The sequence below is a fragment of the Pseudomonas sp. SAS7 genome (assembly GCF_052112345.1).
GTDB lineage: Bacteria > Pseudomonadota > Gammaproteobacteria > Pseudomonadales > Pseudomonadaceae > Aquipseudomonas > Aquipseudomonas putida_Q.
In genome coordinates this window covers 57,019-160,874 of sequence record NZ_JBEGGO010000016.1, presented here as the reverse complement: position 1 = coordinate 160,874, position 103,856 = coordinate 57,019, and the positions used below count along the sequence as shown (strand labels likewise).

103 protein-coding genes and 4 pseudogenes (1 of these 107 running past the window's edge) are annotated in these 103,856 nt (G+C 58.2%); 63 read left to right on the top strand and 44 right to left on the bottom strand.

All coding sequences use genetic code 11. From position 1 onward, the window contains the following. Positions 1-129 precede the first annotated feature (129 nt). The gene (locus ABI582_RS23315) at positions 130-1,683 is read left to right on the top strand and encodes a sensor histidine kinase (protein WP_442120414.1); all 1,554 of its coding nucleotides are present in this window, start codon (positions 130-132) and stop codon (positions 1,681-1,683) included. Between the two features lie 116 nt (positions 1,684-1,799). After that, on the top strand, positions 1,800-2,330 hold the full coding sequence (locus ABI582_RS23310) for a hypothetical protein (RefSeq protein ID WP_442120413.1): 531 nt from the start codon (positions 1,800-1,802) through the stop codon (positions 2,328-2,330). 357 nt (positions 2,331-2,687) lie between these two features. Here the strand turns inward: ABI582_RS23310 and ABI582_RS23305 are convergent. After that, a pseudogene (locus ABI582_RS23305) lies at positions 2,688-2,870 on the bottom strand (general stress protein); the annotation flags it as partial. A 271-nt stretch (positions 2,871-3,141) separates the two neighbouring features. Between ABI582_RS23305 and ligD (ABI582_RS23300) the strand changes: the two are divergent. From ligD (ABI582_RS23300) to ABI582_RS23290, 3 genes are all read left to right on the top strand, one after another. Beyond that, the gene (gene ligD, locus ABI582_RS23300) at positions 3,142-5,925 is read left to right on the top strand and encodes a DNA ligase D (RefSeq protein WP_442120412.1); all 2,784 of its coding nucleotides are present in this window, start codon (positions 3,142-3,144) and stop codon (positions 5,923-5,925) included. A gap of 62 nt (positions 5,926-5,987) precedes the next feature. Next, positions 5,988-6,458: a hypothetical protein gene (locus ABI582_RS23295; protein ID WP_442120411.1), complete on the top strand. Its 471-nt coding sequence runs from the start codon at positions 5,988-5,990 to the stop codon at positions 6,456-6,458. A 70-nt stretch (positions 6,459-6,528) separates the two neighbouring features. Next, positions 6,529-6,819, top strand: a complete 291-nt coding sequence (locus ABI582_RS23290; RefSeq protein WP_442120410.1) for a hypothetical protein — start codon at positions 6,529-6,531, stop codon at positions 6,817-6,819. 104 nt (positions 6,820-6,923) lie between these two features. On the opposite strand, the gene ABI582_RS23285 is transcribed toward ABI582_RS23290, so the two are convergent. The 4 genes from ABI582_RS23285 to ABI582_RS23270 form a co-directional block, all read right to left on the bottom strand. Beyond that, a complete protein-coding gene (locus ABI582_RS23285) occupies positions 6,924-8,990 on the bottom strand; it encodes a response regulator (protein WP_442120409.1) in 2,067 nt (688 codons plus the stop codon). Positions 8,991-9,012: 22 nt separating this feature from the next. Further along, entirely contained in the window at positions 9,013-10,515 is a 1,503-nt protein-coding gene (locus ABI582_RS23280) for an ATPase domain-containing protein (protein WP_442120408.1), read from the bottom strand. A 641-nt stretch (positions 10,516-11,156) separates the two neighbouring features. After that, a complete protein-coding gene (locus ABI582_RS23275) occupies positions 11,157-11,459 on the bottom strand; it encodes a hypothetical protein (protein ID WP_442120407.1) in 303 nt (100 codons plus the stop codon). A 501-nt stretch (positions 11,460-11,960) separates the two neighbouring features. Continuing rightward, the gene (locus ABI582_RS23270; RefSeq protein ID WP_442120406.1) at positions 11,961-12,170 is read right to left on the bottom strand and encodes a hypothetical protein; all 210 of its coding nucleotides are present in this window, start codon (positions 12,168-12,170) and stop codon (positions 11,961-11,963) included. Between ABI582_RS23270 and ABI582_RS23265 the strand changes: the two genes are divergently transcribed. After that, positions 12,082-12,264 carry a hypothetical protein gene (locus ABI582_RS23265; protein ID WP_442120405.1) on the top strand — a complete coding sequence of 61 codons (183 nt, stop codon included), beginning with the start codon at positions 12,082-12,084 and terminating at the stop codon, positions 12,262-12,264. The genes ABI582_RS23270 and ABI582_RS23265 overlap by 89 nt on opposite strands. A 22-nt stretch (positions 12,265-12,286) precedes the next feature. Here ABI582_RS23265 and ABI582_RS23260 read toward each other — a convergent pair whose 3' ends face one another. Then, entirely contained in the window at positions 12,287-12,751 is a 465-nt protein-coding gene (locus ABI582_RS23260) for a hemerythrin domain-containing protein (RefSeq protein ID WP_442120404.1), read from the bottom strand. 90 nt (positions 12,752-12,841) lie between these two features. Then, positions 12,842-14,596: a glycoside hydrolase family 15 protein gene (locus ABI582_RS23255; RefSeq protein ID WP_442120419.1), complete on the bottom strand. Its 1,755-nt coding sequence runs from the start codon at positions 14,594-14,596 to the stop codon at positions 12,842-12,844. Positions 14,597-14,937: 341 nt separating this feature from the next. On the opposite strand from ABI582_RS23255, the gene ABI582_RS23250 reads away from it, so the two are divergent. After that, entirely contained in the window at positions 14,938-15,078 is a 141-nt protein-coding gene (locus ABI582_RS23250; RefSeq protein WP_442120403.1) for a hypothetical protein, read from the top strand. 35 nt (positions 15,079-15,113) lie between these two features. Here ABI582_RS23250 and ABI582_RS23245 read toward each other — a convergent pair whose 3' ends face one another. The 4 genes from ABI582_RS23245 to ABI582_RS23230 form a co-directional block, all read right to left on the bottom strand. Further along, on the bottom strand, positions 15,114-15,557 hold the full coding sequence (locus ABI582_RS23245; RefSeq protein WP_405124426.1) for a DUF421 domain-containing protein: 444 nt from the start codon (positions 15,555-15,557) through the stop codon (positions 15,114-15,116). Positions 15,558-15,566: 9 nt separating this feature from the next. Further along, positions 15,567-16,073, bottom strand: coding sequence for a hypothetical protein (locus tag ABI582_RS23240; RefSeq protein ID WP_442120402.1), 507 nt, complete (start codon positions 16,071-16,073; stop codon positions 15,567-15,569). Between the two features lie 11 nt (positions 16,074-16,084). Then, on the bottom strand, positions 16,085-16,588 hold the full coding sequence (locus ABI582_RS23235; RefSeq protein ID WP_442120401.1) for a CinA family protein: 504 nt from the start codon (positions 16,586-16,588) through the stop codon (positions 16,085-16,087). Between the two features lie 368 nt (positions 16,589-16,956). Further along, complete coding sequence (locus ABI582_RS23230; RefSeq protein ID WP_442120400.1) at positions 16,957-17,814, bottom strand: SDR family oxidoreductase; 858 nt, start codon at positions 17,812-17,814, stop codon at positions 16,957-16,959. Positions 17,815-18,010: 196 nt separating this feature from the next. On the opposite strand from ABI582_RS23230, the gene ABI582_RS23225 reads away from it, so the two are divergent. The 4 genes from ABI582_RS23225 to ABI582_RS23210 all read left to right on the top strand — a co-directional run bounded on the left by ABI582_RS23225 (position 18,011) and on the right by ABI582_RS23210 (position 20,367). After that, positions 18,011-18,535, top strand: a complete 525-nt coding sequence (locus ABI582_RS23225) for a hypothetical protein (protein ID WP_442120399.1) — start codon at positions 18,011-18,013, stop codon at positions 18,533-18,535. Positions 18,536-18,567: 32 nt separating this feature from the next. Beyond that, positions 18,568-19,584: a M42 family peptidase gene (locus tag ABI582_RS23220; protein ID WP_442120398.1), complete on the top strand. Its 1,017-nt coding sequence runs from the start codon at positions 18,568-18,570 to the stop codon at positions 19,582-19,584. Positions 19,585-19,723: 139 nt separating this feature from the next. Then, positions 19,724-20,017 (top strand): DUF6555 family protein, encoded by a 294-nt coding sequence (locus tag ABI582_RS23215; RefSeq protein WP_442120418.1) that lies wholly within the window; start codon positions 19,724-19,726, stop codon positions 20,015-20,017. An 83-nt stretch (positions 20,018-20,100) separates the two neighbouring features. Then, on the top strand, positions 20,101-20,367 hold the full coding sequence (locus tag ABI582_RS23210; RefSeq protein WP_442120397.1) for a hypothetical protein: 267 nt from the start codon (positions 20,101-20,103) through the stop codon (positions 20,365-20,367). A 65-nt stretch (positions 20,368-20,432) separates the two neighbouring features. On the opposite strand, the gene ABI582_RS23205 is transcribed toward ABI582_RS23210, so the two are convergent. From ABI582_RS23205 to ABI582_RS23195, 3 genes are read right to left on the bottom strand one after another with little or no spacing between them, the layout of a single operon-like run. Beyond that, entirely contained in the window at positions 20,433-21,758 is a 1,326-nt protein-coding gene (locus ABI582_RS23205) for an SDR family oxidoreductase (protein ID WP_442120396.1), read from the bottom strand. Between the two features lie 33 nt (positions 21,759-21,791). Further along, on the bottom strand, positions 21,792-22,025 hold the full coding sequence (locus ABI582_RS23200) for a PLD nuclease N-terminal domain-containing protein (protein WP_442120395.1): 234 nt from the start codon (positions 22,023-22,025) through the stop codon (positions 21,792-21,794). A 13-nt stretch (positions 22,026-22,038) separates the two neighbouring features. After that, complete coding sequence (locus tag ABI582_RS23195) at positions 22,039-23,241, bottom strand: zinc-dependent alcohol dehydrogenase (protein ID WP_442120394.1); 1,203 nt, start codon at positions 23,239-23,241, stop codon at positions 22,039-22,041. 278 nt (positions 23,242-23,519) lie between these two features. Between ABI582_RS23195 and ABI582_RS23190 the strand changes: the two genes are divergently transcribed. The 4 genes from ABI582_RS23190 to ABI582_RS23175 all read left to right on the top strand — a co-directional run bounded on the left by ABI582_RS23190 (position 23,520) and on the right by ABI582_RS23175 (position 25,852). Next, entirely contained in the window at positions 23,520-24,401 is an 882-nt protein-coding gene (locus ABI582_RS23190; protein ID WP_442120393.1) for a manganese catalase family protein, read from the top strand. A gap of 14 nt (positions 24,402-24,415) precedes the next feature. Continuing rightward, entirely contained in the window at positions 24,416-24,646 is a 231-nt protein-coding gene (locus ABI582_RS23185; RefSeq protein WP_442120392.1) for a hypothetical protein, read from the top strand. 30 nt (positions 24,647-24,676) lie between these two features. After that, positions 24,677-25,177, top strand: coding sequence for a YciE/YciF ferroxidase family protein (locus tag ABI582_RS23180; RefSeq protein WP_442120391.1), 501 nt, complete (start codon positions 24,677-24,679; stop codon positions 25,175-25,177). 384 nt (positions 25,178-25,561) lie between these two features. Beyond that, positions 25,562-25,852 (top strand): hypothetical protein, encoded by a 291-nt coding sequence (locus tag ABI582_RS23175; RefSeq protein ID WP_442120390.1) that lies wholly within the window; start codon positions 25,562-25,564, stop codon positions 25,850-25,852. An 824-nt stretch (positions 25,853-26,676) separates the two neighbouring features. On the opposite strand, the gene ABI582_RS23170 is transcribed toward ABI582_RS23175, so the two are convergent. Then, the gene (locus ABI582_RS23170; RefSeq protein WP_442120389.1) at positions 26,677-26,913 is read right to left on the bottom strand and encodes a hypothetical protein; all 237 of its coding nucleotides are present in this window, start codon (positions 26,911-26,913) and stop codon (positions 26,677-26,679) included. A gap of 903 nt (positions 26,914-27,816) precedes the next feature. Here ABI582_RS23170 and ABI582_RS23165 point away from each other — a divergent pair. From ABI582_RS23165 to ABI582_RS23145, 5 genes and pseudogenes are all read left to right on the top strand, one after another. After that, on the top strand, positions 27,817-28,245 hold the full coding sequence (locus ABI582_RS23165; RefSeq protein ID WP_029886617.1) for a LexA family protein: 429 nt from the start codon (positions 27,817-27,819) through the stop codon (positions 28,243-28,245). Further along, on the top strand, positions 28,232-29,512 hold the full coding sequence (locus ABI582_RS23160; protein WP_442120388.1) for a Y-family DNA polymerase: 1,281 nt from the start codon (positions 28,232-28,234) through the stop codon (positions 29,510-29,512). Before ABI582_RS23165 ends, ABI582_RS23160 begins: the two co-directional genes overlap by 14 nt. Positions 29,513-29,770: 258 nt before the next feature. Then, a pseudogene (locus ABI582_RS23155) lies at positions 29,771-32,335 on the top strand (AAA family ATPase). 507 nt (positions 32,336-32,842) lie between these two features. Next, positions 32,843-33,208, top strand: coding sequence for a histone-like nucleoid-structuring protein, MvaT/MvaU family (locus ABI582_RS23150; protein WP_442120387.1), 366 nt, complete (start codon positions 32,843-32,845; stop codon positions 33,206-33,208). 90 nt (positions 33,209-33,298) lie between these two features. Beyond that, on the top strand, positions 33,299-33,532 hold the full coding sequence (locus tag ABI582_RS23145; RefSeq protein WP_442120386.1) for a hypothetical protein: 234 nt from the start codon (positions 33,299-33,301) through the stop codon (positions 33,530-33,532). An 83-nt stretch (positions 33,533-33,615) separates the two neighbouring features. Here ABI582_RS23145 and ABI582_RS23140 read toward each other — a convergent pair whose 3' ends face one another. Next, positions 33,616-33,951, bottom strand: coding sequence for a helix-turn-helix domain-containing protein (locus ABI582_RS23140; RefSeq protein ID WP_442120385.1), 336 nt, complete (start codon positions 33,949-33,951; stop codon positions 33,616-33,618). A 197-nt stretch (positions 33,952-34,148) separates the two neighbouring features. On the opposite strand from ABI582_RS23140, the gene ABI582_RS23135 reads away from it, so the two are divergent. The 3 genes from ABI582_RS23135 (at position 34,149) to ABI582_RS23125 (ending at position 37,168) form a co-directional block, all read left to right on the top strand. Beyond that, complete coding sequence (locus tag ABI582_RS23135; protein WP_442120384.1) at positions 34,149-34,397, top strand: hypothetical protein; 249 nt, start codon at positions 34,149-34,151, stop codon at positions 34,395-34,397. 188 nt (positions 34,398-34,585) lie between these two features. Beyond that, the gene (locus ABI582_RS23130) at positions 34,586-35,944 is read left to right on the top strand and encodes a DUF4041 domain-containing protein (protein WP_442120383.1); all 1,359 of its coding nucleotides are present in this window, start codon (positions 34,586-34,588) and stop codon (positions 35,942-35,944) included. Between the two features lie 48 nt (positions 35,945-35,992). After that, positions 35,993-37,168, top strand: a complete 1,176-nt coding sequence (locus ABI582_RS23125) for a restriction endonuclease (protein ID WP_442120382.1) — start codon at positions 35,993-35,995, stop codon at positions 37,166-37,168. A gap of 333 nt (positions 37,169-37,501) precedes the next feature. Here ABI582_RS23125 and ABI582_RS23120 read toward each other — a convergent pair whose 3' ends face one another. The 3 genes from ABI582_RS23120 to ABI582_RS23110 all read right to left on the bottom strand — a co-directional run bounded on the left by ABI582_RS23120 (position 37,502) and on the right by ABI582_RS23110 (position 43,753). Then, positions 37,502-41,884 (bottom strand): PIN domain-containing protein, encoded by a 4,383-nt coding sequence (locus ABI582_RS23120; RefSeq protein WP_442120381.1) that lies wholly within the window; start codon positions 41,882-41,884, stop codon positions 37,502-37,504. Positions 41,885-42,311: 427 nt separating this feature from the next. Continuing rightward, on the bottom strand, positions 42,312-43,106 hold the full coding sequence (locus ABI582_RS23115) for a hypothetical protein (protein WP_442120380.1): 795 nt from the start codon (positions 43,104-43,106) through the stop codon (positions 42,312-42,314). After that, complete coding sequence (locus tag ABI582_RS23110) at positions 43,103-43,753, bottom strand: HAD family hydrolase (RefSeq protein WP_442120379.1); 651 nt, start codon at positions 43,751-43,753, stop codon at positions 43,103-43,105. The genes ABI582_RS23115 and ABI582_RS23110 overlap by 4 nt, the downstream gene beginning before the upstream one ends. Positions 43,754-43,836: 83 nt before the next feature. On the opposite strand from ABI582_RS23110, the gene ABI582_RS23105 reads away from it, so the two are divergent. From ABI582_RS23105 to ABI582_RS23095, 3 genes are read left to right on the top strand one after another with little or no spacing between them, the layout of a single operon-like run. Beyond that, on the top strand, positions 43,837-44,046 hold the full coding sequence (locus ABI582_RS23105; protein WP_442120378.1) for a hypothetical protein: 210 nt from the start codon (positions 43,837-43,839) through the stop codon (positions 44,044-44,046). After that, positions 44,030-44,263: a transcriptional regulator gene (locus tag ABI582_RS23100; RefSeq protein ID WP_442120377.1), complete on the top strand. Its 234-nt coding sequence runs from the start codon at positions 44,030-44,032 to the stop codon at positions 44,261-44,263. Before ABI582_RS23105 ends, ABI582_RS23100 begins: the two co-directional genes overlap by 17 nt. A gap of 5 nt (positions 44,264-44,268) precedes the next feature. Beyond that, positions 44,269-44,478 (top strand): hypothetical protein, encoded by a 210-nt coding sequence (locus ABI582_RS23095; RefSeq protein ID WP_442120376.1) that lies wholly within the window; start codon positions 44,269-44,271, stop codon positions 44,476-44,478. Between the two features lie 213 nt (positions 44,479-44,691). On the opposite strand, the gene ABI582_RS23090 is transcribed toward ABI582_RS23095, so the two are convergent. Together ABI582_RS23090 and ABI582_RS23085 are read right to left on the bottom strand one after the other, a co-directional pair. Beyond that, complete coding sequence (locus ABI582_RS23090; protein WP_442120375.1) at positions 44,692-45,015, bottom strand: SH3 domain-containing protein; 324 nt, start codon at positions 45,013-45,015, stop codon at positions 44,692-44,694. A 214-nt stretch (positions 45,016-45,229) separates the two neighbouring features. Beyond that, the gene (locus ABI582_RS23085) at positions 45,230-45,775 is read right to left on the bottom strand and encodes a DUF7693 family protein (RefSeq protein ID WP_442120374.1); all 546 of its coding nucleotides are present in this window, start codon (positions 45,773-45,775) and stop codon (positions 45,230-45,232) included. 82 nt (positions 45,776-45,857) lie between these two features. On the opposite strand from ABI582_RS23085, the gene ABI582_RS23080 reads away from it, so the two are divergent. Next, complete coding sequence (locus tag ABI582_RS23080) at positions 45,858-46,178, top strand: hypothetical protein (protein WP_442120373.1); 321 nt, start codon at positions 45,858-45,860, stop codon at positions 46,176-46,178. Between the two features lie 25 nt (positions 46,179-46,203). On the opposite strand, the gene ABI582_RS23075 is transcribed toward ABI582_RS23080, so the two are convergent. Next, the gene (locus tag ABI582_RS23075; RefSeq protein WP_442120372.1) at positions 46,204-46,683 is read right to left on the bottom strand and encodes a hypothetical protein; all 480 of its coding nucleotides are present in this window, start codon (positions 46,681-46,683) and stop codon (positions 46,204-46,206) included. A 232-nt stretch (positions 46,684-46,915) separates the two neighbouring features. Then, positions 46,916-47,788: a helix-turn-helix transcriptional regulator gene (locus ABI582_RS23070; RefSeq protein WP_442120371.1), complete on the bottom strand. Its 873-nt coding sequence runs from the start codon at positions 47,786-47,788 to the stop codon at positions 46,916-46,918. A 181-nt stretch (positions 47,789-47,969) separates the two neighbouring features. On the opposite strand from ABI582_RS23070, the gene ABI582_RS23065 reads away from it, so the two are divergent. The 6 genes from ABI582_RS23065 to ABI582_RS23040 all read left to right on the top strand — a co-directional run bounded on the left by ABI582_RS23065 (position 47,970) and on the right by ABI582_RS23040 (position 57,113). Next, positions 47,970-51,695 (top strand): ATP-binding protein, encoded by a 3,726-nt coding sequence (locus ABI582_RS23065; protein ID WP_442120370.1) that lies wholly within the window; start codon positions 47,970-47,972, stop codon positions 51,693-51,695. Beyond that, entirely contained in the window at positions 51,692-52,354 is a 663-nt protein-coding gene (locus ABI582_RS23060; protein ID WP_442120369.1) for a hypothetical protein, read from the top strand. The genes ABI582_RS23065 and ABI582_RS23060 overlap by 4 nt, the downstream gene beginning before the upstream one ends. After that, positions 52,351-53,592 carry a hypothetical protein gene (locus ABI582_RS23055; protein ID WP_442120368.1) on the top strand — a complete coding sequence of 414 codons (1,242 nt, stop codon included), beginning with the start codon at positions 52,351-52,353 and terminating at the stop codon, positions 53,590-53,592. Before ABI582_RS23060 ends, ABI582_RS23055 begins: the two co-directional genes overlap by 4 nt. Then, positions 53,589-54,437 carry a DUF7281 domain-containing protein gene (locus ABI582_RS23050; RefSeq protein WP_442120367.1) on the top strand — a complete coding sequence of 283 codons (849 nt, stop codon included), beginning with the start codon at positions 53,589-53,591 and terminating at the stop codon, positions 54,435-54,437. The genes ABI582_RS23055 and ABI582_RS23050 overlap by 4 nt, the downstream gene beginning before the upstream one ends. 42 nt (positions 54,438-54,479) lie before the next feature. Further along, on the top strand, positions 54,480-55,505 hold the full coding sequence (locus ABI582_RS23045; protein WP_442120366.1) for a hypothetical protein: 1,026 nt from the start codon (positions 54,480-54,482) through the stop codon (positions 55,503-55,505). A gap of 1,101 nt (positions 55,506-56,606) precedes the next feature. Continuing rightward, entirely contained in the window at positions 56,607-57,113 is a 507-nt protein-coding gene (locus ABI582_RS23040) for a hypothetical protein (protein WP_442120365.1), read from the top strand. 39 nt (positions 57,114-57,152) lie between these two features. On the opposite strand, the pseudogene ABI582_RS23035 reads toward ABI582_RS23040, so the two are convergent. The 3 genes and pseudogenes from ABI582_RS23035 to ABI582_RS23025 all read right to left on the bottom strand — a co-directional run. Next, positions 57,153-57,436: pseudogene (locus ABI582_RS23035) on the bottom strand (IS66 family transposase); the annotation flags it as partial. Positions 57,437-57,475: 39 nt separating this feature from the next. Next, positions 57,476-57,904, bottom strand: coding sequence for a hypothetical protein (locus ABI582_RS23030; RefSeq protein ID WP_442120364.1), 429 nt, complete (start codon positions 57,902-57,904; stop codon positions 57,476-57,478). 66 nt (positions 57,905-57,970) lie between these two features. Then, positions 57,971-59,278: a tyrosine-type recombinase/integrase gene (locus tag ABI582_RS23025; protein WP_442120363.1), complete on the bottom strand. Its 1,308-nt coding sequence runs from the start codon at positions 59,276-59,278 to the stop codon at positions 57,971-57,973. A gap of 1,192 nt (positions 59,279-60,470) precedes the next feature. Between ABI582_RS23025 and rfaD the strand changes: the two genes are divergently transcribed. Then, positions 60,471-61,502, top strand: coding sequence for an ADP-glyceromanno-heptose 6-epimerase (gene rfaD / locus ABI582_RS23020; protein WP_442120417.1), 1,032 nt, complete (start codon positions 60,471-60,473; stop codon positions 61,500-61,502). 134 nt (positions 61,503-61,636) lie between these two features. Here rfaD and paaX read toward each other — a convergent pair whose 3' ends face one another. Together paaX and paaY are read right to left on the bottom strand one after the other, a co-directional pair. Next, complete coding sequence (gene paaX / locus ABI582_RS23015; RefSeq protein WP_442120362.1) at positions 61,637-62,560, bottom strand: phenylacetic acid degradation operon negative regulatory protein PaaX; 924 nt, start codon at positions 62,558-62,560, stop codon at positions 61,637-61,639. A 77-nt stretch (positions 62,561-62,637) separates the two neighbouring features. Next, entirely contained in the window at positions 62,638-63,237 is a 600-nt protein-coding gene (gene paaY, locus ABI582_RS23010; protein WP_442120361.1) for a phenylacetic acid degradation protein PaaY, read from the bottom strand. A 351-nt stretch (positions 63,238-63,588) separates the two neighbouring features. Between paaY and paaF the strand changes: the two genes are divergently transcribed. The 16 genes and pseudogenes from paaF to ABI582_RS22930 all read left to right on the top strand — a co-directional run bounded on the left by paaF (position 63,589) and on the right by ABI582_RS22930 (position 79,541). Next, positions 63,589-64,362: a 2,3-dehydroadipyl-CoA hydratase PaaF gene (gene paaF, locus ABI582_RS23005; RefSeq protein WP_338743976.1), complete on the top strand. Its 774-nt coding sequence runs from the start codon at positions 63,589-63,591 to the stop codon at positions 64,360-64,362. Positions 64,363-64,396: 34 nt separating this feature from the next. Beyond that, entirely contained in the window at positions 64,397-65,188 is a 792-nt protein-coding gene (paaG, locus tag ABI582_RS23000) for a 2-(1,2-epoxy-1,2-dihydrophenyl)acetyl-CoA isomerase PaaG (RefSeq protein WP_442120360.1), read from the top strand. Between the two features lie 2 nt (positions 65,189-65,190). Further along, the gene (gene paaH / locus ABI582_RS22995; protein WP_442120359.1) at positions 65,191-66,708 is read left to right on the top strand and encodes a 3-hydroxyacyl-CoA dehydrogenase PaaH; all 1,518 of its coding nucleotides are present in this window, start codon (positions 65,191-65,193) and stop codon (positions 66,706-66,708) included. Beyond that, entirely contained in the window at positions 66,701-67,141 is a 441-nt protein-coding gene (gene paaI / locus ABI582_RS22990) for a hydroxyphenylacetyl-CoA thioesterase PaaI (protein ID WP_442120358.1), read from the top strand. The genes paaH and paaI overlap by 8 nt, the downstream gene beginning before the upstream one ends. Continuing rightward, positions 67,134-68,354, top strand: a complete 1,221-nt coding sequence (gene pcaF / locus ABI582_RS22985; RefSeq protein WP_442120357.1) for a 3-oxoadipyl-CoA thiolase — start codon at positions 67,134-67,136, stop codon at positions 68,352-68,354. The genes paaI and pcaF overlap by 8 nt, the downstream gene beginning before the upstream one ends. Positions 68,355-68,475: 121 nt before the next feature. Further along, entirely contained in the window at positions 68,476-69,795 is a 1,320-nt protein-coding gene (paaK, locus tag ABI582_RS22980; protein ID WP_442120356.1) for a phenylacetate--CoA ligase PaaK, read from the top strand. Positions 69,796-70,072: 277 nt separating this feature from the next. Next, positions 70,073-71,062 (top strand): 1,2-phenylacetyl-CoA epoxidase subunit PaaA, encoded by a 990-nt coding sequence (gene paaA, locus ABI582_RS22975; RefSeq protein WP_338743981.1) that lies wholly within the window; start codon positions 70,073-70,075, stop codon positions 71,060-71,062. 25 nt (positions 71,063-71,087) lie between these two features. Next, complete coding sequence (gene paaB / locus ABI582_RS22970) at positions 71,088-71,369, top strand: 1,2-phenylacetyl-CoA epoxidase subunit PaaB (RefSeq protein ID WP_004374528.1); 282 nt, start codon at positions 71,088-71,090, stop codon at positions 71,367-71,369. Positions 71,370-71,377: 8 nt separating this feature from the next. Continuing rightward, a complete protein-coding gene (paaC, locus tag ABI582_RS22965) occupies positions 71,378-72,136 on the top strand; it encodes a 1,2-phenylacetyl-CoA epoxidase subunit PaaC (RefSeq protein WP_442120355.1) in 759 nt (252 codons plus the stop codon). Then, on the top strand, positions 72,123-72,656 hold the full coding sequence (gene paaD / locus ABI582_RS22960; RefSeq protein WP_442120354.1) for a 1,2-phenylacetyl-CoA epoxidase subunit PaaD: 534 nt from the start codon (positions 72,123-72,125) through the stop codon (positions 72,654-72,656). Before paaC ends, paaD begins: the two co-directional genes overlap by 14 nt. A 15-nt stretch (positions 72,657-72,671) precedes the next feature. Next, the gene (paaE, locus tag ABI582_RS22955; protein ID WP_442120353.1) at positions 72,672-73,748 is read left to right on the top strand and encodes a 1,2-phenylacetyl-CoA epoxidase subunit PaaE; all 1,077 of its coding nucleotides are present in this window, start codon (positions 72,672-72,674) and stop codon (positions 73,746-73,748) included. A 169-nt stretch (positions 73,749-73,917) separates the two neighbouring features. After that, the gene (locus ABI582_RS22950; RefSeq protein ID WP_016499671.1) at positions 73,918-74,226 is read left to right on the top strand and encodes a DUF485 domain-containing protein; all 309 of its coding nucleotides are present in this window, start codon (positions 73,918-73,920) and stop codon (positions 74,224-74,226) included. Continuing rightward, a pseudogene (locus ABI582_RS22945) lies at positions 74,217-75,785 on the top strand (cation acetate symporter); the annotation flags it as partial. The gene ABI582_RS22950 and the pseudogene ABI582_RS22945, both read left to right, overlap by 10 nt. Positions 75,786-75,824: 39 nt before the next feature. Beyond that, positions 75,825-77,057 (top strand): OprD family porin, encoded by a 1,233-nt coding sequence (locus ABI582_RS22940; RefSeq protein WP_442120352.1) that lies wholly within the window; start codon positions 75,825-75,827, stop codon positions 77,055-77,057. Between the two features lie 37 nt (positions 77,058-77,094). Continuing rightward, a complete protein-coding gene (gene paaZ / locus ABI582_RS22935; protein WP_442120351.1) occupies positions 77,095-79,149 on the top strand; it encodes a phenylacetic acid degradation bifunctional protein PaaZ in 2,055 nt (684 codons plus the stop codon). Between the two features lie 221 nt (positions 79,150-79,370). Then, positions 79,371-79,541, top strand: a complete 171-nt coding sequence (locus ABI582_RS22930; RefSeq protein WP_338743986.1) for a hypothetical protein — start codon at positions 79,371-79,373, stop codon at positions 79,539-79,541. Positions 79,542-79,616: 75 nt separating this feature from the next. On the opposite strand, the gene ABI582_RS22925 is transcribed toward ABI582_RS22930, so the two are convergent. From ABI582_RS22925 to ABI582_RS22915, 3 genes are all read right to left on the bottom strand, one after another. Beyond that, the gene (locus ABI582_RS22925) at positions 79,617-79,886 is read right to left on the bottom strand and encodes a DUF6555 family protein (protein WP_016487162.1); all 270 of its coding nucleotides are present in this window, start codon (positions 79,884-79,886) and stop codon (positions 79,617-79,619) included. 99 nt (positions 79,887-79,985) lie between these two features. Continuing rightward, a complete protein-coding gene (locus ABI582_RS22920) occupies positions 79,986-81,194 on the bottom strand; it encodes a zinc-dependent alcohol dehydrogenase (protein WP_442120350.1) in 1,209 nt (402 codons plus the stop codon). 86 nt (positions 81,195-81,280) lie between these two features. After that, positions 81,281-81,508, bottom strand: a complete 228-nt coding sequence (locus ABI582_RS22915; RefSeq protein WP_338743988.1) for a general stress protein — start codon at positions 81,506-81,508, stop codon at positions 81,281-81,283. 262 nt (positions 81,509-81,770) lie between these two features. Between ABI582_RS22915 and ABI582_RS22910 the strand changes: the two genes are divergently transcribed. After that, a complete protein-coding gene (locus ABI582_RS22910; RefSeq protein WP_338743989.1) occupies positions 81,771-82,169 on the top strand; it encodes an NUDIX hydrolase in 399 nt (132 codons plus the stop codon). A 58-nt stretch (positions 82,170-82,227) separates the two neighbouring features. On the opposite strand, the gene ABI582_RS22905 is transcribed toward ABI582_RS22910, so the two are convergent. Next, a complete protein-coding gene (locus ABI582_RS22905; RefSeq protein WP_338743990.1) occupies positions 82,228-82,779 on the bottom strand; it encodes an ATP-dependent Clp protease proteolytic subunit in 552 nt (183 codons plus the stop codon). A gap of 276 nt (positions 82,780-83,055) precedes the next feature. Between ABI582_RS22905 and ABI582_RS22900 the strand changes: the two genes are divergently transcribed. The 5 genes from ABI582_RS22900 to ABI582_RS22880 are packed head-to-tail and all read left to right on the top strand — an operon-like array spanning position 83,056 to position 87,352. Further along, the gene (locus tag ABI582_RS22900) at positions 83,056-83,973 is read left to right on the top strand and encodes a DUF72 domain-containing protein (RefSeq protein ID WP_442120349.1); all 918 of its coding nucleotides are present in this window, start codon (positions 83,056-83,058) and stop codon (positions 83,971-83,973) included. Continuing rightward, a complete protein-coding gene (locus ABI582_RS22895; RefSeq protein WP_442120348.1) occupies positions 83,970-84,755 on the top strand; it encodes an endonuclease/exonuclease/phosphatase family protein in 786 nt (261 codons plus the stop codon). Before ABI582_RS22900 ends, ABI582_RS22895 begins: the two co-directional genes overlap by 4 nt. Then, a complete protein-coding gene (gene clsB / locus ABI582_RS22890; RefSeq protein WP_368974529.1) occupies positions 84,752-85,954 on the top strand; it encodes a cardiolipin synthase ClsB in 1,203 nt (400 codons plus the stop codon). Before ABI582_RS22895 ends, clsB begins: the two co-directional genes overlap by 4 nt. Then, positions 85,954-86,907 carry a lysylphosphatidylglycerol synthase domain-containing protein gene (locus tag ABI582_RS22885; RefSeq protein ID WP_442120416.1) on the top strand — a complete coding sequence of 318 codons (954 nt, stop codon included), beginning with the start codon at positions 85,954-85,956 and terminating at the stop codon, positions 86,905-86,907. The genes clsB and ABI582_RS22885 overlap by 1 nt, the downstream gene beginning before the upstream one ends. A gap of 28 nt (positions 86,908-86,935) precedes the next feature. Further along, positions 86,936-87,352: a hypothetical protein gene (locus ABI582_RS22880; RefSeq protein WP_338743994.1), complete on the top strand. Its 417-nt coding sequence runs from the start codon at positions 86,936-86,938 to the stop codon at positions 87,350-87,352. A gap of 148 nt (positions 87,353-87,500) precedes the next feature. Here ABI582_RS22880 and ABI582_RS22875 read toward each other — a convergent pair whose 3' ends face one another. Together ABI582_RS22875 and ABI582_RS22870 are read right to left on the bottom strand one after the other, a co-directional pair. Beyond that, positions 87,501-87,707 carry a metallothionein gene (locus tag ABI582_RS22875; protein ID WP_442120347.1) on the bottom strand — a complete coding sequence of 69 codons (207 nt, stop codon included), beginning with the start codon at positions 87,705-87,707 and terminating at the stop codon, positions 87,501-87,503. Then, positions 87,704-88,168 carry a phosphotransferase system, HPr-related protein gene (locus tag ABI582_RS22870; protein ID WP_338743996.1) on the bottom strand — a complete coding sequence of 155 codons (465 nt, stop codon included), beginning with the start codon at positions 88,166-88,168 and terminating at the stop codon, positions 87,704-87,706. The genes ABI582_RS22875 and ABI582_RS22870 overlap by 4 nt, the downstream gene beginning before the upstream one ends. A 127-nt stretch (positions 88,169-88,295) precedes the next feature. On the opposite strand from ABI582_RS22870, the gene ligD (ABI582_RS22865) reads away from it, so the two are divergent. Genes ligD (ABI582_RS22865) through ABI582_RS22845 form a run of 5 tightly spaced genes read left to right on the top strand, consistent with a single transcriptional unit; the run spans position 88,296 to position 93,900 of the window. Continuing rightward, the gene (gene ligD, locus ABI582_RS22865; protein ID WP_442120346.1) at positions 88,296-90,797 is read left to right on the top strand and encodes a DNA ligase D; all 2,502 of its coding nucleotides are present in this window, start codon (positions 88,296-88,298) and stop codon (positions 90,795-90,797) included. A 40-nt stretch (positions 90,798-90,837) separates the two neighbouring features. Then, positions 90,838-91,881 carry an acyl-CoA dehydrogenase family protein gene (locus tag ABI582_RS22860; RefSeq protein ID WP_338743998.1) on the top strand — a complete coding sequence of 348 codons (1,044 nt, stop codon included), beginning with the start codon at positions 90,838-90,840 and terminating at the stop codon, positions 91,879-91,881. Then, positions 91,878-92,633 carry a PIG-L deacetylase family protein gene (locus tag ABI582_RS22855; protein WP_338743999.1) on the top strand — a complete coding sequence of 252 codons (756 nt, stop codon included), beginning with the start codon at positions 91,878-91,880 and terminating at the stop codon, positions 92,631-92,633. The genes ABI582_RS22860 and ABI582_RS22855 overlap by 4 nt, the downstream gene beginning before the upstream one ends. Positions 92,634-92,644: 11 nt before the next feature. Beyond that, positions 92,645-93,244, top strand: coding sequence for a class I SAM-dependent methyltransferase (locus ABI582_RS22850; protein WP_442120345.1), 600 nt, complete (start codon positions 92,645-92,647; stop codon positions 93,242-93,244). Next, positions 93,241-93,900, top strand: a complete 660-nt coding sequence (locus tag ABI582_RS22845) for a glycosyltransferase (RefSeq protein ID WP_338744000.1) — start codon at positions 93,241-93,243, stop codon at positions 93,898-93,900. The genes ABI582_RS22850 and ABI582_RS22845 overlap by 4 nt, the downstream gene beginning before the upstream one ends. 10 nt (positions 93,901-93,910) lie before the next feature. On the opposite strand, the gene ABI582_RS22840 is transcribed toward ABI582_RS22845, so the two are convergent. From ABI582_RS22840 to ABI582_RS22800, 9 genes are all read right to left on the bottom strand, one after another. Beyond that, the gene (locus ABI582_RS22840; RefSeq protein ID WP_338744001.1) at positions 93,911-94,498 is read right to left on the bottom strand and encodes a phosphorylase family protein; all 588 of its coding nucleotides are present in this window, start codon (positions 94,496-94,498) and stop codon (positions 93,911-93,913) included. Between the two features lie 56 nt (positions 94,499-94,554). Then, positions 94,555-95,661, bottom strand: coding sequence for a carboxylate-amine ligase (locus tag ABI582_RS22835; RefSeq protein WP_442120344.1), 1,107 nt, complete (start codon positions 95,659-95,661; stop codon positions 94,555-94,557). Positions 95,662-95,667: 6 nt separating this feature from the next. Further along, positions 95,668-96,621, bottom strand: a complete 954-nt coding sequence (locus tag ABI582_RS22830) for a methyltransferase (RefSeq protein ID WP_442120343.1) — start codon at positions 96,619-96,621, stop codon at positions 95,668-95,670. Continuing rightward, the gene (locus ABI582_RS22825; protein ID WP_442120342.1) at positions 96,621-97,952 is read right to left on the bottom strand and encodes an iron-containing redox enzyme family protein; all 1,332 of its coding nucleotides are present in this window, start codon (positions 97,950-97,952) and stop codon (positions 96,621-96,623) included. Before ABI582_RS22825 ends, ABI582_RS22830 begins: the two co-directional genes overlap by 1 nt. An 18-nt stretch (positions 97,953-97,970) precedes the next feature. Continuing rightward, positions 97,971-98,168 carry a hypothetical protein gene (locus ABI582_RS22820; protein WP_258911901.1) on the bottom strand — a complete coding sequence of 66 codons (198 nt, stop codon included), beginning with the start codon at positions 98,166-98,168 and terminating at the stop codon, positions 97,971-97,973. Between the two features lie 60 nt (positions 98,169-98,228). Beyond that, entirely contained in the window at positions 98,229-98,405 is a 177-nt protein-coding gene (locus tag ABI582_RS22815; protein WP_258651335.1) for a general stress protein, read from the bottom strand. 147 nt (positions 98,406-98,552) lie between these two features. Continuing rightward, positions 98,553-99,836: an NTP/NDP exchange transporter gene (locus ABI582_RS22810; RefSeq protein WP_442120341.1), complete on the bottom strand. Its 1,284-nt coding sequence runs from the start codon at positions 99,834-99,836 to the stop codon at positions 98,553-98,555. Positions 99,837-99,840: 4 nt separating this feature from the next. Beyond that, positions 99,841-100,752 carry an aldo/keto reductase gene (locus tag ABI582_RS22805; RefSeq protein WP_442120340.1) on the bottom strand — a complete coding sequence of 304 codons (912 nt, stop codon included), beginning with the start codon at positions 100,750-100,752 and terminating at the stop codon, positions 99,841-99,843. 89 nt (positions 100,753-100,841) lie between these two features. Continuing rightward, positions 100,842-101,705 carry a Dyp-type peroxidase gene (locus tag ABI582_RS22800; protein WP_442120339.1) on the bottom strand — a complete coding sequence of 288 codons (864 nt, stop codon included), beginning with the start codon at positions 101,703-101,705 and terminating at the stop codon, positions 100,842-100,844. A 183-nt stretch (positions 101,706-101,888) separates the two neighbouring features. Here ABI582_RS22800 and ABI582_RS22795 point away from each other — a divergent pair, with 183 nt between their 5' ends. After that, complete coding sequence (locus ABI582_RS22795) at positions 101,889-102,782, top strand: bile acid:sodium symporter family protein (RefSeq protein ID WP_063424216.1); 894 nt, start codon at positions 101,889-101,891, stop codon at positions 102,780-102,782. Positions 102,783-102,800: 18 nt separating this feature from the next. Here the strand turns inward: ABI582_RS22795 and ABI582_RS22790 are convergent, their stop codons facing one another. After that, on the bottom strand, positions 102,801-103,268 hold the full coding sequence (locus tag ABI582_RS22790) for a beta-carotene hydroxylase (RefSeq protein WP_442120338.1): 468 nt from the start codon (positions 103,266-103,268) through the stop codon (positions 102,801-102,803). A 397-nt stretch (positions 103,269-103,665) separates the two neighbouring features. Here ABI582_RS22790 and ABI582_RS22785 point away from each other — a divergent pair, with 397 nt between their 5' ends. Continuing rightward, positions 103,666-103,856 carry the 5' end (the start) of an MgtC/SapB family protein gene (locus ABI582_RS22785; RefSeq protein WP_258911905.1) on the top strand. 523 nt of this gene lie beyond the right edge of the window, so only the first 191 of its 714 coding nucleotides appear in the window; its start codon is at positions 103,666-103,668; its stop codon lies off the right edge, out of view.

The window sequence follows — 103,856 nt, the reverse complement described above, 5'->3', positions numbered from 1 at the left end:
TTGCTCTAAAACGATGGTGGAACCCTTAGACGCTTGAATGGATTAGCGGCTATCGTAGGAGGCGGTAAGCGAACCGTCTTTGCTCAGAAGGGAGTAGGGCGCGTTCCTGCACACTACAAAGGGAACACTATGCAGCAGCTACCTACCGACGAAACCATTCGCACAGCCCTGAAGCGAACCCATGCTCGGATGCATCGACAACACGAACTCGTCGTCGAATTTGGCGTGATGTCGCTACAGGCCACAGACTTCGATCAGTTGCTGACGCGAGCCTGCGAAGTTGTTGCCGAGGGGATGGATACTCAGTATGCCAAGGTGTTGCAACCAGAGCCGGATGGGGATGGGGATGGGTTCATCCTGTCGCATGGGGTCGGCTGGGACGCTTCGGATATAGGAAAAGCCACGGTTGGTGGCGATGAGGCCAGCCCGGCTGGGTATGCGATGGCGACCTACAGGCCTGTGCTGTCCAACCATTTGGGGATGGAGAACCGCTTTCGAACACCGGAACTGCTGAAAAAGTACGGAATTGAGCGAGCGATTAACGTTCCGATTCGCGGCGTCCTTGGCCCGTTCGGTGTCCTTGAAGCAGACAGCAGCAATGGTGATGATTTCATTGAAAGCGACCTGGTGTTCCTAGAAGGTATAGCCACAGTCATTTCACTCTCTGTTGAAAGAATCAATGCAGGCGTTGAGGCCACTCATCCCGATCCCTATTCTGAAACGATTTTGAACGCCAGCCCTGACTGGGTGGAAATCATGTCCCCTGGCGGTGAGATCGAGTTCATGAACGAAGCAGGGTTGACCTTCATGAATGCTCAGGCCTCAAACGTCGTCGGGCAGGGATGGCATGACCTATGGCCGGAGGAATCCAGATCGCTCGTCTGGGAGGCTCTGGGCAGAGTGGGGGCCGGTGAGACCATGCGGTTTGAAGCCTACTGCCCTGTTTCACCTGACGAACCCAAATGGTGGGATGTGACGGTCGCGCCGATCATGGGCGTAAACGGCCAGGTTGATCGAGTGATTGCCGTTTCGCGAGATATCACCGAGCGACATCAATACGAAGCCCAACTGCTTTCACTTATTGAGGCACAGAATTCCAGGCAAAGCCGAAGCGACCTGTATCTCGAAGAAATCCATCATCGGGTCAAAAACAGCCTGCATCTGGTGAACACGCTATTGCTGTTGCAGGCAAACCTCGCACTCGATGCAGCCGTTAAACTGCAGCTTGAAACAGCAGCTGGCCGGGTAGTGACCATCGCCAGTGTCCACGAGCGCCTCTACCAGACTGCTGAAGAGCAAGGCGTGCGTGCTCCAGATTATCTCAATGCACTGCTGGGGGATTTGGGCAAGGCGTTGGCTGATCGAAGAATCCTGTTGGAGACAGATGATTTCGTCCTGCCGCCGGAGCGGATGGCTCCATTGGGCTTGGTCATCTCTGAACTGATCACCAATGCGCTCAAGTACGGGAAAGGCACAATTGAGGTGCTCGTTAAACATGCTGGCGACCATGCGCTACTCACAGTGCGGGATGAGGGCGATGGCTTCCCCGATAATTATCCCAAGCCAACAGGTACAGGCCTGGGCATGCGCCTGGTCAAAAGCTATTCCGGCTATGGTGGCGCGGCAGTGAGCATTGATCGCCAAGGCAGCAAAAGCTGCATTCATGTCCGTTTCAGGCTCTAGCCATCTCTAGCTTTCCCTCTTTGCCGATAGCACTTTGCCCTGCGGCCAGGGTCTCGTTAATCAAGCCGTGTTGAACGGCATTGATTTCGATAGCGCCTGGGGCGGGGGAGGGGTGCGTGAAAATCGGCTGCCTGGGGTGGGGTTCACTGATTTGGAAGCCAGGCCAACTGCGTCTATGCGGTGATTGGTCGGATGAAGGCCCAAGAGTACCTGTCGAGTTTTCAAGGGTGTCAGATGGTGGTGAGCTTGCTACTGCAATTTGCCTGGGAGCCGAGCCGGTACGGGTATTCTGGGCAGCGCTGGCCACTCATTCGCTGGAACACGCCTATAACGAATTAGCTCAACGAGAGGGTGTCCCTACGCATCGCACGGATGGTATCGGTGTCCTGATAGTTCACGACGATGACGGCTATGACAGTCTCAATCGATGGGCGCTTAGCCAGGGCCTGGACGCCCTGATCTGGACGGCACTTCCGCCTCGCTTCATGAATTTGGAGAATCGCATACCCAATGCGCGTGAGGCGCTGATGTACCTGGAGTCGCTGGACACAATCACCCAAGAGCATGCCAGGCGATACATAGAGAATGTGCCCGCGCAGATCGGCACCGCTTACCGACGGATGTTCGCAGAGCGTCTCGGATGGTAGGTCGACCCCTCCCGAAGGCGACGGGGAAGGGTCGAACTTCAATTTTGGCTTTAACCGAGGAGTAACGAGCGATGCGTGTTTGGGGATGGCTGATGACTGCGGTGGGCTGCACGGGACTTCTCGTAACACTCACCTTGTTCGGTGCTGCAGTGCTGGCCGTAGTAGAGCAGCCTGGCCAAGCATGTGCTGTAAGTCTGCTAGGGGGTGCTATATCAGCATTGTTGATTTTAGCCGGTGGACGCGTCCGGTTTAAAAGCAAACCGCTTTTGCCAATCGCGCTCTAGCAAATCAGACGAGGAGGGAGCTGCCAAGGTGTGATTCACCCTGGCAGCGCACATGCCGGTTTAGCGATTTTTCGCTGTTGCGGCCTCCACCATGACTGTTTTGCCCGCCTTTGCGCCCAGCCTCGGAAGCCCGCTCCCGGTCATTGGCGAAATTGCCGCCCGACGACTGACCCCCTTTACGAGCTGCCTCGGACGCGTTCTCGCGTTCATTGGCAAAATTGCCGGAGTTGGTTTGCGAAGTCCCACCTTGATTGCCGCGATTACCTTGATTGTTAGCCATGATCTTTCACCTCACGTGGCACACAGGAAAGTCTGTGTTCAACTTGGAGGGGTGAAAGCGGCTAATTCGCTCAGCTGAGTTTCGCTTTTGACGGGCTGCGCTAAGAAAAGGGCTCCCCTGTTAGTGGCGCGCCGACTCTTGGAATCCTAAGCGAACGCTTCTAGGCCGTGTCATTCGGCAGTTCCACTGAACTGGCGACTGTTTGGCTCCCTCGTAATTGAACACCGTCATAACCGGGATCCGGCGCATGGACGACACGAGTTTGGCATTCATGATTTTCTCGGCTGATCATCCAGAGGCACTCGCCCAAGTGCGGGCCTTGAGCGAAGCGGAAGCGTTGGAAGCTGGAGAGCCGTTGTCGGCCTTGCGGGACACCATGGTCGTCCAGTCCCTTACTGCTGAAGCCAACAAGCGAGGCGTTTCCCTCGCGGGGCTTGTTCAGACGCTTATCGGCAGGGACAACTTGGGGGATGCCGATCCGACAGTCTCAAGCTTGGAAAAATACAACCGGATGCGTGATTTCAACGCCTCACCGGAACCGTCGGGAGCAGGGAAATCCGCTAAGCGTTCGAAGCGCGCAGCTGCTCATGCCTTGCAGTTTTGCGTTCAAAAGCACGATGCCACTCGACTGCACTACGACTTCCGCCTGGAACTCGACGGCACGCTCAAAAGCTGGGCAATACCCAAGGGCCCATGCCTGGATCCGAAGGTGAAGCGGCTCTCGGTGCATGTTGAAGATCACCCGCTTGATTACGCCTCCTTCGAAGGAACGATCCCGGAAGGGCATTATGGGGCCGGGGATGTGATCGTTTGGGATCGCGGGATCTGGCTTCCCCAGGGCGATCCGGCTGAGGCCTATAAGAAAGGCCGCATGAAGTTCGAGCTGCAGGGCGAAAAACTCTCGGGCCTATGGAACCTTGTCCGGACGAACATCGAGGGTAAGCAGGAGCAGTGGTTTCTGATCAAACATCAGGACGAGGCCGCCAAGCCGCTCACTGACTTCGACGTTGTGGTCGAGCTGCCCAACAGTGTGCTCAGCGACCGTACCATCATCCCCAAAAAGCGCGGTCGGGCGAGGGCAACGTCATCCAAGCCGACCCCTTCCACAACCGACGCCGGGCCGAGCACAGAAGGCGCTGTGGCTGCAGCACTGCCAGAGAAGCTCTCTCCGCAGCTAGCGACTCTGGTCGACTCCAGCCCTCGCTCTGAAGAATGGCGCTACGAAATCAAGTTCGATGGTTATCGCATGCTGTGCCGCGTCGATGGGGATGACGTCCGGCTGTTCACCCGCAATGGTCATGATTGGACTGCGAAGTTGCCGAAGCAGGCGGCTGCAATCGCCTCCCTCGGGCTTGCAACTGCCTGGCTGGACGGCGAGATCGTCATACCGGATGAAAACGGTGTGCCGAATTTCCAGTTGCTACAAAACGCGTTCGACGCCGGCAAGAGCCAAGGCATCGTCTACTACCTGTTCGACCTACCATACCTCAATGGCGCAGATCTTCGGCAGGTGCCGGTAGAGAGTCGTCGTGGTTTGTTGAAGCAGCTCATTGATGACTCGACCGACCCGTTGCTGAGGTTCTCCGAAGACTTCACCGAAGACGTCGACGCATTGATGAACAGTGCCTGCCAAATGCGCATGGAGGGGCTCATCGGCAAACGCTTGGGCAGTCCTTACGTATCGCGCCGCAGCGATACGTGGATCAAGCTTAAGTGCAAGCATCGACAGGAGTTCGTCATCGTTGGCTACACCGATCCAAAAGGTGCGAGGAGCGGCTTCGGGGCCCTCGTCCTGGCCCTCAATGATGAAGACGGTGGAAAGTTGCGATACGCCGGCAAGGTCGGCACAGGCTTTACCGAATCGACTCTCGCCACCATCCTGGAAACGCTACTGCCGCTGAAGCAGAAACACGTGCCGGTGATGAACCCACCGAAAGGTGTCGACGGCAAAGGCATTCACTGGTTGCAGCCGACCCTGCTGGCCGAGGTCACCTTCGCTGAGATCACCTCGGACGGTGTGGTCAGGCACGCGGTGTTCCAGGGTATCCGAACGGACAAGCCTGTCCAGGACATTACGGAGGAGAAGCCGGCGCCTGCGCCGAAGGAGCGAAGGTCAGTCAAGGCGAAATCGGAAGACAAGGGCTCCGCTACCAAGGTTCGGATCACCCACCCGGAGCGTGTGATTGATCCTAGCAGCGGGCTCACCAAACGAGACCTGGCCGAATACTACGCTCAGGTCTCACCTTGGCTTCTGCCTCACCTGAAAGACCGGCCCATCGCTCTGGTCAGGGCGCCCGAAGGGATTACCGGAGAGCTGTTTTTCCAGAAGAACGCTGACCGTCTGGCCATCCCGAACATCACCATGGTGCCCAAGGCCGAGGCCGGCAAAGCGGGCATGGTCATCAACAGCGTCGAGGCCTTGGTAGGTGCCGTGCAGATGAGCACCATCGAACTGCATTCCTGGAACGGCACGACTGACCACATCGAACAGCCAGACCGCTTCGTGCTGGATCTCGATCCTGATCCCTCCCTGCCCTGGAAGACCATGGTCGAAGCCACTCAGCTGACCTTGGTTGTGCTCGATGAATTGGGCCTGCATTCGTTTCTTAAAACCAGTGGCGGCAAGGGCATCCATATCATGGTGCCGCTCACCCCTAAAGCTTCTTGGGAAGAAGTGAAGGACTTCAGCCAAGCCATCGTGAAGTACATCGCCAAGCTGATCCCGGATCGGTTCTCCGCCGTGTTAGGCCCAAAGAATCGTATCGGCAAGATCTTCATCGACTACCTGCGCAACGGGAAAGGGGCGACTACCGCCAACGTTTTCTCTGCACGGGCCAGGGAGGGGCTGCCGGTATCGGTGCCGATCTTCAGGGAGGAGATCGTCGAGCTGCAGTCGGCGGCCAAGTGGAACATCAAGAATGTTCAGGAGCGGCTGGATGAACTGGGCGGTGATGATCCCTGGGGAGGTATGGACAACGCTTCACAGCTGATCACGCTGGAGATGAAACGCAGAATCGGAATGAAATCTTAGCCCCCGACAAGGCTCAGTGTAATGCAGGGCCCGGAGGCTTATAAAAATCGTAAGGGAGCACTATGCCAGGACAGAACAAAGACCAAGCCGAGCTCCTCATAGCCCAGGTACTGGCAGCAGCATGCCTGGTGGCTGAGGGAAATGCTGCCTCTAAGCAAGACCGGCACCTCGTAAGGCGGCTGAGACAACAGGCCGATGAGGCTTTGTGTCTACAGCAGATATCTGTCTATGCACAGGTGGGCGCAATCCAAGAAATGCAGTTCACGAGTGCCGAAGATCATGATTTCGATCTCGTTGACCTTCGAAAAATAGTGATGAGAAAACGTGGACGTCAGGTGGTGCTTGATCTGACCCGGCTCCGCTCCTTCGCAGGGATTCTTCGCGTGGATAAGTGGGCCAGGTCGGCGCTCAAACCAATCTTTCGAAGGCCTTCAAACTCCTTGGTCAGCCTGCGCTGTGTTAAGGCCACCCTCGTCAATTTGCGACTCGTCACATCCCGTCATATTGCCAAGGCATTATCTGCTAGCCGGTGATTGCGTTGCCGCTTCGCTGCGCTATTGTGAAGGCACCCCACATATAAGACTAAAGTCGTAGGAGGGCGGCATGCGAATTCGCGGTGATGTTTTCTGGAACTGGGCAGATCCAACGCTTCATCACAGGTCTCACGATGAGACACTAGACGACGGTACGACCATGGACATCCAGGTGAGACTGTCGCGCACGGGCAACACGCAATTGTTCATCGGGGTGTATGCCGGGACGGGCATGGCGCTCCATGAAGAAGCTTTCGACTCGCGGCCTGGTGAATCGATGACTAGGTCGTTGGCCTGGGGTGTGGGACGAGCACGATGCCTTGCAACCAATCAGCAACCTACTGAACGGCAAGTCGCTTAAGTCTTGAGCTTTTTTGCTGGTGGCGGCGACTTACTCGTCACCATGCTGCTTTGTCGAGAGTTATGAGCCTGCTGCTGCCGCCCCTTAGGAAGGTCTCGCGAGGCCTACTTATCTCTCGTGTTCGGCTCCAGCATCAAACTCACGTTTTCAGCGAGCGCTCGGAGCGTGAAGGGTTTGGTCAGGAGCCTCATGTGCTGGCCTAGAAACGCCTCTCTATCAGCTGCAGCTTGGGCATAACCTGTCAGAAAAAGTACCGGTAGAGCGGGGTACCTTTGCTGCGCAATTTCAGCCAATTGCCTTCCGTTCATTCCTGGAAGGCCGACATCGGTGACCAGGATGTCGACGCTCTCCATATTCATGAGGACGTGCAAAGCCTCTTCGCCATCGCTTGCAACGAAAATCTCATAGCCCAACTCAGTGAGCACCTCCTGGTTTAACATCCTGACTGAGTGATCGTCTTCAACCAGCAGTATTTTCTGTCCGGTTCCGTGATTCGTCGCATGAGGGATATCGACAGCTTGATCAACCTGAATATCCGCTGTTGGCAGGTACAAGGAGATCGTGGATCCCTCACCCGCAATGCTTGATATCTCCATTTTTCCCCGGCTTTGCTTTGCAAAGCCATACACCATGGAAAGCCCTAGACCAGTACCTTGGCCGATAGGCTTCGTGGTGAAGAAAGGCTCAATCACTTTTGGAATGAGATCATTGCTGATCCCTGTGCCGGTGTCCTCCACATCAATCCGGATGTACCGCCCGGCTGCGAGCTCATCGGTTTTTGAAGACTGTTGCTCGATTATCACCTCGCGTGTCGATACGGTAATTGTGCCGCCACTGGGCATGGCATCTCGGGCATTGATAACCAGATTAAGTATCGCATTCTCCAACTGGTTGGCATCTGCCAGGGCGCAGGGGAGGGGATCGCTGAGATTCAGCAATACCTTGATCTGCTCGGTCGCGGAGCGCTTCAGCAAATCGTATAGGCTGACGATCAGGTCATTGGCTGAGAACGGTTTTGCATCCAATGATTGCCGGCGAGAAAATGCGAGTAAGCGCTCTGTAAGGGACGCGGCGCGTTTTGCAGAAGCGTGTGCCGCATCGATATAGCGGTCTAGGGCGTCGACGCTGCCCTTGTTGAGTCTCAAGCGAAGTAAGTCGAGCGCGGTAAGAATCCCCGTCAGCATGTTGTTGAAGTCATGGGCAATGCCGCCGGTGAGCTGCCCGACAGCTTCCATTTTGAGCGATTGTCGCAGTTGGTCTTCAGCTCGCTCACGCTCTCTGCTTTCCCGGTGGAGTTGTTCAACAGCCAGGGCAAGGGCTTGGGTACGGCCTGCTACCTGTTCTTCCAAGGACTCATTGAACTCACGCAGCGTGAGCTCAGCCTGCTTCTGGTCGGTGATATCAACAATCACAATGGCCGCCCCCATGATCGTTTCATGGGCGCCCCAAAGCGGAACCGCGCTCACTCGGATCCAGGACTCGTTTTGATCCACAGGCTTGTGGCGGAACACCATGCCGTCGACGGCTTCGCCCCTCAACGCGCGTGCACCGGGGAATGTTTCTGGTGCGACCGGCTGACCGTCAGCGTTTACTGATACCCATTGCTCTGGGCCATGAACAGCCTTGGATGGAATGACTCGATCCGGGATATATCGGTTATAGAGGGGGTTGCTGATCAGTGACGCACCGTTGGTGTCGACGAAGCTTATGCCAACCGGCACATTCTCCAAGAGGATACGAAGGCGTTCTCTTTCCACCCCGAGTTCTGAAACACGATCCCGCATGTCAAATTGGCGTGCTCGAGATTGCCACGCAGCAGCGATGGCGCTCATCAAGGCTGCAGAGCTCATCGGACGTTCCAAAACCACTACGTTAGAGGCACTGGAGGGAAGGCGCCTACGAATCAAGTCGTTGTCCTTCCCGGCGCGGTTGCGGTTGGAGGTCAGCAGCAAGATCGGAATGTCAGACCAGGAGGGCTGGTTGGCCAAAGCGGTGCCAAGGCCTCTGATGTCGCCGGTCAAGGCCTCCTCGGTGATCAGGATGATGCCTGTCTCATCACCAATGATTTTTGATAGAGCGTCTAAGTCACAGCACGCTTGCACTCGGTAAAGCGTGCCCGCAACACGCTGCAGCACCGCCGCATCCCCTCGGAATGGCGCTACTACCAACAATGACCGTTCCTGTGATCGACGGCTAGCGTTCAATGGGGCGACCTTCCAGCAAAGGTTCTTGGCTTCCGAAATACTCGGGAGTACCGGTCAGGACACCTTTGAACTTGGTAAGTGGCTCACCAACACGGACGCCCTGGCCGTCGATGCTCAGTTCGCGAATCGCATCTTCGTGGGCACCACCACGGTTTTTCAGGACAGAGATCGATTTGCGCAGACGACCTTGAGCTTCGAAAAAACGTATCAGGATCACAGTGTCGGCAATGTAGGAGATGTTGAGGCTGGTCGTCATCGTGCCGATCAGTCCGCTCTGCGCGTTGATCAGGAAGGTTGCCACGCCATGCTGGGCGAGATAAGAAAGCATCTCGTGCATCTGCAGGATCAGTTGCTGCTCCTGTGGCATCGCGGCCAAGTAGCCGTTCAGGCTATCGATGACGATCATGCGGACATTGTGGGCCTCTACCTCAGTGCGAACTCGCCATGAAAACTCGCCTGGCGAAATCTCGGCGGGGTTAATTTGCTCCACATTCAATAGTCCGCTGGCGATGTATTTTTGAAGAGGGAAGCCCATGGCCTCGGCCCTTCTTAACAGTGTGCCGACTCGCTCATCAAACTCGTAGACAGTGCAGTATTCACCGCGCTCACATGCCGCAGCGACATAAGCAAACGCCACTGTGGTTTTGCCCGACCCAGCCGGGCCGGTGATCATCGTGCTTGTGCCTCTAAGGGGGCCTCCAGAGAGCAGCCGGTCAAGCTCCTCCACGCCACTGGCCACCGGCTCAAGCTGGAAGTCTGAGTGTTGACCCGCCGCCATCATCCGAGGAAAGACGTGCAAGCCTCCCTTTACGATCACGAAGTCGTGATAGCCAGCGATAAAGTCAACCCCCCTGAGCTTCTGAACCTGCAACCGCCTACGGGCAGCGCCGAAATCAAGCGTCAGGCGTTCTAGCGTGATCACGCCATGGCAGATGCTATGCAGATGATTGTCATGTTCACCATAGGACGTGGTCAGATCGTCTACCAACAGGACGGTGATATTCCGTCCTGCAAAATACTGTTTCAGCGCCAGTACCTGGCGGCGGTATCGAAGAGGGTCTTGTGCAAGCAGCCTCATTTCGGAAAGGCTATCAAACACAACTCGGGTGGGCTTCGACTGCTCTACGCGCTGCTGGATGAGCTTGATAGTGTTTCCGAGCTCAGCCTCCCACGGATGCAGGATGGTCTGTTCAGCGGCCTCTCCAAATATCTCGTCCGTTTGGGACAGCTCAAACACCTCAATGCCGTCCAGACTCCACCCATGCGACTCGGCAACACTCTCCAGCTCATCCGCAGTCTCAGAGAGGGTGACGTATAGAACCGACTCTTGGTTGGTCACACCATTCAACAGGAACTGAAGGCCCAGCGTGGTCTTGCCCGCTCCCGGCGTTCCCTCTAACAAATAGAGTCTGTGCGCAGGCAGTCCGTCTTTCAGGATTAGATCTAAACCCGGGTTGCCAACGGACAGTGCTGCGGACGTGTGATGGGGCATTCATCTCATTCCTGGTGGGTAGCCATGATTGGAGCATTGGGAGGCAAGACTGCCAGCGTATCAGCTGAATCTAGCAGATGCGCCTTCACTGCCAGCGGGCTTTGCGCTGCAGAGTCGAGTGATACTGCGCCGTCAATGATGATTCATTGATCCCGTGGTGCCATCAAAGGTTCACCAGCACGGAGCTTTAAGGTTCTCCACCTTGGAAGGCGCTTGGCTATCGGGTCTCTCGTTAAAGCTATCGGAGAAAGTAAGCCGAACCCAATTTTAAATACGAGCGCAGTCAGGATCGGAAGAAGTGGGCCTGCCAGCGGCGAGTCTGACATCAGTTGCCTCTGCACAGCTCTAGTGAAGTAGCCGGCATCGGATAGGGGGATGGTGGTGGCATCCTACTGGCCGCCACCTAGGTGAGCCCACTCGCTGTAGGCCGATTTCAAAATCTGGGGCAGGCGAGGCAACTCACGCCGGATTTCGCCCAAGGCCTCAGGACTTCGAATCCACTCCGTCAGCCACGCGATCATCATGGGTCGAGTTGTGGGGCAGGGGCCTACTTGCTGTTCAACCTCGTCGGCGATATGGACAAGTAGTTCAAGGTGCGCGTCCAATTCGGCAATTTGATTTGCCATAGGTGTCTACCCTCTTCAACTGCAGAGAATCGCTGGCCTCGCTGATGGATCTACTTCGATCTCAGCAAGTTCGCGTCCTCTGCTCGCTGCCCAAGCCATTGCCCGCTTAGTCGTCTCGCCGGGCCGTTTGGCGTATGCCTCCTCGATCCTGGCCAGGCCTGACCGTTCATAGATCCCTATGAAAAGCTGCGTGTCGCCGGTACGGGAAAGCCTGACCTGGATGTCAAGCCGTGCTCCGCCGGCGAGTTCCTCTTCGTGAGATTGGTGCTTCAAGGTCGGATCTGCCCAAGCCCAAAATACTGCACCGCGATGTCGCATCCATGCCTCCTAATTAGATCTCCGTTAGGTCAGCCTAGTCCGTTTCGTCTGTACGGGAGCTTTCAATCATCTCGGGACATTTCAAGCCCAGTCCAGTACGAGTTGCCTTGATGCTTTCGCAGGGTGGGACTAATACTAAAGAACTGCTACGAAGAGGGATGGTCATGAACGCACGCTTTGTTGTAATCCCCGCCATGCCCCATGAGAGAGAGCATTTCCCTCGCCGTATAGGTGTCCCGGCTGCCATCGGTGCTGGCTATGACCTCTACGATACCCACGGCAAAACACGACTGGCCTTCAACTACCCGACCTGGGCGGAAGCGGAGTACGAATGTGCGAGTCGTTATCGTCAGGTAGGTGTTGTCGGGGGTTGTCTTGTAGGTCATGGGTGAGGGCTCGCGACCTTACATGCTGGGTGACGGAAAAGCCCTCTGCTAGTCGGAAGAACGCCATGCACGTAGACCATTCAGCCCAGCCTGGCATACCAGATCAACCCCGCTATCAGCAGATCTCGTGTTGAGTGTTCTTACGCCACCCCCGCAAATTCATGCCACACAGACAGACTTGCAGAATGATCAAAGCCCAAGCTTCTGCTTGCCAGCCCCATGCGGCCCACAAGAAATTGCTCGCGATGAAGCAGCAGAAACCAATCTTTCTTCTGTCTGGACGGCGGGAGCCGATGCACCAGGCTGCCAATACGGTCATCACCATGGCAGGCCATTCAAGTAACCCGATCCAATACTCCATGAAACCCTACCCAGCTACATTTTTGATGACTGAAGATGGATGCCTACCAGCTTCGTGAGTGCTGACAGGCAATGGTCTCGTCATGCAGCCCGCTGCTCACCCTTGAGCATTTTTTTCTGGGTCTCCATGGTCTGCCCAAGCTCCTCCAGAATCTCTTTACTCAGTAGTTTCTTGGCAGTGGGGAAGAGCTCGCCTTCTTCTTCCTCGATGTGATGCTCCAGCAGCTCTTTCATGACCTTGGCTCGACCGGCAAATTCAACAGTGCCGGTTTCGGTGTGGAAGAGGTCAGGGATGACAAGGGAGTCGACAGTTCTATGCTCTTCCTTGGCCTCGTAGTACATCTTCGCTTCCTCCTTGCCACCGGCTTCCTTGATGGCCGGATACAGGATTTCCTCCTCAAGCGCTGTGTGAATCTGTAATTCTTGCTCGATTTTTTGCAGGAGCTCGGCCCGTCTTTTCACTGCTCGTTCTGTTGTGGCCGACAGTTCCTCGAGCAGCTTCTTCACCTGCTTGTGGTCTTGTATCAGTAAGTCGATAGCGTTCATGGCGTTACCTCATCACGGATTGGATGTAAAAACTTGCCTCTGGTTGAGTAGCCGCCAAGCGGCGCGGTTCAACGCAGATGATGTCTGGCGTCATCGTTCAGGATGGAAGCCCCCGATGGCCATTGCGGCTTTGAGGGCTGCCAAGTGAGTCAGGCCCTGCGGAAGGTTGCCCAGATACTGTCCAGCTTGCGGGTCGATCATCTCCGAGTAGATGCCTACCCCGTGTGATAGCCCTTTTAAAGCGCCTAGATAGGCGGCTTTGGCGCGTTCCTGGTGACCGAGAATGGCCCAGGCTTCGATTAACCAGAATGTGCAGGCCAAGAAGCATCCTTCCTCTTCCTGTGCACCGGTGTAGCGATAGTGAAAAGCGCCGCCCCCCAGATCCTGATCAATGGCGTCCAGCGTGCTGCGTAGACGCTCCTTGCTCGGGTAGCCGAATCTGACGGCCAGTGCCAGTGAAGCGTCAAGTCGGTCGCTATCTGGATAGAACAGGTAGGCTTGGCGCTCCTCGCTCCAGCAGTGCCCTTCGATCCATGCCTGGATGCGCTGCCGCTCGCGATCCCAGCGTTCCCGGCAGGTGGTGGGAAGATGGCCACCATCTGCCAGTTCGATGGCTCGGCTCAATGCTTGCCAGCAACTGATCTTGGACATCGTGTAGTGCTGCTTTTCCGGCAACTCCCAGATACCGGCATCCTGCTGACGCCAACAGTCGGCGCATTGGTCGGCAAGGCCTGAGAGGAGCATGGCGCTCGTGGAATCAAGAATGTTACCGCTGTCGATGAAGCAGCGCGCTGTTTCAAAGATATCGCCGAACACCCCGTGCTGGAGTTGGTCGCGGGCATCATTGCCGACGACTGGAGGGGAGTTTTTGTAGCCAGGCAGATCGACCGGGCGCACCCAATCACCGATTGCACCGTCCAGGGTATAAAACACCCGTGGCCCATGTTCATCCAACCGGCGCAGTAGCCAGGTAAATGCAGCCTTTGCCTCTGGCTGAGCGCCGATGCCCAGAAACGCCTCGATGGTGTAGCCGGCATCGCGTATCCAGGCGAAGCGGTAGTCGTAGTTCTTACTGCCGCCAATCCGTTCGGGAAGGGATGAGGTCGCTGCCGCCATGATCGAGCCGCTTGGAGAGGACAGCAGAAGCTTGAGGGCCAGCGCATTTCGGACTACTTGGGTCTTGTACGGGCCGTCGTAGACCAGCCCCTTCGACCACTGGCACCACTCCCGATGCGAGCCTTCGATGCGTTCATCGATCAAGGCCAATGGGGGTACGACCAGGGGCTCATCTCGTCCTGCGATGATTGCGACCACTGAGCGTTGTCCAGCTGCAAGGCTTAGGACAGCACGGACGCCCATGTCGTCTTTGCGTTCGATGTGCACATGATGGTCATGCAGGAACATGCCGAGTATTCGCCCCGCATGAAAAACGCAGGCATTGTCATTCGGCGCCACGTAGGGGCTTACCGTGTCGGCTTGGGTTCCGAAGTCGATGGCTAACTCGAAATCGACCGTGCCCTCGACACATTCGATGCGCCTGGCGAGTTCGGCCCAAGGCAGGCGTCCGGCTGGCCCGCTGTTCAAGGATTCCGTCAGCCGGGCACGACCCTGACTGGTGATGAAAATTGTCTCGAGGACGTTGCTGTCTGCTAAGTAGCGGCGCTCAGCAACGAAGGGCTCGCTAGGGGTAATGGAAAAGAAGCCTCCTGTTTCAGGGGCCAGCAGCTTGTCGAATAGGGGGGGTGAATCCATGTGCGGCACACACCACCAGTCGATGGAACCGTCCAGGCCAATCAGTGCCACGGAACGTCCATCGCCGAGTGCACCATACTGCTCCAGGGGCAACCATCCACCCTCATCTCGCTGAGGTGCACCCTGTTGAGCTTCTACCGGTTCTCTTTCCATCAGTATGCCTTCGAGATCACGTGTTCTGATTCCGACAGGGCTATCTGGCGTCTGGTTCGTCTTATGTGAGCACTGCGTAAATAGAGGGAATTTAGAATTGGTATGGATATCTCATGTAAAGCGAGACACAAGGGAGCTTCGTTGCCTCGTATTTACCCTGCAGGGAACAAGAACAAAAGGGGGCTTACATGAGTTGTCTGATTTGCGCTGGGCAAGCTGAGTCCGTTGAATGCACCGGTGGCTGGGAAGAGCGACGCTGTTCTCAATGTGGCTGTTACCGAATGTCCCAGGCGCTCATCCTGGTGATGATGGGCGAGGGTCAGATTTTTGATACCGAGCGGATGCGGGCCTGGCTGGTATCTCGGCGCGAACTGATGCCCATCCCTACCATCGACCATAGCCAGGCGATATTGGCACTCTAAACGGACGTGGGATCTACCACTGGCAGCCTTGTGTCTTACTCAGCAGGTATGATCGAAATCTTTCCATTGCGTTCGACGATGGCGAATTTCACCTGCTCAATTTTTTCGATGCCTTGGCTGTCTCGTGCTGACTCGAGGATATCGTCCTCCGTGAGGCGCGCCCGGCGCATCCGGTGGTGAAGAAACCGCCCATTCTCAACAACCAGGGTAGCGTGCCCGTCCAGAAACCGGGCCAAGGGCTTGGAGTTCAGCTTCGCGAGTGAAAGGCCGACGTCCAGAACGATCAGCGTGGCGATCACCAGCATGGCATTGGTAAATGAAAAATCGTCACCCAGAAGCGCCTGCTGAGTGGCTTCCCCGATGATCAGCAACAACACGAAGTCGAAGGTTGTCAAATCGGCCAGCGAGCGCCGCCCGGCCACGCGAAACAGCAGCATGAGGGCGACATACATTCCGGCTGCGCGGAGGATCGAATCCATGACGCACTCCTAGGGGTAAAGGAATGTGGAGAAGTGAACGGCGCTTTCAGGGCCAGCCCTGACTCTGCCCTCCAGAGTGCCTACGTGCTCACTTCGAAGGGTCAAGTACAAGGTGGCGACCCCATCTTGCTTAGTACCCAATTGGAACAGCATGGCTTGGCCATTCGACATCGACCGTTGCGGCTCCGGTTGCAACGTCTCGATACTGGCATCACGGAGCAATGATCCCTCGAGTTGCACCTCCACCGGCTGACCAGGGATACCTTGAACGGTGATGAAAAGGCTGTCTGTCGTGCCGCATCGGCTGAGGCGCTGGTACTCAACCCTTACTCGGCCATCCTGGCTCACCACCTCGGCATCGCTCAACGGGCCATTACCGAACAGCCCTGCCAGGGCAAGCAGTACGATGGCCACGAGCACGTACCACCCCACGCGCTCGAAGCGCCATACGCGCTGCTGCATCGATATATCTTCTTGAACAGGGTAGCGCCTGGATACCAGTTCATCTTCCGACATGATCACAGCCCTCAGGCGCGCTCGCCGCGTAACCAGCGCTGGTGATAGTGGGAAAGCCGGGTCAACCCGAACAGGGCGCCTTGTCGCATAACTTCAGACCTCTCACCGAAGAAACGCTGAGTGCGCGTGAAAACAGCAATTGGCTCGCCGGCGAAAGCCCACGCAAAGCACATCGTTCCCGGTGGTATCCCGGATTCGGGGGCCGGCCCGGCTACCCCGGTGGTGGCGATCACCACGTTCGCATCGCTGTCTCTCAAGGCGCCCAAGGCCATTTCCCAGGCTACTGCTTCGCTGGTCAGGCCATATCGTTCGATGGTTTTGGCGCTGACGCCCAGCAAGCGCTTCTTGGCGCTGGGCGAGTAGACGACATAGCCGCTTTCCAGCACCTCTCCGGTACCCGGTACCGCCGCCAACAAAGCCACAAGGCAGCCCGCAGTGCACGATTCTGCTGTGCTCAAAATCAGTTTGTTGTTTTTGAGATAGCCGAGGGCGGCCAGTACAGGGTCGTTTTCCATTTCAGAGTCGACTCGCTTGTTTTGCGGTGGACGCGATGCTGGGGTATTTGGTTCATCGCCTCTAATGCCCGGCTATCTGGAGAAGTGAACCTGACCTGAACTTTGCCTCGTACATTGGCTTCTTTTTATTCAAAGTCAAGGGTAGGAGAGCAAGATGAAGAAAGAGAGCGATGGGCAAAAGGCAGGTGTGCAGACTCGGCCGCATGGGGAAGAGGAGCGAGACAACGATGCCCATCGTCCGGATGGATCCACCGGTACATCCCATGACTCGACAGCGCAAAAAACGGCCCGTGATCACGATCAGCACAAGCGATGAAAGTGCCACGCAAAAGAGGGTGAGGCTCGCCAGCACGGCGAGCCTCTGTTCGCTAAAGGATCGGTTTGCCGCCAGTCACGGCGTAACGTGACCCACTGATGTAACTGGCCTCGTCGGAGCCCAGCAGCACGTAAATCGGAGCGACCTCCACCGGTTGTCCGGGACGACCCAGTGGTGTTTTGGAACCAAAGTGTGTGACCGCTTCCTTTGGCATAGTGGAAGGAATCAGAGGCGTCCAGATAGGCCCTGGCGCAACGCTGTTGACCCTAATGCCTTTTTTGCCTAGCAACTGAGCCAAGCCAGCAGTGAAGTTGGCGATGGCCCCCTTGGTCGTGGCATAAGCCAGCAGGCTGGGGGATGGATCGTCGGAATTGACCGAGCTCGTATTGATGATTGAACTGCCCTTGGGCATGGAAGGCAGCGCCGCCTGGCAAATCCGGAAGATGGCGGTGATGTTGGTATCGAAGGTTTTCACCCATTCATCATCGTCGATCTCTTCCAAGGTCTCGTGGGACATCTGGAACGCCGCGTTGTTGACCAGGATGTCGATACGCCCGAACTGGCTAACGGTCTTTTCAACGATATCGTAGCAGTGCTGTTTCTGCGCCAGGTCTCCGGGCAACAACAGCCATTCGCGGCCTGCGGACTCAACCCAGCGCGCGGTTTCTTGGGCGTCTTCATGCTCATTCAGATAAGCGATGGCGACGTCGGCTCCTTCACGGGCATAGGCAATCGCTACTGCCCGCCCGATGCCGCTGTCTGCCCCGGTGATGAGTGCAATCTTGCCTTCGAGTCGATTGTGGCCGGTATACGACTGCTCACCACAATCCGGGTAGGGCTCCATCTTGCGCTGTGAGCCAGGGACATTTTGAGGCTGCGAAGGGAAGGGTGGGGTAGGGAAGTCTCGCATGGTAGAAGCTCCTGCAGTTGAGAACGTTCACACCGGTTCGAAAGGCCTGGCCCCGGCGTGTTGGTTTCAATCTGCCCTTGGTACGACGAGCGGTGCGGGATATCAATCCAATTGAATTCCATGCCCCATCGCCTGTTCTACCGAATTCAGCTCCAAGCTCATCTCGTAGCTCGGAGCCCAATTTCCGGAGTAGCGAGTGCCTCGAATCATTACCCCAACGACCCCTGAGCACGAAATCAGCGAGCACAATGCCAGGATGTTTGGCTCCCCCAAGGAGCGTCTGGATTTTTACCGGCGTGAGATCCAGTACGAAACAAGCATCCTGGCCAACCGCACGGATGCCTACCTGGCGGCTCAGTCATTCCTGGTCATCGCTTTTGTCTCCTCCATGGGGAACCTCAATCAAGGATGGGGCGAGATGTTCACCTTAATCGTACCCGCGTTCCTCGCCTTGCTTGGGGTACTGAGCTCGCTCAACGCCTGGCCTGGCATCCGGGCGGCGTACAACATCATCGATCACTGGCAGCTCAAGCAGAGCCACCTGCTGCGCAGCGAGCCGTTGATGGGCCTTGCTTACGACGAATCGCCGCTGTTCTGTGAGGTGGAAACCTCGCGTGCAGGGCATCGAAAGTCATTGCTGTTCTCGCTACGCACGCCGTGGATCTTTCTGGTGTTCTGGGTCTTATTGGGTAGCTATTCGGTGTACATCCAGCTGGCCTGAACTCGTTTGCGTGCAAACATGGAGGTAACGTTTTGAAGACTGAGACATTACTGACCGAGCTCCTCAACGCCCGTGGGCCGGGCGGACAAGAAGATGAGGTGCGAGACATTTGCCTGCGAGAGCTCAGCCGTTTCTGTGAGGAGGCCCATATTGACCCTGCCGGCAATGTGGTGGGGGTGATTCGCGGGGGCCGCGCTTGTAGCCCAGAGGAAGCCATACGCGTTATGGCCCATCTCGATGAGATCGCGATGATCGTCAAAAATGTGCTGGAGAACGGCACCCTGGAGGTGCTTGCTCTAGGTGGTTCACAACCGATCAGTTTCGGCGTCTGCCCTGTCGATATTCTGGGCGATGAACACATCCTGCCGGGTGTTTTGTCTTACGGTTCAATGCACAACAGCGGTCGGACTTCGAATGGAAGAGACGTGCTGGCAGGTAATGTTCAGTGGAAAGATGTCTACATCGTCACGCGCAAGAGCAAGTCGGAACTCCAGGAGCTTGGTGTTCGGCCTGGTACTCGAGTCGTGCTCAGTCAGCACTGGCGTAAGCCCTTCAAGGTACATGACTGTATTGCCGCTCACTTCCTCGACGACCGAGCTCCGCTGAGCGCTGTCATTCTCTGCGCAAAGCTGCTGAATGAACGGCGAGAAAAACTGAAGCAGGACGTCTGGTTCGTGCTTACGACGCTGGAGGAAGAGTCGAATGCCGGCGCTATGTACGCAGCTTCCCGGTTGCCCGGCGACACCACAATCGCCGTCGAGGTCGGCCCTGTACTTGAGGAGTATGGGACGGAGCTTTCGGTCAACCCGATCATCAATACCGGTGACCAGAAGGGGTACTACAGCCGAGCCGTGGTGCAGGGCCTAGTAGCTGCTGGGCGAAAGGTAGGTTATGAGCCTCAGACGGCATTGCTCGTTGATTTTGCGTCGGATGCAAGCGCTGCTATGAGCGCCGGGATTGATGCAAGGGCTGGCTGCATTGCGATTCCGACGGAGAATACACATGGCTTCGAGATGGTGCATTTGGAAGGAATTACCGCCTGCGCTTAGACCTTGGTCGAATTCCTTGCGGGCGCTCAGGAAGAGGAACGGCTACCAGCATTCTAGAAATCCCCTACCACTTACCATCCCGATGGAATTTTTTCGTGGCTGGTTTGCTCAATAGCGCATGAACTGGGAGGGAATTCAGGTGGTGGGACAGCAACTGTATGTCATTGAGTACGCGCTTCACGGTGAGCCTCGGACATTCATTATTCGTTTGGAGAAAATGGATAACGCCGTTGCCTGGCACTGGGCCAGTTGTGATGCCGGCATTGGCATCATTCCGAGATTCAGCCAGCAGAAGATTAAGCTAGTCAGCCGCCCGATGGCTGAGCGTTACGGCGTCGCTAAGGTGAAGTGGCGGCTGGCTGGCGAGGGCCCCGAGTTCGTTCCACAGCCTATCGATGTCGGCAGTTTCTCAGGGGCTACCGAAGGTGCCTGAAGAGGGAAGATAGCAAAGATGACGGCCAATCCATGGCGTGTTCAGATGATTGCTGGCCAGCCATCAGAGTGCGAGGTTTTCCGATGCGAACATTCGAGAAAAACCTTTCCGCAGCCCAATTGCTGAGGCTCAACTGTCTGGCGGCATGGTACCGGGTGCTGGAAAGCAGAACTTTACGAATGGAATCGCCTGACGACTATCACGAGGAGTTGCTTCGCCAGGCCGATGAAATGGATCGCAAAGGGGTGATCTCTTGGCGGGAGTGGCGCGATCTTCGCCTGGAAGCTGATGCTGCTTACCTCAGAGCTGTCGCAGGGGACGACTATCCCTCAAGAACTGGATCTACGTAGTGTAGTAGGCATGGACGTGGTCTGACGAGACGCTCCGTCCATACCCAGCTGCAACTGCTGCCTTTCTATTTTTTCCTGCGTCGTGAACTGGCGATTGTTAAACCTGCGATAATTCCAAGCGCAGCTGCGCCGATTAACAGCGGCGTTTTATCCTTTGGTTTCCTCCACCCTCCGTCGATACTTCTTCTGTCACTTGGAGGCTCAAACAGGTTGCCTGGTGATGTTTCGGCTAAGGGGCTGCGATTTATTCCCCACCGCGTCACCCACCCAGACAACAAAGACAATCTTGGTACTAGGTAGCTGGCCAAGTGTGCGAGGCGAGCAGCAGTGCCGACCGTTGTATGAGCGCGAGGGGAGATAGCACAGGCCACCATTGCCTTGGCTACCCGTTCGGGGTCGTAGATGGGGCCTGGCGGTGTCAACGTATGTCCAGTGTAGTTGCCACCGTCTCGGAAGCCGGGTGTATCCATGACTGCTGGATAGATGTCGCACACATGAATGTCTGGAAACTGAGTCAGCTCTCCTCGCAGCGCCTCGGTCAATCCACGCAAGCCGAACTTGCTCGCCGAATAAGCCGCTGCGTAGGGCTGGGCTACCCAGCTGCCCAGCGACAGGGTGTTAATCAGAATGCCGCTACCTTGCGCTTTGAAGAAGGGAAGTGCGACGTGGGCGCCTCGCAGGTATCCGATCAGATCGGTCTGGATGACCTGTTCGTGAGCTTCCAGTGGGGTATCCTCGAAGTTTCCGACTGCCCCAACCCCGGCGTTGTTGACCCAGATATCTATCCGTCCATGTCCAAAGTCTGCAGCCTGAGCGGCCAGCGCTTGAACCTGGTCACTGCGGGTGACGTCGGTCGTGATCGCTATGGCATCCGTACCACAATCGGTGCATTCATCCAGGACGTCGAATAACGCTTCTTCATCGCGGGCCGCGAGCACCAAGCGTGCACCTTTACAGGCAAAGGCGTGCGCGGCGGCGCGGCCTATGCCACTGGATGCCCCTGTGATGACCACGACTTTGCCCCGCAGCGGCCCGCTCACGGGATATCCATTGCGTTGCGCATCTTGCTCTGTGCCATTGCTACGGTGATCGAGCGGGGCGATGATTTCGTCGGCCTCGACCAAAGAGAGCTCAAGGGCGGTGCCATCGACCAGGGTCAAGGTCAGGCCTTCGACCGTACCTGCCTCTTTGTTTGGATACATGGGTTCACCTTCAGCATCCAGGCTGTCATAAATGAAGCGTGTTCCTTCGAGCCATCCCACGGCGGTGAGAAGCTCAGGGCCTAGATAATACTTTCCGTCTTGGAAGAACCCTGAAAACTGATGCGCTCGCTCCACGTTTTCCACACGGTAGCGTTCACCTGATTTCATACCTGTCGCTTGATCGACCATTTTGGAAACCCCTGTAGGTGCAGCCCAGAAATGTCAGCCCTTGCTGTGCTCGTCGGAAGTCGGCCCAGTCCCCCGTTTGATGCCTCGCGGGCCAGCAACCCCCCATATGCCCAGACCAACGAGGGGTAGTGCCACGATCAGGAGGGCCCAGGCCGCTTTGACGGCATCCGTTTTGTCGCTCCGGAACACGCTGACGATGGCCCACAGGTCGATGAGTAGTAGAATCGCCGCGACGGCAATCCAGAAATAGTTGGCGAGATCGTTCATGACCTTTACCCCTCTATACGTAGTCAGGGCCCAGCGTCCCTGATGCCGCCCCTGGAACAAGGATCACCTTGCGACAGTTGTCCTCTTTCTGATCGAACATCTTGTAGCCCATGGCTGCCTCCTCTAAGGCAAGGCGGTGGGTGACGATCAGCTCGGGCTGGAGGCGTCCGGCTTCTATATGTTCGAGCAGTTCGGGAAGGTACTTTTGAACATGGGTCTGACCCATCTTGAAAGTCAGGCCTTTATCGAAGGCGTCACCGAACATGAAGCCGTGAATGAATCCCGCATAGACACCGGGCACGCTGACAACCCCGCCACGACGAACTGCAGCAATGCTCTGGCGCAGCGCCTTACCACTGCTGCCTTCGATCTTCAGCGCCGTCATCACGGTTTCCGTGGTGCTGCCTTTGGCTTCAAAACCCACCGCATCAATGACCGCGTCTACGCCGCGCATGCCGGGTGTCTGACGAATGATGCTGTCGGCAGGATCGTCATCGTTTTCGAAGTTGATGGGGATGACGCCATAGGCTTCCTGGGCGTAGACCAGCCGGTAGTCGTTGTCATCCACCATGAAGACGGTGTGAGCGCCCAGCATCCGTGCGCAGGCGGCGCTCAGTAGACCCACTGGCCCCGCGCCGTAGATCGCTACCGATGAACCTTGGCCGATCTCGGCATTGATGACGGCTTGCCAAGCGGTGGGAAGGATGTCGGAGAGAAACAGCACTTTGTCGTCGGCTAGGGTGGTGGGCACTTTGAACGGCCCGACGTTACCTTTGGGTACTCTGACATAGTCGGCTTGGCCTCCAGGGATGCCGCCATACAGATGGCTGTAGCCGAACAACGCTGCACCTGGTGGAATGCCTTTTTTGTTGATGATCGATCCGCGACCGGTATTGGTGGTCTCGCAGGCAGCAAACAGATCGTGCTCGCAGAAGAAGCAACTACCGCAGGCAATCACAAATGGGATCACAACGCGGTCGCCAATCTGAAGGTTCTTAACGTCTCTGCCGACGTCCTCCACAATGCCCATGAACTCGTGGCCGAAGATATCGCCGTGCTCTGTCTGTGGAATCTTACCTCGATAGAGGTGGAGATCGGATCCGCAGATTGCGGTGGCGGTCACCCTCAGGATGATGTCGTCCGGCTCCATGATGATGGGATCTGGGACGGTATCGACCCTGACATCGTTAGCGCCGTGGTAAGTAAGTGCTCGCATGGTGCGTACTCCAGCTAGATAAAGGTCAGAGGGTATGCAGGGGAAGCCAAGGCCGATATCAAAGTTCAGAGAAACTGATTCAGTGGTTAACTGAGGCGCGCTAATCATTTGGGTGAAGTTATTTGAATTAATTTATAAAACTTAACTTGAACTTTTTCTTCTTTTCCTTTCGTCCTGAAAACCTGTGGTGCGTTAGCACGTAAAGGGTGCAGCTTGCTCCCACCCAAAGAGGGCGCGCATTTATTTGAGCGCTTGATCAGCCGCGAGGAGAAAAGACCATGTTTATTCACAATAAGCGCTTGCAATATACCGTGCGCGTTGCTCAGCCAAATCCTGGCCTTGCCAACTTGCTTTTGGAGCAGTTCGGCGGCGCTCAGGGTGAGCTGGCCGCTGCCAGTCGATACTTCACCCAGGCCCTGGCCGAGGATGACCCAGGCCGCAAAGACCTGCTGATGGACATCGCCACTGAAGAGCTGAGCCACCTGGAGATTGTAGGCTCGATCATCGTGATGCTTAACAAGGGCGCCAAGGGTCGACTTGCTGAGGGGGTCGAAGAGGAGGGAGAGCTGTACCGAGCAATCAATGGCGCCGGTAACGATTCCCACATTACCAGCATCCTCTACGGCGCCGGCGCTCCGCTTACCAACTCGGCAGGGGTGCCCTGGAGTGCGGCCTATGTGGACACCATCGGTGAACCGACAGCTGATTTTCGCTCCAACATCGCTGCCGAAGCGCGGGCGAAGATCGTGTACGAGCGCCTGATGAACGTGACGGACGACCCAGGCGTGAAAGAGGCGCTGGGTTTCTTGATGACGCGAGAAATCGCACACCAGCTTTCTTTCGAAAAAGCACTGCACGCCATCCAGCCTAACTTCCCTCAGGGCAAGCTCCCTGGCATGCCGGAGTTCACCAACAAATATTTCAACATGTCGGGTGAACCGAATGTGCGCGGCCCTTGGAATGAAGGCGAGGAATGGGAATACGTCGAGAACCCCTCGGCTGCCGTTGATGGCGGAGATGGCACTGCTTCGGTGGAACTGGCCGCGCCTGATCTGGCGGTTCTGGAAGCTATGAAACTGCGAACGATGTCCGATCCAGACAGTAATCCGGTCACCGGCGCGGATCTCGGCTCGGGCTTGGTCAACGGTAAAGATGACTGACTGAAGGTGGCCCTATGAGCACGTCGAGAAAGAGAGTTAAGGCTCAGGCCGGCATCGGCTTCGAGCATTTGATGAGCGCGGCGGTGGCAGAGTTTGAGGCCGACTCGCGCCTGGCTTGCCGAGCGATGCGAGTAAAGATGGCCATAGGCATGTTCGGCGTTGGCTCCCTGCTGCCCAACGATCTGCCCTCAAAGCTTCCTGTTGAGTCCTTACACGAGAGTCTGGTTAGCCACACCCTGCAGTGAAATCGATTTTCACACCCAAGGAGAATGACGATGGTTGCTCGCAAAACAGTTGAAGACCTGTTCATCCATGAGCTATCGGACGTGTACAGCGCTGAGAAGCAGATCACTAAAGCATTGCCGCGCCTGGCTCGGGCAGCTACCAATCCGCTGTTGGCTGATGCGTTCACCTCCCACCTGGCGGAAACACAGGGGCAGATAGAGCGGATTGACCAGCTAGTGGATTCTGCTGGATTGAAACTCAAGCGGATGAAGTGCGTAGCCATGGAGGGTCTGGTTGAGGAAAGCAAAGAGCTGCTGGATGAAATCGAGAAGGGGGCAGTGCTCGATGCGGCGCTTATCGGGGCGTGCCAGAAGGTTGAGCATTACGAGATCGCCAGCTACGGCACCCTAATTGCGATGGCCAAGCACCTGGGTATGAAAGAGGCGGCCTCGCTGTTGGCGGACACGCTTGCAGAAGAAAAAGCCGCTGACGAGAAGCTATCCGCGATTGCCGAAGAAGGCGGCAATCAAGCAGCGACACTGGAGAAGTGAGTCTGTGGAGCCCGGCGTTCGCCGGGCTACCCTACAGGCGCTGTGCGCGTGTCTGATGCTCGGCCTGAAGACATGCGTTCCACGAGCCTGTCCAGGGCTTGGGGCCGCGCTGAGTCATACGCTGGGCTCTGGTATAGCCAGAAAAGTGAGATTCCGCCACCGAGTTCAGATGGTCAATTAAAAGGACAGCTGGGCGAAAACAGGCACCGTGATATCCAACACCTTCTCAGACGGAGAAGGAAAGTTGTACAAGAAAAATAAGTTGTATCGGAAATCAGGCCAGTTGTCCGATACCCATATTTGTCCCCGCTACAGTCATTGAAGCGCTGTCGTGTTTTGCTATGGTTAGGTTTCCGTATAAGACTAAAGTCGTAGGAGGACGGCATGCGTATTCGTAGTGATGTTTTTTGGGATTGGGCGGATCCAGTGCTTCATCATCGCACCCACGACGAGGAGCTCGATGACGGCACGACTATCGATGTCCAGGTCAGGCTCTCGCGCACAGGTCAGACACAAATGTTCATCGGCGTTTATGCAGGATGCGGAATGGCGCTGCATGAGGAAGCTTTCGAATCCCGCCCCGGCGAGTCGATGACCCGGGCATTAGCCTGGGGGGTTGGTCGAGCAAGGCGTCTGGCGACAGATCAGCGCCCTAACGTGAAACAAGTGGCCTAGCTACAGCCAGTATCCAGTGGCCGTTGGCTCCAGTGTCAGCGGCCACAACCTTCTCCTCTCAAAAGCCAAACCCATTCACCAGCGTTAGGTCAGCCATTTGCTGCTGAGTGATTTTCTGGATGTCGATTAGAATGGCGCAGCCAGGTCGGTCAGACCAAGTAATTGACTTGTCTAGTGAAATAAATATTGTTACTACTTGTCAGGTCGCGAATGGCGCAAGCTATTAATAAGTGATTCAACCTCTACTTTGATCGTCCTCAAACGGGCGTGCAGTTTTTCGATGGTGCTCCCGATTAAGTTAAGCTCCTCTTGATTATGTTCATTAATGCTTGCTAAGTCACGCAATCTCGAGCTACCGGAAATGGTGGTTTCTGAGATGCATAAAATTCTCTTCATATCCAGAAAAGGCGGGTGGTCTTTGATTCTGCAAAAGTCACGAAGGGGTAGGCCGAAACTCCAAAACTTTCTAATAATTTCTACACGTTCATCGTCGGTGTATCGCTTTGCTTACTCAGCGGCAAGAGGCTTGGTCGGCATATGGAGCATCCGGTGCTGAAGCTGAATAGTTGACAGTGATGAGCAAAAAGCGGCTCATGCTAGATCATCCAATGGAGCAGGACAGCGGCTAGGCCAACACCTATCAATGATCCTGTCAAAATAAGAAGGCATTCTAGTAGTGACGTATGATTGTCCATATTAGCTGCACTTCCGAAAATTCATAAGCCATGCAAATAAATACCAAGGCAGCTGCGATTGAAATGGCGCCATAGCAAATGTAGGTCTTGTCTGTGGATGGTAACATGCAGGCAATCTCCTTTTGAAATTCATTCCGTTCGCAGTATTGGAAATTGTTCGGAGGGGTTTCGCGATTCTGAGATCATCTTCTCGCACGCTGCCATGGCTAGCGATTTATCTGGAAAATTTCGTTTTATTCTAATTTTTTCTTGATTGTCGTAGATGTCGAAACCTCCCGAGCTAGTAGCGGCGTAGAACCTGGTTCCAATCTGGAATGACTCGTTTTCTATAGGGACTGCTGGAACGATAACGAATCTTGATTGCATTTTGCCATCCCCCCCTTGGAGTGGTAAGTAATAGCTAGCTTCATGGTTAGGCGCAAGGAAATTTATGTTTGATTGTTCATTGACTCAACGCTAACTGGGTGATGCGAGTATTTACTCTAATTAGCAGTCATTGGTAATTGACTCGCACATCCATTCTTAGCCTAATGAAAATCGTTAGCGCTACGTTTAGAAGCGGATCGCTCAGCGAATTTTCGATAATTATTCCCGGTTTACCAAACTGCACTCAGCCCGTCGGGAGCCAGTTATGGATTGGCTGATTCAGGCCTGCCGGATGTGTCCACTGGCGACCTGGTCTCGGGAGCAGAGCAAGCCCACAGAACGCTGCAGGCCAATGGAATGGATACGGATTTTAGGAAAGGTCGCATGAGATAGGCTCTGGCTGATGTCCAGAGTGGACAGCCTTGATCTATCGAATGAGCGGCCCAGGAGACGGGTGGACGACTCAAAAAATTGGCAAAAGAAAACCCGCTGCTAGGCGGGCTAATGGGAGCTTCTATCACACGTAGGGATAGGAAGAGTGTCGGCTAGGGGCTGTGAAAATTGGGTGAAAGAAAAGTCCCGAGCATGTCGTCGCTGATATTTCATAGCTCATGGCTCATTGGGAATATGCGACTGGCCTAGCATTGGGAAATGCGACGGGGTCTATCCGGGTAGATTTTGTGGGAAGGGCAGCAAGCGGAGCGCGCAGGCCAGGATGGGCCAGAGGCGTGAGGATGGAAGCCCGGAGGGCCGAAACCTGGCGACGCCAGGGTGCGGTTCACGACAGCCGTGCCCCGCAGGGGCCCGCTCGAGGCGCCGGCCATCTAATCCGCCCTGCGGTGGATTGACCTAGTGATGCCAAAACGCTTAACTGTACGAATATACAGTATAGGCGTTTTCGTCATGGTTACCATCCTCGGCCCACTTGAACCCAGCGGAGCAAAGCTCCCACTCTTTTCCTTTCATGTGCCAGCAGGCTTTCCCTCGCCAGCAGCCGACCACCTTGAGAAGCGTATCTCGCTTGATGAGCTGCTCGACGTCCGGGCCCCGCATATCTACTTGGTGCGCGTGGAAGGGGACAGCATGATCGGTGCCGGCATCTACCCCGGCGACCTTGTGATAGTCGACCGCTCCATCGAGGCTGAGCCTGGGCACATTGTGATCGCGGCTGTGAACTGCGAGCCGCTGTGCAAACGACTTGCCCGGGACGGCAGCCAAGTGGTGCTCAAATCCGAAAACCCGCGCTACCCGTCTCGATACCTTCTCGAGGGCGAAGAACTCCAGGTATGGGGTGTCGTGACCTACAGCGTGCGAAGCCATGACAAAGCCTGAGCGGGTCTTCGCCCTCATCGACTGCAACAGCTTCTACGCGAGCTGTGAGCGGGTATTCCGCCTCGATCTGCGCACCAAGCCCGTCGTCGTCCTGAGCAACAACGATGGCTGCGTTATAGCCAGGTCGGCGGATGCCAAGCCGTTCATCAAAATGGGCGAACCCTACTTCCAGATCAAAGACAAGCTCCGGAAGCATGGCATCGTGGCCTGCTCGTCCAACTACGAGTTGTACGGGGACATGTCCGAACGCGTCATGACTGTGATCGAGTCCATGGTGCCGGCAGCCGAGGTGTACAGCATCGACGAGGCCTTCGCTGAGCTCACCGGTATGTCTGGTGACTTGGAGCGGCTTGGGCGACAGATCCGGGCAGAGGTCTACCGCCGCACAGGTATCCCGGTCGGCGTCGGCATAGCTACGACAAAGACGCTGGCCAAGCTCGCTAACCATGCCGCTAAAAAGTGGCAGAGCCATACCGGTGGCGTAGTGGATCTACGAGACCAAACGAAGCGCGCCTGGGTACTCAAGAAATGCGAGGTCGGAGACGTCTGGGGCATTGGCCGTCGCATGTCCGCCCACCTGGCGGCTATCGATATTCGCACCGCCTGGGAGCTTGCCCACGCAGATGCCTGGTCGCTCAGAAAGCAGTTCAGCGTTGTCCTGGAGAAAACTGTTCGTGAGCTTGGTGGTACCACCTGCCTTGAGCTGGATGAGCCTGACCCGCCCAAAAAAGAGATCTGCTGCAGCCGCATGTTCGGCACCCGACTGACCGAGCTTGCCCCGATTAAAGCGGCCGTGGCCACCTACACGTCCCGTGCCGCTGAAAAGCTCCGCTCCCAGCAGTCGCTCTGCAAACGTCTACGGGTGAGCATCCGCACAGGTATGTTCAACCCGGACGAAGCGAAGTACGCCAACGGCGTCCTGGTCGAATTGCCATACCCAACGGACGACACGCGTTTGCTGACAAAGGCCGCGCAGGAGGGAGTGGAGCGGGTATTCCGTGAGGGTTTCCGCTACAGCAAGGCAGAGGTATTGCTGCTCGACCTCTGCCAGCCGAACGAGATCACGGGGGATCTATTTGCGGCTGCTCAGCTGGTGGCGACTGAGAAACTGATGGGCGTGCTGGATGCGGTGAACGGCAGATGGGGCAGGGGGACGATGCGCCTGGCGAGCGTGCCTGTGGATCCGAGCTGGGGTATGCGTCGGGAGATGATGAGTCAGAGCTTCACTACGCGGGTTGATGAGCTATGGACTGTTTACTGCAAGTGAATTCCGCCCCGCTCACAACGGGCTCACTCGGCTTCCAGTTGGTCGGCAATCTCCCTCATATCCCACTCTCGTAGCCGAACAGTCAAATGATTGCGTCGGCACCGTGCATATTATTGAAAACCGCCTACGCTGACGAAGGCCTATCGCCATCATATAATCCTCCCTGGCCACAGAAGTCGGGATGGTGCACGCGATCGGTTACGGGTCTGCCAACCCTTTCCCACCAGCCAAGCTGCGGCATTTGCACCGCTGCTTCTCATGGACGCGCGAGAGATGATCGAGTCTATCAGCCTCAAAAAGATTGCAACTTATAGTCCTGACGTCGCGGAAAACCTAACCGAACTCAAAGCGGTGAACGTAATCTACGGAGCAAACGGCGCGGGTAAAACAACCATCAGTCGCCTGATTGCTGATCCTGGGATATCAGCGGACTGCACGGTGCGCTGGAAGAACAATATTTCTGTCCCTGCCTTGGTCTATAACAGCGACTTCATTGCTGACAATTACAGCGACTCCAGGAATCTCAAGGGTGTTTTTACTCTTGGCAAGACGGAGCAGAACCAGAAAGACCGACTGGAAGAGCTCAAGACTGACTGTAAGCGCTTTGAGCAGCAGCGAGATAGAACATTACTCCAGCTCAATGGCGAAGATGGAACAAGCGGAAAATACGCAGAACGTCGAGAGCTGGATGCGAGACTAGTTTCCCGCTGCTGGGATCAAAAGATCAAGTATGATGAAGTCTTTCAGGGGGCATTTAAAGGGGTTCGTAATAGCCGAGATAGTTTTAAGGCCAGAGTGCTCCAGGAGAGCTTGAACAATAAATCACTATTGCTCAAGATGGATGAACTCAGTGAGAAGGCGCTGGTGCTCTATGGGGAAGCGCCAAGTGCCCTTATGGCCGTGCCCAGTGTAGACCTGTCATCCCTCATCACCCTTCAGTCTGACCAGATTCTTGCAAAGAAGATAATTGGTAAGGGTGATGTTGATGTGGCCGCTCTAATTGAGCGCCTAGGCAATAGTGACTGGGTTCGTCAAGGTATAAGGTTTCTGGAACACAGTGATGACCATTGTCCTTTCTGTCAGCAAGCTGTATCACATGACTTCGAAGCACATCTAAGTCAGTATTTCGATGAGACGTTTGAGACGGATGTAAAGGCGCTGAAAGAATTTAGTGAGCTTTATTTTTTGAGGGCAAATGATCTCGTAGTGCGTGCACAAAATTTACTGGAGCATGATTACCAGCATTTAGATAAGGAGGTATTGGATTCAGAGATTAAAGCGCTTGAGGCGCTGATAAAAGTTAATGTTGAGCGAATTGTCAACAAGATATCTTCGCCAAGTTTGGCAGTTGAGTTGGAGTCGCTCAGTGACCTGAGCGAAAAGCTCACTAATCTTATTGCAGATGCAAACAAAAAAATAAATGAGCATAACCGCCTTGTCGCCGGTTTCAGCACTGAACAATCCAAGCTGACGTCGGAAGTATGGAAGTATCTGCTTGAAACTGAGTTGAAACAGACGCTTTCAGACTAAGCGACTGATGCTGGTCGTCTTGATAAAGCTATCGAAGGCTTGACCAGAACGCTGGAGAAGGCCAAAGGTGATATTTTGCAAGCAAATGCTGATATCGCTACGATCGAAGCTTCGCTCACTAGTGTGCAGCCGACCGTAAAAGCCATTAATGAGTTGCTCAGAGATTTTGGGTTCCGAGGATTCTCGCTGGCGGTTGCGCCTGGGGAAAATTCTTATAAGCTCCTCAGGTCAGATGGAACAGATGCGCGAAAGACATTGAGTGAGGGTGAAAAGACTTTCGTCACCTTCTTGTATTTCTACCACCTGCTAAAAGGGAGTACTACGACTTCTGGGGTCACCACTGAGCGGATTGTAGTTATCGATGATCCTGTTTCCAGCCTTGATAGTGATGTTCTCTTTATTGTCAGCAGCTTAATCAAACAGATTTTCACTGAGGTGCGTCAGGCTAACAATGTTATTCGGCAGATTTTCGTACTGACCCATAACGTTCATTTTCACAAGGAAATCACCTTTAGTCCGCTTCGTCGTGGCACCAAGGCGTGGGGCGACGAGACATTCTGGGTTGTCCGTAAGCCGGATCATAATACGAAAGTCGAGGGTCACGCGCATAATCCTGTCAAAACGTCATACCAGCTTTTGTGGGGAGAGTTGCGCAAAAATCCACTGCCTACATTGACGCTACAAAATACCATGCGCAGAATTTTGGAGAATTACTTCAAGATTTTAGGTGGTATCGACACCGATAAACTCTTGGAAAATTTCGACGGTCACGAGAAGGTGCAGTGTCAGTCTTTGATCAGCTGGGTTAACGACGGATCGCACTACTCTCCAGATGATCTGTTCGTGGCCATAGGCGATAAAATGGCAACCAGCTACATGAAAATCTTCTTCAAGATTTTCAAAGCTGCCGATCACCTGGCGCATTACGAGATGATGATGGGAGAGGACTATAAGGATCTCACGGCTGACGATGTCCAGATCGGCGGCGGAATTGACGCGGATGGGGATTTTGACTCTGGGCCTCCAGCTGAGGATGCGGTAGAAAAAACAGATGTGGCTGCAGCCCAAACTCCAAAAGCTGCGGATCCTATCAAGATTGACCTCCTTTATAATGCGGTACCTTTAAAAGCAGATCTGCCATCTCCAGTTCAAGACCAAGCGACTCAGCCGGGGCTTCTTACCACTGACGCATCTGGTAACCCGAACACCGTTAGGGTAGCTGTCACACCTTGCACACCTGAGCCTCCCGGAGCACATGGCGATGATCAAGATTTAGATTCGATACCTTTCTGACCTCAGATAACCCAGCGTACGAATCGGTGCGCTGGTTGTTCAGACCGCCGACGCAAATGGAACAGCGTCTGCCCAGCCATCTTCGACGTCTCACGCCAATTATGCTCGAGAGCTGTGATGTTGTGCGTGGTGACTCACGGCTGATCAAGGAACTCCGTCGGGCTGAAATCGGCGGTGGCCACAACACTTCCGAAGGCGTTGTCGTAGAACACATTGGTCGAGATTCAGTTCGTTACTGAGGTGATGATTGTCAAAGTCTCATCAATATCCTCTTAGTTTACCTCGGGGATTGCATAAGCCTCTCGTTTAGGCGTACAGCCCTTAGCCATTGTGAAAGCGTGATGTCATAGGGGCTTAGCTAGCATTACGGCTTACAATGCCCTTGTGTAGTGAATGCATGTTGCAGTGACAACCGAACTAATTTGGCCACGCGCTATCGAATTTATTAGGCTCGCTTCCCCCGTTGGGGTAGGCTATAGAAACTTTTCGAACACCTGAGGATCATCCATGTCTCGCTTAGCAGAATTTCGTAAATTAGAGCAAACCTTGGCAGCTCAGCTTGCTGAGCTTGAGGCTATGAAGGGTAGCTCCGAGCTCAAGAAAGAGATTGAGTTTGAGGAAAAGCTTCGTGATTTGCTGAATAAATATGGCTTCAGCCTGCGTGACATCATCAACCTGCTAGATCCGCAGGCTAGCCGCCGTCCTGCTGGTTCTGTGGTCGCAGAGAAAGCTCCGCGTCGTGCACGGCAGGTTAAGCAGTACAAGAACCCACACAACGGTGAGGTCATCGAAACCAAGGGCGGCAACCACAAGCTGCTCAAAGAGTGGAAAGCCCAATACGGCGCTGATGAAGTAGAGTCCTGGCTGGCCTGAGAAGATTGCTCTGAACACGTGAAAAAACCGCCCTCCGGCGGTTTTTGCTTTTCAGCTTGGCAAGCCGACGACGCTAATAGGTGACTCAGAATGCAGGACGACTACAAAGCGCAGTTGCGTGAAGCCACGAAGGGAGTTCACTACTGCGATTTGGTACTGACACCAGAAGAGGCAGCAGCCTTGAAGGCGCTCGTGCAAGAACTGCAAGGTGCGGGGAGGTACCCAGGGCTCAGCGCCGTGTTCAGAACGATCCTTGAAGAAACCTGGAGCAGTGACGAACCTTGGCCGTTCCTCTCTTCACCAGCGAAGCCCGGGCTTGATTGAGCTCATGCGACACCCTGCGGGCCACTCGCAAGGATGCTGCCTGTGATTCACGATGCTGCAGAGCATATCTGTGTTAGCGGGGCCTAGGAAGCCAGCGGTATGCGCGATTCACGGGCAGCCTGTTCCAAGCCCGGCATATCTCCATCGCGTTCCAATCTCTCAATTTCTGAGCGGAGGTCGTCGATGAGTTCCGCTGCAGATCTACCAGACTCCTGGCTCAGGGTAAGAGTCAGCAAAGTCAATGAGCTCAGTTCAAGCCGGTGGCTCACCTGCTCGAGTTTGTCCAGCGTTAGGCTTGATCGGGCGCCTTCCAATTTGGAAAGGAAAGTCCGGCTGGTATCTCCGAAATCGCGCTGCGAGATTTTTCGCCTGGTGCGAAGCGTCCGAAGTACGATGGCGAATGATGACTTCAGTGACATGTGCAACTCCTCCATTTGTGCTCGTCCTCAGTTCCTCCACGTTAGGTCACGGCCTGCCTCAGTCTGAATGTTCCTCTGTTCAGGACAGGGAGGAGGAGTGACGAGCGTTCCCCTATGTTGACGCACTGTTGATGCATACAGTGTATCTCGTTAAGCTAAGATGGAGAACATTTGTACTCCATGCGGTGGTGAGCGCTATGAAGAATTCACACGAGACCCAGGACGACTGCTTCGCGTTTTTCTCGCGAGAGGAGCTGCTCGAGCAGCAGTGCCTTCTACTTGAGAATGAGCTGGTCGTGATGGGAGAGGAGTTGACCGCCTCTCGCGAAAAAATTGCCACCTTGGTTCTGATGTGGACGGGCATCAAGAATGAGCTACGGCAAGCGGAGGTGGAGTTGAGTGAGGCAAGGCAACAGGCTGATATGAGCACCACTGTTCACTCGTAAACCTCTTCACCCTAGCTGTCGTCATGATGGCTTTATGATTCCACTCCGGTTAGGCTCATTCGCAGCAGGGAAGAGGTGCATTGAGCTAGTGCCGTGTGGGCTTTGCACGGCAAATCGTCGTAGGGCGTTCCATACCTACTTCGTGCTTCTCCGGTCTATGCATTCGACTCAAAACGAGGAAGGAACCCATGTCATTTAGCGACTATCTGAAAGGCCCAGCTCACCGACAGCGTGCGGAAGCTCTTGAGGCACAGCTTGTCGAGCTCCAGCTACAGCATTCGCAGCTGCAAGAGCTCGTTACGAAAATCGGCGCTATGGAAGTAGTGAATGTCCAGAAGCTGATTGAGCAAGAGCAAGCGAAGCTGGCAGGTGTACTCGATGAGACCCGACGCTCAGAGAGGGAGTTGGCTGCACTCGCACAGCGCTCCACTGACCTACAGGGGCAGATACTCGTCTGGGAAGAAACGTTGCTCTTGGAAAGCTTTGCCCTGTATGAGCCCAAGTTCAAGCTGACTTCCAGCCAGGAGTACAAGGCTCGACTGGATTACGTCCGTGATCGTCAAAAAGTCCTGATCAAGAATGGGCAGGCCGCCACCGGCAACACGAACTGGACGGTGAACAACAGCCAGGCGCAAGGTCGCAAGCTTGTGAACGACATGATCAAGCTGGTGATTCGCTCGTTCAACAACGAAGCTGATGCCTGCGTGGCTAACGTGAAATTCGACAACGTCCAGCTGGGCGAGAAGCGAATCCTCAAATCCTATGAAGCTTGCAACCGGCTAGGCAAAATCATGAGCGTAGAGATTTCAGGGGTCTACCTCGACCTTAAGCTCGATGAGCTGCACCTCGCTCATGAATTTCAGATCAAGAAGCAAGAAGAGAGGGAAGAGGCCAAACGCGCCCGGGAAGAGCTTCGGGAGCAGCAAAAGCTCGAGCAGGAGATTCGCGCGGCCCGGGAGAAAATCGCAAAGGAGCGTAAGCACTTCACCACCGCAATGCGCGACCTTCAGGCTCGCCTTGAGCAGGTGCAATCTGATGAAGAGCGCTCAGCGCTGCTGGTGAAACTGGCAGAGGTTGAGGCAGGTCGAGCTGAGCTCGAGAGCGAAGAAAAGCTCATTGATTATCGCGAGCAGAATGCCAAAGCTGGGTACGTCTACGTGATCTCTAACCTGGGTGCATTTGGGGAAGGGATTTACAAGATCGGTATGACTCGACGCCTTGAGCCTATGGATCGAGTCGATGAGTTGGGTGACGCATCAGTACCCTTCTGGTTCGACGTGCATGCGATGGTTTTCTCGAACAATGCACCTGCGTTGGAAGCAAAACTGCACGACCGCTTTGCTTCTGGCCGGCTCAACAAGGTCAACGGGCGGAAAGAATTCTTCCGTGCTGAGATCGCTGAGATCGAGAAGGTCATTCGAGAGAATTATGATGCTGTCGTCGAAGTCACTCATGAGGCGCCGGCAGAGCAGTATCGGGAAAGCCTACGCATGGCATTACCCAAGCCGGCGATCCAGCAATCAGAGCGCATAGCTGCGCAAAGCTAATTCGTGACCAAATGCATGTGAAGCGTAACGACACAGGGACGATACACCGTGATCTATCAATGCAACCACTGTCATCGCTCAACCTTCGAGACCTATTGCTCCCAATGCGGGTCTGCTGAAGCTGCCTCACTAGCTCAGCAAGCTCCGCAAGGTTTGACGCCCCTTGATCCATCGTTCTACCCCGATTTCCAGTATCAGTCAAAGGGCTTCCTAAAAGACATCTGGGGCAAGAAAAAGGAGCAGGCCCAGCTCAGCGACCTTCTGAACAACGTTCTCAGAAAGTACTCTGAGCTGAAGCAGCCGTATTTCACCAACTTCATTCACACCACCCGCGATCCAGTGGGGGGAGTAGGGGATGAGGCTGCAGTGCCAGGCGCACGTATGAATGGTGTCTATTCCGAGCGTGAGCTTTTCAGGGAGGTGCTGATTCGCAGAGGCTTTGACGAGCTTGAGCAATTGCCCACTCTGCTCGACAAGTTGCTTCTCACGACCGCTTTCAATTCTGTGTACGCCGGCTTCTCGCGCGAGGTTACTCGCCACATCCGATCCGACCTGGCCAGCTCGCTGAGGTCGTGGATTGAGGAAGCCGGTACGACATTCCGGGCTGACCTTGCGCTGTTTTACTACTACCTCTGGGAAAGCGACGCCTCCTTCCCGGGACTGCAGTTCAACCCTCAGGCTGCCACCACGACCGGCGTTCCATTGCTTCCCCTTCAGACATTCCAGTCTGGGTTGGGCCTTTGCGAAGAAATCTACTTCGACATCCTGGTCGAGCGCTTGGGAAGCCAGCTCGAGCACTTCAACCCCAATCGGTTCATCACCATGTACTTGGTCGACGCGATGGATGGATTCCAGTTTGAGGCGTTCTTGGTCGAGATTTTCCAAACCATCGGATATGACGTGCGAGAGACACAAAAGACGGCTGATCAAGGTGCGGATCTGTTTGTGAGCCGGTTCGGCAAGGCAATGGTCATCCAGGCAAAGAACTACAGCGGCTCGGTGGGCAATGCTGCAGTGCAGCAAGCTATCTCTGCTAAAGCCTTCTACGGCTGCGATGAAGCCATGGTGGTCACCAACTCATACTTCACCAGATCGGCTAAGGAACTAGCAGCTACGGCGGCGGTGCGACTGGTCGACCGAGAAGGTCTTCAGACGTACCTCGACGACTATAACCAGAAGCTCATAGAGGTCTTCCAAGCTGAAACCGAGGCAGAGGAGGCATAGGCTGACAGGCCCGAATCCCTGATTCTGCTTCCGGAGTGCTGCGCAGCGGATGAAGAATGCTACGCTGCAATGCACCGTTAGATTAGGCGTTTAGCAATCCTGGCCGTACAAAGGTGGTTTTGTGCAACGCATGGAATCATCCACTGAACTGCACCTGCGGCTGGGGTGGGGATCGGCATTCGGGGCGTTCGGCCTTTTTAAATGTCGTTCCCGCCTCGCCGCGATCAACATCATCATCAAAGATGACCGTGCCTGCGCACAGTGTGGTGGCTATGCGCTACCCCTTGGGCACACCCCTCAGTGCATCGACCAAAGGTGCGATGCTATGAAAGCTCAACGATCCCCTGTTTTGATGTGACCTGCAGGATTCATGGGATTATCACCTGAAGCCAGCTCATGCCCTCCCTCCGCCGTCGCGTCGTCAACTAGGCCTGCAGCTTGGGTGGTGACACTCTCAAGGTTCAGAAGCGCTGCCAGATAGCCCCAGTTATCACTGTGCCGGTAGATCGGAGCGAATCTGCCGCAGACGGCGTGAATTTCCAACGTAACCTGCTGAAGAGGGTGCTCAGCAGCGGCTTTAGCCACCTTCAATTGTGGTTTGATGCACGAGAGATGGGGGGCGCCGAACGCAGGGAAGCGCTCCTCCAGAAACTGCTGGCACCACTCCTCGAAATCTGCCGGACAGTCGGCGTGCCTGAAAAGCGGTTCGACGAGATATTTGATGAGTTCCAGCATGGCGACGAAGGTACAGCGCCCTAAGCCGAACATCGTGCTAACAAACTCCATAACCGTAACCGCTGCCAGGCCGAAAATCACACCTGGTAAAACAAGGTATTGACGCAGACTGTTGATCCCGGCGTTCGCGAAGGCCACTCCCTGATCCATCATGGAGACCAGATTCGAAGGATTGACCGAGATGAACTGACGCCGGGCCATGATCATACGGATGAGCGCGCGTGAATACTCAACGAAACTCAACACCCCGTGGCCAACCATTGCCTTAAGGAGCATTTGAGGCGAAGCGGACGTAATGCCGAGCGCTTGGGCGAGCTGGCGAAGCCTGCCATCGAGTGACAGCAGCCCCGCCTGGTACTCATGGCAGAGTGTCAGACAAGCACGTTCTTGGGGATCGAGCACATCTTCGAGGCGTTGCAGGACAGGCGTCGGATGAACAGGGCCATACGCCGGTACGACAGTGCAAAAATTCGAGATCGCAACATCCATGCCCTCAAGTAACGCTAATTCCTGGGCATGAGACTGCTCGCTTTCTTCATGAAAACCCAGCTGCCCTTCGTGTGAGTACAAGGTTCCGCTTTTACGGAACACCGTCGCCGCCTCGATCTTGGCTCGCAACGCCTGCTGTGTATAGGTACTCACATAAACCTGGGGGAGGTGACCCAACACATCTAGCAGGCTATGAGTGGCCAACTCTGTCAGCATCGGCAGGTCTACGACCCAGGTTGAACCCTCTAACTGTCCTGGAAAGACGTCATGGACAGAACCTACATCCGAAGAGATCTGCAGCCAAGGCCCATCAGGAACCCAGCCCCGCACGACATCAATGAGGTCGCGCCCTAGTTGCTTGGCCAGCGCACCCAAGGTTATAGGGTGATGCTCGTAGAACGCCAGTAGCTCGGTTACCTCCGTTCGCTGATGTTCGAGTTGCTCGATAAAGGCCGAGAAGTCCATGTCACCATTTTCATCCTCTGAGAGGGTCATGGAGACAAGGCTTTTGCCAGGGGCTAGCGAATGGCTTATCACACTGTGCGAGATTTCCAGCAAACGCCGCTGAACGGAAGATACTTGCTTGATCTCAAAACGCTGAGCGCCCAGCAGGCTGTCGACGATAGCGGTGTCGCCTACACGCAATCCGATTAAGCACTTGGCGAGCGTGGAGTCTGCGGCAGTAAATTCGGGTGAGCCGGATGGATAGCTGAAACCCTCAAGATCCAAGGTAACCCGTCGAAGACTGCCTTGTTGATCGACCAACTCAACCGACGTGCCTGGTGCGATGACTGCCGGCGCACGCTCGATATCGCGCAGCTCCTCTGCCATCTCTTGGGAGAGCGTCAGCATCACCTGGACGTGGGTAGCCGCAGCTTCGACGTCACCTTGGGCGCAGCGCATGGCCAGGGAGATCCGATCCAGCCCTTTCTGAACCTGACCGTAGCGCAGTTCAATGCTTGCCAGTTGCAGAAGCGTCTTTGCGCTGCCTTCAAGCAATACGGGGAGCCCGGCTACCAAGGCTTGGAAGTCCAGCACGCCCTCACACGCAGCTACGCGCAGGAACATCAGCCGAAAATGGGCACTCTGAGGAGCCTCCGCAACGTTGAGTTCCGCGACTTCGCGCATTCGTGCCCAGTCACCCGCGCTGTTGTAGAGGAACAGCGCCTGTTCACGGGCATCTGCTGAGCTGCGCCAAGTGGCAGGCATGGATTGCAGAAGGTCGCGCGCTTTAGCCTGCCGGCCCGTCAAGCTGTAGCAGTGAAGTAGGTCGACATGTAATGGCGTGAAGGCGTCACCGGGAAGCAGCCTTTCAAGGATAACAACCGCTTCATCATGGCGCTGAGCCCGAATCATCGCTCGCGCACCGAGTGACAGTTCTTGAGGATCTGTGGCGCCAGGTGCTAGCTGGGCTATCCGATCCACAAAGCAATTGGCAAGCTCAGCATCGCTCTCATAAGCGCGACTGGCAAAATACAGGTCAATGATGTTGCTGCTCTGGGGCATGACACCCGCGTGCTCCAGTTCCTTGCGAACCGCCGCGAAGTCACCAGCTTGTAGCGCCAAATCCCAGTGTAAGTGCTGCAGCATTGAGGCGATTCGTGGCGCGACATCCGAGTGCGTCCGTCGCCCAACTTCCTCACGAGCAAGCCGTAGCAGATCAGTCCGCGACTGCGCCATACAAGCGTGACCAAATCGTAACAGGGCCTCGACCGGCAGGTTGGCAAGGTGAGCCTGGAAACGATTCGTGACCTCTTCCCAACGGCTCAAGTCGCACAGGGCTTCGATCTCAACCCGAATCATGATGTCCGAAACGACTGCACCTTTATGGTGGGCCTCTTGAATGAGCTGCAGGGCTTCATCAGCGCGCTGAAGAAGTACCATTGCATAGGCCAGGTGTGCGACTACATCACTCACCGTCTTGGGGCTTTGCGCAGCCCAGAGCGAGCTGGCGCGATCATCAAAACGCGCCATGGCGTCCTGTAACACCTCTACGTGCTCAGGCAACATCGACCGGCAATTGACCCGCACGGCATCAGCCGTGGCCAGTCGAATGGCGTAACGAAGGTAGGTCTCGTCGATAAAGAACGAGGTATCTGGCTTGCTCAGTGCGATGAGTATGATGCGAATGGCGCCTGCATCATCCTCACGCCCAGCATAAGAGGACGCCACCAGTTGCCACGCCGCGGCTTTATCGATAAAGGCGCTGGGCACATCGGCCTCGTTCAGCTGTTCACCCGCAATGATGCGAGCGTTGGCCAACGCACTCCAGACGATAAAAGACTCAGGGAAACGAGCGCTCAACGTTTCTCCGATCGCAACCGCCTGCGTTACCAGCCCCCTAAGCATCAGGGCTCGTATCGCCGCAGCGGCAATTCGATCGTCGGAGTCACAAAGCTTGGCGGCTTCGTCAAAATCGTCTGCCGCGTCTTCGTCCTCACCCAGGTGCCACTTCGACAATCCGCGAAGCAGATACCATCTGGCCTTCTGGTGGTCGTCGAACTCGCTAAGGTCGCTTTCCAGAAGTTCCAGTTGCTTGAGACAGTCCTGGAACCGGTGGGCCCGCTGCCACTCGGTAATCCGGTCGAGTTGCCGAGAGTAAGGTGAGACGGAAGTCGTGTCCCGCGCAGAAGGCAGCTCATCCGCGAGCAGTATTTTCTGCGAATTTGCGCCATCACCAAGTAAAGGTCTGAGCGCGTCCAAGAGCGGTTGCAGCTTGCGGTGGGCCTCGGCGGTCAAGGGGAGGGCGCCTGCTTGGTCGACGAGCGAGCCGGGGCCGAGGTTATTACGTTTCGCAGCTTGAACCGCCTGATAACCTTCCCAGAGCGCACGCGCTTGGCTGAACTCAAGGGCAAGTGCCCCCAAATGTCGCTCCGCGGAGTCCAAGGTTATCTCACCGGCCATCCCGTTAAGCTCGGCGCATGCCAGCTGCAGCGCAGCCCAGACATCTTTGCTGTCGCGCGAAGGGACGAACTTGCTGATCAGCTGCTTCTGGTTGTCGACTTCAACCGTGCGATCAGAGTCCAGGTCATGCGGTAGAAACTTCAGGTGGAGCGCAAACGGAAACAGCTCAACCTTGTCCACCTCGGCGCCTTTTTGTAACTCAACGGCGCGCCGAATCGCGGCGTAGGCCTTGCGGTTGTTTTCATTGCTGAAGCCTTCGGCATGCACGCGCTTGTACCAATCCTCTGGCGTCCCGGAACTCACCGCAAAACGCACCACTTCCTGAGCAGCGTGCATGGCGGTGTTGCTGGAGGCGTGGTAGACGATCAGGATGTCATCAACGTTGCGCCGGAAGCTTGGCTTGCAGAAGTCTTCCCAGGCCAGACCCACGGACTCATTGAAAATGGGGTTGTCCGTCGGCTTCAGCGATCGTTTCATCTGCAACCGCTGGGTGGCGACTTGGCCGGTCTCCGGATGCCAGAGATCGATTACCAGGTCATCGGTGTCGTGATCGAACAGACGCCCCTGGAAGAGCAGGCGGGTGATCACGTAGCCATCGCGGGCGCCCGGGCACTGGGAGCCCAGGCACAAGGCGAGGAGGCGAACGGCCTGGACGCGGCGCTCGAATGAACCACCGCGATCGCCGGTGGATACGGGGCTTGCTACCTGCTTCCTGCGGCCCTTGACTGGCTTGTCCTGAGCTTTAGCGGGGTTCTGGGCTTTCGCACTTTCCGGATTTTCTTGGGCTGACGCTACCCGTGGGGGCTGTTTCCTTGGAGCCTTAGCCATTCTTGGTTCGCAACGCTGATCGGACGCCGGATTTTACCTGTCTTAGGCCGAGATGAGTAGCGCATGAGTGTGGCGATGAGCCTGACCCCGAAAGGCTTATCTCTAAGCATCAAAATAGCAATCGCGATTGATTAAGATATCAAGCTGGAAGCAGGCCCGAGACCACCGCCTGATGAAGCCACATGGCCTACCAGAGCGTTAAAATTTCTTCAGAAAACCATGCGGGCAGACCTGCCCCGACCCAGTCATCTCGCCTTGAAGACATCACCACTACACCTAAACCTATCAACCGCGTTAGTTCTCTTTTGGTCTCTCTCGCCTGCAGCCCTGTGAAAGTCTGAAATTCGCTAATGGGCTGTGTACCTAGGATCAGCAGATTCAACACCGCAGGCCCCGTACTTGAACTAACACCGGCATCCAGTATGAGCTTGCTGCTACTGAAGGAGTGGAGCACTCGCTGACGAAGATTTTTACGGTTGAACGCATCAAGGATGTGGTCGACCTCTTCGATACAAGTCATGAGCTTGAATTCCAACAGCTCTGTTTCACCTTCGTGCATCTGGCTCCAGCGGCTGATTGCTCTGGGGAGGCGCCACAAACGGGGATGAAGGCCAAGCTGTTCGAAGCTGTGACTGATATACAACCACGCAGCGCTGCGCCCCACTGGCTCGCTGATGAGCAACTGATCGTAATGGCCCAATACCGCAACGATACGACGTCGAGGATCGATAGCTGGATCAGGACGAAGGTTATTTTGGTCAGATCCGTGTTCCGTCGCATCCCATACTTGCGTCAGCGGCGCATCTGCAGCCTCAATGAGCTGCGCCAGGTGGGTGGCGGTTTGGGGCGCGATGAGGCCATTCAATTCCGCTGCCTTTCTTGCCAGTTCCTCGGCAGTGGCCAAGATAGAAGGCGAGATGAACATAGAAGTCGTTGCTCCCCAGTAGTTGCCGGTCGTGCTTGGAGATGGATGCTGCTTCATAAACCCAGCTCCTTGGTGAACTGCTTGACGACCAGGTCTGCGAATTGCAAGAGATCTCGTATAGTGCCGGTACCTGATCGATCAAGATGAAAGCCTTTGATGCCAGTAGCTCGAGGCCCATCTCGATCACAGCGTGGCGAATCGCCGATCATTGCTACTTGAGCCGCACCGCCGAACAAGTGCCCAGGCACAACTCCAAGATCATGGCACACGGCGCGGTAGATCGCTGGGTCGGGCTTAGTGACGCCGAGCTCGTAGCTGAACGAATAGGCGTTGAGATCTGGCAGTAGCTTCTTAACTGCCGGCCCGTAGGGTGCAGCGAGGTTGCTGCAGACGGCGGTAGCTAGGCCGTGCTCATGGAGGAGGGCGATCGCATCGCGTGCATCCGGGAACACGTCGATCGATTCGATCTCGCGATGAAGGTCAGACTCCATCTCAGCCATGCGTGACGGTGTAACCTGGATGCCGAGGATGTCAGCAGCTTCTCGAAGCCCGGCATCAATAGTCATCAGTTTATGGAGGTCGCCTGGGCTAGGGCGCCGGCCATGCTTCGCGCCTTCTCGCAGCAACCGGCGATACGGGTGTATGGGTGTCCCGATCCGCAGGGTTGTGCCGAAGGCGTCAAAGATCACTGCTGTGATTGCCATCCGTATCTCCGTGGTCGACCTGGCGGAAGCGAGAGTACACTAAGCCCTCAAATGGAGGATGCCAAATCGTTGAGGCTCAAGAAATGAAGAGAACAGTGTTGGGTATGGCCGAAGCGGGCGAGCCGCTGCTCAGGCAGGCTCTTGAGGCAATTCGAGCTCATAATGACGCCCAGGCTGATGGACTACCATCAGAGGAAATCGAACGCCTTCGACTGGAGGCTGATCACCTCTACCAGACAGCGATCGACTACCAGCTGCACAGCGCAGGCGTCCTGGGTGAGTCAGTTCATTGATAGAGGCGCAACTGTGACGATTCACCAGCTTCGTAATGACGACGAGTACCGAGCAGCCCTCAGAGAGGTCTCGCCACTGTTCGACAATGAGCCAGAACCTGGTACCAAAGAGGCCGAGGTTTTCGAAGCGATGGTTTTGCTGATCGAAGCATACGAGGCCGAGCATTATCCTCTTGAAATGAACACCGAGCTGCCTACCCATAGAGTATCGGAGTAGAGATGATGCAGAAGGATCTCAGCAAGGTTTTGCTTCCAGACCATCCGATGTACACCGATGCAGTGGATGCTTTGAAACGCTATCACCAGGCTCAAGCCGACGGTGTGACGGGGACTGAGCTTGAGCGCCTACGTCTCATCGCGGAGCATCAGTTTCAAGCGGTCACCGACTACCAGTTGCGCGCACTCGGTGGGCCAGTAAAGCCCTGTCACTAGAGGCTACTGCTACACGCCGTACCGCTTGTTCCCTCCTGAGGTGATGCAGTAGCGACCACCTCTAGGGCCTATGCAGATTCGACCAGAAGAGCAGGGGCACGATGAGCCATACTCGGGCGTGTTGATGCGCGCTGGCTGGGGAGCCGGGCGGTCTCTTTTCGGCTGCGGAGTGGCAAAGCAGTTGGAACCGCTGCAGAGGTTTCTGTAAGAGATTCATCGCTGTGGTTGGCCGTCGAGGCTGATGCGCGCCCACTCCGCTTTTTGCTCATAGACCTGCACCTTCTCCCCACGCTTCAGGCTGGATATCACTTTCCCTCCTGGTTGAGCGCGCAGGTTCAGCTTGCCCGCGTTGACGAAATGCTCAGGTGCCGAGGTTTGTGTAGGTTGTGGGGCCGGTAATGAGGTTGATGCCAAAGTGCTCACCGGCGCCTGGCTGAATGGAGGCTCAGTTTTGGGTGAATCCTTCTTCCCGACGGCCCAGCCCACCACGAAGAGAACCAGCAGCATCAGAAACCATGACTGACCATTTTTGCGCATATCCTTTGCACCCTGGAAATGAGAGCTGAGTAGCCGGCTGGATCGCCGCCACACCTAATAGCTGAGTTCGGCAATGGAGGTCTGGCGAGCAATTTTCAATCTGCCATCACTGAAGATATTCAGCTCGGATGGACGCCCGAAGGGGCGAGACGTCGGCGTAAGAAGAGGGCTCGATTCACGACAGCAGGGCCTGGTAGGGCATGCCCTCATGGCTTTACAGGGCTTTCAACATCCGCTCCAGGGTCTGATGCTCCCACGTCGATAGCAGAGCAATCGGATCTGTCCGATCACCTGGGTCGAATACCCAGCGCTGCCCATCGGGACTTACACATTTCTCGCAGTAGTCCAGCTCATCACAGTCGTTGTAGATCGTGATCTGCCATCCTTCTACATCGACTTCGAAATGACAGGCGTACAGCTGCGCCCAGGACTGGCTGCCAACCTTGGTCATTGTCCGCCGTCCGAGCACCACCTCTCGCAGCACCTGACAGACTTCTCGAGCCGTCAGAGTGCTTGGTGATACGTCGTTTTGGTCATGTTGAATCATAAACAGCCCAAGCCTGTCGGTTATCAAGTCGAGGATACTACCCCGTGCAAAAGCTGGCACAGGTTGCAGGCTGGCTTTGAGCAGACTTTGGTCGGGGGAGGTGACCGATAAAAGAGGTGGAGTACAAATGTGCTCCTTTGGGCTGCTGTATGCTAACGCACCCATCTCGCTCATTGAGTCGGCGTGGTTTTGTCGATTGACGATTAACGCCATGTGGTGATCCGTCCAGCCCCCCCTGCGCAGCCTTTGAATCGTCTTTGGTGTCCTTGGTGTATCAGCTGACGAGATTTGCGCTATGTATCCAACAACACCAGATGGTCGCTACTTCGTAGTCAAAGGCCAGCTGTGGCGCTGCAGCAATCCCGCGCTTTCGGAAGAGGAACGCCAGCACCTAGTGCACGTTCTCATGGACGCACGGCGAGCCGTTAAAGAAGCGAAGGCTTCGAAAGACGCAGGACAGCTTCGTAGCGCACGAGCGAGGGTCGACGCAGCTAAAGTAGCGTTGGGGGAGAGGGGCCCGGTCTGGTGGAGCGACGGTAGCCCGGACTACAACCGCCACAAGGCAATCAACACGCCTTACGCTGACTGGTACCGCTCGCTAGCCGAGCAGCAGTAAGAATCGTAGGGGATGCCGGCTCATTTTAGTGCTTCGCCCGCAACTGAATGGATATCCATTGGCGGATACGTTCACGAGGCAGATCGTCCAGCCTAACTAGCGAAGACTCCAAGAGGACGACGACAGACCGAAAATCCGCCGCATCGGGAAACCAATCGGCCAGCTCCACGCTGCAATGCTTTGACTCACCTAACGCCCAGGCGATGGCCATATCCGCTGCGGCACGAAAGTGATCAGCCATGTAGACCTCATGATGGATCGTCCATCCCTGCTGTTTAAGCTCTCGACTAGCGCTGACAACACCATGGCTGCCGAGATACAGGGAAGTGTCAGGATAGTGGATGCCTGCCAGCGCGACCCTGACCCTGCTGGCGCCCTTATCCCAGAATGAAAGGCGGTGCCAATCTCCTGTGGTCGTCCCAGGCCAATAAAAATTGATCGCAGCTTTACCCGTGATGTAATGCTCCTGAGTCACCCGACACAGATCTAAGTCTAGGGGCACCATACGCCACCTCTGTCTCTGTTCACTTGCTTTGTATCTAGTAATCACAGGGATAGTTTTCCTACCGGCAGATGACCTGCTGATACGTCTTCACGAAGGCCAGAAATCGGATTTTCTGAGGTCGACGCATCTCAAAGTATTGGCCGACGTTAAGCGGTACCTCTCAGCCAGGCGCCTGGATGTGAGTGATTTGTTTACACACCGGAGCGGCGCCTGGATAGATTTCGCCTTGATTTCAGTACAACCATCGACTCAGTTCGTCCATGTTCGCCACGACAATCTGCTGGGCACTTGGCTTCAGATGCATCTTGGTTGTGTCGATCTGATAGCGGTTTAACACGTACTGAACCAGAGCGCCACGTGTCTCAATCACGAGCTGGCCGTCTTCCATTCCGTAGTCAGCTTCGAGGATTGCACGCTGCGCAGGCTTCAGCCTGGAGTCAGCCTGCAGGATCACGGTTGCCGGTGTCGTCCATCCTGGATCAAGGAGACGGGTGTGTTCTGTGATGTCATTCATAAGCTCTGGGGCGCCACGGAATCGACTCAACACAAAATCGCGGTACTCTCTGTTTTTCTCGCAGTAGGCTCTTACGTGCCAACGCATGCCTGTATGGATTAGCGTGTGTGGAGCAATGAGCCGCGTTTCGCCGTCTGGAGAGCGAAACGAAGCGTACTCACACTCAAGCCGCTGACCTTCACGACAGGCCTTAAGTAATGGCCTAAGCACCTCTGGCCGGATGGAACGGTCTGGAACATCCAAAACGTCGATGTGCGCGTACGCCAACGTCAATCCTTCGATATGCGGAGCCCGCTCGTGATTCTGGTTCAGTAGGTGAAGGTAGGCGCTTGCGCTATCTTTCATGAAAAGCGGCTTAAAGTGCTTTCCTGGTACGTAGCCCTTTAGGTGCTTGTCGTAAACCAGGTTTCTCGGAGCATGCTCATCGATGTAGGTATTGATATCTTTCGACGCCTGCTGGCGGCTGATCCCAAAGCTTTGCATCAGGTGCCCTGTCGTTAGGCGTCCTTCCCACCAGGCTACTGTTTCGATCAGCTTGTACCGCAACGCCAGATCCCAGCGTACAGCCTCAATTGCTTTTGCCCGCTTCATGTCGCCCCCATGTGCTCGAAAAGTTTACCTGTATGCGTAAACACCGTAGATGTGTCATGTATATCTACATATGGTTGGCGTGAAGAGCAACCGCCGGCGAAACGGCCTGGTGCTTATGGAAGGCGGCTGCCGAGTGAGAAATCGGCTGTACTGCTAAGGGTTCTAGCCAGAGAGATATCCGATGTCGCAACTAGTCAAGATCGTACTCATCGATTCGCTGTGTGCAGGTGCCAAAGCTGAGCTTGTCATGGATGGAAACACCAGTGTCACCGGTGAGAACGGCATAGGGAAGTCATCCTTCATCAAGCTCATCCCTGTGTTCTATGGTGCATCACCAGGGAGGTTGGTCAAAGCCGGCACCAACCGGGAAAGCTTTGCAAATTGGTACCTACCACGATCTTCGAGCTTCATCGTTTTTGAGTACATAAACCATTCTGGCGACGCACGCTGCGCGATCATGCATCGCAGCGGAGAAGGATACTCATACCGCTTGGTATCGAGCGCCTGGAGTGCTGAGCTGCTCTATCGTGACTACGAAGCTGGTCTTCTGGTTCTCCCTGGCGAACTACACGGCCACCTGACGCATTTGGGTATCTCGTGCTCCCCTGAGCTGCAACCCTATCACTACCGCCAAATCATTCAGTTCAATAGCGGCACAGCCCATCTGGAAAAAGTCGCCGACGCTGGTAAGCGGAAGCTAATCGTCAGTCTGCGGATGGGCTTCTCGCTGGCGCCGAAGCGCAAAGATTTCAATGGCATTGATTTCGTAACGCTGGCGCTCATCGAGAGCGGTGGTACCTTCGATACCATGAAGGCGACCATGGCCGAGATCCTTCAGCAAGACAATGCGGATCCGAGCCGCACGTTGATGATGCTGAACTCACAACCCTTCAAGAGCGTGGTCGATAACCGCGCTGGTTTTCTGCTGATGGATTCTCTGAGGCCAGAGATCGCAGATATGAACATCCAGTCCCACGAATTCCGCGCTGCTCTACGGCAAATGGGGATGCAAAAGCGCCGAGTCCTGATGGTCGAAGACAAACTAAGAGAGCGTCAAAACGCCCGTGTTTCCGCTTTGGCTGAGTTGAGCAATGAGGACGATCAGCTTCTGAACGTTAGTCGGGAGCGCATGAGTGGCTTTAACGCGCAAAAGGGCATGGCTACGACTCAGGTTGCTGAAGAGAACGCCTGGTTCCAAAGGTACGAAGAGAAGCGCGTCAACTATCTGGAAAACCGAATTCAGGAGCTCTCTGAGGAGTTTGATCAGCTTCCGGAGCTACGCGATCAGTTGCACCTGAAGCAGGAACATCAGCTCAAACTGAACCGCCAGGGAGCAGACATCCGCAACGTGTTCCAGGAGCTGGAGGCTGCTGCCAGACAGGTAGCTGCAGACAGCAAGGGCGCTGCTTTCACCAAATATAAAGCTGCTTCCCAAGCTATACAGATACGATTAGCCGAACTTGAAGGCACCCAGACGAAGCTGCTTGACGAAACACGGGCTGCACATGAGGTTGAGCTCGCAGCACACCAACAACAGCAACTTTTGGCGAAAGGTGCCGAGGCTAGCGAGCTGTTACGTGCAGAGCAGCTCAAGGGCGTTACGGCTCTCCCCGCGGCGCAGCGCGTCATAGATGAGTCTCAACGCGCCATCAACGAGCAGATGCTTGTGGTTGCCGAATTCCAGAAACAACTTAGCGCAATCACAACAGAGGTACACAACCTATCGCAGGAGCGGCACGCTCGAGCCAGCGAATACAGTGGGATGCAGGTAAGGCAAAACACCCTTGTTGAGGCCCGAGAGAGCCTCAAGCAGCAGTTCAATGCTGGCGCTGAAACGCTGCTTGGTTTCCTACGACGAAATCACCCCTCTTGGACAGAGAATATTGCTCGACTCATTCCAGTCGAGATCCTTATGCGCACAGACTTGAACCCCGCACTCCTCGAGGAGGTTCAGCAAAGCCTATACGGCGTCGAAATCAACCTTGAGGTGCTACCTCCCGCCACGGTTGCAAGCGCTCAAGCGCTTGAGGCAGAAATCGCATCGCTGACAGCCCAGATCCAATCGCTCAATATTGATATGGAGGCTGTAGAGAGGCAGCAACGCAGCATTGAGGATCGGCTGCGCCAAGCTGGCGCTCGAGCATCTGCATCTCAAAAAGAGCTAAGCAATTCAAACCTGGATCTAGAAACCCTCAAAGGGGATCACGCCGGATTGATTGACCGTGCCCGTGAGGAAGTCGCAGATGAAATGGAGCTTCAAGCGGCACGCGTGGAGGAGGCTCTAGGTCGACTTGCACAGATTGCCAATCGGCTTGAAGCCTTGAAACAGCGACATAAGCGAGAAGTCACCGACATTCAAGCTGAGAGTGAGCAGTCAAGATCGCAGCTTAAGCAAGATCAGCAACGAGCTAACGTCGAGATTGATACGACCGAAAAACGCGTCGACGCAATGCTCGCAACTGAACTGAAACAAGCCCAAATTGATCTGGAGGCTCGTCTGCAAGCAGCAGGGATAGATGACCACGCGAGCAAACGGCTAAGCGCGGAAATCGCCGACCTGGAAAAGAATATCAAGCGGCTGCGAGACCATGAATCACAGATAGATAGCTACAGGTTGTGGATTAGTGAATCCGTTCCAGCTGTACCTGATCGCAAAGCGGCCTTGTCACGTGCAAACGCCGATCTCGAGCGTATCAATCGCGTCATTGAGCAGTGGCAGCTCGAATTGCAGGCAGCACAAAAAGCTATCAGTGAACGCAGGAAGGTTCTGGTCATCCAGGGGCACGACGACGATCAGGAGCTTGGCGCAGTAGCTCGTGTTTTAAGGGAACTCAGTCAGATTGATGCAGCCACAGATGCCCATTTGAGTTCAACACCGAAGGCTGCCGACATCGAAGACGAAGTCGGAAAGCTGAAGCGCCGGCGAGGAGAGTGTCATCGCAGAGGCTCTGAACTGTACCGGCAGGTTCACCAGCGCTTCCAGAGGGATCGCTTGATGCACACACCTCAGGGAGCTGCTCTTGATCAGATCATGAATCATGCCGCGAATAATGCGTATGAGCTCGAGCTCGCATGGCTGGAGGCTGCGCCCAACCTCCAAGAGTACATTGAGATCTCTCACCCTGACCAGAAAACAAAGCTGATTATCCAGGCCAAGAATCTTTCAGATGAGCTCTGCGATAACCGCTCAAAGCTTCAGCAATTGCACCGGAGCATCTTGAAATTGGGTCGAGACGCGACTGCAAAAGCAAGCGAGGTTCTCAGTGCCTTCGCCCAGATTCGTCAGTTCGAGTTCAAGGTTTCGTCGCGGATCCATGAGATGTCATTCTGGGATGACCTGACCAACTACGAGCAGCAATACAAGCGCTGGAGCGGGATGGGCGGAGACTATCTCCCAACCGATGGATTCATGGAAGCGCTGCGCACCATCGAAAGGCAAATTGAAGAGGGGGCCTTCACGTCTAAGCTTTCGGACTGCTTTGATGTCTCCGTCACATGCAACGACCAGGGCCGGGTGAAGGTAGCTACTAACAACGCGGAGCTGATCCACCTCAGCAGCACTGGACTCACGAAAATCATCGTTGCCATGATCTACGTGTCACTGTTCGAGCTTCTGCGCAATGAAGCAGATTTTCAGATGTCGATCCCAATTGATGAAGCGTTGGAGCTCTCCCCAGAAAACTACGTTGCGCTGGTCAATTATTTCAATGAGCGCGGGCTTTCCATGCTTGCATGCTTCCCAGGTGGCGCTCCTGAGCTGCTGCGGCAATTCAACAACCGGTACAGTTTGGAGCGGAGGGCAGACACGGACTCAATCGTGGTGAAGGAATACGGTATCGATGATAAGGATGAGCTCGATGACCTCAACGATGCCTTAGGGGACGCTTACCTGGAAGGTGCACTATGAGTCCGTTGAGAGATGTACTGAACAAGCTGCTCTCTGGCATCTTCATCTGCCAGTACGCCCATCCTGAGCTGCATCGACAACTGCGCAATGTTGAGTTCGCCGAGAGTGTCGAGAACGCGCTGGCGCCCTTAGGTCGGAAAATGGCGACCTTAGGCGAACCCGAAGCTCCAGACACCTTCTTCGCCAGGTTCATTGATCTTTCAGAGCCCGTAGATCGAGAGGCGGCCACCGCGCAGCTAGTTGAACTCCGCGATCAGATTCGACCTTGCCTCGAGTTCATCCGTCTGATCAACCGCGCGGGGCGCAGTGAGACCTGCTTAGCACCAGGTGACGTCATCTCTTTCGCCGACATGCTTGAGTCGATTGAAAATCACCCGACCTACCGGACTCAGCTCTGGGATTTGAGCGGGTATGACTTCTTCAATAAATCCAAAAGTGGTAAAGACAACAACGACAGGCTGAAGCTGGTGCTTCGCGCTTTGGCTGACGCAGGTTACATCGTCAAAAGGAGCAGCGAGTCGGCGAACTACATAGCTACGGGAAAAATGGGTTACGTGCACACCATCTTGGCTTGGATAGCTGAATACAATTCGCTCAGCCTAGACGTGGGGGCGAGCGATCAGTCTGATGGTGAACAGCAGGGAGGGCTTAGCTTGTGAGGGAGAATGATTGGATTGAGCTCGGCGATGCGCTCACTCGAAATGCGCCCTTCATCGAAGCATTGTCGATGGCCGACGAGGAAGGTATCGCACTGCCTGAACGACGGACAAAGGGCATTTCTTACCTGATGTCTAAAGGACTCATCGAAGAGGATGACGAGCTCTACTACCTGAGCGGCCTCCTGCTAGACATTGGCGCACAGATATCGCTGCAAGGATTCGAGCGTGCTGCTCCGGACTTGCAGGAGTCTCTGATAGCTATCGAGCAACACTGCGAGGCCTACCATGACGCTAAAGCAGCTGACCTCTCTAGCGAAGCTGAACGTCATTTGAAGCGGTTAACGCACAGCTGCCGCCAAGTCACGAACCACCTCCGTAACGAGCAAGCCCAGACTCGAGCGTTCATTGAGGGAGGGTACGGTTTCTCTCCGCGGCTCAGAGATCGGCTGCGTGACATTAATAACGCAATCGGGCGCCTCAAGCGCCTGCACGAAAAGCTAGGCATGTTCACCCATGTCGGCCTTGCAGGCCTGGCCCGAAGCGATCGATCTTTGCGGCGCGTGCTTCTGGAAAACCTGCTTGGTGCTGTGTCACGTAATCGCCTTGCTCTAGATGAGATGATCGGACGCCTTGATCGACTCAGCCTTGCTGTTCGCAAGCGCAACCACATGCGCCAAGTGGCCCACGCTGTAGATGTCTTCCTTCAGGCAGGGAACCCTATAGACCTAGAGCCACTTTTTGACAGAAGAGATGCCGCTTCCTGGGCCCCAGCCGCAAGGATGTATCTAGCTGGCAGCGCTTACTGCGATGTCGATGCGGGAGAGAGCTTGGAAGACCTCGAGCTCCTTATTGCATCACTGCCGCCGCCAAAAGCTCGGCGAGTTGAGGAATCGCCCAAGCCTCGTGAATCCAAGCCTGTATTGCCTAAAGACGAGCTTGCCAAGGTGCTCGAGAAGCCGTTTGCACGAGATCACCTCGAGAGAATGCTCAAAGCATTGATCGAAACCAAGGAGCCTCAATCGGCGGTGGCATATTGGGAGGCTAACGGGGAGCCCGATATCTCCATGAGTATCTGGCTCTATGCTCTGGATGGCTATGTTCGTCTTCAGACAGCGGTGGGCAAGGTACGGCATAAGCCACTCAATTACCGGCTGACTTCCATTTACGCGCCCTACCAACGTGTATCTGCCAACCGGCGCGTCCTCGATTTAATGCTAGAAAGAGCGGGGCGGATATGAGCGTTTTCGGCAACATGAGGGCCATCAAACCGGTAGTGATTGCGATCAGGCAGGATGCCCGGAGAGTGAAAATCAATGCGACGTGGGAGCTGCTAAACGAAACCTACGGAATCGGCAAAAAGCTGAATGGTAGCTATCTGGCATTGACTGAAGTTGAGCTGGCCACCGTTCGGAGGATGCTCAAAAAAGAAACAGGCGTGGACGCGCTCCTTGTCAGCCTTGATGACCTTGAAGGTGATCGCCTGGCGCTCGCCAAGAAGTCGCGTAATGAGAAGCTCGCACGACTGACCACTGGACACCGAATCGTTATGGCCGCCTCTGTTAATGGTCAGCTACAGCTCGCTTCGGGCGTCTACAACCATCCAGTTGGCGGCACCCTCAGCGTACCTGCGGAGGAATTCCATGGTCTCGACACTGTGCTGCTAGTAGAGAATCAGGCTGTGATGTACGCGGTGCGCGAGTATTGCTGGCCTGACGAAGTGAAGCACTTGCCCATGCTCTTCCGGGGAAGCCCGCAGATCACGCCGGCGGCCGTAACAAAGGCCTTATCTGGCGTACGGCAGATTATCTGCTTCCCTGATTACGACCCTCAGGGGTGGATGAATACACTAACTGCCAAGGCCCATGGCATTGTCGTGCCCTCGTTGAATGCAATCCGGGAGATCCTCATAGAGGAATGGGACAAACCCAAAGACTATGAGAGACAGCAGGTGGCCCGGGAATGGCTGAAGGGAAGGGTGGACATCCCCCTTGTGCAGAGCATGCTAGAGCATGAATTGGCGCTTTCTCAAGAATCCATGGCGGGAATGGAGCTCGAAATGCTACCTCTTACACCCAGAGGCTGAAACCGCCGTTTCCAGCTTACCGTTTGACTTCAGAGGGCACCGATGAGCAACAACTCAGATACTAGCAAAATCATCCCAACTATCGCCGGTAGTATTGCTAAAGCAGGCATGGGGCTTCTTCCTGGCGGTGGCGTTGCGGTTTCTATCTATGAGCTGCTCAGCCTTGGGGTCGAGCAAATGGCTGAATACATGGAGCAGAGAACAAAGCAGAGGTGTGAGGAGTTCCATGAGCGATTGATCGCTGGCGAGAAGCTCGACGAATTTACGGCTGACAACCTTGATGTTGAGGACTACCACGCTCTACTCAGTGCTTGTCTTGGAGAAATGGAGACGGAAAAGGCCGGCTTGTATGGCGCAATGGCTTCCGCCATCGCATTGGGGAGAATTGCCCCACGAGAGAAGCGGTTTCTCATGCTGGCGCTGAAAGATCTATCCCATGCGCAGTTGCAGATGGCACGTAAAGCCTACATTGCAAAACGGAACGCCCTCAAACCTCACCAAGGAGCTGGTCAACGCGAGGAGGGGGACTTTTTAGGTCTCAGATCTAGCGACGAAATCGAACAGCTCAATTACGAAGCACTGGTTGCCGCTAAGGTCGTCCGTGAAAACAAGCTCAGCCCCCTAGGAGAAACGCTTGTGCGGGCGTGCTTCGACGCCGCCGATTTGACTCCAAGCAGCATAGGCGAAGACGTTTGGAGCCCTGTATGGCTGAACATCCTCTCCTTTGAGCTAGCCGGTAGGGCTTTATCATTAGCGTCTGACCTTGGAAACTCTGCGTGGCTCAAGAACATGCGGCACTCTATCTACCGCCCTCAAGGCCGTAGACAATTTCAGCCGTACGATGGACTAAACGTCCTGATCATCGACCAAGATCCAGGTGCAGTGATCGCCGGGAGAGAGGTGTTGATGACCGACATCGGAAAGCGATCGCTCATAGTGGTGGCTTTGAGTGAGGTGCCGGCGGAGGTGAAAGCAGGTTTACCAGAGGCCATATGGTTCAATGCTCCCCAAATGAGTGCAGCTGCGCTTCTGGATCTTATGCTTGCTTCGGCTAGCCAGCGATCTTGATGCCCAACCCAGCGGTAAGCTGGCCCTTTTTAGCTTGATGGTGCTAGGGTGAGTGCAAGCCTTCTTGGTAACAGCCTCGCTTGGAGATCAAATGAGTCGGAAAGGACGCCGAAATCGCGCGCGTAGCAAGATCGCAAAGATGATCGTAAAGATCCAATCTATCCAAGCCCACCCCAGTCCGCGGCAAGCGATCCCGTTAAAGCGGGTCATTCGAGGGCTGATCGATGCCCTCGGTCACATGAGAATCGGCATGGCCAGGCGGATCTAGCAGGTCTGATTACTCAAGCCTGCACCGCCTAACTATCGATCGTAGGTATTACCACCGGTGCTGATCTTATAGATGATTTCGGAGTAGAGCAGACGCGCAATGATGGTGGTCGCGTTTACCAAACCTCCTGTCGTCATTCCGCGACAAAGCAGGTTCATATAGCCCTGGATACGAACGCACATCGCATCAGCGCTATCGAGCGGCACTGAGAAGATTGTAGTTTGGTGTAGATGATGAAGCAGAGCATGGCTATCCCTGCCGCAATTAAAACCTTCTTCATGTAACGATGCCAAACCCTCCTTCAGGCGGGTAGGCGGGTTACCGAATCGATCCGAGCTACGCACTCCACGCTAAAGCGTTTGAGCTCACCACTGCGTGCGCTTCTTTCCGATAAGGGCTCGGCTGAGCAGGGGAGGCGCACTATTTGCAGCCCAGCGACGAGCGGCCAATGCGACATGGCTTTTTTCAATGAGGGATGGCCGTACTCTGCTCAATGGCACGCAGAATGAGGACTCGGGGTTATTATTAGCATTGAATTCGGCCGAACAATTACCATCAATTGGCACGCTTGCCTAATAACGCTAATTGAATATAAGGCCCACAAAAACTCGCAAGCACCCCTCAATCAGGAGCAATATACAGCAACAATCCGCTAAATTTGCGACAAAAATCAAATTTAGCAGGAAAGGCCCTCCAGACAATGCTATTAAATTCTACGCCTGCCAATTAATCGCAATTGTTTTTGAGTGCTAAACCACGCTCATAAAAAATGCTTGATTGTGACATCTGATGGTGATTAAGCTCTAGCCATGATCACATAGGATACATCTTCCATGAATTTCACCGAGTTGCCTCCGGCGCCAAACGAAAAACAACTAACTGCCAAAGCTGCTAATGAAAACTTAGAAGGTCACGCAGCATCATTTCTTGCGCTAAATAATAACGATGCGTGGTCTGAGGAAGAGGTCGCAACCTTGTCAAGAGCTAAGATAGCTGACCAAATATTGGAGTGCTCCATGTCGGAGGGGTTATTTTTTTGGCAGCTTAAAAATCGTTCCAATCGCCTTTATAAGGAGATAAAAAAAGCCGGCAGAAAGATGAAGCTCTGGCAGGTGTACGACATTCTTCCTAAAGCACTTGGCTACAGGAACTATAAGGAGGCGCATTCCCTCCGGATGCCTGATGAGTTTGTTCCAAATCTGTGGCCGTCCAACACGGTGCGAGGCAGAGATTTTTTAAGTATGGAGAATTTCAGCGGATGGCCATCCGAGCAAAATTGCGCTGAACTCAAAGCAAGAAGATTGTTTAATAAGCATAGACCTAGAAGCATGAGTAAGTGATTGTGATGAAGGAGATGCGACATTGACGAAAGTGTCTCATCAATAAGCGCTCGCTTGATGAAGACTAAAAACCGTAAAAACATCCGAACTTTTGAGCAGTGCCACGCATCGCCACAATATCGATTGAATCAGGCTCATGATCGCTGCTGCTCGTTTACCGCTGCGCAGCGATTCGGCGAACAGGAGTTCGATCGCCCAAGTGCCCATGGCCATATCGGGTTCTCCACTTGATTGTTGTCTATCGGCACAGCTCCATCGTCCAGATAGAGTGATGGCGCTACCCAGTATTTGAGACTGCAGTCGAGAGCTTTGGCTGTGGCTGATCGGTGGTGCACCAAATCGCAAGGGGCCAACATTATCACTCACGTCCCGCGCTCGACGTTCAACCTCGTACAAGCCGGGATCAAGTACATCGCTTTGGAGTGCAACTTGTTCCAAGCACTACTTAGATAAAGCTCCAGGCGTTCCACATTCTCACAGAACAGCTCTTTCTCCTGCGCAGACAACTTCTCCCATTCGCCCTCGTCAAAGGGCTCCTCGGGCTCACCAGGATACAAATGTCCGGCTGCCATTAGAAGAAACCAGCCAGCGAGGTCATAGTAGTGCCCATGAATTTCTAGGCGGCTGTCTGCTAGACCTTGACAAAAGAAATTATAAACCTCTCCATCACTGGTGTCCGCCAGAGGTTTTTCAAAGGTTTCGCGCGAAATAACCTTAGTGAGCAACATAACATATACCGAGCAGATCGGCTCGCTAATGGAAATGGTGTAGTCATCCGAATTAAAATTCATACAGTGCATTGCTTCTCAAGAGTGTATATATGCAGCTTTTATCATTATGCGATTTGACCAAAAAATTCAGCCCCGGTCACGCATTCGCACTGCTTTTATAGACTTACTCCGCTCTTGATCATGAGAGTGATAATAGACGTTCTGAGTGGTGCTCAAATTGCTATGCCGCAGGTCGAGCTGAAGATCTTTTGCACTTCGAAGTGGAGCGTCGAAGGTAGCGGAAGTGTGGCGGAGCCAATGTGCAGATGCAGCTTTCAGGCTATTCATTTCATGAGGCTGACGCTCCTCATCCCGCATACGACTCACGGCGTTATCAAATACAGCCTGGAGGAGGGCACGCACCTGTCTCCCAGACAGACCTGAGCGTCCGTGAAGTGTTGTGAGCAGAGGAGTCTTTTCTTCCCATTGCGGCAGATCTGGAAGACCGATGAATCGCCGATATCGGGTCAAGTACTTTGCTATGTACTCGTCACGAACAGCAATCTTCCCCACTTTATTGCCTTTTCCGATTACGTGGTACCACCAATTTCCTTCAGCGTCTTGGCGAAAATCTCCCATCACAGGATGCCAGTTTGGCCTTCCCACGAGATCTGATACACGTAGGTACATCGCAAATAAAGTAGCTAGAATAAACAGCGTCCTTTCATATCGAGTGGGATCTTCTGCAGCCATGCTCTCTGCAGTATCTAGAACATAATCCCATTGAAGGGGGGTGAGGGCACGGTGAGATCCTTCGTCTTGGGGTGTGCTTCGGTTCTTACCTTTCTTTTTGATCAGTCTAAATGGATTCCCGCCCACTGATCCGTTTTCAACCAGATGCTCGTAAAAGCGGCTACAAATCGAGAAGACTTGATTGATCGTGCCTTGTGAGGCGGTGTATTTTTGCTTTGCTTCATCAATCGAGCACTGTGTTAACTCTTCACCGGCATGAGAGGCCTTTGACACCTTCATGCTGAATGGGCGCCATTTATCATTATGCATCACCGGATCTTCCCAAGCTGATTCGGAATGATCACTGGCAACAAATCGTCCGCGAACTATCGGCCCGATCCATTCTTCCGGTGGGTTGCGACAAAAATCTAAGTATTCTTCAGCGTCCTGACGTTTGATCTGACTGAAGGGCTTTCTTTTGACAATCATCGACCAGAGAAGCAGGCGCTCAACGTGGGTTCGATAAGAAGTAAAAGTCAATCCGTTGTCTGAAAACGCACGCAAAAAATCTCGCGCAAGTAAATACCCTTTGCCTGCTTCTACAGCTGGATCAAAAGACTCAATATATTTTCGAACGCACGGCATGCTCGGTTCGCTCAAGCTGAAATCTTGATCTATGAAAGTTTCGTACCCTTCGAAGATCGGTCGTGGGAGCGGGCGCATATAGGTTTACCGTGTCACATAGTTTTCTGAAGAACTTCCAGTATTGGTAGTAACTGGAAGTTTGAGGGTGATATTTAGCATCGATCCCTCCTCTGAGTTGTTTCCCTTGAAGAAGCGCGGATGGTAGCGACTGATAGTGAATAGTGCAACCACATGCCGATGGGAAGTCATGCAAAAATTCATGTTGACATCCTGTAAGGAGGTGAACTATTTGGCGCGAGCGATTACCTTCAGGCGTGCCTGCTAAAACATTAGCCATATATTGACAGCCTACTCACGCTTACTGGTTTTCTAGAGTATTCCAGAGATTTTCTCATATTTATCTAGTATTTTTTTGACGCCCGTAAAGTCCCGTGATTTTCTAACATTCTCCATGCCCCTTGATTTTACTGGCCCTGAAGGCTGAGCCAGTTGTAGGCGCTGCTGGAATGTCTCGCAAAGAATCGTTAGGCCGTATAAAACAGCCTAAACCACGACCAGAGCTAATCCAAAGCGCCGTGACGCAGAGCAAGGGGCTGGAAGCCAATAACCAAGCGGCTTATGTCCTTCTAATACCTTGGGATTCGACGCATTAGTAACCCGAATTAAAAAGGGTATTCCAGTAATGTCTCAACATTCCTTCATATCTGACACCATTCGGGCATGTCTCATAAAAATGCAAAAAATCCTCTAACCTATTGATTGCATAGGATTTTCTCAGCGGCCGAGACATGTCAATTGGCATGGCTGGTCTCGTAATTGATTTACCATGCATTCGCGATTCCCGAAAACGATCTGATGGGCTGAAGGCCACGGGAATAGTGGGCTGTAGCAAATTCAAGCCGTAGCAGATGTCTCATAATTCTTCTTCAGTAAGCACTCACACCAACCGCACTACATGCCCTGCAGGGCCCACCGAGTAAGGCTTTGAGGCTCATCAGCCCAGATGTCTCATCAATCAGCGATTGGCGCAGTGCAAAACCGTCCGGGGTTAGTGGAGCAGACAATGAACCGTATCAATGATCCATACGTCATTTAACATAATATGCATTATCCGAACATTCCTATTTTGTCACTGCGCCGTGGGTGCCCAGATGTTGAGCTGCACAAACCCCTGATTCATCGAAACCGGTGCATCCGTTGATCCAGGTTAAGGTTGGCTCGAGTCGCCCAGATTAAAATGCGGGCTCCGCACCCTCACGGGGAATCTGGCATGACCATCATCGTAACCGGTGCCGCAGGATTCATCGGCAGCAATCTCGTTCAAGCGCTCAACCAGCGCGACGAAACCGAAATCATCGCCGTCGACGATCTGACCGATGGCGACAAATTCCGCAACCTGGCCGACAGTGAAATTGCCGATTACCTGGACAAGGACGATTTTCTCGATCGCTTTGCTCGCGGTGAGTTTGGCAAGGTGCGTGCTGTGCTGCACCAAGGCGCGTGTTCAAGCACCGTCGAAGCTGATGGTCGTTTCATGATGGACAACAACTACCGGTTCAGCTGTGAGTTGCTGGCGTCTGCTCAGCAGCAACAGGTCCCGCTTTTATATGCATCATCGGCAGCTGTCTATGGCGCCGGGCAGGATTTTCGCGAACAACGTGAGTGTGAGCGCCCGCTAAACGTCTATGGCTATTCCAAGTTCCTGTTCGACCAACAAGTGCGCCGGCAGCTGACAACAGCACGGAGCCAGGTCGTCGGGTTGCGTTATTTCAACGTGTATGGCCCACATGAACAGCACAAAGGTGCGATGGCGTCGGTGGCCCTGCACTGCTTCAATCAGTACCAGGCCCATGGAAAAGTCAGCCTGTTTGGCAGCTATGGTGACTACCCCAGCGGTGGTCATCTGCGTGATTTCGTCTCCGTGGATGATGTGGTCAAGGTCAATATGTTCTTCCTTGAGCACCCACAGTTGAGCGGTATCTTCAATGTCGGCAGTGGTCGCGCTCAGCCATTCAATGATGTTGCCTTGGCTGTGATCAATCGGCTGCGTGAGCAACGGGACCAACCACCCTTGTCACTTGAGATTGCCTTGCTTGAGGGGGTGCTTGAGTACAGCGAATTTCCGGATCATCTGCGTGGCAAATACCAGTGCTACACCTGTGCCGACCTGGAGCGCTTACGCGCTGCCGGTTACAAGGCGCCCACATTGACCGTCCAGCAAGGCGTGGCCCGCTACTGCGATTGGTTGCAGGGCATCGAAAGTTCGCCGCCTGCTCCATTCAAGCATACGGCGGCAGCTTGATATTGCTTGTATTAACGAAAAACCAGTGACTTTATCTATGCATTGCTCGCTTCTTGGTCGATCATTGCTGATAACTACACTAAATAGTCATTTAGCGTAGTTATCAATAACTGCCCTGGCTGTAGCATTTTTGATCAGCCCAGCCCACCAAAGCGCTTGTAGAAACTCTCGTTCACATCCGGCAACGGCCCGTCTGCCGTTTCCAGTGCTGCATTCAACCATTCCTCTGCCTTGGCAAACACCAGCCGATACAGGTTACGGCACAACTGTCGCGCGGCCCTTCCCTCCCAATCCCCTGGCAGCAGCTCGTCTGGCAGTTGCGGGTCGCGCAACAGCAGGCGGCGGTACTCGTGAATCAGCAGGGTGCGCGCCAGGAAGCAATCTTGCGCATCGAGTAGGTGCTGCTCTTTCAAGCTCTGCCACAGCGGCCTGAACAGCTGGATGAACTCGCTGTACTGCTGCCCCAACTCATCGATACGCCAGCTCTCCCGCACCTGGGCCCGCATGGCCTTGGACGCGAGCACTTCCTGGGTGTGGGTTTCGAAGACGATACTGTCGTCGCTGGCTTCCAGGTCACGCAAGGTTGCGGCCAGGTCAGCACGGTCTGCCCGTGGGCAGCCAAGCAGGTTCGGCGCCATCACGCCAAACCCCTGCCATTCCAGCTCTTCACGCAAGGCCTTGCGCGTGCCGGCCTCAAGCTGCGACAGCAACACCAGCGTCCAGGCGCCATCCCAGGCCGGTTGGCTTGGGCTGTAGACACGTTTGAAGGCTTTTTCGAAACGGCGGCGGCCAGTGCCCGTCAGGCTGTAGTAGCTGCGTCGGCCAACCTTTTCAGCGGTGAGCCAACCCTCTTTGGTGAGGCGAAAGATCGACGTGCGGATCAGCCGCTCGTTGATACCTATCGGCTCCAGCAGGTTGATCAGGCTACCCAGCCAGACGGTCCCCCCATGGGGCTCGATGGCATCGCCGTACAAGGTGATGATCAGTGAGCTGGCGCGGATTGGCGTCTGCTCCTGAAAGCGAGTGATCAGGTTGTTCAGTGGGGCAAGATTGCTCATGGGCGAACTGTGCGCGGATAAAGCACCGACTATACCTGTGCGGCGGGCCGCCTGACCATTGCGCAGCGCTACCAGGCTCATGCCGAAGCCTGACCTTTGGGCCGGACACCGGTGTCTTCCATGCGCGGCCGCCCTGGTTCGGCTTCGGCCAATGGCGGGCATTCGACCATGCTGTTCATGCAGCGCTGCGCCAGGTGCTGATACTCCGCAGTACCGCGCTGCTTCCAGGCCAACTCCTGTTCGCTCAAGGGCCGTTTGACCTGGGCCGGCGACCCTATCACCAGGCTTTGCGCTTCACATGCGAAGCCGGCTTTGACGAACGCCGTCGCCGCGACGATGCAGCGTGGTGCGACATGGGCGCCATCCATCACCACTGCGTTCATGCCGATCAAGGCATCCTCGCCCACTTTGCAGCCGTGCAACACCGCGCCATGACCAACATGCCCGTTTCGTTCGACCACCGTGTCGCCACCCGGAAAACCATGCATTACACAGGTGTCCTGCAAGTTGGCGCCCTCCTCCAGCACGATGCGGCCGAAATCACCCCGGAGCGATGCCAAGGGGCCTATGTAGCAACGTGGGCCGACGATGACGTCGCCAATCAGTACTGCGCTTGGGTGCACGTAGGCTGTGGGGTGAACCACAGGCGTCAAGCCGTCCAGTCGATAGCAAGGCATGGAAGCTCCAGAAATGATTTGAAATGGCACCTGATCTTGTATCAAAAAATATTTGATCGTCAATCGGCGTAGTCGTGTATCGCTTTATACTGGCTAGGCTCCCCCTGTAAACCTAGGCATAAGATCAGCGATTTCGCGATAATCAGCGGCGAATAGGCGGTTTCCGTGCACGACAGCAACACTATCACTCTCGCAAAGAGATACATGAAACAATTTTTGATGTTGCATTTTTGTATCGCGTAATGCATATACTGATCCCACCTGGTCGTGATCCAGCGTCACGCCCCTGCAAACAATTCCAAGAAATGCCGGCCCCACGATGTGCCGTGCGTGCAGCCAGAGGAACCCGACATGCCGCGATATCTCGATGTGCAGGCGCCGGAAAACGGCGTTCAGCTCATTACCCTGCAACGGCCCAAGGCACTGAACGCCCTGTGCACCGAGTTACTGGCAGAACTGGCCACTGCGCTGGATGCAGCCGCCCAGGATGACCAGACCGGCGCTGTGGTGCTCACCGGCAGCCGCAAGGCGTTCGCTGCAGGCGCTGACATCCGCGAAATGGCCGAGCACGACCTGGTCGGCATCCTCAACGACCCTCGAGTAGCCCATTGGCAACGCATCGCCGCCTTTGCCAAGCCGCTGATTGCTGCAGTCAACGGCTACGCCCTGGGTGGCGGTTGCGAATTGGTGATGTGTGCCGACATCGTCATCGCCGGTACCGACGCCCGCTTCGGCCAGCCGGAGATCAACCTCGGCATCATCCCCGGTGCCGGCGGTACCCAGCGCCTGTTGCGTGCCGTCGGCAAGCCGCTAGCCATGCAGATGGTGCTGACGGGCGAAGCTATCACTGCCCGTCACGCCCAACAGGCCGGCCTGGTCAGCGAAATAACCCAGCCCGAATTCACCGTAGAACGCGCCATGCAGATCGCCCGCAGCATCGCCGCCAAGGCGCCGCTGGCAGTGCGCCTGGCGAAAGAGGCGCTGCTCAAGGCCGGTGATACCGACCTGGCCAGTGGCCTGCGCTTCGAACGCCATGCATTCACCCTGCTGGCCGGCACCGCCGACCGTGACGAAGGCATTCGCGCCTTCCAGGAAAAGCGCCAGGCCCGCTTCCAAGGCCGCTGATCACCTACCCCTCGACCAACGGAGCGAGTCTGTCATGACTTTCCAGCACATCCTGTTTTCCATCGAGGACGGCGTCGCCCTCCTTTCTTTGAATCGCCCCGAGCAGCTGAACAGCTTCAACACCGCCATGCATCTGGAAGTGCGCGAAGCACTCAAGCAGGTTCGCCAGAGCAGTGAGGCGCGGGTGTTGCTGCTGACGGCTGAGGGCCGCGGCTTTTGCGCCGGCCAGGACCTGTCCGACCGTAACGTCGCCCCAGGCGCCGAGGTGCCAGACCTGGGCGAATCGATCGACAAGTTCTACAACCCGTTGGTGCGCACCCTGCGCGACCTACCGCTGCCGGTGATCTGTGCGGTAAACGGTGTGGCCGCCGGCGCCGGTGCCAATATCCCGCTGGCCTGCGACCTGGTACTGGCCGCCCGATCGGCCAGCTTCATTCAGGCATTTTGCAAAATCGGCCTGGTGCCGGACTCTGGTGGTACCTGGTTGCTGCCGCGCCTGGTCGGCATGGCGCGGGCTAAAGCACTGGCCATGCTGGGCGAGCGGCTTGGTGCCGAACAAGCCCAGCAATGGGGGCTGATCCATCGCGTGGTGGACGATGCTGAACTGCGCGACGAAGCCCTCACCCTCGCCCGCCAGCTCGCCAGCCAGCCCACCTATGGCCTTGCGCTGATCAAGCGCAGCCTCAATGCCAGTTTCGACAACGGCTTCGATGAACAGCTGGAACTCGAGCGCGACCTGCAACGCCTGGCCGGGCGCAGCGAGGACTACCGTGAAGGCGTGAGCGCCTTCATGAACAAGCGCACACCCGAATTCAAGGGGCGCTGAACATGGCCGCACTCGCAAGCAACGTGCAAGTAGCGGTGATCGGTGCCGGCGCCATGGGCGCCGGCATCGCCCAGGTCGCCGCCCAGGCCGGTCACCCGGTAAAGCTTTACGACAACCGCCCGGGGGCTGCCGCCCAGGCAGTGGCCGGTATTGAACGGCAGCTCGCCCGGCTCGTGGAAAAAGGCAAGCTGCAGGCCGTAGAGCGCGAAATGATCAGCCTTCGGCTATGCCCGGTCGACACGCTCGAAGCATTGGCTGATGCCGGCCTGGTGATCGAAGCCATCGTCGAGAACCTGCAGGTCAAGCAGGCGCTCTTCAGCCAGCTAGAAGCGCTGTGCACGGCTGATTGCATCATTGCCAGCAACACTTCGTCGCTGTCCATTACCAGCCTGGCTGCCGGCCTTGCACGCCCGCAGCAAGTGGTGGGCATGCACTTCTTCAACCCGGCACCGCTGATGGCGCTGGTCGAGGTGGTGTCAGGCCTGGCAACCGAACCGGCCGTGGCCGCGTGTATCTACGACACCGCCCAGGCCTGGGGCAAACAGCCAGTGCACACGCGTTCGACACCGGGCTTTATTGTCAACCGTGTGGCGCGGCCTTTCTATGCCGAGAGCCTGCGCCTGCTACAGGAAGGCGCAGCAGACTGCGCCAGCCTTGATGCGCTGCTTCGCGATGCGGGTGGTTTCCGCATGGGGGCATTCGAGCTTACCGACCTGATCGGCCACGACGTCAACTACGCCGTTACGTGCTCGGTGTTCGATGCTTTCTACGGGGACTTCCGCTTCCAGCCTTCACTGGTGCAAAAAGAGCTGGTGGATGCCGGCCGCCTCGGCCGTAAGACTGGGCAAGGCTTCTATAGCTACGCCGAAGGCGCCGAGCGCCCTGCACCGGCCGAATTGCACAGCTCCACCAAGGCTGAAGCCTGCGTTATCGAGGGGCAACTGGGTGTACTGCAGCCAATGGTTGAACGCCTGCGCCAGAACGGCGTCGTCGTGACCCAGCGTGCCGGCAGCGGCGTGATTCAGGTCGGTGAGGCCACCCTGGCATTGTCCGATGGCCGCCTCGCCAGCCAGCGCGCCCGTGAAGATGGCCTGCGCAACCTGGTGCTGCTCGACCTCGCGCTGGACTACAGCACCGCCTCGCGGATTGCCATCAGCTGGTCGGCCGATACCACCGAAAGCGCCCGCGACCAGGCGGTGGCTCTGCTGCAGCGGGCCGGCCTCAAGGTCACTGCGGTCGCCGACCTGCCCGGCCTGGTGGTGCTGCGCACCGTGACAATGCTCGCCAACGAGGCCGCCGATGCCGTGCTGCAGGGCGTCGGCAGCGCCGCCGACATCGACCTGGCCATGCGCGCCGGGGTCAATTACCCCTGTGGCCCGCTGGCCTGGGCTGCAAACATTGGCATTGCCCAGACCTTGCGCGTGCTCGACAACCTGCAGCGCAGCTATGGCGAGAGCCGCTACCGCCCTTCTCTGCTGTTACGTCGTTGTGAGGCCAAAGGAGGCACCCTGCATGACTGAACTCGAACTGGCACAAGCCTGTGCCGACGCCATGTACGCCCGCGATCCGGCCACCCAGGGCCTGGGCATCAGCCTGCTGGATGCCAGCCCGGGCCGGGCAAGCCTGCGTATGACGGTACGCGCCGACATGATCCAGGGTCATGGCACCTGCCATGGCGGCTTCCTGTTCGCCCTGGCCGATTCGGCTTTTGCCTTCGCTTGTAATAGCTACGACCAGGCCACCGTGGCACTGGGCTGCAGCATCGACTACCTGGCCCCGGCGCTGCGCGATGACGTCCTCACCGCCGACGCCAGCGAGGTCAGCCGCAAAGGCCGCACCGGCCTGTACGACGTGCGCATCCACAACCAGCGCGGTGAGCTGGTGGCGATGTTCCATGGCAAATCCTACAAAGTGCGCGGCACCGTGCTGGCGCAGGAGACGCAAGATGACTGAACCTACCCTCGCCGACGCCCTGATCATCGACGCCGTGCGCACCCCCATTGGCCGCTATGCCGGGGCGTTGAGCGGCGTACGTGCCGACGACCTCGCCGCCATCCCGCTGAAGGCCTTGATCCAGCGCCACCCCGAGCTTGACTGGAAAGCGGTCGACGACGTGATCCTCGGCTGTGCCAACCAGGCCGGCGAAGACAACCGCAACGTGGCGCACATGGCCAGCCTGCTGGCCGGGCTGCCGATGGTAGTGCCCGGGACCACGATCAACCGACTGTGTGGTTCCGGTCTGGACGCCATCGGCAACGCGGCCCGCGCCCTGCGCTGCGGTGAAGCCGGGCTGATGCTGGCTGGCGGCGTGGAGTCGATGTCGCGAGCACCCTTCGTGATGGGTAAGTCGGAGCAGGCGTTCGGCCGCGCAGCGGAGTTGTTCGACACCACCATCGGTTGGCGCTTCGTCAACCCATTGATGAAGGCTGCCTACGGTACAGATTCGATGCCGGAAACTGCCGAGAACGTGGCTGAACAGTTTGGCATTTCCCGCGTTGATCAGGATGCCTTCGCCTTGCGCAGCCAGCACAAGGCGGCCGCTGCCCAGGCCCGCGGCCGTTTGGCGCAAGAAATCGTACCGGTCGAGATCCCGCAGCGTAAAGGCCCGGCCAAACGGGTGGAGCACGACGAGCATCCGCGTGGCGACACGACGCTGGAACAGCTGGCCCGCCTCGGCACGCCATTCCGTGAGGGCGGTAGCGTCACCGCTGGCAATGCCTCCGGCGTCAACGACGGCGCCTGTGCCCTGCTGCTGGCCAGCAGCGCCGCTGCCCGGCGCCATGGCCTGAAAGCCCGCGGTCGTATCGTCGGCATGGCGGTGGCCGGGGTTGAGCCGCGGCTGATGGGCATCGGCCCGGTACCCGCAACCCGCAAGGTGCTTGAGCTTACGGGATTGTCGTTGGCCGACCTGGACGTCATCGAGCTCAACGAAGCGTTCGCCGCCCAGGGCTTGGCAGTGTTGCGCGAGCTGGGCCTGGCCGACGATGACCCGCGGGTCAACCGCAATGGCGGAGCCATCGCCCTCGGCCATCCGCTGGGCATGAGCGGTGCACGCCTGGTGACCACCGCGCTACACGAACTGGAAGAAACCGCCGGCCGCTATGCCCTTTGCACCATGTGCATTGGTGTTGGCCAAGGCATAGCCATGGTCATCGAGCGCCTCTGAGCGGATCAGACCATCAGCCTGTTACCGAACCGAACGCAGCCGTATATGCTGCGCTCATGACACTCACCGCGCGGCCCGCAACCGGCGCTGCGCGGCGTACAAGAACAATTCGAGTGAAGCCATGAACATGTACCATGATGCCGACCGTGCCCTGTTGGACCCGATGGAAACCGCCAGTGTCGACGCCCTCCGCCAGCACCAGCTGGAGCGCCTGCGCTGGAGCCTGAAGCACGCCTACGACAATGTGCCGCTGTACCGCCAGCGCTTTGCCGAATGCGGCGCCCACCCCGATGACCTCAAGTGCCTGGAAGACCTGGCGAAGTTCCCCTTCACCGGCAAGAACGACCTGCGCGACAACTACCCCTACGGCATGTTTGCCGTCCCTCAGGAGGAAGTGGTACGCCTGCATGCTTCCAGTGGTACCACCGGCAAGCCCACGGTGGTCGGCTATACGCAGAACGACATTCATACCTGGGCCAATGTGGTCGCCCGCTCGATCCGCGCTGCTGGCGGGCGCAAAGGTGACAAGGTGCATGTTTCCTACGGCTACGGCCTGTTCACCGGGGGGCTTGGCGCGCATTACGGCGCCGAGCGCCTGGGCTGCACGGTAATCCCGATGTCCGGTGGCCAGACCGAGAAGCAGGTGCAGCTGATCCGCGACTTCCAGCCCGACATCATCATGGTAACGCCGTCCTACATGCTCAACCTGGCCGACGAGATCGAGCGCCAGGGCATCGACCCGCATGACCTCAAGCTGCGCTTGGGCATTTTCGGTGCCGAGCCCTGGACCGATGAACTGCGCCGGTCGATCGAGCAGCGCCTGGGTATCGATGCCCTCGACATCTATGGCCTGTCGGAAATCATGGGCCCCGGGGTAGCGATGGAGTGCATCGAGACCAAGGACGGCCCGACCATCTGGGAAGACCACTTCTACCCCGAGATCATCGACCCGGTCACCGGCCAGGTTTTGCCAGACGGCCAGCTGGGCGAACTGGTGTTCACCTCGCTAAGCAAAGAGGCGCTGCCGATGGTGCGCTACCGTACCCGCGACCTCACCCGCCTGCTGCCCGGTACCGCCAGGCCGATGCGGCGGATAGGCAAGATCACCGGGCGCAGCGACGACATGCTGATCATTCGCGGCGTCAACGTGTTCCCGACCCAGATCGAGGAGCAGGTGCTAAAAATAAAACAGCTTTCCGAGCTATATGAGATTCATCTGTATCGCAATGGCAACCTGGACAGTGTCGAGGTGCATGTTGAATTGCGTGCGGAGTGCCAGCACCTCGATGAAGGCCAGCGCAAGCTGGTTATCGGGGAGTTGAGCAAACAGATCAAGACCTACATCGGCATCAGTACCCAGGTCCACCTGCAGCCTTGCGGCACGCTCAAGCGCTCCGAGGGAAAGGCTTGCCACGTGTACGACAAACGGTTGGCCAGCTGAGTTATTCGGCTGCCTTTTCGGCCCCGGCATTGTCCGGGGCTTTTTTTCGCCTGGGGAAAATGCTGGGGGCGCATCGCGCACCTTTTGCGACACAAGGCCGCTCGTGCAAGAGACTGCGCTCCTCTGTAGGAGCGGCCTTGTGCCGCGAAAGGGCTGCGAAGCAGCCCCTTGGCCAGTCAATGTGATACACAAATCTTATTTGATACACATAAAACTGTTTGACGTTATGTTTTGTATCGCTTACAAATGACTCATGCCTTAGCAGGAGTCGCAGCACATGTACGCACAGCTAGTGGAAACCGGAGTCAAGCGCGTCAAGTCGCTGGAAGAAATGTCCCCCGAGGAACGCAACTTCCAGGAAAAGATCGACGCCGAAATCAAGATCGAAGCCAAGAACTGGATGCCCGAGGCCTACCGCCAGACCTTGATCCGGCAGATTTCCCAGCACGCCCACTCGGAAATCGTCGGCATGCTGCCCGAAGGCAACTGGGTCACCCGTGCACCTAGCCTCAAGCGCAAGCTGCAACTGATGGCCAAGATCCAGGATGAAGCCGGTCACGGCCTGTACCTGTACAGCGCCATGGAAACCCTGGGCGCCGACCGCGACGAAGAAATCGCCAAGCTGCACAGCGGCAAGGCCAAGTATTCGAGCATCTTCAACTACCCCACCCTCAGCTGGGCCGACATGGGTGCAGTGGGCTGGCTGGTGGATGGCGCCGCAATCGTCAACCAGGTGGTACTGCAGCGCACCTCGTACGGCCCCTACTCCCGCGCGATGATCCGTATCTGCAAGGAAGAGAGCTTTCACCAGCGCCAGGGCTACGAAATGCTCCTGACCATGATGCGTCACGGCACCCAGGCCCAGCGCGACATGGTCCAGGACGCGATCAATCGCCTGTGGTGGCCATCACTGATGATGTTCGGCCCCAGCGACGAACACTCCCCAAACAGCGCCCAGTCCATGGCCTGGAAGATCAAGCGCCAGACCAACGATGAACTGCGCCAGCGTTTCATCGACCAGACCGTGCCGCAGCTCGAACTGCTCGGCTGCACAGCCCCCGACCCTGAACTGAAGTGGAACGCCGAGCGCGGTCACTACGACTTCGGCGAAATCCAGTGGGACGAGTTCTACGAGGTGATCAAGGGCAACGGCCCGTGCAACCAGGAACGTGTCGCCACCCGCCGCAAGGCCATCGAGGACGGCGCCTGGGTGCGCGAGGCCGCCGTGGCCTACGCGCGCAAGCAACAGAACAAGAACGCCGCCTGAGCGGCGATTGATGCGGAGATCGAAAATGTCTGTCTGGACCCTCTACGAAGTGTTCGTGCGCAGCAAGCACGGCCTTAACCACAAGCATGTCGGCAGCGTGCACGCCGCCGATGCCGCCATGGCCATCGAAAATGCCCGCGAGCTGTACACCCGCCGCAGCGAGGGCGTCAGCCTGTGGGTGGTGCCTTCGGCGCTGATCACCGCCTCCTCCCCCGACGAGAAAGACCCGCTGTTCGCTCCTTCGGACGATAAGGTCTACCGCCATGCCAGCTTCTACGAGCTGCCCGATGAAGTCGGACACATGTGAGGTTGGCCATGCACAACGAAGCCCTGATCCCTTACCTGCTGCTGCTCGGCGACAGTGCCCTGGTCCAAGGCCAGCGCCTCTGCGAATGGTGTGGCCACGCCCCTGCCATCGAAGAAGAGCTGGCCCTGATGAACGTTGGCCTGGACCTGGTCGGCCAGGCGCGCAACTGGCTGGAATACGCAGCCGAACTGCTTGACGACGGTCGCGACGCGGACGCCCTGGCCTTCCGCCGAGACGAGCGCGCCTACCGCAACCTGCTGCTGGTCGAGCAACCCAACGGTGATTTCGCCGTGACCATGACCAAGCAGTTCCTCTACGACGCCTGGCACTTCGCCGTGCTACAGGGCTTGGCCGGCTCCAGCGATGAGCGTATCGCCGGTATCGCCGCCAAGGCACTCAAGGAAGTCACCTACCACCTGCGCCGTTCCAGCGAGTGGGTGCAGCGCATGGGGGGCGGTACAGAAGAAAGCCGCCAACGCATGCTCGCCGCCATTGCGGCACTGTGGCGCTTCACCGTCGAACTGACGGCCGCCAGCGACAACGAGGTGCAGTTGGCCGAAGCGGGTATTGCCGCCGACCCGGCCACCGTGGGTGCTGCGTGGCTCAAACAGGTGAGCGAGACTTTCGCATCGGTCGAGCTGCCGCTGCCCAAGGCTGCCAGCCACTTCTACCTGGACAGTCGCAAAGGCCTGCACACCGAGCACCTGGGCCTGCTGCTGGCCGAGATGCAGTTCCTGCCAAGGGCTTACCCCGATGCAACCTGGTGAGCTGATTACCGGCGACCGTGGCGCGCGGCCGCCACGCGGCGACGACCTGGCCCGGGCCTGGGAGGTCCTGGCCCAGGTCATGGACCCGGAAGTGCCTGTGGTCAGCGTGGTCGACCTGGGAATAGTCCGCGACCTCGACTGGCGCGCCGGCCACCTGCACCTGGTGGTCACGCCCACCTACTCCGGCTGCCCGGCCACCGAGGTGATCGAGGGTGATATCCGCCAGGCGCTGGAGCAGGCGGGCTTCCCCGCACCGGATCTTGAGCGCCGGTTGACCCCGGCCTGGACCACCGACTGGATCAGCGAGCTGGGCCGCGAGCGCCTGCGCCTCTACGGCATTGCCCCGCCGCAAGGCAGCGCCAGCAAGCGCAGCCTGCTAGGTGAAGCGCCCCAGGTGTGCTGCCCGCAGTGCGGCAGCGCCCATACCGAATTGCTCAGCCAGTTCGGCTCCACCGCTTGCAAGGCGCTGTACCGCTGCCGCGAGTGCCTGGAGCCGTTCGACTATTTCAAATGCATTTGAGCCGTGGAGAACGCCATGAGCCAGTTTCACAGCCTGACCATCAAGCAAGTGCGCAACGAAACCCGTGATGCGGTTTCGATTGCCTTCGACGTGCCCGAGCACCTGCAGGCGCAGTTCCGCTTTACCCAGGGCCAGTACCTGGTCATGCGTACGCAACTGGACAACGAAGAGGTCCGCCGCTCTTACTCTATCTGCAGCGCCGTGCAGGACGGCGAGCTGCGCGTGGCCGTCAAGCGCGTGCCAGGCGGGCGTTTCTCGGCGTTTGCCAATGAAGTGCTCAAGGCCGGCCAGCAACTGGAGGTGATGCCGCCATCGGGCAACTTCTTCGTGCCGCTGGACGCTGCCCGCCAGGGCAATTACCTGGGCGTGGCCGCCGGCAGCGGCATTACCCCAATCCTGTCGATTATCGGTACCACCCTGGACAGCGAGCCGCACAGCCGCTTCACCTTGCTGTACGGCAACCGTTCCAGCTCTGGGGCGCTGTTTCGCGACAAGCTCGAAGACCTGAAAAACCGCTATCTCGACCGCCTGAACCTGATTTTCGTGTTCAGCCGCGAGCAGCAGGATGTCGACCTGTACAACGGTCGCATCGACGCCGACAAGTGCGGCCAGCTGTTTTCGCGCTGGCTGGACGTTCCAGGCCTGGACGCGGCCTTCATCTGCGGCCCACAGGCGATGACCGAAACCGTGCGTGACAGCCTGCAGGCCAATGGCCTGGGCAAGGAGCGCATTCATTTCGAGCTGTTCGCCGCCGCCGGCAGCGAAACCCGCCGCGAAGCCCGTGAGGCCGCGCGCCAGGTGGATTCCGCGCTCAGCCATATCACCGTGATCAGCGACGGCCGCGCCCTCACCTTCGACTTGCCACGCAACACCCAGAACGTGCTGGACGCAGGCAACGCCATCGGCGCCGAGCTGCCCTACTCGTGCAAGGCCGGCGTGTGCTCCACCTGCAAGTGCCGGGTGATCGAGGGCGAAGTGGAAATGGACAGCAACCATGCCCTGGAAGACTACGAAGTGGCAGCCGGGTATGTGCTGTCGTGCCAGACCTACCCGGTGAGCGACAAGGTGGTGCTCGACTTCGACCAGCTTTAAGACCGCGCCGCCTGCTTCGCGGGCGCGCCCGCTCCCACAGGGACTGCACAAAGGCTGAGGGCAACATCCTCCTTGTGGGAGCGGGCATGCCCGCGAAGAGGCCCTTTGCAATACCGCAACACCCGCGTGACCTCAACAAAACAATTACAAAACCAAGAGATCGCTTGCCATGACACCCGAACGCATAGAAAGCATCGCCAACCACCCCGATTTCCAGCACCTGGTGCGGCGTAAACGCCGCCTCAACGGCAGCCTGACCCTGGCCATGCTGGTGATCTACTACGGCTTCGTCCTGCTGGTGGCGTTCTCTCCCAGCACCCTTGGCCAGTCCCTTAGCGGCGGCGTGACCACCGTCGGCATGCTGGTGGGTGTGCTGATGGTGCTGCTGTCCTTCGCCCTGACCGGCATCTACGTGCACCGCGCCAACAATGTGCTCGACCCGCTCAATGAAAAGGTCAAGCAGGAGTGCGCACAATGAACTGGACTGCCATCTCGATGTTCATGGTGTTCGTCTGCTTCACCCTGCTGGTCACCCGCTGGGCTGCCTTGCGCACCCGCTCGGCCAGCGACTTCTATACCGCCGGTGGGGGCCTGACCGGCATGCAGAACGGCCTGGCGATTGCCGGCGACATGATCAGCGCCGCCTCCTTCCTGGGCATTTCCGCGATGATGTTCATGAACGGCTATGACGGCCTGTTGTATGCCCTGGGCGTGCTGGCAGGCTGGCCGATCATTCTGTTTTTGATCGCCGAACGCCTGCGCAACCTGGGCAAGTACACCTTTGCCGATGTAGTCAGTTACCGCCTGGCACAAACCCCGGTGCGCCTGACTTCGGCGTTTGGCACCCTGGTCGTGGCACTGATGTACCTGGTGGCGCAGATGGTCGGTGCCGGCAAGCTGATCGAGCTGCTGTTCGGCATCAGCTACCTGTACGCCGTGATGCTGGTCGGCGTACTGATGGTTGCCTACGTTACCTTCGGCGGCATGCTCGCCACCACTTGGGTGCAGATCATCAAGGCGGTGATGCTGCTGTCGGGCACCAGCTTCATGGCCTTCATGGTGCTCAAGCACTTTGGTTTCAGCACCGAGGCCATGTTCGCCAGCGCCGTGGCCGTGCATGCCAAGGGCCAGGCCATCATGGCCCCGGGGGGCCTGCTGTCCAACCCGGTGGATGCCATTTCCCTCGGCTTGGGCATGATGTTCGGCACTGCCGGCCTGCCGCATATCCTGATGCGCTTCTTTACCGTGAGTGATGCCAAGGAAGCACGCAAGAGCGTGTTCTACGCCACTGGTTTCATCGGTTACTTCTACCTGCTGCTGATCGTCATCGGCTTTGGTGCCATCGTGATGGTCGGCACCGAGCCGTCCTACCGCGACGCCACCGGTGCAATCATCGGCGGCGGCAACATGATCGCCGTGCACCTGGCCCAGGCTGTCGGTGGCAACTTGTTCCTTGGCTTCATCTCTGCCGTGGCCTTCGCCACCATCCTGGCCGTGGTCGCCGGCCTGGCGCTGTCCGGCGCATCGGCGGTCTCCCACGACCTGTATGCCTGTGTGATCCGCCAAGGTAAGGCCACCGAGCAGGAGGAAATGCGCGTATCGCGTATCGCCACCCTGCTGATCGGCCTGCTGGCGGTAATGCTCGGCCTGATGTTCGAGTCGCAGAACATCGCCTTCCTTTCTGGCCTGGTGCTGGCGGTGGCTGCCTCGGTCAACTTCCCGGTACTGCTCCTTTCGATGTTCTGGAAAGGCCTGACCACCCGCGGCGCGGTGTGCGGCAGCATGGCCGGCCTGGCGTCGGCGGTGCTGCTGGTGGTTCTGGGCCCGGCAGTGTGGGTCAACGTGCTGCATCACGAGAAAGCGCTGTTCCCTTACAGCAACCCGGCGTTGTTCTCCATGAGCCTGGCATTCCTCAGTGCGTGGGTGTTCTCGGTTACCGACAGCTCCGAACGTGCCAGTGAAGAACGAGGCCGCTACCTGGCCCAGTTCATCCGCTCCATGACCGGTATCGGCGCTGCCGGCGCCAGCAAGCACTGACCTCAAGGACGAACAACCATGTCGGGTAAAACAACAACAATGAACCGCACACACTTCATGTCAGCTGCCTGCCTGGCCACCCTTGCGTTGCCAGTGCCGGCGATGGCCGATTTCATCGGCGACAGCCACGCACGCCTGGAGCTGCGCAACCACTACATCAACCGCGACTTTCGCCAGAGCAGCGCCCCGCAGGCCAAGGCAGAGGAATGGGGCCAGGGCTTTACCGCCAAGCTGGAATCGGGCTTCACCGAGGGCCCGGTCGGTTTTGGCATTGACGCCATGGGCCAGCTGGGTATCAAGCTCGACTCCAGCCGCGACCGCCGCAATACCGGGCTGCTGCCCTTCGGCCCGAACAGCCACGAACCGGTTGATGATTACAGCGAACTGGGGCTCACCGGCAAGGTACGCGTGTCCAAGAGCACCCTGCGCCTGGGCACCTTGCAGCCAATCTTGCCGGTGGTGGTCTACAACGACACCCGCCTGCTGGCGTCCACCTTCCAGGGCGGCCTGCTGACCAGCCAGGATCTCGATGGCCTTACCGTCAACGCCGGCCGCCTGACCAAGGCCAACCTGCGCGACTCCTCGGGCCGCGACGACATCGGCTACGGCGCTGCCAGCAGTGACCACCTGGACTTTGGCGGTGGCAGCTACGCCATCACCCCGCAAACCAGCGTCAGCTACTACTACGCCAAGCTCGAGGACATCTACCGCCAGCAGTTCGTCGGCCTGATCGATACCCGCCCGTTGAGCGAAGGCGTGAGCCTGCGCAGCGACCTGCGCTACTTCGACAGCCGCAACGATGGCGCCGAACGTGCCGGCAACATCGACAACCGCAACTTCAACGCCATGTTCACCCTCGGCGTGCAGGCGCACAAGTTCACCGCCACCTGGCAACAGATGTCGGGCGACAGTGCCTTCCCGTTCGTCAACGGCGGCGACCCGTTCACCGTCAACCTGGTCACTTACAACACCTTCACCCGCGCCGGGCTGGACTCCTGGCAAGTGCGCTATGACTACGACTTTGTCGCGATGGGCATCCCTGGTCTGAGCTTCATGACCCGCTACACCGACGGCCGCCACGCCGAAACCGCCACCGTCAGCAATGGCCGCGAGCGCGAGCGCGACACCGACATCACCTACGTCATCCAGAGCGGCCCGTTCAAGGACGTGAGCCTGCGCTGGCGCAACGTCACCTTCCGTTCCGGCAATGGCCTGACCAACGCCGTGGACGAAAACCGCCTGATCATCGGCTACACCCTGGCGCTGTGGTAACAGCGCCCCCTTACATTTGAACAGCATGGAGAACAGCATGTCTGCCGCCCCTACTCTGCAAAGCTTCATCGCCGGCCGCTGGCTCGGCCAGCACGGCGCCCAGGCCCTGCGCAGCGCCCTCGACGGCCACGTACTGGCCTACAGCCACGAAGAGCGCCCGGACTTCGCCGAAGCCGTCGACTTTGCCCGTGCTCGCGGCCTGGCCAGCCTGACGGCCATGGATTTCCAGCAACGCGCTGCACGCCTGAAAGCGCTGGCCCTGTACCTGGCCGAACGCAAGGAACAGCTGTACACCCTGTCGCACCATAGCGGCGCCACCCGTGCCGACAGCTGGATCGACATCGAAGGCGGCAACGCCACGTTGTTCGCCTATGCCGGTATCGGCAGCCGCGAGCTGCCGTCGGGCAACCTGGTGCACGAGGGCCCGGCCATCGCGCTGGGCAAGCAAGGTCACTTTGCCGGCAGCCACATCCTGGTGCCGCGCGCAGGAGTGGCGGTGCACATCAACGCCTTCAACTTCCCCATCTGGGGCATGCTGGAGAAGTTCGCCCCGACCTTCCTGGCGGGCATGCCGTGCATCGTCAAGCCGGCAACGTCCACCAGCTACCTGACCGAAGCCGTCGTACGCCTTATGAACGCCTCCGGCCTGCTGCCAGAGGGCAGCCTGCAACTGGTGATCGGCAGCACCGGCGACTTGCTCGACCGCCTGCAAGGCCAGGACGTGGTGACCTTCACCGGTTCCGCCGATACCGCCGCCAAATTGCGCGTCACGCCGAACCTGATACGCAATTCGGTACCATTCACCGCCGAAGCCGACTCACTGAACTGCGCCATCCTCGGCCCGGACGTAACGCCAGACAGCGAAGAGTTCGACCTGTACATCAAGGAGGTGGTGCGTGAAATGACCACCAAGGCCGGGCAGAAGTGCACCGCCATCCGCCGCGCCATCGTGCCGGCCAAGCACATCGATGCCGTTGCCACTCGCTTACGCGAGCGTTTGAGCAAGGTGGTAGTGGGTGACCCGTCGCTGGAAGGCGTACGCATGGGCGCCCTGGCCTCTCACGACCAGCAGCACGACGTGGCCGAACGAGTGCGCAGCCTGCTGCAAAGCTGTGACCAGCTGTTCGGCGCCAGCGATGGCTTCGCCCCGCGGGGCGATGGTGTGGCCGAGGGCGCATTCTTTGCCCCGACCCTGCTGCAGGCCCGCGACCCGCATGCCGAAGGTGGCGCCCACGATATCGAAGCGTTCGGCCCGGTCAGCACGCTTATGGCCTATGACGATCTCGACGAAGCCCTGGCGCTGGCCGCCCGAGGCAAAGGCAGCCTGGTGGCGACACTGGTCACCGCCGATCGCAGCGTCGCTGCCAAGGTCATTCCGGTAGCGGCGGCCTGGCATGGCCGCCTGCTGGTACTCGACAGTGAAGCCGCCAAGGAATCCACCGGCCACGGCTCGCCTCTGCCGCAGCTCAAGCATGGCGGCCCGGGTAGAGCCGGTGGCGGTGAAGAGCTGGGTGGCTTGCGCGCGGTCAAGCACTACCTGCAACGCGCCGCCGTACAGGGCTCGCCAAGCATGCTTACGGCAGTCACCGGCGAATACGTACGCGGTGGTGAAGTGATCGAGACTGAAGTGCACCCGTTCCGCCGCTACTTCGAGCAGCTGCGCATCGGTGAATCCCTGCTCACCCATCGTCGTACCGTCACCGAAGCGGACCTGGTCAACTTCGGCTGCCTGTCGGGTGACCACTTCTACATGCACTTCGACGAAATCGCCGCCAAGCAATCGCAGTTCGGTAAACGCATTGCTCACGGCTATTTCGTTCTGTCGGCAGCTGCCGGCCTGTTCGTCTCGCCTGGCGCCGGGCCAGTACTGGCCAACTATGGCCTGGACACCCTGCGTTTCATCAACCCGGTGGGCATCGGCGATACCATTCAGGCGCGCCTCACCTGCAAGCGCAAGATCGACCAGGGCAAGACCAGCCCGCTGGGCCAGCCGCAGGGTGTGGTGGCGTGGGATGTGGAGGTGACCAACCAGCTGGGTGAGCTGGTGGCCAGCTATGACATCCTGACCCTGGTGTTGAAACAGCCGGAGTGATCTGTTGACCTTGCGGGCCGCTCGCGTTTCACCCGCCCTACAGGAATCTCACACATTTCAAAGGTTGTGCAGTCCCTGTGGGAGCGGGTTCACCCGCGAAGAGGCCCGGAAAAGTAACACAACGCTAGACCACCGTTGGTCAGCGACTGCCGGCATTCAAAGGACTTCTGTCATAGATCTGTCGCTCTTAACCCATGAGGATCAGAGACGAGGATTGCATGATGGATTACTTACTGCGGATGGGTGGCGGCAATGTGCAGGATGACTGGCCGGAGCTTGAACCGGATCGCCGCAACGACCAAGTGGATGACCCGGATGCCGACCCCAATGTGACCGACGACGACGAAAATCGCCCAGGGGTCCCGGCCAGTGACCCTGAATCCGGTGCATGACAAGGGGTTTGTCTACCCACCATGCTGCGGCGGTATGCCCGCTGCAGCATGGTTGTGTGCCAGGCTGGGTTGGTATTACACCATCGCCGCCGGGTCGCCCACCGACTGGCTCGGTTTGCTCCCCGAAATCCGCCAGCTCACGCCGGTAATCCCGTAACGCTCAGCCATCGGCCGGCTGATCTTCTTGATCTTCTCACGCCCGAATTTGGGAATGATGCCGATGCCCGCATCGCAACTTGCCCAATGCCAGGCTTCGGCATTATCCAGGCGTTCCAGGCGAATGATGAAACTGCGCGGTTGGCCATGCAGTTGGTAATCGATGATGTAAAGCTGTGGGCTAGGCATCGCAGGGGGCCTCCTCTTCTCCATGGATGACAACCTGATTGATCGGGCCATGGCCAGAAGATTCAAAATTTTGTCGAACAATTGGCACAAGCGGCCGTTTCAGCGGGCTATGGCACCCTGATAGCTTGGGTCCGAGGCCGCACTGGGGACCAGAATTACCTTGCGACACCGGTCCTGCTGTTCGTTGAACAGTTTGTAGGCGCGCGCGGCATCTTCCAGCGCCATGCGGTGGGTGACGATGGCCTGCGGGTCCAGCCGCCCTGCTTCGATATGCGCCAACAACTCAGGCAGGTAGCGTTGCACATGAGTCTGCCCCATGCGAAACGTCAGGCCCTTGTCGAATGCATCGCCAAACAGAAAACCATGGATGAACCCCGCATAGACCCCCGGCACACTCACCACCCCACCCCTGCGCACTGCCGCGATACTCTGACGCAGGGCCTTGCCGCTGCTGCCCTCGAGCTTGAGCGCGGTGAGCACAGTTTCAGTCGTGCTGCCCTTGGCTTCGAAGCCCACCGCATCGATCACCGCATCTACACCACGCATGCCGGCGGTGTGGCGCACGATACTATCGGCCGGGTCGTCGTCATGGGCAAAATTGACCGGAATCACGCCGTACGCCTGATGGGCATAGTCCAGCCGGTAGGCACAATCGTCGACCATGAAAATCTGCTCCACCCCCAGCATGCGTGCGCAGGCGGCAGCAAGCAGCCCGACCGGGCCGGCGCCATAGATTGCCAGTGACGAGCCCTGGCCAACCTCGGCGTTGAGCACTGCCTGCCAGGCTGTGGGGAGAATGTCCGAGAGAAAAAGGACCTGATCGTCGGCGAGGTGACCCGGAACCTTGAACGGCCCCACATTGCCCTTGGGTACCCGCACATAATCGGCCTGCCCGCCAGGTACGCCGCCATACAGGTGGCTGTAGCCGAATAGCGCTGCGCCAGACGGTATGGCCTTCTTGTTCAGCAGCGCGCCGCGCCCCGTGTTGGTCGTTTCGCAGGCGGCAAACAAGTCGTGCTGGCAGAAAAAGCAGTCGCCGCAGGCGATGACGAACGGGATCACCACCCGGTCACCTGGGCGCACAGCGGTTACCGCACTGCCCACATCCTCCACGATGCCCATGAATTCGTGACCAAGGATATCGCCTTGCTCGACCATAGGGATCTTGCCCCGGTACAGGTGCAGGTCGGAACCGCAGATGGCCGTGGCCGTTACCCGAAGCAGGATATCGTCGTCTTCCTGCAGGCCGGGCTCTGCAACGTTGTCGACGCGGACATCCCCTGCGCCGTGGTAGGTCAATGCGCGCATGCTCGTTTCTCCTGACAAAGTCATGGCGCGATTCCGGGTTCGTAAATCCGAAATCGCTACCGGGCATCTGATGAGTCCTTGGGCCCTCAGCGAGTGGGTTCACTCACCGGGTTGCGGCCCCCGCCGTGGCTGTTCTGGCCACCCTTGCGGCCGGCTTCCGAGGCACGCTGTCGGTCGTTGGCGAAGTTGCCGCCAGACGCTTGGCCCCCTTTGTGACCCGCGCGCGAAGCCCGTTCCCGGTCATTGGCGAAGTTGCCCGGGTTGGTTTCCTTGGTGCCGCCGCGCTGGCTTGTCCGCTCTTGATCCTGCGCCATGTGGGTTCTCCTTGCGGTGGATTGGCTAGTGGCGTGAATCTGTGCCATGCCTAGTTTCCGAGCCGCCGTTGCCCGGCTCTGCTCAATGCGTTTACTGGCAACTGACCAGTGGCACGAAACTTACGCTGGCAAAATGTTTGCGTGGCGGGGGCAGGGCCTGGTGGGACGCTACGTGATTTGACCGTTCGTCGGGTGAAACGCAACGTTTATTGCCGCCAACGGCCGAATCTTCATGCAATAAGCTCATCGTCAAGGAGCCTGAATGAAGCTGAACAAGGATCGCGCCACCATCATCTGCCGCCATGGCAAGCAAACTCATAAGTGGTTATGGGTAAGGAAATCCAACGGCGCCTGGACCCTACCCGGTGGCAAGATCGAGCCTGGCGAGACGCCAGTGCAGGCTGCAGAGCGCGAATTGCTTGAAGAGACCGGGTTACGTGCCGAGTCACTGACATTGCTGATGCGCCACGAGGCACCCGAGCGTATGCATTACGTATTCGAAGCAGAGTTTGCCGACGCGCCACAACCCAAGGCGCTGCATGAAATTGCCGATTGCCGTTTTGCCCACCTGGATCAGGCGCCTGGGCTCAAGGGCGAGATCAAGTTGCTGATCCGCTCGCTGTTGGCCTGTGACAGGGCCACCGCAGCGTCAGTTAGGTGAGCCTGGTGATCCCTTGCGGGCCTTTTCGCAGCTGCGAAGAGGCCGGTAAAGACATGCTCTAGGCATGCACGCTCCACTGAACTGACTGCGCCTCGATCGGCATCTCGTCGATCGCATGAATCATCCCGTTATCCAGCGCCTCGCGTGGCCCCAGAATCCGCGGATAGGCCATCAGGTACCGCGGCACATCCAGCACCTCCGTCGCCCCCTGGGTTCGTTCGGCAACGATCTGCGCATACAGCCGCAAATCATAATCCAGGCTCATCGCATACTCTGCCATACGCGAATGGTCCACCGACCCGTGCAGGGTCCAGTGGAACGGGTGGAACAGGAACTTGCTGAAACTGCACGCCGTGCGCCGTTCCCCGGCCAGGAACAGGATATTACCCATGGACTCCACCGTCCCCAGGTTGTGGGTATGCACCTCGACCGGCAACGCGCGCAGGAAGTTGTACAGGGTAAAGCCATAACTGCACTCGCCGCCCATGGTGGCGATGTTCAGTTGCAGGATCTCGGCGCCCTGTTGCAGCGCCCGCGAACAAGTGTTGATCAGGTTGCCACAGGTCGATGAGTTGATCGGCCCGGTGAAGTGGATGATATGTCTGGCCATGCTTGCCTCCAGGGGTGGCAGGTCATTCCTTGGTCTGCTGCGCATCGTCACCCACGCTCTGCGGGCGGGCGGCCCGATTGGCCAGCCAGTGGGCAAAACCATCGACTTTCATGCTGGCACCCTTCCACAAAGCGGGTATGCGGTGGAAACGCCAGGCGCCGCAAAGTTCAACCCGGCCTTTGTCTTTCCCGTTGGTCAAGCGTGATGAACCCTGCCCGGTCTTTACCAGTCGCACCTTAGAGCGACCGAATTAGAACCGGCAATGAGGACGGCAGCGTGAGCGATATCCGCATCGGTATCTCCGGGTGGCGCTATGGCCCCTGGCGCAAGGACTTCTACCCCAAGGGCCTGAGGCAGGATGACGAACTGGCATTCGCTTCGCGGGCGCTTAACAGCATCGAGATAAATGGCTCGTTCTACAGCCTGCAAACGCCCGAACGTTATCAGGGCTGGCGTGACCAGACGCCGGAAGATTTCGTGTTCTCGGTCAAGGGGCCGCGGTATATCACGCATGTGCGGCGGCTCAAAGACATCGAAGAGCCGGTGGCCAACTTTTTCGCCTCAGGGCCACTGTTGCTGGGCAAAAAGCTCGGCCCGATCCTGTGGCAGTTTCCGCCGAACATGAAATTCGATGAAGAGCGGTTTGCCCGTTTTCTCGAACTGCTGCCGCGTAACCACAAGGCGGCGCGTAAGTGTGCCGAACACTGCGCGGCCCGCCTGCAAGGCAACGGCAGCCTGGAAATTCAAGGCAATGCACGCTTGCGACATGCCGTGGAGATCCGTAACGAGAGCTTCCTGTGTGAGGCCTTCATCAAGCTGTTGCGCAAGCATCGGGTCGCTTTGGTGGTTGCCGACAGCGCCGGCAAATGGCCCTACGTGGAAGACGTTACCGCCGACTTTGTGTACATGCGCCTGCATGGCGATGTCGAGCTTTACAGCAGTGGGTATACCGCAAACGCACTCAGGCGCTGGAAGCAGCGCATCCAGCGCTGGAGCCAGGGTAGCCAGGCCGATGATGCGCAACTGATCGTCCAGGGCCCGCCGCCGCGCCGAGCGACCCGCGATGTCTACTGCTATTTCGACAACGACCAGAAAGTTCACGCCCCCTACGATGCACGACGCCTGCTGCAGAAGCTGTCGCTGGACCATGAACTTATGACCGAACCGGGCGTGCTGCCGGAGGTGGCCTTGTGAACAAGACCCTGCCCGCCCCACGCTGCGTCATCGATAAGGTCACTGCGGTACGCCGGCTCAACGTGCTGACACTGAACGTGCACAAGGGCTTCACCTTCTTCAACCGGCGCTTCATCCTGCCCGAGTTGCGCGAGGCCGTTCGTGCCACTGGCGCTGACCTGGTGTTTCTCCAGGAGGTGCACGGCAGCCACCAGCAGCACGCCCTGCGGCACCCGGCCTGGCCAGAAACGCCGCAGTACGAATTTCTCGCCGACAGCATATGGCCGCAGTTCGCCTACGGCCGCAATGCCGTATACCCGCATGGCGACCACGGCAACGCGCTGCTGTCGAAATTCCCCATAAGTCACTTCAACAACCTGGATGTGTCAGTCCAGGGCAACGAGCAGCGCGGCCTGCTGCATTGCCAGCTGGACGTGCCGGGCCATGACCAGGTGCATGCGGTGTGCGTACACCTGGGGCTGCGCGAAGCCCACCGGCAGCGCCAGGTAAAGCTGATGCTCGACCTGCTGGCCAGCCTGCCGCCCAAAGCACCGGTCATCATCGCCGGCGATTTCAACGACTGGCGGCTGAAAGCGGATGCTGTGCTGTGCGAACACCTGATAGAGGTTTTCGGCGAGCACTTCGGCACCCCGGCGCGCAGTTTCCCCGCGCGCCTGCCACTGCTGCGCTTGGACCGCATCTATTTGCGCAACGCCATGCCGAGCACTGCGAAGGTGTTGTCGAATTACCCGTGGTCGCACCTGTCCGACCACGCCCCACTGGCTGCGGAGATCAACCTGTGAATCGACCTTGGGTGGACGGCAACAACGTGCAGTTGCTGATCAATGGTGAGCAATACTACCCCCGCGTATTCGAGGCCATGGCCCAGGCGCGCGAAGAAATACTGCTGGAGACCTTCATCATCTTTGACGACAAGGTCGGCCAGCAATTGCAACAGGTGCTGATCGACGCTGCCCGGCGCGGTGTGCGGGTTGAAGTGGCGGTGGATGGCTACGGCACTGCCGACCTGCCCGCCGGGTTTATCTCGGCCATGACCGATGCGGGCGTGAGCTTCCATGCATTCGACCCACAGCCCCGGCTGGTGGGCATGCGCACCAACCTGTTCCGGCGCCTGCACCGCAAGATCGTGGTAGTCGATGGTGAGCGGGCCTTCATCGGCGGCATCAACTACAGCGCCGACCATCTGGGCGATTTTGGCGCCATGGCCAAGCAGGACTATGCCGTGGAGGTCACCGGCCCGGTGGTGGCGCAGGTGCATGCCGCCAGCAAGCGCCTGATGTCGCCGGTGCTGCAGCCACCCAGCGCGGTACGCCCGGTTACCCAACCTGCCGGGGCCAGCACCGCCGTGCTGGTCGAACGCGACAACGGGCTGCGCAGTACCGATATAGAAAACCACTACCTCCAGGCATTTCGTGGCGCCAAGCAACGCATCGTGGTTGCCAATGCGTACTTCTTCCCGGGCTACCGGCTGATGCGTGAGCTGCGCAACGCGGCCCGGCGTGGCGTGGAGGTGAGGTTGATCTTGCAGGGCCAGCCCGACATGCGCTGGGTCCGCGCGCTTTCACGGCTGCTGTACAACTACCTGCTGCGCGACGGCGTGATGATTCACGAGTACTGCCAGCGGCCCCTGCACGGCAAGGTGGCACTGGTGGACGACGAGTGGGCCACCGTGGGCTCCAGTAACCTCGACCCGCTGAGCCTGTCGTTCAACCTGGAGGCCAACCTGTTCATCCGTGACCGGGCCTTCAACCAGCAACTGAACCAGCACCTGCAGGCCCTGGCCAGCGAGCAATGCAAGCCGGTGACCCTGGAGCGCATGATTCGAGGTTACTGGTGGCGCGCACCGCTGATTTTCGTGTGTTTCCACGTCATCCGGAATTTTCCGCGCATTGCTGGCTGGTTCCCCGCGCACCGCCAGCGCCTGCGCTCGGTGCAGCCGGAGGTCGAAGCCCAGGGCGACCTGCACGAGGGCAATACATGATGGCGCGCAAAAGTTGGCAAACCTGGGGCAAACGCCTGTTCACGCTGGCGTTCCTGATCCTCATACCTGTGCTGCTGTTCGTGTTGGCCCGCAACCTGGACTGGAATGAAGTGCGCCAGTCGCTGCTGGCCTACAAGCCTGGCACCCTGGCCATCGGCCTGGCGCTTGCGCTGTGCAGCTACCTGACATTTGCCAGCTACGACCTGCTGGCACGGGCTTACACTGGCCACCACCTGCCCGCCCGGCAGGTGCTGCCAGTTGCTTTCGTGTGCTACGCCTTCAACCTCAACTTCACCACCTGGGTAGGCGGCGTTGCGTTGCGCTACCGGCTTTATGGCCGACTGGGCCTGGATACCGCGACCATTACACGTATCCTCACCTTGGGCCTGTTGACCAACTGGATGGGCTACATGCTGCTGGCCGGCACAGTATTCGCCCTGGGCCTGGTCGAGCTGCCCAGCAACTGGGCGGTGGGCGCTACAGGCCTACGCCTGATCGGCCTGCTACTGTTGGCTATAGCAGGGGGTTATCTGCTGGCCTGCGGTTTTGCCAGCAAGCGCACCTGGCGCTGGCGCGAGCACGAGGTGACGCTCCCGTCGCTGCGCCTAGCCCTGTGCCAGGTGGCGCTGGGCGCCAGCAACTGGGCGCTGATGGCGCTGCTGATCTTTTGGTTGCTGCCGGGTGAAGCGTTCTACCCCTCGATTCTCGGCATCCTGCTGATCAGCTGCGTGGCAGGCGTGGTTGCGCATATCCCAGCGGGGCTGGGCGTGCTTGAGGCGGTGTTTCTGGCCCTACTGCACGGGCAGATGGCCCAAGGCACGCTGGTGGCTGCCCTGCTCGGCTACCGCACGCTGTATTACCTGATACCGCTGCTGCTGGCAGTGGTGACCTACCTGATCCTGGAAAAGCGCGCCAAGGCCATGCGCCAGGGCGACAAGCCCGCCCAGACCTGACAAGGGCCGTTGGCCCTGGAGGTGGCAAATGCGTGTACATGTCTTGATATTGATGGTTGCCAGCCTGGCCGGTGGCCAGGCCTTGGCCGAAGGCTGCGACGTGCTGACCCGCTCGTCCAGCGACGCGGTCACTCCGGTGGAGCGGCACACCTGCTACAGCTTCAGCAACCTGCCAGCCGAAGCCATCAACTGGTCGTGCAGCAACGAGAGCAAAGACATGCTCAACAGCGAGAAGAGCAAGGTAGCGCGCTGTGCCGATGGCAGCGTTGGCAGCTGCATTGCGCCCCTGACCCAGGAAGCGCTGGCCAATCCCAAGTCCATCGGTGGCGACAAGCCGGCCTTGCCCAAGGACGCGCGGGTCATCACCTATTATTACGACACGCCCAGCCTGGGACAGGCCCGCACGGATTGCGAGCGTAACAACGGCATCTGGCAGACCCATTGATTCCTGGGGTAAATAATCTCGCTCAGATTGTGTAAGTTGGTGTGGTCATTGTGGGAGGGCTTTAGCCGCGAACATCAGCAACGCCGGTGCCATCCACCGCGTCGTAGTCTTAGCGGATAAACCCGCTCCCACAGGTGCAGCGCCTGCATCAGCCCCGCATTGTTTCATTCACCGGATTGTCTGTCGCACTCTCCCCCGGCTTCTCGCCACACTGGCAGTCCTGCATCCGGCACGCCTCACCACCGCGGTGCCCGCTGGCGCAGGCCTCACAGCAATAAGCCTTGCCGTCGCGCTGCAAGGCAGTGGCATCCACGGTGCAGGAACAGTGCGGGCAGGCACAGCGTTGTTCGTTCATGGCTTGCTCTCCTCGTCGTCAATCACATCATCGGTCCAAGGCACGCCATCCAAGGGTGCGGAGCGGGCCAATTCGGCTTCATCCAGGCCTATGCCGCCACCGATCTCGTCGGCGTCCACCTGCCGCAAGCTCTGGTCTGCCGGGCCGCCGTTGCCACCTGGCTCGTGCGGGTCGCGGGCACCGGTTTCGTCCAGCAAAGTATCCGGGCTCAGGTCGTCATAGGTGACATTGTCCTCATGCAGGCTGTCGCTCAGCGCCTCGCCGCCGGTCATACCGCTTTCGGCCACGCGCCGAGGTGGAAACTCACGGGCGACTTCATCGGCCGGTCGCTCGTCGCCTACACGCCCTTCACGTTCGTCCAGGCGTTCATCGAAGTCGAGTTCATGGACGCTGCCCATGCGGTCTTCGGTGTCGTCGATTTCTGGGGGGGTATACGGCTTTGGTTCGTCTGCGCGTGCCATGTGCGTTCTCCGTCAGGTGGCTTCATTAAGTCGACTGCGCCGGCTTGTGGAAGATTCAGAGTTTTTTGAACTACCACCCCGCGCGGCGCCTCCCACCTTAGAGAATGCGAACTGCCCGGAAACCGCCATGGCCAAGCCCCTGCAGGAATATGAACGCAAGCGCGACTTCAACGCCACGCCCGAGCCCAGCGGCAAGCGCAGCCGTGGCAAGCGCGCGCATGCGCTGCAGTTCTGCATCCAGAAGCACGACGCCAGCCACCTGCACTACGACTTCCGCCTGGAACTGGATGGCACCTTGAAAAGCTGGGCGCTGCCCAAGGGGCCCTCGCTGGACCCTAAAGTGCGCCGCCTGGCCGTACACGTCGAGGACCACCCGCTGGATTACGCCGACTTCGAGGGGCATATTCCCGAAGGCCACTATGGCGCCGGTGATGTGATTGTGTGGGATCGTGGCGTATGGGAGCCCGAAGGCGATGCACATGAGGCCTACGCCAAAGGCAAACTGCGTTTCCGCCTCCAAGGCGAAAAGCTCAGCGGCGTTTGGAACCTGTTTCGTACCCGCCTGGACGGCAAGAAAGAGCAATGGATGCTGGTGAAATCGGACGATGACCAGGCACGCAGCGAGGCCGACTACAGTATCGTCGAAGCCCAGCCCGACAGCGTGCTTAGCGACCGTACCCTGGTACCGCGCAAAGCCGCTGCGAAAAAGGCCGCTGCACCGCGCGCCAGCCGTAAACGCACCGATAAAGGCGCGAAGGTGCCCTTGCCTGCACAGCTGCAGCCGCAGCTGGCCACCTTGGTCGACACGCCACCCAGTGGTGACTGGCGCTACGAGGTCAAGTTCGACGGCTACCGTATCCTGGCCCGTATCGACGGCAAGGACATTCGCCTGTTCACCCGCAATGGCCATGACTGGAGCAGCAAGATGCCCCGGCAGGTGGCCGCCTTGCGCGAGCTGGGCATCGATTCGGCCTGGCTCGATGGTGAGATGGTGGTGGCTGACGAGAATGGCGCAGCCGATTTCCAAGCGCTGCAGAACGCGTTCGACACCGAGCACGACGAAGCCATTACCTATTACCTGTTCGACCTGCCCTTCCTTGGTGGCCAGGACCTGCGCCAGGTACCTCTGCAGAGCCGGCGAGACACCTTGCGCCAACTGCTCGAGCACGATGAGTCGGATGTACTCAAATTCTCCGCCGACTTTGACCAGCCCGTCGAATCCCTGCTCGACAGCGCCTGCCGGCTTGAGCTGGAAGGCCTGATCGGCAAGCGGGCTGACAGCCTGTACAGCGGCCGTCGCAGTCCGGACTGGATCAAGCTCAAGTGCAAGCAACGCCAGGAGTTCGTCATCGTCGGCTACACCGACCCCAAAGGTAGCCGCAGCGGCTTCGGTGCGCTACTGCTGGCCCTGCACGACAACGACAGCGGTCAGTTGCGCTATGCCGGCAAGGTCGGTACCGGGTTCACTACCACGACCCTGGCCAGCATTCATGCACGGCTCAAACCCCTGCAAATTGCCAAGCCAGCCTTGGCCAAGCCGCCTACGGGTGCCGAAGCGCGGGGTGTGCACTGGTTGCAACCGCAACTGCTGGCCGAAGTCGCCTATGCCCAGATGACCCGTGACGGCATTGTCCGTCACTCGGTGTTCCATGGCCTGCGCGATGACAAGGCGGCCACTGCCATTGACCTGGAGCACGCCATGCCCGCCAAGACCGTGCCCAAACCCAATAAGCAGGCGAAGGCGCCTGAAAATCTGGGTGAACTGCGGCTGACCCACCCCGACCGGGTAATCGACGCCACCACCGGCGTTACCAAACGCGAGGTCGCCGAGTATTACGCCAGCGTCAGCCAGTGGATCCTGCCCCAGCTCAAGCAACGCCCGGTAGCCCTGGTGCGCGCCCCGGACGGCCTGGCCGGCGAGCTGTTCTTTCAGAAAAATGCAGGTCAGCTGCACATACCTAACGTCATCAGCTATGAAAAGGCCGAGGCCGGCCAGGCCGCGATGGTCATCAATCGGCCGGACACCCTACTGGGTGCTGTGCAGATGAACATGCTCGAACTGCACACCTGGAACGCCACCGACAAGGACTTCGACAAACCAGACCGCTTCGTACTCGACCTCGACCCAGACCCTGCACTGCCCTGGAAGGCCATGCTGGAGGCCACCCAGCTCACCCTCACCCTGCTCGACGAGCTGGGCCTGAAGGTGTTCCTGAAAACCAGTGGTGGCAAGGGCATTCACCTGGTCGTGCCGTTGACCCGGCGGGCGGGCTGGGACGAGGTCAAGGACTTTAGCCACGCCATTGTCGATTACCTGGCCAAGCTGTTCCCGGACCGCCTGAGTGCGGTGTCGGGGCCGAAAAACCGCGTGGGGCGGATCTTCATCGACTACCTGCGCAACGGCAAAGGCGCCACCACCGCCTGTGCCTACTCGTTGCGGGCCCGTGAGGGGTTACCTGTATCGGTACCGATCTGGCGCGAGGAACTGGCGCAAATCAAGGCTGCCAACCAATGGAGCATCGCCAACCTGCGCGAGCGCCTGGCGGAGGTCGATGACCCGTGGGCCGACATGGGCAAGGTACGCCAGACCATTACCGCGCACATGCGCAAGCAACTGGGGCTGAAGTGATGGCGCAACGGCGATTGGATACGAACCTGGAGACACACCCATGAGCATCATTCAGGATTTCAACCTGACCACCCTTGACCGCCTGTTACGAACCTTTGGCGAGCGCCAGCAACCGCTCAACCTCGATACCCAGCTGCCGCAGCTGATCCAGGCGCTGCAAGCCGACCATCTCGACCTGCTGCCACTGCCGGGGCAAGGCAACACGTTGCGCCGGTGGCAGACCCTGGCCCGGGTGGCCGGCTGCGACCTGGCGCTGGCCAAGCTTTATGAGGGCCACACCGATGCCCTGGCGATCATGGCTGAATGCGGCGCGGCACACCACGCCGCCGACGGCACCTGGGGCGTATGGGCCGCCGAGCCGCCCGATGCCCGCGCGCAGATCACGGCGCGCGAAGGTGACCAGGTGCGCCTGCAGGGCCGCAAGGCCTGGTGTTCCGGGGCCTTGCAGATCGACCGGGCGCTGATTACCGCCTGGGATGAGGCGGACCAGCCGCAACTGGTGGCGATCGAGCTCTCACACCCGAGCCAGGGCCTGTCCATCGAAGATTGGCAAGCGGTGGGCATGGGCACCACTGCCAGCGTCGAGGTGACATTCAACGACACCCCAGGCACGCTCATCGGCAAGCCAGGCCAATACCTTGCACGCCCTGGTTTCTGGCACGGCGGCGCTGGCATCGCCGCCTGCTGGTACGGCGCGGCCGAAGCGCTGGCAGACTACCTGCGCGAACATTGCCGCAAGCCCCGCCCCGACCCCCATGCCGATGCGCATCTGGGCGCAGTGGATGCGGCGTTGTACGGTGCCCGCGCGGCGCTGCGTGAATGCGCCGCCTGGATCGATCGGCAGCCAGGGGCAGATGCCAGTTTCGAAGTGCGCCGCACGCGTGCCCAGGTGGAACAGGCCGTGGAACGCGTGATCAGCCACGTCGGGCGGGCGCTGGGCGCCACCCCGTTCTGCCGCAGCAGCCATTTTGCCCGGCTGATCGCTGATCTGCCGGTATTCATACGCCAGAGCCACGCCGAGCGCGATCTGGCGGTGCTGGGCCAGCAATTGGCCCAACAGCCGGCGGGGGTGTGGCAGCTATGAGCGAGAACCTGATCCAGTCTGCCAGTGGCACCCCGTGGGCCGACTGGCAGCATGGTGCGCACCTGGCGCGCGCTACTTGGCTCGATCCATTGCAACTGTGCCCACCGGGGCGCCGGCTGGTGTTGATTGCACCGCATCCGGATGATGAAATTCTCATGGCAGGCGGCCTGCTGGCCGGCTTCAAGGGGCGTGAGGATGAACTGGTGCTGATTTCCGCCACCGACGGTGAAGGCAGCCACCCCGGCTCCAGCCACTGGACCGAACACCGCTTGCGCCGACAGCGTCCGCAGGAAAGCCGCCAGGCCCTGTTGCAGCTTGACCTGGACCTTGCCCATCTGGACTGGCGCAGGCTGCACCTGAAGGACGGCCAGCTACCGCGCGAAGAGGCATTTCTGGTCAGTCACCTTACCCAGTTGCTGCGGCCCGATGACCTGTTGATGGCCACTTGGCGTAACGATGGCCATTGCGATCACGAGGCCGTCGGCCGTGCGGCGGCACACGCGGCAGCGGCCCGCCAGGTGCAATTGGCCGAGGTGCCGGTCTGGGCCTGGCACTGGGCTGCGCCCGATGACCCGCGCCTGCCATGGCCCCGTGCGCACCGCCTGCAACTTGATGAAAGCCGCCTGGCCCGCAAGCGCAAGGCCTTGGCCGCCCACGTCAGCCAGCTGGAGCCGGACGCTGAGCAGCCGCCAGTGCTGCCAGCCCGGCTGATGGAATGTCTGCTGCAACCTTTCGAACTGGTGTTCCTGTGAATGGAGCTGTCATGAGCCTCGATCCGCAATATTTCGCCGAGCTGTACGCCACTAACGAAGACCCCTGGGCTTTTCGCACCCGCTGGTACGAGAAGCGCAAGCGCGAGCTGGTGATGGCCAGCCTGCCACGCCAGTGCTATCAGCGCGTGTTCGAGCCAGCCTGTGCCAATGGCGAGCTCAGTGCGCTGCTGGCTGACCGCTGCGCCGACCTGCTGTGCCAGGACCTGGACCCGACGGCCGTGGCGCTGGCCCGCGAGCGCCTTGCCGATGTGCCCAACGCCTCCGTGGAAATGGCCCGGCTACCGGCGGACTGGCCGGGCGGGCGTTTCGACCTGATTGTGCTCAGCGAAGTCGGTTACTACCTCGACTCAACAGCCTGGCTGCAGGTCCTCGAGCAATCGGTGGCCAGCCTGACCTACGATGGCGGCCTTCTGGCCTGCCACTGGAAACACCCCATAGTAGGTTGCCCACAGGACGGCCGCGAGGTGCATCGCATGCTGGCGCGGCACCTGCCGCTGCATCAGCAGTTCCGGCATGAGGAGGCAGATTTCGTGCTGGAATACTGGTCCTGCCAGCCCAGCGTGGTTGACCTGGACGAGACCTGCCCATGATTGCCGTGGTCATCCCGGCGCACAACGAAGCCCGCCGCCTGGGGCGCTGCCTGCGGGCGGTGCTGATCGCTGCCACGCAAGCGCAGCAGTTGGGGCACCAGGTGGAAGTGCTGGTGGTGCTGGACCGTTGCAGCGATGGCAGCGCCGCCGTGGCGCGGCGCTTCGGCGTGAAGGTCTTGGAAGTTGATGCCGGTAATGTCGGCATGGCTCGCCGGGTGGGCGCGGCGCACATGGTCGAACGTGGTGCGCAGTGGCTGGCGTGCACCGATGCCGACAGCCAGGTGCCGTCGCACTGGCTGGTGTCGCAGTTGGCCTGCAGCGCCGAGGTGGTGTGCGGTACCGTGCATGTCGAGTATTGGCAACCCTGGCAGAAAGCTGCCCTGCGCAAGCTGTACCAGAGCCGCTATGAAGCGCGGGAAGGCCATCGGCATGTACACGGCGCCAACCTGGGTGTGTGTGCTGCTGCCTATCAACGCGTGGGTGGCTTCCAGCCCCTCGCGGCGCATGAAGATGTGCAGCTGGTCAGCGACCTTCAGGCCAGTGGCGCGCAGATTGTCTGGACCGCCAGGCACAGCGTGGCCACCAGCAGCCGCCTCGACAGCCGCGCCCGCGAGGGGTTTGGTGATTATCTGGCGGGGTTGCAAGCACAGGTGTGATCAGCCTTGGTCACACCTGGCTGAACAGCACCCGCTTGAACGCCTCAGCCGCCAGGTGCACCTGCACCGCCCAATCCCCGGCGGCATCGCTGCCGGCATCATCGGAAATGTACTTCAGGCACACAAACGGAATGCCTTCGGCGCGTGCGATCAACGCCAGCACATAGGCTTCCATGTCGACCACGTCATAAGGCGCGTCGCCATGGTTGATTTCGAAGCTGTCACCACTGCCACAGGTTTCCAGCGGCAGGCCGGGGATTGCTGCGCCATGTTCCAGGACTACCGGGATATCCGACAAGGGTGTTTCGTAGCGAGCAAAGCCCAGCGGTGTCACGTCCATGTCGCGTTGTACGAAACGGTTACAGCACACCACCTGGCCCTTGCCATGACGCTGGCTGCCAGCCGAGCCAAGGTTGACGATAAGTCTAGGCCTGCGGGTTGCAATTGCCTTGGTCAGTGCGATCGCCGCATTGACTTTGCCAATGCCGGTGAACACGGTGTTCAGCTCGGTGAAGACATCGCCAGCCTCGGCCTCGAGGGCGAAGACGAACAGCGTGTCATCCAGGGAAATGTCGGGGAATTGCTTGATCAGCATCATGGAGCAGGTGTTTCCGCGTGGCTGCAAGGGGCGCGGCCATTGTCGGCCAACCCCGGCTAATTGCAAGTCCCGGCCGCCACCACGGCCTGCAGCGCCTGTGCCTTGCCGAGCCCGCCCTCGATGGCCTGTGCCAGGCGGTGCAGCTGCTGGTCGGCATGGGTGCCGTCGCGCAGCAGGTGCCGGGCATGCTGGCAGGCCCGCTCGGCATCCACGCTGTCGACCGGCACCTGCTCCTGCAACTGGCCAAGCCAGCCCTCGGCCGTGACTGGTTGTTGCTCGTGCATACCAATGAATTGTGCATGGCGCCCATAGCGCATGGCGCGCCAATAGTTCTCCTGGGCGATCCAGCGCAGTTCGCGGTTGCTGGGCAACAGGTCATGGCGACCGGTAATGGCGTGCTCCACCAAATGGCGAAACAGCGCGGCGATGCACAGGGCATCCTCCAGCTGCGGGCAGCCATCGCAGATACGCAACTCCACGGTCGGGAAGCGCCGCGAAGGCCGAATCGCCCACCAGAAGTCGCCATCCACAGCCAGCGCACCGGTGCGCTGCAACAGGGCGCGATAGCGTTCATAGGCAGCCCAGTCCGGCAAGGCCTCGGGCAAACCCATGTGCGGCCATTCCCCGCAAATCACTCGGCGGTAGCTCATGTAGCCGGTACGCTGGCCAGCCCACATGGGCGATGAGGTGCTCAGCACCAGCAACAGCGGCAGCCAGACCAGCAAGCGGTTGATCAGCTGCATGCGGTCACAACCTGGCGGAACCCCAACGTGCACATGCAAGCCGTTGAGCAGACTTCGCTGGGCTACATGCCGGTAGTCATCGAACAGTTGCTGGTAATGTGCCGCGGCAGCGGCCTTCTGCCGCAGCCATGCGGCGCTAGGGTGGCTGGCTGCGCCGTAAATTCCCATCCCCTCCTCTGCCAGCGCCATGCTCAGCCGCTGCCGCCTGTGCTGGAAGAACTCACGCGCTTCGTGAAGATGGGTAAACACCGGCGAGGCCAGCTCGATCTGGCTGCGGAACATTTCCTGGGCAAAATATTGGCCCAGCGCTTCGCGACAACGCCCTATCACCGCAGGTGGCGGTGTTGCCGGAACCTGCCCCGAGCCCAGCCTCACAAGCAGGTATTCCTCCTCGATGCCGAACGTGCAGGCCCGGGCCATGTTGCCTCAGCGATGACGGGTTACAGTGAGCGCCACGGCGGCGATGCGTTCGACCTGCTCGTAGCCGGGTTCGGCCAGTTGCTCGCCAAACACGTCAGGGTCGATCTCCCGGTACGCCCAGGCCCATTGTGGCCCCGCCAGGCGCAAGCGGATAGCCTCGAGCAAGGCGTCGCGGCCATCGACAATGGCCACGCCGGTGTAGAGCAGCAAGGTACCGTGGCGGGTCAGGCGTTCGCATGCCTGCTCAACGATGCGCAGCGACAGTTCGGCGCCCAGCGCGCCACCGCCGTGGCGATAGGTGCGGGCGCTGCGGTCGAGCATGTAAGGCGGGTTGGCGACAATCAGGTCGAACGTACCGCTGATACCGTCCAGCACGTCGCTGGACGCTACCGATATGTTGCTCACCCCCGCCAACGCTGCGTTGATCGTGGCGTAGCGCAACGCCAACGGGTTGATGTCCACGGCGCTGACCTGCGCATGCTGGGCGGCGCGAGCGATCAGCAACGCGCCCACCCCGCTGCCGCAGCCGATATCGACTGCATGCTCGACCGGCCTGGGGTTGTGCTGCAGGTGCTGGTGTATGACCTGGGCAAAGCGATAGCTGTCCGGGCCGAAGAACACCGCATCGCTGGCATCGGTGGGGAACGCTGAATGCACCAGCAGCAGGTCGTCCAGGCTTGACCAGCGCACCGCACTGCCCATCAGTTCGCCCCTTGGGACCAGCACCTGCGCGCGTTCGAGCAACTCAAGTTGATCATTTGATACGAGGCCTGGGGCGAAAGGTCGGCTCCAGCCGAACACGTCGCGCAAGCTGCTGGCCTGTCCGGAACCCTTGTGGGCATTGACGCGGCTGTGGGTCGCGGGTGTCACGCAGGTAAATCGGTAGCCGTCAGCGCGTAACCGCTGGCCCAGTTGTAGCAACGCCTGGTCGGCCTCGACTTGTCTGGCATCAAGCATCATCAGCGGGGTTCCTCCTGGAGCAGCCCGGTGGTGCGAATGTATGCCCGGGTCGCCGCCAGGCCCTCAGGTGTGGCATGGCGGTTGCCGGCCATGCGCCCGATCAATGCGGCGGGTGCTTCACTGGGCATTTCGCCTTGTGATTCGCCCGGGGATTCGGGCAGGCCCCAGCTACCGGGCGCTACGCGGCGGATCGTGGGGCGCCAGGTGTCGGCGATCCAGTCGTGCCACAGTTGTTTCTCGTAACTGTTGAACACGCCGAACATTACCGCCGCAGGCCCTTCGATCAGCTTCCACCAGCGGCTCTGGGCCGGGTCCTGGCCCCGCACAATCCAGCCCTGGGCCTGCAACGCGGCAACGAACTCGGGCATGGCGCCGGGTGTGGCCAGCCACTGATTGATGGTGCGCTGTTGCAGGCGGCAGCGGTCGGCATGCATGAACTGGCCGTAAACACGCTTGCGTTCCAGGGCTGCGAACAGTTCATCCTGCAGGTCGAACTGGCGGATCAGGTCAGCTGCCGCAATACCCAGCTCGTTCAGGCGATAACCGTTGCGCACCCTGTCGTAGAACGCTTGCTGGTCGTGCTCAGGGCTGAGCTGGCGCAGCGCCTGGAGCGATAATTGAGCGTGGCCGCTGGCAGCATTGTCGATCGTGACATGCAACTGGAAGTAGTGGCCGTCGATGCCCAGTTCTGCCAACTCGTTGGTGGTGATCAGCAGGTGCAGCGGTGGTTGTTCATAACCGAGATTGTAACCAATGACCTCGGGCAGGTGCGTGTCGCAATGCTGCCCCAGGGCCAGCTGCAGGCTGCCCTGGAGATACCGTGAATCATCCAGGGGCATAGCCTCTACACACCCCAGGCGACCTAGCAGACGCTGGTAGATCAAGACATGGTTGCAACGCGGGTCGCCGTTGCCAAGTTCTTCCAGGTAAGTCCGGATCAAGCCGTGGAAACGCGGGTCACGCCAGTGGTGCAGCGTGCCGTGCAGCCAGGCTCCATCCACCGCTTTGGTCGGTGCAACCTGTTGCACGAACCACAGCGCATGGGCGCGGCTGGTAAAGAAGCGACGTGGTGCGCCTTGCCGGCGTTGCTCCAGGTAGTCGGCATAGCCGGCGGCGACATCCGCAGCGCACCTCGCGCTCCAGGCTGGCAATTTCGAAGGTGAGTCAGGCAGGTCATCCGGCAAGCGTGCAGCACGTGAAAGTTGTTCGTCGAGCCATGCGGCGCTGCCGTCATCGTTGCCCGTCAGCATTGCCTGATAGCGCTGTTGCAGGCTGGACCGCTCGGCGGCCATTGGCAAAATTAGAGCGGTGTCGCGGTTCATCACCCTCATGCCGTGCTCCTCGTGGGCCTACTGGCTCGGTTTCTGCCCCGGCATCGGTTCAGGATCGGGTGCAGGCTGCGGTGCCGGTTTGGTATCGGGTTGCTGCATCTGCAGCGATGGCTTGCTTGGGTCCGAATCCTTGCCCGGGTGGTCGTTGTCGCGGTCGAAACAGCCGCCGACCAAAGTCAGCGAGCCCATAAGGATGATGAGTGGAGTCAGTCGCATGGGTAATCCCCTTTTGGCTGATTGCAGTGCCAGGTAGCCCCGGCACTGCGCGTCGGTCAATTACGAGCGGCCGCCCTTGCGGCCCGACTCGTGTGGCATGTCCTTGCCAGAGGACTGGCCGCCCTTGCGTCCGGCTTCGGAAGCCTTTTCTTTATCATTGGCGAAGTTGCCTGGGTTCTTGTTACCGCCCTGGCTGCCTTGTTGGTTGCCGGTACGGCTGTTGTCTTTAGTGGCCATGGTGTTCAAACCTCGTATGACTTCGGGATGCACGGCAGGCTGCCGTACACAGGTTGGGAGTTCGGCGATATCGAGGGATTCGGTTTATTGCGAAGGGTTCGGACCGGTGGCATTAAATAAGCGGCAACGCCATATTTGGTGCGCCTGTCAGTCGTGCGGCGGGTTATCCAGATGGGCTTGGCGGCGGCCCAGCCAGCTGCCGGTCGCAGCCCAGCCCAAGGCAATCACGGCGCCGATCAGCATCGCCAGTTGCGGGTGCTCACCCATTACGTCCAGCGCACGCTTGATCCAGCCGCTGAGGGCATCGCCGCCTCGATAGACCACCGTGTCAATGAAGTTCTTGGCCTTGTACTTGTCCTCGGCGGGCAGCACGGTGAACAGCATCTCCCGCCCTGGCCGCACCAACGCGTACTCGCCGGCCCGGCGCACCACCATCACCACCACGAAAACCGCGAACACCGGGGCCAGTGCCAGCCACAGGAAACCTGCAGCCATTACCAGCGGCACCGCCACCAGCAACACCCCCACGCCCAAGCGCCGGGCCAGGCGCCCGGTGAGGAATACCTGAGTGAGGATGGCCATAGCCTGCACCACCGTGTCGATCAGGCCGAAGACCTGGGTTTGCCGGGTGCGATCGGTGAAGGTTTCACTGACGATGCGCGCCTGCTCGAAATACAGGAAGGTGCTGACGCTGGCCAGCAACACCACGAACAGGGCGATGCCTAGCAGATACGGGGAACGCAGCACGGCGGTAGCGCCGGCAAACGGGTTGCCACCCAAGGGCCGCGAGCCCGCCCGCTCGGCCTGTTCTGGTAGTGGGTGGCGCAGTCGCCAGCGTTGCAGGAACAGCGCGGCACCGATACTGCCCAGCAGCAACACTGCCGCCAGCACCAGCAGCCCGGAATGGCCCAGCGGGGCCACCAGCAAGGTGCCAAGGATCGGGCCACTGAGCCCGCCCAGGCTGGCCCCGGCGGCCAGTAGGCCGAACAGGCGCTTGCCCTGCGCAGTGGAAAACAGGTCGGCGAGCACGCTCCAGGCCAGTGAAATGGTCAGCAGGTTGAAAACCGATAGCCAGATGTAGAAGGCTCTGGCGGTCCAGAGATCGTCCGGGTTGCCGGCAAACAGCGCCGCGAACAGCAACAGGTTGCTGGCAAAGAAACCGTAGGTCCAAGGCAGGATATACCTGCGCTGCACCCTGGACGCCAGCCAGCCAAATAGCGGCAGGCAGGCCAGTGTGGCGATGAAGGTGCCGGTGAATAGCCATTGCAGGTTGTCTACCCCACCGGCGACGCCCATGGTTTCTCGCACCGGGCGCAGCATGAAGTAGCCGGTGAACAGCAGGTAGAACAGCAGCAGGCCGGCGATTACTGCTGGCCCCTCGCCGGGCTGAATGTTCAGCCCTTGGTCCAGGCGCCGCCGCCAGCCTTGCATGATGTCAGCCAAACTGCTTGATCAGCGCCTGTTGCTGCGCCTGGGTGAGCATGGGTTCTTGTCCGGCCTTGAGCTGGTCGAGCTGGCGGTCGGGGCGGCCGGTGGCGGGGATTACCGTGGTCACCGCCGGGTGGCTGATGGCGAACTTGAGAAACAGCTGCGCCCAGCTGCCAATGCCTGCCTCTGCGGCCCAGCCGGGTAACGCCTGGCCTTTGACCTTGGCAAACAGGCGACCATCGTCGAAGGCCCGGTTGATCAGCACCGCAACGCCCTTGTCCTGGCACAGCGGCAGCAGTTCGCGGGCGGCATCGGGGGCATTGACCGAGTAGTTGATCTGGATGAAGTCCAGCGGCTCGCTGCGCACGATACGGGCAACTTCGTTCTGCCCACTGTTCAGGTAGTGGGTGATGCCCACATAACGGGTCAGGCCCTGCTGCTTGAGTTCGCGTGCATAAGGCAGTTGGGTCTGCCAGTCACGCAGGTTGTGGATCTGCAGCAGGTCGACCTTGTCGGTACGCAGGCTCTTCAGGCTACCGGCCCATTGCGCTTCGGCGTCGGCCCGGCTGTCGGCGGCGATCTTGGTGGCAATGAAGCATTGCCGGTGCCAACCGCCCTCTTCCAGCAACTGGCCAAGAATGCTGTCGGCACCGCCGTAGTTGGGGGACGTGTCGATCACCCGGCCGCCCCCTTCGAAAAACGCCTTGAGCACCGCCTTCAACTGCTGATACTGGGCCGAGTCGGGTTCTACCTCGAAACTGCCAGAGGTACCGGCACCGATCACCGGCAGCGCTTCACCGGTGGACGGTATCTTGCGAGTCAGCAAACCCGCCGGGGCGGCGGCGTGCAGCCAGGGGCTGGCAGCGGCCAGCAACCCCAACGTGGCACCTGCGCGTAGGACGTCACGACGTGCGTACATGGAAAAGCTCCCGTCATGAAGCGGAAACTTTCAAGGCTAGCCGCTTCATACGATGCCGGCAGGTGTTTCTGTATCTGAATGTTTAGTGATCAGGCCCGCAGCAATTGGCCCAGGTCAACAGCCGTGTCGCCCATCGGCGGGCACCAGTAATAGCCGCCGGTCAGTGGCCGGCTGAAGCGGTACAGGCCGTCAATGATGCCGTCCTCCAGGCCGCTCATGCGCCGCAGCTGTACTTCGAACGCATCGAAGCTGTGGCCCAGGGCAACAAAGGCCAAGCCGGCGCCACGCTGGTCAGCCCAGGCAACGGAGCGACGGACCATGAACGCTTCCGGCTCAAAGCTTTCCTGGGCGGTGCGCTTGACGTGCGCGGACTCGGGGGCGTCGTCGAGCTCTTCGTTATCGCTCAGGCGGCGGCCGATGATGTTGTCCTGGTCAGCCTGGGACAGCGACTTGAAGTACTCCAGGTCGTGCTTCCACAGCTGGAACGCGGCAAAGCTGGAACCATCGGCAGCAATGGCCGCCTGCACGGCGTCTTCATCCACCGGGTTTTCGGTGCCGTCTTCATAGCCCGTCAGGTCATGGCCACCACGGTGCAGGAAGCCATCGACACTGTCGGCCAGGCGCAAGGCCGGTGCCAATGCCTGCTCCAGGGCCTGGGCACGCAGCAACAGCTCACCGCGCTCGTTACCGCGCAGCCATAGCCACAGGGCGTGCTGGGTACTCGGGTTCTCCACGGCAGCATCCAGCAGCGGGAAAGCTCGCAGGCCTGGTACTTCGCGGCCCAGGGCCTTGGCCAGCGGGGCACCGACGCCCAGAATCAGTTGGTCGCCATCGACCTGCGGCAGCAAGGTGTCCAGAGCGGCAAACAGCGCCTCGGGCGACTGCAGGGTGAAAAACAGGTGACGGGCATGGGCCGGCACCGGGGTGGCAAGCAGCCCTTTCTGGAACGGCATGACAGGCTAATCCTCGGATAAAAGCGGCATGCTACTGCGCCTGCAGGCCTGCTGCAATGCGGCATGCAGCCTCTCCAATCACCGCGGCTGGTAACAAACGGTTACCAATAGCTGGCCCTTTGCAATTAGCTATCAATCAGGCTCAACCTACACTGCTCGAGATCCTTCGCCCGAGAGACTGCCATGACTGCCTCGCCCTTGCTAACCGCCTTTCTGCCGCTTGCCTTGGGCATCATCATGCTCGGCCTCGGGCTGTCGCTGACCCTGGCCGACTTCGCTCGCGTGGTGAAGTACCCCAAGCCAGTGGTGGTAGGCCTTGCCTGCCAGATTCTGCTGCTTCCGCTGGTGTGCTTCCTGATCGCCAACGGCTTTGGCCTGGAGTCGGCCCTGGCGGTGGGGCTGATGCTGCTGGCCGCTTCGCCGGGTGGCACCACGGCCAACCTGTTCAGCCATCTGGCCCATGGCGATGTGGCGTTGAACATCACCCTCACGGCCGTCAACTCGCTGATCGCGATTTTGACCATGCCGTTGCTGGTGAACTTGTCGCTGAGCTGGTTCATGGCCTCGGACCAGGCCATTCCACTGCAGTTTGCCAAGGTCTTGCAGGTATTTGCGATTGTCCTGCTGCCGGTCGCCCTGGGTATGCTGATTCGCCGTTACGCCCCTGCTTTTGCCACACGCATGCAGAAGCCTATGAAACTGGTGGCGGCACTGTTCCTGGCCTTTACCATTGTCCTGGCGCTGGCCAAGGATTGGCAGACTGTGGTCGAGTACGCTCCGGTGGTGGGCCTGGCTGCGCTGTTGTTCAACCTGCTGAGCCTGGCCGTGGGCTACTGGGTGCCGCGCCTGTTGAACATTCCCAAGCGTCAGGCAATTGCCATCGGCATGGAGATTGGTATTCACAACGGCACGCTGGCGATTGCCTTGGCACTGAGCCCTTCATTGCTGAACAACCCGACCATGGCGGTGCCAGCGGCGCTGTACAGCCTGATCATGTTCTTCACGGCGGCGGGGTTTGGCTGGTGGGTCAGCCGCGGGCATGTGGCGGCAGAGCCCAAAGGGGAAACGGTGAATTGAAGCGGCCCGATCAAGTTGTCACTGCGCACTGCGCTTCCTGCGCAATTGCTGCTTCAACACCTTCAACGGCGGCGCATAGAAAAACCCGAACGACACACTCCCCGTGCGCCCCTTCACCGCGTGGTGCAACTGGTGCGCACGGTGCAGGCGCTTGAGGTAGCGGTTGACCGGCCGCGGTGCGCGCGGCCAATGCCGGTGAAAGAAGCCGTCGTGGGCCACGACATACAACATGCCGTACCCCGCCACCCCGCCACCAATCCACTGCAAAGGGGCATAACCACTCTTGCCCAGGGCGACCAGCGCTGTGGCGATCAGCCCCAGCGCCACCAGGTACAGGTCGTTGGTTTCGAGCATGCCCAGGTGTGGCTCATGGTGCGAGCGGTGCAGCCACCAGCCCCAGCCATGCATGATGTACTTGTGAGCCAGCGTGCCAACGCCCTCCATAGCCACCAGGGTGCCGAACAATACGGCGAGATTGAACAGCATGGAACGGTCCGGTGGATGGCAAAGAGAGGCGCAAGGGTACCGGCTGCCCAGGTTTTTTTCCATGCGGGCGTGACGGGTTGCAGGCCACTCACGGATGAAGCCATTGTCATGTTTTCACCCTTGACCTGCTCTGCCGCGCGGCGTATGGTCCGCGACGCAATTTTGCCTTCCTCAACAGGAGACCTGCCTTGGACAGTAGCCCCAGTCGCTTGCGACAGGCCCACGTGGCGCGCTAGCCCGGCAGTGTCCTGCACTGTCTGGCCGCTCTGGCAAGACGGTGGTTTCCTGTAACCCCCGCTTCGTCTCCCCTCCTCGTGGTCCTGCGCATTTTTCTGGTTTTTCAACCACGCCAACTGATGGCGTTCATGCGGGCGTGTGCCTGCGGAAGAGGTTTGCTATGGATTGGAAAGTATTTCTGCTGCGCGTCAGCATTGCCCTGCTACTCGGAGCACTGATCGGTGCCGAACGGCAATTGCGCCAACGCCTGACCGGGCTGCGCACCAATGCGCTGGTAAGTACCGGTGCCTGTCTGTTCGTGCTGATGACCCAGGCGGTGCCAGGCATGGCGCCTGCCGATGCGTCGCGCGT

Coding starts and splice junctions, on each gene's coding strand:
- ABI582_RS22820 (WP_258911901.1), bottom strand. CDS start 98,168: ATGCGACTGACTCCACTCATCATCCTTATGGGCTCGCTGACTTTGGTC.
- paaI (WP_442120358.1), top strand. CDS start 66,701: ATGACTGAACTCGAACTGGCACAAGCCTGTGCCGACGCCATGTACGCC.
- ABI582_RS23245 (WP_405124426.1), bottom strand. CDS start 15,557: ATGGATTCGATCCTCCGCGCAGCCGGAATGTATGTCGCCCTCATGCTG.
- ABI582_RS23290 (WP_442120410.1), top strand. CDS start 6,529: ATGCGAATTCGCGGTGATGTTTTCTGGAACTGGGCAGATCCAACGCTT.
- ABI582_RS22880 (WP_338743994.1), top strand. CDS start 86,936: ATGCGTGTACATGTCTTGATATTGATGGTTGCCAGCCTGGCCGGTGGC.
- ABI582_RS22850 (WP_442120345.1), top strand. CDS start 92,645: ATGAGCCTCGATCCGCAATATTTCGCCGAGCTGTACGCCACTAACGAA.
- ABI582_RS22930 (WP_338743986.1), top strand. CDS start 79,371: ATGGATTACTTACTGCGGATGGGTGGCGGCAATGTGCAGGATGACTGG.
- ABI582_RS23105 (WP_442120378.1), top strand. CDS start 43,837: ATGAAGAGAACAGTGTTGGGTATGGCCGAAGCGGGCGAGCCGCTGCTC.
- paaB (WP_004374528.1), top strand. CDS start 71,088: ATGTCTGTCTGGACCCTCTACGAAGTGTTCGTGCGCAGCAAGCACGGC.
- ABI582_RS22805 (WP_442120340.1), bottom strand. CDS start 100,752: ATGTACGCACGTCGTGACGTCCTACGCGCAGGTGCCACGTTGGGGTTG.
- ABI582_RS23090 (WP_442120375.1), bottom strand. CDS start 45,015: ATGCGCAAAAATGGTCAGTCATGGTTTCTGATGCTGCTGGTTCTCTTC.
- ABI582_RS23080 (WP_442120373.1), top strand. CDS start 45,858: ATGTATCCAACAACACCAGATGGTCGCTACTTCGTAGTCAAAGGCCAG.
- ABI582_RS23160 (WP_442120388.1), top strand. CDS start 28,232: ATGACAAAGCCTGAGCGGGTCTTCGCCCTCATCGACTGCAACAGCTTC.
- ABI582_RS22845 (WP_338744000.1), top strand. CDS start 93,241: ATGATTGCCGTGGTCATCCCGGCGCACAACGAAGCCCGCCGCCTGGGG.
- ABI582_RS23180 (WP_442120391.1), top strand. CDS start 24,677: ATGGTTGCTCGCAAAACAGTTGAAGACCTGTTCATCCATGAGCTATCG.
- ABI582_RS23315 (WP_442120414.1), top strand. CDS start 130: ATGCAGCAGCTACCTACCGACGAAACCATTCGCACAGCCCTGAAGCGA.
- ABI582_RS22885 (WP_442120416.1), top strand. CDS start 85,954: ATGGCGCGCAAAAGTTGGCAAACCTGGGGCAAACGCCTGTTCACGCTG.
- paaA (WP_338743981.1), top strand. CDS start 70,073: ATGTACGCACAGCTAGTGGAAACCGGAGTCAAGCGCGTCAAGTCGCTG.
- ABI582_RS23295 (WP_442120411.1), top strand. CDS start 5,988: ATGCCAGGACAGAACAAAGACCAAGCCGAGCTCCTCATAGCCCAGGTA.
- ABI582_RS22810 (WP_442120341.1), bottom strand. CDS start 99,836: ATGCAAGGCTGGCGGCGGCGCCTGGACCAAGGGCTGAACATTCAGCCC.
- ligD (WP_442120346.1), top strand. CDS start 88,296: ATGGCCAAGCCCCTGCAGGAATATGAACGCAAGCGCGACTTCAACGCC.
- paaK (WP_442120356.1), top strand. CDS start 68,476: ATGAACATGTACCATGATGCCGACCGTGCCCTGTTGGACCCGATGGAA.
- ABI582_RS23280 (WP_442120408.1), bottom strand. CDS start 10,515: ATGCCCCATCACACGTCCGCAGCACTGTCCGTTGGCAACCCGGGTTTA.
- ABI582_RS23205 (WP_442120396.1), bottom strand. CDS start 21,758: ATGGTCGATCAAGCGACAGGTATGAAATCAGGTGAACGCTACCGTGTG.
- ABI582_RS23240 (WP_442120402.1), bottom strand. CDS start 16,073: ATGTCGGAAGATGAACTGGTATCCAGGCGCTACCCTGTTCAAGAAGAT.
- ABI582_RS23045 (WP_442120366.1), top strand. CDS start 54,480: ATGAGCAACAACTCAGATACTAGCAAAATCATCCCAACTATCGCCGGT.
- paaY (WP_442120361.1), bottom strand. CDS start 63,237: ATGCCTTGCTATCGACTGGACGGCTTGACGCCTGTGGTTCACCCCACA.
- paaH (WP_442120359.1), top strand. CDS start 65,191: ATGGCCGCACTCGCAAGCAACGTGCAAGTAGCGGTGATCGGTGCCGGC.
- ABI582_RS22920 (WP_442120350.1), bottom strand. CDS start 81,194: ATGCGCGCATTGACCTACCACGGCGCAGGGGATGTCCGCGTCGACAAC.
- ABI582_RS23110 (WP_442120379.1), bottom strand. CDS start 43,753: ATGGCAATCACAGCAGTGATCTTTGACGCCTTCGGCACAACCCTGCGG.
- ABI582_RS23130 (WP_442120383.1), top strand. CDS start 34,586: ATGTCATTTAGCGACTATCTGAAAGGCCCAGCTCACCGACAGCGTGCG.
- ABI582_RS22840 (WP_338744001.1), bottom strand. CDS start 94,498: ATGATGCTGATCAAGCAATTCCCCGACATTTCCCTGGATGACACGCTG.
- ABI582_RS23195 (WP_442120394.1), bottom strand. CDS start 23,241: ATGCGAGCACTTACTTACCACGGCGCTAACGATGTCAGGGTCGATACC.
- ABI582_RS23115 (WP_442120380.1), bottom strand. CDS start 43,106: ATGAAGCAGCATCCATCTCCAAGCACGACCGGCAACTACTGGGGAGCA.
- ABI582_RS23025 (WP_442120363.1), bottom strand. CDS start 59,278: ATGCGCCCGCTCCCACGACCGATCTTCGAAGGGTACGAAACTTTCATA.
- paaC (WP_442120355.1), top strand. CDS start 71,378: ATGCACAACGAAGCCCTGATCCCTTACCTGCTGCTGCTCGGCGACAGT.
- ABI582_RS22910 (WP_338743989.1), top strand. CDS start 81,771: ATGAAGCTGAACAAGGATCGCGCCACCATCATCTGCCGCCATGGCAAG.
- paaD (WP_442120354.1), top strand. CDS start 72,123: ATGCAACCTGGTGAGCTGATTACCGGCGACCGTGGCGCGCGGCCGCCA.
- ABI582_RS22835 (WP_442120344.1), bottom strand. CDS start 95,661: ATGGCCCGGGCCTGCACGTTCGGCATCGAGGAGGAATACCTGCTTGTG.
- ABI582_RS23210 (WP_442120397.1), top strand. CDS start 20,101: ATGCGAACATTCGAGAAAAACCTTTCCGCAGCCCAATTGCTGAGGCTC.
- ABI582_RS22915 (WP_338743988.1), bottom strand. CDS start 81,508: ATGGCGCAGGATCAAGAGCGGACAAGCCAGCGCGGCGGCACCAAGGAA.
- rfaD (WP_442120417.1), top strand. CDS start 60,471: ATGACCATCATCGTAACCGGTGCCGCAGGATTCATCGGCAGCAATCTC.
- ABI582_RS22825 (WP_442120342.1), bottom strand. CDS start 97,952: ATGAGGGTGATGAACCGCGACACCGCTCTAATTTTGCCAATGGCCGCC.
- ABI582_RS23165 (WP_029886617.1), top strand. CDS start 27,817: ATGGTTACCATCCTCGGCCCACTTGAACCCAGCGGAGCAAAGCTCCCA.
- ABI582_RS23065 (WP_442120370.1), top strand. CDS start 47,970: ATGTCGCAACTAGTCAAGATCGTACTCATCGATTCGCTGTGTGCAGGT.
- ABI582_RS22795 (WP_063424216.1), top strand. CDS start 101,889: ATGACTGCCTCGCCCTTGCTAACCGCCTTTCTGCCGCTTGCCTTGGGC.
- ABI582_RS22860 (WP_338743998.1), top strand. CDS start 90,838: ATGAGCATCATTCAGGATTTCAACCTGACCACCCTTGACCGCCTGTTA.
- ABI582_RS23145 (WP_442120386.1), top strand. CDS start 33,299: ATGCAGGACGACTACAAAGCGCAGTTGCGTGAAGCCACGAAGGGAGTT.
- ABI582_RS23170 (WP_442120389.1), bottom strand. CDS start 26,913: ATGCAATCAAGATTCGTTATCGTTCCAGCAGTCCCTATAGAAAACGAG.
- ABI582_RS22950 (WP_016499671.1), top strand. CDS start 73,918: ATGACACCCGAACGCATAGAAAGCATCGCCAACCACCCCGATTTCCAG.
- ABI582_RS23050 (WP_442120367.1), top strand. CDS start 53,589: ATGAGCGTTTTCGGCAACATGAGGGCCATCAAACCGGTAGTGATTGCG.
- ABI582_RS23075 (WP_442120372.1), bottom strand. CDS start 46,683: ATGGTGCCCCTAGACTTAGATCTGTGTCGGGTGACTCAGGAGCATTAC.
- ABI582_RS23135 (WP_442120384.1), top strand. CDS start 34,149: ATGAAGAATTCACACGAGACCCAGGACGACTGCTTCGCGTTTTTCTCG.
- ABI582_RS23275 (WP_442120407.1), bottom strand. CDS start 11,459: ATGCGACATCGCGGTGCAGTATTTTGGGCTTGGGCAGATCCGACCTTG.
- ABI582_RS23070 (WP_442120371.1), bottom strand. CDS start 47,788: ATGAAGCGGGCAAAAGCAATTGAGGCTGTACGCTGGGATCTGGCGTTG.
- ABI582_RS22940 (WP_442120352.1), top strand. CDS start 75,825: ATGAACCGCACACACTTCATGTCAGCTGCCTGCCTGGCCACCCTTGCG.
- ABI582_RS23150 (WP_442120387.1), top strand. CDS start 32,843: ATGTCTCGCTTAGCAGAATTTCGTAAATTAGAGCAAACCTTGGCAGCT.
- ABI582_RS22870 (WP_338743996.1), bottom strand. CDS start 88,168: ATGGCACGCGCAGACGAACCAAAGCCGTATACCCCCCCAGAAATCGAC.
- ABI582_RS23260 (WP_442120404.1), bottom strand. CDS start 12,751: ATGAACGCTATCGACTTACTGATACAAGACCACAAGCAGGTGAAGAAG.
- ABI582_RS23095 (WP_442120376.1), top strand. CDS start 44,269: ATGCAGAAGGATCTCAGCAAGGTTTTGCTTCCAGACCATCCGATGTAC.
- ABI582_RS23040 (WP_442120365.1), top strand. CDS start 56,607: ATGAATTTCACCGAGTTGCCTCCGGCGCCAAACGAAAAACAACTAACT.
- ABI582_RS22800 (WP_442120339.1), bottom strand. CDS start 101,705: ATGCCGTTCCAGAAAGGGCTGCTTGCCACCCCGGTGCCGGCCCATGCC.
- paaX (WP_442120362.1), bottom strand. CDS start 62,560: ATGAGCAATCTTGCCCCACTGAACAACCTGATCACTCGCTTTCAGGAG.
- ABI582_RS23175 (WP_442120390.1), top strand. CDS start 25,562: ATGCGTATTCGTAGTGATGTTTTTTGGGATTGGGCGGATCCAGTGCTT.
- ligD (WP_442120412.1), top strand. CDS start 3,142: ATGGACGACACGAGTTTGGCATTCATGATTTTCTCGGCTGATCATCCA.
- ABI582_RS22815 (WP_258651335.1), bottom strand. CDS start 98,405: ATGGCCACTAAAGACAACAGCCGTACCGGCAACCAACAAGGCAGCCAG.
- ABI582_RS22790 (WP_442120338.1), bottom strand. CDS start 103,268: ATGCTGTTCAATCTCGCCGTATTGTTCGGCACCCTGGTGGCTATGGAG.
- ABI582_RS22855 (WP_338743999.1), top strand. CDS start 91,878: ATGAGCGAGAACCTGATCCAGTCTGCCAGTGGCACCCCGTGGGCCGAC.
- ABI582_RS23190 (WP_442120393.1), top strand. CDS start 23,520: ATGTTTATTCACAATAAGCGCTTGCAATATACCGTGCGCGTTGCTCAG.
- ABI582_RS23030 (WP_442120364.1), bottom strand. CDS start 57,904: ATGAATTTTAATTCGGATGACTACACCATTTCCATTAGCGAGCCGATC.
- ABI582_RS23270 (WP_442120406.1), bottom strand. CDS start 12,170: ATGGTGATGACCGTATTGGCAGCCTGGTGCATCGGCTCCCGCCGTCCA.
- ABI582_RS23200 (WP_442120395.1), bottom strand. CDS start 22,025: ATGAACGATCTCGCCAACTATTTCTGGATTGCCGTCGCGGCGATTCTA.
- ABI582_RS23250 (WP_442120403.1), top strand. CDS start 14,938: ATGTCCCAGGCGCTCATCCTGGTGATGATGGGCGAGGGTCAGATTTTT.
- pcaF (WP_442120357.1), top strand. CDS start 67,134: ATGACTGAACCTACCCTCGCCGACGCCCTGATCATCGACGCCGTGCGC.
- ABI582_RS23085 (WP_442120374.1), bottom strand. CDS start 45,775: ATGGCGTTAATCGTCAATCGACAAAACCACGCCGACTCAATGAGCGAG.
- ABI582_RS23185 (WP_442120392.1), top strand. CDS start 24,416: ATGAGCACGTCGAGAAAGAGAGTTAAGGCTCAGGCCGGCATCGGCTTC.
- ABI582_RS22830 (WP_442120343.1), bottom strand. CDS start 96,621: ATGATGCTTGATGCCAGACAAGTCGAGGCCGACCAGGCGTTGCTACAA.
- ABI582_RS22925 (WP_016487162.1), bottom strand. CDS start 79,886: ATGCCTAGCCCACAGCTTTACATCATCGATTACCAACTGCATGGCCAA.
- ABI582_RS22875 (WP_442120347.1), bottom strand. CDS start 87,707: ATGAACGAACAACGCTGTGCCTGCCCGCACTGTTCCTGCACCGTGGAT.
- paaE (WP_442120353.1), top strand. CDS start 72,672: ATGAGCCAGTTTCACAGCCTGACCATCAAGCAAGTGCGCAACGAAACC.
- ABI582_RS23140 (WP_442120385.1), bottom strand. CDS start 33,951: ATGTCACTGAAGTCATCATTCGCCATCGTACTTCGGACGCTTCGCACC.
- paaF (WP_338743976.1), top strand. CDS start 63,589: ATGCCGCGATATCTCGATGTGCAGGCGCCGGAAAACGGCGTTCAGCTC.
- ABI582_RS23235 (WP_442120401.1), bottom strand. CDS start 16,588: ATGGAAAACGACCCTGTACTGGCCGCCCTCGGCTATCTCAAAAACAAC.
- ABI582_RS23230 (WP_442120400.1), bottom strand. CDS start 17,814: ATGCGAGACTTCCCTACCCCACCCTTCCCTTCGCAGCCTCAAAATGTC.
- ABI582_RS22905 (WP_338743990.1), bottom strand. CDS start 82,779: ATGGCCAGACATATCATCCACTTCACCGGGCCGATCAACTCATCGACC.
- paaZ (WP_442120351.1), top strand. CDS start 77,095: ATGTCTGCCGCCCCTACTCTGCAAAGCTTCATCGCCGGCCGCTGGCTC.
- ABI582_RS23060 (WP_442120369.1), top strand. CDS start 51,692: ATGAGTCCGTTGAGAGATGTACTGAACAAGCTGCTCTCTGGCATCTTC.
- paaG (WP_442120360.1), top strand. CDS start 64,397: ATGACTTTCCAGCACATCCTGTTTTCCATCGAGGACGGCGTCGCCCTC.